Annotated in this window: 109 protein-coding genes, 2 tRNA genes, 3 rRNA genes and 1 pseudogene (1 of these 115 only partly in view); 56 read left to right on the plus strand and 59 right to left on the minus strand. The window is 56.2% G+C overall.

What is annotated here, in order from left to right; all coding sequences use genetic code 11:
• The 4 genes from D5067_RS21035 to D5067_RS21050 form a co-directional block, all read left to right on the plus strand.
• Window positions 1-490: the final stretch of an anaerobic C4-dicarboxylate transporter gene (locus D5067_RS21035; RefSeq protein ID WP_119935870.1), read on the plus strand. Its footprint begins 812 nt before the window's first position; 490 of the gene's 1,302 nt are visible here — the last part of the coding sequence; the start codon falls outside the window, past its left edge; it ends in the stop codon at window positions 488-490.
• Between the two features lie 113 nt (window positions 491-603).
• Window positions 604-927, plus strand: a complete 324-nt coding sequence (gene cutA / locus D5067_RS21040; RefSeq protein WP_023334225.1) for a divalent cation tolerance protein CutA — start codon at window positions 604-606, stop codon at window positions 925-927.
• On the plus strand, window positions 903-2,612 hold the full coding sequence (locus tag D5067_RS21045; protein ID WP_119935871.1) for a protein-disulfide reductase DsbD: 1,710 nt from the start codon (window positions 903-905) through the stop codon (window positions 2,610-2,612). Before cutA ends, D5067_RS21045 begins: the two co-directional genes overlap by 25 nt.
• A 49-nt stretch (window positions 2,613-2,661) precedes the next feature.
• Entirely contained in the window at window positions 2,662-3,237 is a 576-nt protein-coding gene (locus tag D5067_RS21050; protein WP_119935872.1) for a transcriptional regulator, read from the plus strand.
• Here the strand turns inward: D5067_RS21050 and D5067_RS21055 are convergent.
• On the minus strand, window positions 3,234-3,824 hold the full coding sequence (locus D5067_RS21055) for a LysE family translocator (protein ID WP_119935873.1): 591 nt from the start codon (window positions 3,822-3,824) through the stop codon (window positions 3,234-3,236). The genes D5067_RS21050 and D5067_RS21055 overlap by 4 nt on opposite strands.
• Before the next feature lie 36 nt (window positions 3,825-3,860).
• The gene (locus D5067_RS21060; protein WP_119935874.1) at window positions 3,861-4,706 is read right to left on the minus strand and encodes an AraC family transcriptional regulator; all 846 of its coding nucleotides are present in this window, start codon (window positions 4,704-4,706) and stop codon (window positions 3,861-3,863) included.
• Window positions 4,707-4,874: 168 nt separating this feature from the next.
• Here D5067_RS21060 and D5067_RS21065 point away from each other — a divergent pair.
• A tRNA-Phe gene (locus D5067_RS21065) sits at window positions 4,875-4,950 on the plus strand.
• Window positions 4,951-5,161: 211 nt separating this feature from the next.
• Here D5067_RS21065 and D5067_RS24105 read toward each other — a convergent pair.
• From D5067_RS24105 to D5067_RS21095, 5 genes and pseudogenes are all read right to left on the minus strand, one after another.
• Window positions 5,162-5,579: pseudogene (locus tag D5067_RS24105) on the minus strand (fimbria/pilus outer membrane usher protein); the annotation flags it as partial.
• A 179-nt stretch (window positions 5,580-5,758) separates the two neighbouring features.
• A 5S ribosomal RNA gene (rrf, locus tag D5067_RS21080) occupies window positions 5,759-5,874 on the minus strand.
• A 75-nt stretch (window positions 5,875-5,949) separates the two neighbouring features.
• A 23S ribosomal RNA gene (locus D5067_RS21085) occupies window positions 5,950-8,855 on the minus strand.
• A gap of 194 nt (window positions 8,856-9,049) precedes the next feature.
• Window positions 9,050-9,124 (minus strand) — tRNA-Glu (locus D5067_RS21090).
• An 87-nt stretch (window positions 9,125-9,211) separates the two neighbouring features.
• Window positions 9,212-10,751 (minus strand): 16S ribosomal RNA (locus D5067_RS21095).
• The 16S, 23S and 5S rRNA genes sit together here with 1 tRNA gene alongside, the layout of an rRNA operon.
• Window positions 10,752-11,244: 493 nt before the next feature.
• On the opposite strand from D5067_RS21095, the gene D5067_RS21100 reads away from it, so the two are divergent.
• The gene (locus D5067_RS21100) at window positions 11,245-12,198 is read left to right on the plus strand and encodes a nickel/cobalt transporter (protein WP_119937822.1); all 954 of its coding nucleotides are present in this window, start codon (window positions 11,245-11,247) and stop codon (window positions 12,196-12,198) included.
• A 33-nt stretch (window positions 12,199-12,231) separates the two neighbouring features.
• On the opposite strand, the gene proP is transcribed toward D5067_RS21100, so the two are convergent.
• A complete protein-coding gene (proP, locus tag D5067_RS21105; protein ID WP_119937823.1) occupies window positions 12,232-13,734 on the minus strand; it encodes a glycine betaine/L-proline transporter ProP in 1,503 nt (500 codons plus the stop codon).
• 649 nt (window positions 13,735-14,383) lie between these two features.
• On the opposite strand from proP, the gene kdgT reads away from it, so the two are divergent.
• On the plus strand, window positions 14,384-15,376 hold the full coding sequence (gene kdgT / locus D5067_RS21110; protein WP_119937824.1) for a 2-keto-3-deoxygluconate transporter: 993 nt from the start codon (window positions 14,384-14,386) through the stop codon (window positions 15,374-15,376).
• 55 nt (window positions 15,377-15,431) lie between these two features.
• Here the strand turns inward: kdgT and D5067_RS21115 are convergent, their stop codons facing one another.
• Together D5067_RS21115 and crfC are read right to left on the minus strand one after the other, a co-directional pair.
• Window positions 15,432-16,307 carry a diguanylate cyclase regulator RdcB family protein gene (locus D5067_RS21115; RefSeq protein ID WP_119937825.1) on the minus strand — a complete coding sequence of 292 codons (876 nt, stop codon included), beginning with the start codon at window positions 16,305-16,307 and terminating at the stop codon, window positions 15,432-15,434.
• Window positions 16,304-18,658 (minus strand): clamp-binding protein CrfC, encoded by a 2,355-nt coding sequence (gene crfC, locus D5067_RS21120; RefSeq protein WP_119937826.1) that lies wholly within the window; start codon window positions 18,656-18,658, stop codon window positions 16,304-16,306. Before crfC ends, D5067_RS21115 begins: the two co-directional genes overlap by 4 nt.
• A gap of 592 nt (window positions 18,659-19,250) precedes the next feature.
• On the opposite strand from crfC, the gene D5067_RS21125 reads away from it, so the two are divergent.
• The 16 genes from D5067_RS21125 to phnP all read left to right on the plus strand — a co-directional run bounded on the left by D5067_RS21125 (window position 19,251) and on the right by phnP (window position 31,128).
• Window positions 19,251-19,586 (plus strand): zinc ribbon domain-containing protein YjdM, encoded by a 336-nt coding sequence (locus D5067_RS21125; RefSeq protein ID WP_119937827.1) that lies wholly within the window; start codon window positions 19,251-19,253, stop codon window positions 19,584-19,586.
• 120 nt (window positions 19,587-19,706) lie between these two features.
• Window positions 19,707-20,150 (plus strand): VOC family metalloprotein YjdN, encoded by a 444-nt coding sequence (yjdN, locus tag D5067_RS21130; RefSeq protein ID WP_119937828.1) that lies wholly within the window; start codon window positions 19,707-19,709, stop codon window positions 20,148-20,150.
• A gap of 173 nt (window positions 20,151-20,323) precedes the next feature.
• Window positions 20,324-21,112 (plus strand): phosphonate ABC transporter ATP-binding protein, encoded by a 789-nt coding sequence (phnC, locus tag D5067_RS21135; RefSeq protein ID WP_119937829.1) that lies wholly within the window; start codon window positions 20,324-20,326, stop codon window positions 21,110-21,112.
• A gap of 24 nt (window positions 21,113-21,136) precedes the next feature.
• Window positions 21,137-22,153, plus strand: a complete 1,017-nt coding sequence (gene phnD / locus D5067_RS21140) for a phosphonate ABC transporter substrate-binding protein (RefSeq protein ID WP_119937830.1) — start codon at window positions 21,137-21,139, stop codon at window positions 22,151-22,153.
• 117 nt (window positions 22,154-22,270) lie between these two features.
• Window positions 22,271-23,050 (plus strand): phosphonate ABC transporter, permease protein PhnE, encoded by a 780-nt coding sequence (gene phnE / locus D5067_RS21145; protein ID WP_017694698.1) that lies wholly within the window; start codon window positions 22,271-22,273, stop codon window positions 23,048-23,050.
• Window positions 23,051-23,070: 20 nt separating this feature from the next.
• The gene (gene phnF / locus D5067_RS21150; RefSeq protein WP_119937831.1) at window positions 23,071-23,796 is read left to right on the plus strand and encodes a phosphonate metabolism transcriptional regulator PhnF; all 726 of its coding nucleotides are present in this window, start codon (window positions 23,071-23,073) and stop codon (window positions 23,794-23,796) included.
• Window positions 23,797-24,249 carry a phosphonate C-P lyase system protein PhnG gene (gene phnG, locus D5067_RS21155; RefSeq protein WP_119937832.1) on the plus strand — a complete coding sequence of 151 codons (453 nt, stop codon included), beginning with the start codon at window positions 23,797-23,799 and terminating at the stop codon, window positions 24,247-24,249. It begins immediately after the preceding gene.
• The gene (gene phnH, locus D5067_RS21160; protein ID WP_108418068.1) at window positions 24,246-24,830 is read left to right on the plus strand and encodes a phosphonate C-P lyase system protein PhnH; all 585 of its coding nucleotides are present in this window, start codon (window positions 24,246-24,248) and stop codon (window positions 24,828-24,830) included. Before phnG ends, phnH begins: the two co-directional genes overlap by 4 nt.
• Window positions 24,830-25,894: a carbon-phosphorus lyase complex subunit gene (locus D5067_RS21165; protein WP_119937833.1), complete on the plus strand. Its 1,065-nt coding sequence runs from the start codon at window positions 24,830-24,832 to the stop codon at window positions 25,892-25,894. Before phnH ends, D5067_RS21165 begins: the two co-directional genes overlap by 1 nt.
• Window positions 25,887-26,732 (plus strand): alpha-D-ribose 1-methylphosphonate 5-phosphate C-P-lyase PhnJ, encoded by an 846-nt coding sequence (gene phnJ / locus D5067_RS21170; protein WP_119937834.1) that lies wholly within the window; start codon window positions 25,887-25,889, stop codon window positions 26,730-26,732. The genes D5067_RS21165 and phnJ overlap by 8 nt, the downstream gene beginning before the upstream one ends.
• Window positions 26,729-27,484, plus strand: a complete 756-nt coding sequence (gene phnK / locus D5067_RS21175) for a phosphonate C-P lyase system protein PhnK (RefSeq protein WP_119937835.1) — start codon at window positions 26,729-26,731, stop codon at window positions 27,482-27,484. The genes phnJ and phnK overlap by 4 nt, the downstream gene beginning before the upstream one ends.
• Window positions 27,485-27,571: 87 nt before the next feature.
• A complete protein-coding gene (phnL, locus tag D5067_RS21180; RefSeq protein ID WP_119937836.1) occupies window positions 27,572-28,252 on the plus strand; it encodes a phosphonate C-P lyase system protein PhnL in 681 nt (226 codons plus the stop codon).
• A complete protein-coding gene (gene phnM, locus D5067_RS21185; RefSeq protein WP_119937837.1) occupies window positions 28,249-29,385 on the plus strand; it encodes an alpha-D-ribose 1-methylphosphonate 5-triphosphate diphosphatase in 1,137 nt (378 codons plus the stop codon). Before phnL ends, phnM begins: the two co-directional genes overlap by 4 nt.
• Window positions 29,385-29,933 (plus strand): ribose 1,5-bisphosphokinase, encoded by a 549-nt coding sequence (gene phnN / locus D5067_RS21190; protein WP_119937838.1) that lies wholly within the window; start codon window positions 29,385-29,387, stop codon window positions 29,931-29,933. Before phnM ends, phnN begins: the two co-directional genes overlap by 1 nt.
• Entirely contained in the window at window positions 29,926-30,360 is a 435-nt protein-coding gene (gene phnO, locus D5067_RS21195) for an aminoalkylphosphonate N-acetyltransferase (protein WP_119937839.1), read from the plus strand. The genes phnN and phnO overlap by 8 nt, the downstream gene beginning before the upstream one ends.
• A gap of 9 nt (window positions 30,361-30,369) precedes the next feature.
• The gene (gene phnP, locus D5067_RS21200; RefSeq protein WP_119937840.1) at window positions 30,370-31,128 is read left to right on the plus strand and encodes a phosphonate metabolism protein PhnP; all 759 of its coding nucleotides are present in this window, start codon (window positions 30,370-30,372) and stop codon (window positions 31,126-31,128) included.
• A gap of 101 nt (window positions 31,129-31,229) precedes the next feature.
• Here phnP and yjdP read toward each other — a convergent pair whose 3' ends face one another.
• Together yjdP and D5067_RS21210 are read right to left on the minus strand one after the other, a co-directional pair.
• Entirely contained in the window at window positions 31,230-31,553 is a 324-nt protein-coding gene (gene yjdP / locus D5067_RS21205; RefSeq protein WP_119937841.1) for a DDRRRQL repeat protein YjdP, read from the minus strand.
• A gap of 69 nt (window positions 31,554-31,622) precedes the next feature.
• Window positions 31,623-33,902 carry a hybrid sensor histidine kinase/response regulator gene (locus tag D5067_RS21210; RefSeq protein ID WP_119937842.1) on the minus strand — a complete coding sequence of 760 codons (2,280 nt, stop codon included), beginning with the start codon at window positions 33,900-33,902 and terminating at the stop codon, window positions 31,623-31,625.
• A gap of 181 nt (window positions 33,903-34,083) precedes the next feature.
• Between D5067_RS21210 and D5067_RS21215 the strand changes: the two genes are divergently transcribed.
• From D5067_RS21215 to D5067_RS21240, 6 genes are all read left to right on the plus strand, one after another.
• Window positions 34,084-35,604: a sugar ABC transporter ATP-binding protein gene (locus D5067_RS21215; RefSeq protein ID WP_119937843.1), complete on the plus strand. Its 1,521-nt coding sequence runs from the start codon at window positions 34,084-34,086 to the stop codon at window positions 35,602-35,604.
• Window positions 35,601-36,596: an ABC transporter permease subunit gene (locus tag D5067_RS21220; RefSeq protein ID WP_119937844.1), complete on the plus strand. Its 996-nt coding sequence runs from the start codon at window positions 35,601-35,603 to the stop codon at window positions 36,594-36,596. Before D5067_RS21215 ends, D5067_RS21220 begins: the two co-directional genes overlap by 4 nt.
• Before the next feature lie 32 nt (window positions 36,597-36,628).
• Entirely contained in the window at window positions 36,629-37,570 is a 942-nt protein-coding gene (locus D5067_RS21225) for an ABC transporter substrate-binding protein (protein ID WP_119937845.1), read from the plus strand.
• Between the two features lie 89 nt (window positions 37,571-37,659).
• On the plus strand, window positions 37,660-38,346 hold the full coding sequence (locus D5067_RS21230) for a D-lyxose/D-mannose isomerase (RefSeq protein ID WP_119937846.1): 687 nt from the start codon (window positions 37,660-37,662) through the stop codon (window positions 38,344-38,346).
• Window positions 38,347-38,356: 10 nt separating this feature from the next.
• On the plus strand, window positions 38,357-39,217 hold the full coding sequence (locus D5067_RS21235) for a ketose 1,6-bisphosphate aldolase (protein WP_119937847.1): 861 nt from the start codon (window positions 38,357-38,359) through the stop codon (window positions 39,215-39,217).
• Window positions 39,217-40,221: a carbohydrate kinase family protein gene (locus D5067_RS21240; RefSeq protein WP_119937951.1), complete on the plus strand. Its 1,005-nt coding sequence runs from the start codon at window positions 39,217-39,219 to the stop codon at window positions 40,219-40,221. The genes D5067_RS21235 and D5067_RS21240 overlap by 1 nt, the downstream gene beginning before the upstream one ends.
• Here D5067_RS21240 and D5067_RS21245 read toward each other — a convergent pair.
• Entirely contained in the window at window positions 40,218-40,949 is a 732-nt protein-coding gene (locus D5067_RS21245) for a response regulator (RefSeq protein WP_119937848.1), read from the minus strand. The two genes, D5067_RS21240 and D5067_RS21245, sit on opposite strands and share 4 nt — an antisense overlap.
• 256 nt (window positions 40,950-41,205) lie before the next feature.
• On the opposite strand from D5067_RS21245, the gene fdhF reads away from it, so the two are divergent.
• The 3 genes from fdhF to D5067_RS21260 all read left to right on the plus strand — a co-directional run bounded on the left by fdhF (window position 41,206) and on the right by D5067_RS21260 (window position 44,624).
• Window positions 41,206-43,353 carry a formate dehydrogenase subunit alpha gene (gene fdhF, locus D5067_RS21250; RefSeq protein WP_119937849.1) on the plus strand — a complete coding sequence of 716 codons (2,148 nt, stop codon included), beginning with the start codon at window positions 41,206-41,208 and terminating at the stop codon, window positions 43,351-43,353.
• Between the two features lie 322 nt (window positions 43,354-43,675).
• Complete coding sequence (locus D5067_RS21255) at window positions 43,676-43,828, plus strand: Hok/Gef family protein (RefSeq protein WP_042719158.1); 153 nt, start codon at window positions 43,676-43,678, stop codon at window positions 43,826-43,828.
• 121 nt (window positions 43,829-43,949) lie between these two features.
• Complete coding sequence (locus tag D5067_RS21260) at window positions 43,950-44,624, plus strand: tetratricopeptide repeat protein (RefSeq protein ID WP_119937850.1); 675 nt, start codon at window positions 43,950-43,952, stop codon at window positions 44,622-44,624.
• Window positions 44,625-44,704: 80 nt separating this feature from the next.
• Here the strand turns inward: D5067_RS21260 and gltP are convergent, their stop codons facing one another.
• Entirely contained in the window at window positions 44,705-46,018 is a 1,314-nt protein-coding gene (gene gltP, locus D5067_RS21265) for a glutamate/aspartate:proton symporter GltP (RefSeq protein WP_119937851.1), read from the minus strand.
• 423 nt (window positions 46,019-46,441) lie between these two features.
• On the opposite strand from gltP, the gene acs reads away from it, so the two are divergent.
• The 3 genes from acs to actP all read left to right on the plus strand — a co-directional run bounded on the left by acs (window position 46,442) and on the right by actP (window position 50,496).
• Window positions 46,442-48,400 carry an acetate--CoA ligase gene (acs, locus tag D5067_RS21270; RefSeq protein WP_119937852.1) on the plus strand — a complete coding sequence of 653 codons (1,959 nt, stop codon included), beginning with the start codon at window positions 46,442-46,444 and terminating at the stop codon, window positions 48,398-48,400.
• Window positions 48,401-48,535: 135 nt separating this feature from the next.
• The gene (locus D5067_RS21275; RefSeq protein ID WP_119937853.1) at window positions 48,536-48,850 is read left to right on the plus strand and encodes a DUF485 domain-containing protein; all 315 of its coding nucleotides are present in this window, start codon (window positions 48,536-48,538) and stop codon (window positions 48,848-48,850) included.
• Window positions 48,847-50,496: a cation/acetate symporter ActP gene (actP, locus tag D5067_RS21280; RefSeq protein ID WP_119937854.1), complete on the plus strand. Its 1,650-nt coding sequence runs from the start codon at window positions 48,847-48,849 to the stop codon at window positions 50,494-50,496. Before D5067_RS21275 ends, actP begins: the two co-directional genes overlap by 4 nt.
• A gap of 31 nt (window positions 50,497-50,527) precedes the next feature.
• Here the strand turns inward: actP and D5067_RS21285 are convergent, their stop codons facing one another.
• Both D5067_RS21285 and D5067_RS21290 read right to left on the minus strand, forming a co-directional pair.
• Entirely contained in the window at window positions 50,528-51,217 is a 690-nt protein-coding gene (locus tag D5067_RS21285) for an LrgB family protein (protein WP_119937855.1), read from the minus strand.
• Window positions 51,210-51,620: a CidA/LrgA family protein gene (locus tag D5067_RS21290; protein WP_119937856.1), complete on the minus strand. Its 411-nt coding sequence runs from the start codon at window positions 51,618-51,620 to the stop codon at window positions 51,210-51,212. Before D5067_RS21290 ends, D5067_RS21285 begins: the two co-directional genes overlap by 8 nt.
• 102 nt (window positions 51,621-51,722) lie before the next feature.
• Here D5067_RS21290 and D5067_RS21295 point away from each other — a divergent pair, with 102 nt between their 5' ends.
• Entirely contained in the window at window positions 51,723-52,610 is an 888-nt protein-coding gene (locus D5067_RS21295) for a LysR family transcriptional regulator (RefSeq protein WP_119937857.1), read from the plus strand.
• A gap of 75 nt (window positions 52,611-52,685) precedes the next feature.
• Here the strand turns inward: D5067_RS21295 and D5067_RS21300 are convergent, their stop codons facing one another.
• The 4 genes from D5067_RS21300 to soxR form a co-directional block, all read right to left on the minus strand.
• Complete coding sequence (locus tag D5067_RS21300) at window positions 52,686-54,332, minus strand: Na+/H+ antiporter (RefSeq protein ID WP_119937858.1); 1,647 nt, start codon at window positions 54,330-54,332, stop codon at window positions 52,686-52,688.
• Window positions 54,333-54,484: 152 nt separating this feature from the next.
• Window positions 54,485-55,834 (minus strand): guanine/hypoxanthine transporter GhxP, encoded by a 1,350-nt coding sequence (gene ghxP / locus D5067_RS21305; protein ID WP_119937859.1) that lies wholly within the window; start codon window positions 55,832-55,834, stop codon window positions 54,485-54,487.
• 296 nt (window positions 55,835-56,130) lie between these two features.
• The gene (locus D5067_RS21310) at window positions 56,131-56,802 is read right to left on the minus strand and encodes a glutathione S-transferase family protein (protein ID WP_119937860.1); all 672 of its coding nucleotides are present in this window, start codon (window positions 56,800-56,802) and stop codon (window positions 56,131-56,133) included.
• 367 nt (window positions 56,803-57,169) lie between these two features.
• Window positions 57,170-57,628, minus strand: coding sequence for a redox-sensitive transcriptional activator SoxR (gene soxR / locus D5067_RS21315; RefSeq protein ID WP_119937861.1), 459 nt, complete (start codon window positions 57,626-57,628; stop codon window positions 57,170-57,172).
• A gap of 98 nt (window positions 57,629-57,726) precedes the next feature.
• On the opposite strand from soxR, the gene soxS reads away from it, so the two are divergent.
• Complete coding sequence (soxS, locus tag D5067_RS21320; protein ID WP_119937862.1) at window positions 57,727-58,053, plus strand: superoxide response transcriptional regulator SoxS; 327 nt, start codon at window positions 57,727-57,729, stop codon at window positions 58,051-58,053.
• A gap of 5 nt (window positions 58,054-58,058) precedes the next feature.
• Here the strand turns inward: soxS and pdeC are convergent, their stop codons facing one another.
• Both pdeC and D5067_RS21330 read right to left on the minus strand, forming a co-directional pair.
• Complete coding sequence (gene pdeC, locus D5067_RS21325) at window positions 58,059-59,624, minus strand: cyclic di-3',5'-guanosine monophosphate phosphodiesterase PdeC (protein WP_119937863.1); 1,566 nt, start codon at window positions 59,622-59,624, stop codon at window positions 58,059-58,061.
• A 328-nt stretch (window positions 59,625-59,952) separates the two neighbouring features.
• A complete protein-coding gene (locus D5067_RS21330) occupies window positions 59,953-61,353 on the minus strand; it encodes a GGDEF domain-containing protein (protein ID WP_119937952.1) in 1,401 nt (466 codons plus the stop codon).
• A 441-nt stretch (window positions 61,354-61,794) separates the two neighbouring features.
• On the opposite strand from D5067_RS21330, the gene D5067_RS21335 reads away from it, so the two are divergent.
• Window positions 61,795-62,076 carry a YjcB family protein gene (locus D5067_RS21335; protein WP_119937864.1) on the plus strand — a complete coding sequence of 94 codons (282 nt, stop codon included), beginning with the start codon at window positions 61,795-61,797 and terminating at the stop codon, window positions 62,074-62,076.
• 57 nt (window positions 62,077-62,133) lie between these two features.
• Here the strand turns inward: D5067_RS21335 and D5067_RS21340 are convergent, their stop codons facing one another.
• The 12 genes from D5067_RS21340 to D5067_RS21395 all read right to left on the minus strand — a co-directional run bounded on the left by D5067_RS21340 (window position 62,134) and on the right by D5067_RS21395 (window position 71,640).
• Window positions 62,134-62,649, minus strand: coding sequence for a hypothetical protein (locus D5067_RS21340; RefSeq protein WP_119937865.1), 516 nt, complete (start codon window positions 62,647-62,649; stop codon window positions 62,134-62,136).
• Window positions 62,642-63,691 carry a plasmid segregation protein ParM domain-containing protein gene (gene parM, locus D5067_RS21345; RefSeq protein WP_119937866.1) on the minus strand — a complete coding sequence of 350 codons (1,050 nt, stop codon included), beginning with the start codon at window positions 63,689-63,691 and terminating at the stop codon, window positions 62,642-62,644. The genes D5067_RS21340 and parM overlap by 8 nt, the downstream gene beginning before the upstream one ends.
• 80 nt (window positions 63,692-63,771) lie before the next feature.
• On the minus strand, window positions 63,772-64,536 hold the full coding sequence (locus tag D5067_RS21350) for a C40 family peptidase (protein WP_119937867.1): 765 nt from the start codon (window positions 64,534-64,536) through the stop codon (window positions 63,772-63,774).
• Window positions 64,537-64,547: 11 nt separating this feature from the next.
• Window positions 64,548-65,471 carry a putative lateral flagellar export/assembly protein LafU gene (lafU, locus tag D5067_RS21355; protein WP_119937868.1) on the minus strand — a complete coding sequence of 308 codons (924 nt, stop codon included), beginning with the start codon at window positions 65,469-65,471 and terminating at the stop codon, window positions 64,548-64,550.
• Complete coding sequence (motA, locus tag D5067_RS21360; RefSeq protein WP_119937869.1) at window positions 65,471-66,334, minus strand: flagellar motor stator protein MotA; 864 nt, start codon at window positions 66,332-66,334, stop codon at window positions 65,471-65,473. Before motA ends, lafU begins: the two co-directional genes overlap by 1 nt.
• Before the next feature lie 7 nt (window positions 66,335-66,341).
• Window positions 66,342-67,043, minus strand: coding sequence for a FliA/WhiG family RNA polymerase sigma factor (locus D5067_RS21365; RefSeq protein ID WP_119937870.1), 702 nt, complete (start codon window positions 67,041-67,043; stop codon window positions 66,342-66,344).
• Between the two features lie 13 nt (window positions 67,044-67,056).
• Entirely contained in the window at window positions 67,057-67,524 is a 468-nt protein-coding gene (locus D5067_RS21370; RefSeq protein WP_119937871.1) for a flagellar basal body-associated FliL family protein, read from the minus strand.
• Window positions 67,525-67,534: 10 nt separating this feature from the next.
• The gene (locus tag D5067_RS21375; RefSeq protein ID WP_235843315.1) at window positions 67,535-68,575 is read right to left on the minus strand and encodes a flagellar hook-length control protein FliK; all 1,041 of its coding nucleotides are present in this window, start codon (window positions 68,573-68,575) and stop codon (window positions 67,535-67,537) included.
• Window positions 68,575-68,880 (minus strand): hypothetical protein, encoded by a 306-nt coding sequence (locus D5067_RS21380; RefSeq protein ID WP_119937872.1) that lies wholly within the window; start codon window positions 68,878-68,880, stop codon window positions 68,575-68,577. The genes D5067_RS21375 and D5067_RS21380 overlap by 1 nt, the downstream gene beginning before the upstream one ends.
• Complete coding sequence (gene fliS, locus D5067_RS21385) at window positions 68,873-69,268, minus strand: flagellar export chaperone FliS (RefSeq protein WP_119937873.1); 396 nt, start codon at window positions 69,266-69,268, stop codon at window positions 68,873-68,875. Before fliS ends, D5067_RS21380 begins: the two co-directional genes overlap by 8 nt.
• A 16-nt stretch (window positions 69,269-69,284) precedes the next feature.
• On the minus strand, window positions 69,285-70,589 hold the full coding sequence (gene fliD, locus D5067_RS21390) for a flagellar filament capping protein FliD (protein WP_119937874.1): 1,305 nt from the start codon (window positions 70,587-70,589) through the stop codon (window positions 69,285-69,287).
• Window positions 70,590-70,788: 199 nt separating this feature from the next.
• Window positions 70,789-71,640 carry a flagellin N-terminal helical domain-containing protein gene (locus D5067_RS21395; RefSeq protein WP_119937875.1) on the minus strand — a complete coding sequence of 284 codons (852 nt, stop codon included), beginning with the start codon at window positions 71,638-71,640 and terminating at the stop codon, window positions 70,789-70,791.
• Between the two features lie 681 nt (window positions 71,641-72,321).
• Between D5067_RS21395 and D5067_RS21400 the strand changes: the two genes are divergently transcribed.
• Together D5067_RS21400 and D5067_RS21405 are read left to right on the plus strand one after the other, a co-directional pair.
• Window positions 72,322-73,266: a winged helix-turn-helix domain-containing protein gene (locus D5067_RS21400; RefSeq protein WP_119937876.1), complete on the plus strand. Its 945-nt coding sequence runs from the start codon at window positions 72,322-72,324 to the stop codon at window positions 73,264-73,266.
• Window positions 73,267-73,279: 13 nt separating this feature from the next.
• A complete protein-coding gene (locus D5067_RS21405; RefSeq protein WP_235843316.1) occupies window positions 73,280-73,708 on the plus strand; it encodes a hypothetical protein in 429 nt (142 codons plus the stop codon).
• Between the two features lie 57 nt (window positions 73,709-73,765).
• On the opposite strand, the gene D5067_RS21410 is transcribed toward D5067_RS21405, so the two are convergent.
• Genes D5067_RS21410 through flgB form a run of 12 tightly spaced genes read right to left on the minus strand, consistent with a single transcriptional unit; the run spans window position 73,766 to window position 83,512 of the window.
• The gene (locus D5067_RS21410; protein WP_162844792.1) at window positions 73,766-74,770 is read right to left on the minus strand and encodes a hypothetical protein; all 1,005 of its coding nucleotides are present in this window, start codon (window positions 74,768-74,770) and stop codon (window positions 73,766-73,768) included.
• 5 nt (window positions 74,771-74,775) lie between these two features.
• Window positions 74,776-75,696 carry a flagellar hook-associated protein FlgL gene (gene flgL / locus D5067_RS21415; protein WP_119937879.1) on the minus strand — a complete coding sequence of 307 codons (921 nt, stop codon included), beginning with the start codon at window positions 75,694-75,696 and terminating at the stop codon, window positions 74,776-74,778.
• Window positions 75,697-75,717: 21 nt separating this feature from the next.
• Window positions 75,718-77,088: a flagellar hook-associated protein FlgK gene (gene flgK, locus D5067_RS21420; RefSeq protein WP_119937880.1), complete on the minus strand. Its 1,371-nt coding sequence runs from the start codon at window positions 77,086-77,088 to the stop codon at window positions 75,718-75,720.
• Window positions 77,089-77,091: 3 nt separating this feature from the next.
• Window positions 77,092-77,484, minus strand: a complete 393-nt coding sequence (locus D5067_RS21425; RefSeq protein WP_119937881.1) for a rod-binding protein — start codon at window positions 77,482-77,484, stop codon at window positions 77,092-77,094.
• 9 nt (window positions 77,485-77,493) lie between these two features.
• Window positions 77,494-78,585, minus strand: a complete 1,092-nt coding sequence (locus tag D5067_RS21430; protein ID WP_167456770.1) for a flagellar basal body P-ring protein FlgI — start codon at window positions 78,583-78,585, stop codon at window positions 77,494-77,496.
• Between the two features lie 11 nt (window positions 78,586-78,596).
• Window positions 78,597-79,262, minus strand: a complete 666-nt coding sequence (gene flgH / locus D5067_RS21435; RefSeq protein ID WP_119937883.1) for a flagellar basal body L-ring protein FlgH — start codon at window positions 79,260-79,262, stop codon at window positions 78,597-78,599.
• Between the two features lie 24 nt (window positions 79,263-79,286).
• Entirely contained in the window at window positions 79,287-80,072 is a 786-nt protein-coding gene (flgG, locus tag D5067_RS21440; protein WP_119937884.1) for a flagellar basal-body rod protein FlgG, read from the minus strand.
• 17 nt (window positions 80,073-80,089) lie between these two features.
• Window positions 80,090-80,821 carry a flagellar basal body rod protein FlgF gene (locus D5067_RS21445; protein WP_119937885.1) on the minus strand — a complete coding sequence of 244 codons (732 nt, stop codon included), beginning with the start codon at window positions 80,819-80,821 and terminating at the stop codon, window positions 80,090-80,092.
• On the minus strand, window positions 80,821-82,008 hold the full coding sequence (flgE, locus tag D5067_RS21450; protein ID WP_119937886.1) for a flagellar hook protein FlgE: 1,188 nt from the start codon (window positions 82,006-82,008) through the stop codon (window positions 80,821-80,823). Before flgE ends, D5067_RS21445 begins: the two co-directional genes overlap by 1 nt.
• A 12-nt stretch (window positions 82,009-82,020) precedes the next feature.
• Window positions 82,021-82,713 (minus strand): flagellar hook assembly protein FlgD, encoded by a 693-nt coding sequence (gene flgD, locus D5067_RS21455; RefSeq protein WP_119937887.1) that lies wholly within the window; start codon window positions 82,711-82,713, stop codon window positions 82,021-82,023.
• 3 nt (window positions 82,714-82,716) lie between these two features.
• Window positions 82,717-83,142 (minus strand): flagellar basal body rod protein FlgC, encoded by a 426-nt coding sequence (flgC, locus tag D5067_RS21460; RefSeq protein WP_119937888.1) that lies wholly within the window; start codon window positions 83,140-83,142, stop codon window positions 82,717-82,719.
• Between the two features lie 19 nt (window positions 83,143-83,161).
• Entirely contained in the window at window positions 83,162-83,512 is a 351-nt protein-coding gene (gene flgB / locus D5067_RS21465; protein ID WP_119937889.1) for a flagellar basal body rod protein FlgB, read from the minus strand.
• Between the two features lie 96 nt (window positions 83,513-83,608).
• On the opposite strand from flgB, the gene flgA reads away from it, so the two are divergent.
• The 5 genes from flgA to D5067_RS21490 all read left to right on the plus strand — a co-directional run bounded on the left by flgA (window position 83,609) and on the right by D5067_RS21490 (window position 88,187).
• On the plus strand, window positions 83,609-84,385 hold the full coding sequence (flgA, locus tag D5067_RS21470; RefSeq protein WP_235843317.1) for a flagellar basal body P-ring formation chaperone FlgA: 777 nt from the start codon (window positions 83,609-83,611) through the stop codon (window positions 84,383-84,385).
• Window positions 84,386-84,516: 131 nt separating this feature from the next.
• A complete protein-coding gene (flgM, locus tag D5067_RS21475) occupies window positions 84,517-84,789 on the plus strand; it encodes a flagellar biosynthesis anti-sigma factor FlgM (protein ID WP_119937891.1) in 273 nt (90 codons plus the stop codon).
• 2 nt (window positions 84,790-84,791) lie between these two features.
• Window positions 84,792-85,229, plus strand: a complete 438-nt coding sequence (locus tag D5067_RS21480) for a flagellar protein FlgN (protein ID WP_119937892.1) — start codon at window positions 84,792-84,794, stop codon at window positions 85,227-85,229.
• A 5-nt stretch (window positions 85,230-85,234) separates the two neighbouring features.
• Window positions 85,235-87,526: a glycosyltransferase gene (locus tag D5067_RS21485; RefSeq protein ID WP_119937893.1), complete on the plus strand. Its 2,292-nt coding sequence runs from the start codon at window positions 85,235-85,237 to the stop codon at window positions 87,524-87,526.
• Window positions 87,527-87,542: 16 nt separating this feature from the next.
• Window positions 87,543-88,187 carry a class I SAM-dependent methyltransferase gene (locus tag D5067_RS21490; RefSeq protein WP_119937894.1) on the plus strand — a complete coding sequence of 215 codons (645 nt, stop codon included), beginning with the start codon at window positions 87,543-87,545 and terminating at the stop codon, window positions 88,185-88,187.
• A gap of 51 nt (window positions 88,188-88,238) precedes the next feature.
• Here the strand turns inward: D5067_RS21490 and D5067_RS21495 are convergent, their stop codons facing one another.
• From D5067_RS21495 to D5067_RS21535, 9 genes are read right to left on the minus strand one after another with little or no spacing between them, the layout of a single operon-like run.
• Window positions 88,239-89,174 carry a hypothetical protein gene (locus tag D5067_RS21495; protein ID WP_210433808.1) on the minus strand — a complete coding sequence of 312 codons (936 nt, stop codon included), beginning with the start codon at window positions 89,172-89,174 and terminating at the stop codon, window positions 88,239-88,241.
• A gap of 35 nt (window positions 89,175-89,209) precedes the next feature.
• Complete coding sequence (locus tag D5067_RS21500; RefSeq protein ID WP_235843318.1) at window positions 89,210-90,583, minus strand: glycosyltransferase family 2 protein; 1,374 nt, start codon at window positions 90,581-90,583, stop codon at window positions 89,210-89,212.
• A gap of 1 nt (window position 90,584) precedes the next feature.
• Window positions 90,585-91,028 carry a flagellar export protein FliJ gene (gene fliJ, locus D5067_RS21505; RefSeq protein ID WP_119937896.1) on the minus strand — a complete coding sequence of 148 codons (444 nt, stop codon included), beginning with the start codon at window positions 91,026-91,028 and terminating at the stop codon, window positions 90,585-90,587.
• Window positions 91,029-91,034: 6 nt separating this feature from the next.
• Complete coding sequence (gene fliI, locus D5067_RS21510; protein ID WP_119937897.1) at window positions 91,035-92,354, minus strand: flagellar protein export ATPase FliI; 1,320 nt, start codon at window positions 92,352-92,354, stop codon at window positions 91,035-91,037.
• Window positions 92,347-93,093: a flagellar assembly protein FliH gene (gene fliH / locus D5067_RS21515; protein WP_119937898.1), complete on the minus strand. Its 747-nt coding sequence runs from the start codon at window positions 93,091-93,093 to the stop codon at window positions 92,347-92,349. Before fliH ends, fliI begins: the two co-directional genes overlap by 8 nt.
• 3 nt (window positions 93,094-93,096) lie before the next feature.
• Window positions 93,097-94,131, minus strand: a complete 1,035-nt coding sequence (locus D5067_RS21520; RefSeq protein ID WP_119937899.1) for a flagellar motor switch protein FliG — start codon at window positions 94,129-94,131, stop codon at window positions 93,097-93,099.
• On the minus strand, window positions 94,106-95,785 hold the full coding sequence (gene fliF, locus D5067_RS21525; RefSeq protein WP_119937900.1) for a flagellar basal-body MS-ring/collar protein FliF: 1,680 nt from the start codon (window positions 95,783-95,785) through the stop codon (window positions 94,106-94,108). The genes D5067_RS21520 and fliF overlap by 26 nt, the downstream gene beginning before the upstream one ends.
• A 10-nt stretch (window positions 95,786-95,795) precedes the next feature.
• Window positions 95,796-96,170 carry a flagellar hook-basal body complex protein FliE gene (fliE, locus tag D5067_RS21530; RefSeq protein ID WP_119937901.1) on the minus strand — a complete coding sequence of 125 codons (375 nt, stop codon included), beginning with the start codon at window positions 96,168-96,170 and terminating at the stop codon, window positions 95,796-95,798.
• Window positions 96,171-96,191: 21 nt separating this feature from the next.
• Complete coding sequence (locus D5067_RS21535) at window positions 96,192-97,223, minus strand: sigma-54 interaction domain-containing protein (protein ID WP_119937902.1); 1,032 nt, start codon at window positions 97,221-97,223, stop codon at window positions 96,192-96,194.
• Between the two features lie 535 nt (window positions 97,224-97,758).
• Here D5067_RS21535 and D5067_RS21540 point away from each other — a divergent pair.
• Genes D5067_RS21540 through D5067_RS21570 form a run of 7 tightly spaced genes read left to right on the plus strand, consistent with a single transcriptional unit; the run spans window position 97,759 to window position 104,000 of the window.
• Window positions 97,759-98,586: a FliM/FliN family flagellar motor switch protein gene (locus D5067_RS21540; protein WP_235843319.1), complete on the plus strand. Its 828-nt coding sequence runs from the start codon at window positions 97,759-97,761 to the stop codon at window positions 98,584-98,586.
• Entirely contained in the window at window positions 98,579-98,980 is a 402-nt protein-coding gene (locus tag D5067_RS21545) for a FliM/FliN family flagellar motor switch protein (RefSeq protein ID WP_119937904.1), read from the plus strand. The genes D5067_RS21540 and D5067_RS21545 overlap by 8 nt, the downstream gene beginning before the upstream one ends.
• Window positions 98,977-99,729 carry a flagellar type III secretion system pore protein FliP gene (gene fliP / locus D5067_RS21550; RefSeq protein ID WP_119937905.1) on the plus strand — a complete coding sequence of 251 codons (753 nt, stop codon included), beginning with the start codon at window positions 98,977-98,979 and terminating at the stop codon, window positions 99,727-99,729. The genes D5067_RS21545 and fliP overlap by 4 nt, the downstream gene beginning before the upstream one ends.
• Window positions 99,730-99,731: 2 nt before the next feature.
• A complete protein-coding gene (gene fliQ, locus D5067_RS21555; protein WP_031374918.1) occupies window positions 99,732-100,004 on the plus strand; it encodes a flagellar biosynthesis protein FliQ in 273 nt (90 codons plus the stop codon).
• A gap of 6 nt (window positions 100,005-100,010) precedes the next feature.
• Complete coding sequence (gene fliR, locus D5067_RS21560) at window positions 100,011-100,784, plus strand: flagellar biosynthetic protein FliR (RefSeq protein ID WP_119937906.1); 774 nt, start codon at window positions 100,011-100,013, stop codon at window positions 100,782-100,784.
• Window positions 100,781-101,917, plus strand: a complete 1,137-nt coding sequence (gene flhB, locus D5067_RS21565) for a flagellar biosynthesis protein FlhB (RefSeq protein WP_162497946.1) — start codon at window positions 100,781-100,783, stop codon at window positions 101,915-101,917. The genes fliR and flhB overlap by 4 nt, the downstream gene beginning before the upstream one ends.
• Window positions 101,904-104,000, plus strand: coding sequence for a flagellar biosynthesis protein FlhA (locus tag D5067_RS21570; RefSeq protein WP_119937908.1), 2,097 nt, complete (start codon window positions 101,904-101,906; stop codon window positions 103,998-104,000). Before flhB ends, D5067_RS21570 begins: the two co-directional genes overlap by 14 nt.
• An 11-nt stretch (window positions 104,001-104,011) precedes the next feature.
• On the opposite strand, the gene D5067_RS21575 is transcribed toward D5067_RS21570, so the two are convergent.
• A complete protein-coding gene (locus D5067_RS21575; protein WP_119937955.1) occupies window positions 104,012-105,004 on the minus strand; it encodes a lysozyme inhibitor LprI family protein in 993 nt (330 codons plus the stop codon).
• Between the two features lie 497 nt (window positions 105,005-105,501).
• On the opposite strand from D5067_RS21575, the gene D5067_RS21580 reads away from it, so the two are divergent.
• The 3 genes from D5067_RS21580 to D5067_RS21590 all read left to right on the plus strand — a co-directional run bounded on the left by D5067_RS21580 (window position 105,502) and on the right by D5067_RS21590 (window position 108,839).
• Entirely contained in the window at window positions 105,502-106,995 is a 1,494-nt protein-coding gene (locus D5067_RS21580) for a sensor domain-containing diguanylate cyclase (protein ID WP_119937909.1), read from the plus strand.
• 86 nt (window positions 106,996-107,081) lie between these two features.
• The gene (locus D5067_RS21585) at window positions 107,082-107,843 is read left to right on the plus strand and encodes an EAL domain-containing protein (RefSeq protein ID WP_119937910.1); all 762 of its coding nucleotides are present in this window, start codon (window positions 107,082-107,084) and stop codon (window positions 107,841-107,843) included.
• Window positions 107,844-107,855: 12 nt separating this feature from the next.
• Window positions 107,856-108,839, plus strand: a complete 984-nt coding sequence (locus tag D5067_RS21590) for an EAL domain-containing protein (RefSeq protein ID WP_119937911.1) — start codon at window positions 107,856-107,858, stop codon at window positions 108,837-108,839.
• A 48-nt stretch (window positions 108,840-108,887) separates the two neighbouring features.
• Here D5067_RS21590 and ssb1 read toward each other — a convergent pair whose 3' ends face one another.
• Entirely contained in the window at window positions 108,888-109,418 is a 531-nt protein-coding gene (gene ssb1, locus D5067_RS21595; protein WP_119937912.1) for a single-stranded DNA-binding protein SSB1, read from the minus strand.
• Window positions 109,419-109,669: 251 nt separating this feature from the next.
• Here ssb1 and uvrA point away from each other — a divergent pair, with 251 nt between their 5' ends.
• Complete coding sequence (gene uvrA / locus D5067_RS21600; RefSeq protein WP_119937913.1) at window positions 109,670-112,492, plus strand: excinuclease ABC subunit UvrA; 2,823 nt, start codon at window positions 109,670-109,672, stop codon at window positions 112,490-112,492.
• Window positions 112,493-112,495: 3 nt separating this feature from the next.
• Here the strand turns inward: uvrA and D5067_RS21605 are convergent, their stop codons facing one another.
• Both D5067_RS21605 and D5067_RS21610 read right to left on the minus strand, forming a co-directional pair.
• A complete protein-coding gene (locus tag D5067_RS21605; protein ID WP_119937914.1) occupies window positions 112,496-112,849 on the minus strand; it encodes an MmcQ/YjbR family DNA-binding protein in 354 nt (117 codons plus the stop codon).
• Between the two features lie 2 nt (window positions 112,850-112,851).
• A complete protein-coding gene (locus D5067_RS21610; RefSeq protein WP_119937915.1) occupies window positions 112,852-113,268 on the minus strand; it encodes a secondary thiamine-phosphate synthase enzyme YjbQ in 417 nt (138 codons plus the stop codon).
• Window positions 113,269-113,335: the final 67 nt, after the last annotated feature.

A 113,335-nucleotide genomic window follows, 5' to 3' on the forward strand; every position in this document is an offset into this window, starting at 1 on the left:
GCTGATAAGCATCACCTGTAAAATCGACACCAGCGAAGTGCTGAACGCCAGCACCTTCAAGTCCGGTATGAGCGCCTGCGTGTGCGTACTGGGCGTGGCATGGCTTGGCGATACCTTCGTGAAAGCGCACATCAGCGACATTCAGACCGTGGCCGGCGACCTGCTGCATAACTACCCGTGGCTGCTGGCCGTGGTGCTGTTCTTTGCCGCCACCCTGCTCTACTCCCAGGCGGCGACCACCAAGGCGCTGATGCCTGCGGCACTGATGCTGGGCGTTACCCCGCTGACGGCCATTGCCTCTTTCGCGGCGGTTTCTGCGCTGTTCGTCCTGCCGACCTACCCAACCCTGCTGGCTGCGGTTGAGATGGATGACACCGGCTCGACCCGCATCGGTAAGTACGTGTTTAACCACGCGTTCCTGATCCCGGGCGTGGTCGCGATCTCCCTTTGCGTTATCCTCGGCTTTATCATCGGCGGCGTGGTGCTGTAAACGGCGAGCCGTTGTAAAAATAGTTAAAATCGGGCCGCTCTGCGGCCCGTTTCATTAATGACCAACCGCCTCGCGTGATATAGTGAAGTCTTCCGTGATGAGGAGGTCGACTTGTGAACACGCCTGATGCTGTTGTCGTACTGTGCACCGCCCCTGATGAAGCCTCTGCCCAGGATCTCGCCGCCAAAGTGCTGGCCGAAAAACTGGCTGCCTGCGTAACACTTCTTCCTGGCGCGACGTCTCTCTACTACTGGGAAGGCAAGCTGGAGCAGGAGTATGAAGTCCAGATGTTGCTCAAAACCAATCCGGCGAATCAGCAGGCGCTACTCGACTGCCTCAAATCTCATCATCCTTACCAAACTCCGGAACTGCTGGTGCTGCCAGTGGTCCACGGCGATAACGATTATCTCTCATGGCTCAACGCTTCCTTACGCTGATCCTGCTGCTGTGCAGCACGTCAGCTTTTGCCGGGTTATTTGACGCGCCCGGCCGTTCGAACTTTATTCCTGCCGACCAGGCGTTCGTTTTCGACTTTCAGCAAAACCAGCACGACCTTAGCCTCACCTGGCAGGTAAAAGAGGGCTACTACCTCTACCGCAAACAGGTCAGCATCACCCCAGCTCGGGCGAAGGTGGGTGCACTGCAGATGCCCGCGGGCGAGTGGCATGAGGACGAGTTTTACGGTAAGAGTGAAATTTACCGCCAGCGCTTAAGCGTGCCCGTTACGGTGAACCAGGCCGACAAAGGCGCAACGCTGACCGTAACGTATCAGGGCTGCGCCGACGCGGGATTCTGCTATCCGCCCGAAACGAAGGTCGTGCCCCTCAGCGAAGTGAAAGCCGCCTCCGCCTTTTCCCCTCTTCCCTCCGGGGAGAGGGCCGGGGTGAGGGGGGAAGGCGAAGCCGCTTCAGATCTTCCGTTCTCAGCGCTCTGGGCCTTGCTTATTGGTATCGGCATTGCCTTTACGCCGTGCGTTCTGCCGATGTACCCGCTCATTTCCGGCATCGTGCTGGGCGGTAAGCAACGCCTTTCCACCGCGCGCGCGCTGCTGCTGGCGTTTATCTACGTGCAGGGGATGGCGTTGACCTACACGGCGCTTGGCCTCGTGGTCGCCGCGGCCGGGCTGCAGTTCCAGGCGGCGCTTCAGCACCCTTACGTGCTTATCGGCCTGTCTGCGGTGTTTATCCTGCTAGCGCTGTCGATGTTTGGCCTGTTCACGCTGCAGCTGCCCTCCACCCTGCAAACCCGCTTAACGCTGATGAGTAACCGTCAGCAGGGCGGATCGGCAGGCGGGGTGTTCGCGATGGGCGCTATCGCCGGGTTAATCTGCTCTCCCTGCACCACCGCACCGCTCAGTGCCATCCTGTTGTATATCGCCCAAAGCGGCAACATGTGGCTTGGCGGCGGCACGCTGTATCTTTACGCGCTGGGCATGGGCCTGCCGCTGATTCTGGTAACGGTGTTTGGCAACCGCCTGCTGCCGAAGAGCGGCCCGTGGATGGAGACGGTGAAAACCGCGTTTGGTTTCGTCATCCTGGCGCTGCCGGTATTCCTGCTTGAGCGCATCATCGGTGACGTCTGGGGCATGCGCCTGTGGGCAATACTCGGCGTAGCATTTTTCTCCTGGGCGTTTATCGTCAGCCTTGGGGCAAAAAAACCGTGGATGCGCGTAATGCAAATCCTTCTGCTGGCGGCCGCGCTGGTGAGCGTACGCCCACTTCAGGACTGGGCATTCGGCTCACCTGCAGGCCAGACGCAGGCGCACCTGAATTTCACGCAGATTAAAAACGTGGATGAACTTAACGCCGCGCTGGCGCGGGCGAAAGGCAAACCGGTTATGCTCGACCTCTATGCCGACTGGTGTGTAGCCTGTAAAGAGTTTGAAAAGTACACCTTCAGCGACCCGCAGGTGCAGCGCTCGCTGAAGGAGACCGTTCTGCTTCAGGCGAACGTTACCGCAAACAGCGCGCAGGATAAGGCCCTGCTAAAACAGCTTAACGTGCTCGGCCTGCCGACGATCCTGTTCTTCAATGAACGTGGGGAAGAGCAGCAGGCGCAGCGTGTAACCGGGTTTATGGATGCCGCGGCGTTCAATGCGCATTTGCGCGATCGCCAACCGTAAACAACACTTGAAACGGGACAAACCGTTGGGAATAACGGAGGAGAAAACCGTGCAACGCGAAGACGTACTGGGACAAGCCCTACAATTACTTGAAATACAAGGGATCGCCAGCACCACGCTTGAGATGGTAGCCGACCGTATCGATTACCCGCTGGACGAACTCACGCGTTTCTGGCCCGATAAAGAGGCGCTGCTGTACGATGCCCTGCGCTATCTCAGCCAGCAGGTGGATATCTGGCGCAGGCAGCTGATGCTGAATGAAGAGCTGACCGCCGAGCAAAAGCTGCTGGCGCGGTATACCGCCCTGACCGATTGCGTCAGCAACAACCGCTATCCGGGCTGTCTGTTTATCGCCGCCTGCACGTACTTCCCGGACCCCGGGCACCCTATCCACCAACTGGCGGATCAGCAAAAACGGGCGGCGCATGATTTTACCCACGAGCTGCTGACCACGCTTGAGGTGGACGACCCGGCGATGGTGGCAAAGCAGATGGAACTGGTGCTCGAAGGATGCCTGAGCCGCATGCTGGTTAACCGCAGCCAGGCCGATGTAGATACGGCTCACCGTCTTGCTGAAGATATTCTGCGCTTCGCGCAGTGCCGTATGGGCGGCGCGCTGACTTAAGCCAGCATGCCTGCCCAGGCAGAGACAAACAGACACAGCGCCATCAGGCGCTGAAATCGCACCATCGCCACGGTGGTGCGAAATAATCGGTTTACCGCCTTCCCCAGCCACGCCCAGCACATCAGACACCCCACAGAGATCGCCAGGAACCACAGCGCCATCAGCGCAATATCCCGTAGCGCGTGCTCGCTGGCAGGCGCAAACAGGCTGACCACCGCCAGCGCCATCATCCACGTTTTCGGGTTCACAATCTGTAGCAGCGCTGCCGCTTGTGCGGTGAAGCGGGTGGGGTTTCTAGAGGAGAGGTTTGCCGCGGGCGCGCTAAACAGCTGCCAGCTCATCCAGCTTAGCCACAGCACGCCCGCCCAGCTCATTATCTGGCGGATCAGGGGGTACTGACGAAGCACTTCCCCTGCCCCCGCACCTGATACCAGTACGATCGCGCTCGCCGCAGTACAGGCGCCCAGAATGGCCGGGACGGTATTTTTTACGCCAAAGTGCTGGCTGTTGGTCAGCACCAGAATATTGGTAGGCCCCGGCGTGATTGAGGCGACAAACGCAAACAGCAGAAAAGGGATCAGGCTCACGGGTGGCTCCTTTTTATAAGAGCCCTCAATGTGCCGTTATTTTCTGGAAACGTCTGGAAGGTTTGTGCACAGCCGGCGGTAGTGCGCGGGCGAGATGCGATAGGCGCGCTGGAACCAGCGTCCAAGATGGCTTTGGTCGGCAAACCCCACCGCCGCCGCAACATCTACAGGCAGCTCTCCCTGCGCCAGCAGCTGACGCGCCCTGGCCAGGCGCAGCTGAATAAGCCAGGCATGCGGCGCCAGGTGGAACTCTCGCTTAAAACTGCGGGTCAGGGTAAAGCGATCGGTGCCCGCCTCACGCGCGAGATCGGACAGCCCCACGTTTTCACCGATATGGGCGTAGAGGTAATCGCGCACGCGATGCGCCACGGCGGCGCTTTGTATCGGTGACGGACATTTTTTTCGCCAGTGACAGTGGGCGGTGATCTGTGAGAGCAGATTATCCATTGTGCTCTGCTGGACGATTTTCATCTCGTCGTTATGCAACGTTGAAAAAGTCTCGCCGATAGCGCGGACCAGCTGCGGCTCTCGCGTCAGCGTTTGAGCAAAGTGGAGTGAATAACTGCCGGGTGCGGATTCGTATAACCCATGCAGCGTGTCGGTCAGCCATTGCGCATCCAGGTAGAAGGTCAGGTAGGTAAATCCCCCTTCTGTCGGCGCTTTACCGTCGTGAATTTCGCCGGGCTCCAGTAAAAAAGCATCACCCGGTTGGCTCCAGTGGCGCTCGCGGCGACAGTGGAACTGCTGGGTCCCCGAGAGAGTGATGCCGACCAGATAGCTGTCGTGCCAGTGCGGATCGTAGGCATGGCCTTCGAAGTGCGCTTTAATTGTCTCAATACCCGTATCTGCATGCTGACGCAGTTCAAGCCAGTCATTCGCCATACTGCCCTCCTCTTGCTATCAGCATTGCCACAGTGCACGAGATCTGTCTGGAAGATTTGTGCATTTCGCCGCACAAACCGACAGACTGCCGCAAACTTAAGCAGTTGAACAGCTTTTCCCGAAATAATGTTGACCATCCGGCGCGATTGCGGTTTAATGCGCTCCGTTGCCCGGATAGCTCAGTCGGTAGAGCAGGGGATTGAAAATCCCCGTGTCCTTGGTTCGATTCCGAGTCCGGGCACCACTATTTAAAGAACCCAGCCAATGGCTGGGTTTTTGCTTTTCTGCGTTCGCCAGACTCACCCCTCATAAGCCTTTCACCGCTTCCCACTTTTTCTCCGTGACGTGTTGAACGTGATTAACGGTTAAAAAAACAGAACTTTCAGCCACAATAACCGCACGCTTTTTATTCTCAAACCTAACGCAAGAGCTAAATACAGTGCAAAGAAAAGCGGCATTGCGCCTATCGTCAGGGTGGTGGTACTGATGGCTCTTACCGGTTCGATATCGCTGTCCATGGCGTCGACATCCACGCGGGTATCGAAGCTGTTGTAGCTCACGACATCTGACACCACGGCAATAACGAAGCGGTTCGTCCGCGACTTTTCGTTGTAAAGCTGGACGCCGCCAATGCCGTTGGTATCGACCATCACCCGGGCCGTGTTGCTCGTTGCCCCGCAATTATGCATCGCTGTTGTCGGTGTAGGAAACCATCGGGCTGGTCTTACCGTTATTGGTCTGAATATCCATCCCTTCCCATGAGTTATTGCCAATAGGCACGGACAGCGATAAGGAGATGGAGTCGTCTTTACGACCTTTGTAATCGGTACGGTAAGCCGAGAGATTCGCGGTGATCACATTGATGTCGCCAATAACGGACATAGCCCGGGCGCGTGGATTTGAATGATGTTGATGGGATTGCGGAGTTTATTGTGGGGTGGAGTGCTGTCTGACTTGCCGGGTGGCGGCGTTGCCTTACCCGGCCTACAAAACTCGTCGGTTCAGAAACGCAAAAAGGCCATCCTTCCGGATGGCCTCTTCACTTGTTTGATGCCTGGCAGTTCCCTACTCTCACATGGGGAGACCCCACACTACCATCGGCGCTACGGCGTTTCACTTCTGAGTTCGGCATGGGGTCAGGTGGGACCACCGCGCTAAAGCCGCCAGGCAAATTCTGTTAAATCTGTATCAAGGCTGAAATTGATTGTCTGTCTCTCGTCCGCCGAAACAGCTTCGGCGTTGTAAGGTTAAGCCTCACGGTTCATTAGTATCGGTTAGCTCAACGCATCGCTGCGCTTACACACCCGACCTATCAACGTCGTAGTCTTCAACGTTCCTTCAGGACTCTCAAGGAGTCAGGGAGAACTCATCTCGGGGCAAGTTTCGTGCTTAGATGCTTTCAGCACTTATCTTTTCCGCATTTAGCTACCGGGCAATGCCATTGGCATGACAACCCGAACACCAGTGATGCGTCCACTCCGGTCCTCTCGTACTAGGAGCAGCCCCCCTCAATTCTCCAGCGCCCACGGCAGATAGGGACCGAACTGTCTCACGACGTTCTAAACCCAGCTCGCGTACCACTTTAAATGGCGAACAGCCATACCCTTGGGACCTACTTCAGCCCCAGGATGTGATGAGCCGACATCGAGGTGCCAAACACCGCCGTCGATATGAACTCTTGGGCGGTATCAGCCTGTTATCCCCGGAGTACCTTTTATCCGTTGAGCGATGGCCCTTCCATTCAGAACCACCGGATCACTATGACCTGCTTTCGCACCTGCTCGAGCCGTCACTCTCGCAGTCAAGCTAGCTTATGCCATTGCACTAACCTCCTGATGTCCGACCAGGATTAGCTAACCTTCGTGCTCCTCCGTTACTCTTTGGGAGGAGACCGCCCCAGTCAAACTACCCACCAGACACTGTCCGCAACCCGGATCACGGGTCTACGTTAGAACACCAGCCATTAAAGGGTGGTATTTCAAGGTTGGCTCCACGCAGACTGGCGTCCACGCTTCAAAGCCTCCCACCTATCCTACACATCAAGGACCAGTGTTCAGTGTCAAGCTATAGTAAAGGTTCACGGGGTCTTTCCGTCTTGCCGCGGGTACACTGCATCTTCACAGCGAGTTCAATTTCACTGAGTCTCGGGTGGAGACAGCCTGGCCATCATTACGCCATTCGTGCAGGTCGGAACTTACCCGACAAGGAATTTCGCTACCTTAGGACCGTTATAGTTACGGCCGCCGTTTACCGGGGCTTCGATCAAGAGCTTCGCGTTGCCGCTAACCCCATCAATTAACCTTCCGGCACCGGGCAGGCGTCACACCGTATACGTCCACTTTCGTGTTTGCACAGTGCTGTGTTTTTAATAAACAGTTGCAGCCAGCTGGTATCTTCGACTGATTTCAGCTCCATCCGCAGGGACTTCACCTACACATCAGCGTGCCTTCTCCCGAAGTTACGGCACCATTTTGCCTAGTTCCTTCACCCGAGTTCTCTCAAGCGCCTTGGTATTCTCTACCTGACCACCTGTGTCGGTTTGGGGTACGATTTGATGTTACCTGATGCTTAGAGGCTTTTCCTGGAAGCAGGGCATTTGTTACTTCAGCACCGTAGTGCCTCGTCATCACACCTCAGCGTTAAAAGAAGTCCGGATTTACCTAAACTTCCCGCCTACATGCTTAAACCGGGACAACCGTCGCCCGGCTAACATAGCCTTCTCCGTCCCCCCTTCGCAGTAACACCAAGTACAGGAATATTAACCTGTTTCCCATCGACTACGCCTTTCGGCCTCGCCTTAGGGGTCGACTCACCCTGCCCCGATTAACGTTGGACAGGAACCCTTGGTCTTCCGGCGTGCGGGCTTTTCACCCGCATTATCGTTACTTATGTCAGCATTCGCACTTCTGATACCTCCAGCACCCCTCACAGGACACCTTCAACGGCTTACAGAACGCTCCCCTACCCAACAACGCATAAGCGTCGCTGCCGCAGCTTCGGTGCATGGTTTAGCCCCGTTACATCTTCCGCGCAGGCCGACTCGACCAGTGAGCTATTACGCTTTCTTTAAATGATGGCTGCTTCTAAGCCAACATCCTGGCTGTCTGTGCCTTCCCACATCGTTTCCCACTTAACCATGACTTTGGGACCTTAGCTGGCGGTCTGGGTTGTTTCCCTCTTCACGACGGACGTTAGCACCCGCCGTGTGTCTCCCGTGATAACATTCTTCGGTATTCGTAGTTTGCATCGGGTTGGTAAGCCGGGATGGCCCCCTAGCCGAAACAGTGCTCTACCCCCGAAGATGAGTTCACGAGGCGCTACCTAAATAGCTTTCGGGGAGAACCAGCTATCTCCCGGTTTGATTGGCCTTTCACCCCCAGCCACAAGTCATCCGCTAATTTTTCAACATTAGTCGGTTCGGTCCTCCAGTTAGTGTTACCCAACCTTCAACCTGCCCATGGCTAGATCACCGGGTTTCGGGTCTATACCCTGCAACTTAACGCCCAGTTAAGACTCGGTTTCCCTTCGGCTCCCCTATACGGTTAACCTTGCTACAGAATATAAGTCGCTGACCCATTATACAAAAGGTACGCAGTCACCTAACAAGTAGGCTCCCACTGCTTGTACGTACACGGTTTCAGGTTCTTTTTCACTCCCCTCGCCGGGGTTCTTTTCGCCTTTCCCTCACGGTACTGGTTCACTATCGGTCAGTCAGGAGTATTTAGCCTTGGAGGATGGTCCCCCCATATTCAGACAGGATACCACGTGTCCCGCCCTACTCTTCGAGTTCACAGCATGTGTGCTTTCGTGTACGGGACTATCACCCTGTACCGTGCGACTTTCCAGACGCTTCCACTAACACACAAGCTGATTCAGACTCTGGGCTGCTCCCCGTTCGCTCGCCGCTACTGGGGGAATCTCGGTTGATTTCTTTTCCTCGGGGTACTTAGATGTTTCAGTTCCCCCGGTTCGCTTCGTTAAGCTATGTATTCACTTAACGATAGTGTGTCGGAACACACTGGGTTTCCCCATTCGGAAATCGCCGGGTCAAAGGTTCATATCACCTCGCCGGCGCTTATCGCAGATTAGCACGTCCTTCATCGCCTCTGACTGCCAGGGCATCCACCGTGTACGCTTAGTCGCTTAACCTCACAACCCGAAGATGTCTCTTTCGACACATCATCGACTTGCGAAAATTTGAGAGACTCGAACACACCCTTAAAGATGTGTCGTTTCAATTTTCAGCTTGATCCAGATTTTTAAAGAGCAAATATCTCAAACGTAACTCACTGAGTTAGTTTTGAGATATCGGTTGGCTGTGTCTTTCACTCACACCCAGCAAGTGGCGTCCCCTAGGGGATTCGAACCCCTGTTGCCGCCGTGAAAGGGCGGAGTCCTAACCGCTAGACGAAGGGGACACGGAGTGTCTCGACTTCGCAGCCGTCTTGCTTCTCTACATTCATCAGACAATCTGTGTGAGCACTACAAAGGCAGGTTCTTTAAGGTAAGGAGGTGATCCAACCGCAGGTTCCCCTACGGTTACCTTGTTACGACTTCACCCCAGTCATGAATCACAAAGTGGTAAGCGCCCTCCCGAAGGTTAAGCTACCTACTTCTTTTGCAACCCACTCCCATGGTGTGACGGGCGGTGTGTACAAGGCCCGGGAACGTATTCACCGTAGCATTCTGATCTACGATTACTAGCGATTCCGACTTCATGGAGTCGAGTTGCAGACTCCAATCCGGACTACGACGCACTTTATGAGGTCCGCTTGCTCTCGCGAGGTCGCTTCTCTTTGTATGCGCCATTGTAGCACGTGTGTAGCCCTACTCGTAAGGGCCATGATGACTTGACGTCATCCCCACCTTCCTCCAGTTTATCACTGGCAGTCTCCTTTGAGTTCCCGGCCGGACCGCTGGCAACAAAGGATAAGGGTTGCGCTCGTTGCGGGACTTAACCCAACATTTCACAACACGAGCTGACGACAGCCATGCAGCACCTGTCTCAGAGTTCCCGAAGGCACCAAAGCATCTCTGCTAAGTTCTCTGGATGTCAAGAGTAGGTAAGGTTCTTCGCGTTGCATCGAATTAAACCACATGCTCCACCGCTTGTGCGGGCCCCCGTCAATTCATTTGAGTTTTAACCTTGCGGCCGTACTCCCCAGGCGGTCGACTTAACGCGTTAGCTCCGGAAGCCACTCCTCAAGGGAACAACCTCCAAGTCGACATCGTTTACGGCGTGGACTACCAGGGTATCTAATCCTGTTTGCTCCCCACGCTTTCGCACCTGAGCGTCAGTCTTTGTCCAGGGGGCCGCCTTCGCCACCGGTATTCCTCCAGATCTCTACGCATTTCACCGCTACACCTGGAATTCTACCCCCCTCTACAAGACTCTAGCCTGCCAGTTTCGAATGCAGTTCCCAGGTTGAGCCCGGGGATTTCACATCCGACTTGACAGACCGCCTGCGTGCGCTTTACGCCCAGTAATTCCGATTAACGCTTGCACCCTCCGTATTACCGCGGCTGCTGGCACGGAGTTAGCCGGTGCTTCTTCTGCGGGTAACGTCAATCGACAAGGTTATTAACCTTATCGCCTTCCTCCCCGCTGAAAGTACTTTACAACCCGAAGGCCTTCTTCATACACGCGGCATGGCTGCATCAGGCTTGCGCCCATTGTGCAATATTCCCCACTGCTGCCTCCCGTAGGAGTCTGGACCGTGTCTCAGTTCCAGTGTGGCTGGTCATCCTCTCAGACCAGCTAGGGATCGTCGCCTAGGTGAGCCGTTACCCCACCTACTAGCTAATCCCATCTGGGCACATCTGATGGCAAGAGGCCCGAAGGTCCCCCTCTTTGGTCTTGCGACGTTATGCGGTATTAGCTACCGTTTCCAGTAGTTATCCCCCTCCATCAGGCAGTTTCCCAGACATTACTCACCCGTCCGCCGCTCGTCACCCAGGAGCAAGCTCCCTGTGCTACCGCTCGACTTGCATGTGTTAGGCCTGCCGCCAGCGTTCAATCTGAGCCATGATCAAACTCTTCAATTTAAGTTTGATGCTCGTGAATTAAACTTCGTAATGAATTACGTATGTTCACTCAGAGACTTGGTATTCATTTATTGTCCGAAGACATTAAGAATCCATGTCACTTTGAGTGCCCACACAGATTGTCTGATAAATTGTTAAAGAGCAGTGCAACGCGGCTTTCGCTCACCGTTGCGAGGTGGCGTATATTACGCTTTCCTCTTTCAGAGTCAACCCGTTATTTCAGGATTTTTTCTCTTCAACCGACCCGGTTGCTTGTGAAGTGATTCACATATGCCGTGTCGATGGAGGCGCATTATAGGGAGTTCTCGGCAGGCCGCAACCGCTAAATGACAGAAAAATGACTGACTGCTGCATTCCACAGCAAAACCCCGCCTTATACCTTTTTACACACAGACTTATCCACAATTGAGTTCAAGACCGTAGGGTCAGTCTGCGAATACAGGGGTAAAATCAACTATACTGGCGACAAATATTCCCCCTGCAGGCTACCCACATGATCACACAACGTCTCACCCGAGACTGGCGCATTCCTACAGCAGGGTTGTTGCTCCTGGCGCTTCTCCTGGCGGGATTCACGCTCCATGCGCACTGGAATGCCTTTATCCAGTGGTGCCTCGCCACACAGATCACCTTACATCGCTATCTGGTGATGTACTTACTCCAGCTGAACAACCATCAGTACAGCGGTGGGCTCTGGCTCTTAACGGGTGCTTTCCTTTATGGGGTACTTCACGCCGTCGGGCCGGGACATGGCAAATTCATTGTCACCACCTATCTCACGACTAATAAAGAAAGCGAGCTGGCCGCGCGGGTCGTACCTTTCCTTGGCAGCCTGATGCAGGGCGTCAGCGCGATCCTCTTTGTCTTCATCTTAGCGGTGGGCTTGAACCTCGCGTCGGGAGATATCAGTACCAGCCGCTGGTATGTGGAGAAAATCAGCGCCGTGCTGATTGGCGCCTTCGGTGCGTTTATCATTTATCAGGCTCTGAAGAGCCTTAAGCCGCACAGGATGACCATCCGTTCACTCTCCCCTCTGCATCAGCACGACGAGCAGTGCGGCTGCGGCCATCATGGCGTTGGGGCAGACCTGACAAGAGGTGACTGGAAGACTCGTCTGGGGGTTATTCTGGCAATTGGTGCGCGTCCCTGCAGTGGCGCAATCATGATCCTGATGTTCTCGAACGCACTGGGGATTGTCACATGGGGCATCGCGGCGGTGATGACCATGTCGCTGGGTACGGCGCTCTCTATAATGGGGCTATCGCTGGCGGTACGTTATGCCCGTGAGCGGACGGTCACCTATTTCGATAATGGAACGTCCCTGAGCTGGCTGGTTCCCGTATTCAAAATCGCTGGCGGGATTGTGCTCATCCTGTTCGCCACCGTCCTGTTCCTAACGGTGATCCCCATCAGCGCCAACGGTGACTACATCGCAGCAGGTTGCTAATAAAAGAAAACCCGCCAGCGGCGGGTTTTGTTGTTACTCGTTAATCCGTGGATGTTGATCAACAAGTCGGGAGCGTTTCTTCTGTAGCTCTTCAATCTCTACGTCGATATCTTCAATCTTCTGCTCTACGTTATCGTAGTGCTCACGCAGGATCTCTTTCGCTTCCTGAATATCCGATGCTGCAGGCGTTGCCCCTTTCAGAGGACGGTTTGCCGTCTCCTTCATGGTCAGGCCGGTCACCAGACCAATCACCGCAATCACCATCAGGTAATAAGCCGGCATCATCAGATTCTGGGTGCTCTCCACCAGTGAGGCAGCAAGCGTCGGCGTCAGGCCGGCAATCAGAACGGAGATGTTGAACGCTGCCGCCAGCGCACTGTAACGAATGTGCGTCGGGAACATTGCGGGCAGCGTAGAAGCCATCACCCCGATAAAGCAGTTCAGGATCACCGCCAGCATCAGCAGACCGGCAAAAATCAGGCCCAGCACATTACTGTTAATCAGAATAAAGGCCGGTATAGCCAGCGCAAACAGCGCCACGCTGCCCAGAATGATGAACGGTCGACGGCCGAAGCGATCGCTCAGCAGGCCCATAATAGGCTGCACGAACAGCATACCCACCATGATGGCGATAATAATCAGCACACCGTGATCTTCGGAGTAGTGCAGGTTATGCGACAGATAGCTCGGCATGTAGGTCAGCAGCATGTAGTAGGTCACGTTGGTGGAAATCACCAGACCAATACAGGTCAGCAGGCTGCGCCAGTGTTTGGTTGCAATCTCTTTAAACGAGACCTTCGGACCGTCCTGCAGTCCTTCACGGTCGCCCTGCTCCAGTTTTTCAACGTGCTGCTGAAACGCCGGGGTCTCTTCCAGCGCATGGCGCAGATAAAGACCAATGATGCCCAGCGGAAGCGCGATAAAGAACGGAATACGCCAGCCCCAGTCGAGGAAGTTCTCTTCACCGACAACGGTCGAGATCAGCACCACGACGCCCGCACCCATCACGAACCCGGCAATCGAACCGAAGTCCAGCCAGCTTCCCATAAAGCCGCGTTTACGGTCCGGGGAATACTCCGCGACGAAAATCGATGCTCCGGTATATTCGCCGCCCACCGAGAAGCCCTGCGCCATCTTACACAGCAACAGCAGGATCGGTGCCCAGATGCCAATGGTGGCATAGGACGGTATCAGGCCGATACAGAAGGTACTGATCGACATAATCACAATGGTGATGGCAAGAATTTTCTGGCGACCATATTTATCGCCGAGCGCGCCGAAGAACAAACCACCCAACGGGCGTATCAGGAAGGGAACAGAGAAAGTACCTAATGCCGCAATCATCTGCAGGCTCGGGTCGGCACCGGGGAAGAACACTTTACCTAACGCATAGGCTACAAAGCCGTAGACACCAAAATCGAACCACTCCATCGCATTACCGAGCGACGCGGCGGTGATCGCTTTACGCAGTTTTGCGTCATCAATAATAGTGACGTCGCGAAGCGTGATGGGTTTAACCTTTTTCCTTCTAAGCATAGCTTTCCTCGTAGACTCAGCCCTGTCCGTTTCACAGTTCAAGGTGCAATCTGTGAACCAGGGATCCGCTCCATGCGAACCCCTTATTCAAGCGTAGCAGGTTTACTTACATTGACGTTTTACGTCGATACAACCGAACCTGTTGACGCCTGTCTGGGCAGTTAGTGACCTCTTTACCCTACCAGCGTTTATATTTGTGATCAACTTCACACATATATTTGTGGTTCGTCAGCGGGCGTCAAGCTTTGTCAATTAGCCCCCTTAAGGACTTTCTTTCTCCCCCCAAAAAAAGTCCTCACGCACGTCATTATTTCCTGCATATCAAAAAAAACAGACCACATTTATTCACATCAGATTTACATACATTTTAATTATCAGACGTCGATTTCTCTGTTTACATTGAATATGTGATGAAGATAACTAAAACACTGTTTTATTTTCATTGAATCATAATTCCATTGATCGCATCATAAATCCGAACGCAACGCCTGAAGTGCTTTCATCTGAAAGTTTAAAGACTGCACTTGTTTTTAATTTTTTGCATGGATAACGAATTAACTGTTCAAGAAATAAGTCAATTAACTGAATTTATTAAATTATTTTCCGAATTACTCCGTAAACCTTGCGGAGCAGGATGTGAGGGTGAAACATGAAGATTAAAGCCACGATTGAACGCATCCCTGGCGGGATGATGCTGGTCCCGCTGGTACTTGGCGCGATCTTAAATACGCTGGCACCCGATACAGGGGCTTATTTCGGCGGGTTCACAAAAGGTATGATTACCGGAACGGTACCCATTCTGGCGGTATGGTTCTTTTGTATTGGCGCATCCATTAATTTACGCGCAACCGGTACGGTATTACGAAAGTCAGGAACATTAGTCCTGACCAAAATTGCCGTCGCCTGGGTCGTGGCAATGGTCTGTGCGATGTTCATTCCGGAGAACGGAATTCAGACCGGATTCTTTGCTGGTTTATCGGTTCTGGCTATTGTTTCAGCAATGGATATGACCAATGGTGGTCTGTATGCCAGCCTGATGAATCAGTACGGCACTAAAGAAGAGTCAGGCGCGTTCGTACTCATGTCGCTGGAATCCGGCCCGCTGATGACGATGCTGATCCTGGGATCTGCGGGTCTGGCCTCTTTCGAACCGCATCACTTTGTCGGGGCGATCCTGCCGTTCCTGATCGGTTTTGCGCTGGGGAATCTGGATCACAATTTGCGTGATTTCTTCAGCAAAGCCACGCCGGTGCTGATCCCGTTCTTTGGCTTCGCGCTGGGTAACACCATCAACCTCAACGTGATCCTCGATACCGGTCTGCTCGGCATCGTGCTGGGCATTGCGGTGATTGTTATCACGGGTATCCCGCTGATTATTGCTGACCGCGTAATTGGAGGAGGAAACGGGACTGCAGGCGTCGCCGCCTCATCAGCCGCAGGTGCTGCAGTGGCAAACCCGGTGATTATCGCCCAGATTAACCCCGCCTTCGAACCGGTTGCCGCGTCCGCCACGGCGCTGGTTGCCGCCAGCGTGATTGTGACGGCGATACTGGTGCCAATCATTACGGCGCTTTACGCGAAACGCTACGGAAATGCACCCGAGCAGGACGTAGAACGAAAAGCAGTAGAACTTCATCATTAACACTCCGCACCAAACCATCCTCTCTCCCCGCGGGGAGAGGGTTAAGGTGAGGGATTCATCCAAAAATCTCTTCCACCATCCCATCTACCAGCCGTTTAGCCGAACAAAGCCTCGGCATTCCCAGCGCAACCGTCTGCCAGTTCTGCGTTACTGACCAGCTCACCGGATGTTTATCCGCCTGACACCAGTCTCCGAGCCAGCCCAGCATCTCTTTGTAATCCATCAGGCCCGCAGAGGCAGGTGTTGCCAGCCATTGATGGTAAAAATGTCGTGTTGTGGGAGAGGCATTAATACCCTGAGCCAGATAGTTTGCCGCCATGCTGCGCAGGTTATCCTTAAGCATTGCCGCCACATCTTCATTTGCCAGGCGGCAGGCATCGCCAAAGGCTCCCCAGCGCAACTCTTCCAGCACAACGTAGCAGCGCCCGGCCAACGACCAGCTGTCGTAGTGCCCGGCGAGCCAGCGGGTAAAAATCTGTTCGCTATGCTCGCCCGCCTGGACCGTAAGCCCGCGCTGGGTGAGTGCTTTCTCTTTATACGCGGCACGCTGGTTAAAGTGAGAGGAGAGTTCTTCATACTGCTGCATCAGTCCAGGGGACTGGGCGGTCCGCGGGTTTGTCTGTTGGCGAAGCACCAACAGTTTATCCGTCATGCGGGTTAACGCCAGATGACCCGGGTCGAGCATGCCCGCCAGCTTTTCCGCCAACCCCAGACGCAGCGCCGCATTTTCGTTGAGCATTCCCGCCATCGCCCACGGCCGCAGCCGGGTATGCGTCATGATCTCCTGAGTCAAACGCTCACGAAACTGCAGCTGCTGTGGCCCCAGGTGGGTATGACGCGCAGCGTCCACCCCCTGAACCAGATCGACCATAAATTTTGGATGAATACACTCCAGCGTCCGCCCGGGACCGTCCAGTAGCTGTGTTGTCATGGTTGCTCTGCTGCGAATAGGGTTTGAATATCATCGCGTAACAGTCGGGTATCTTCCTGAATCCACGTCGCAGTCGTAATACTTTGCTTCAACAGCTGGCTGAGCGCTCGGGTCGAATGCTCATTCTGCTGACGCACTGCGAGGCTATCACGCAAGCTTTCCTGTAACCCGGTCAGGCATAGCGAGAATTCTGCAAAAAACGTTGCCATGCCTGCCGTAACAGAGACATCGACCTGCGCGGCCAAAGCTTTACGGATTTGTTCACAGAACTGATCAATATGTTGCTTAAATTTGTCATGAAGCTGGACAACATCAATAACATACCGCGTGCGCGCCACCACATATTCTTCCCAACCCCAGCCCGGATTATTCAGCCAGCGCGATACGGTATCACGCATACTGCCCGCCCCTGAGGGCTGGCCTGCAGGACGGTTGTCCAGCACAATGGCGTCGTTAAACAAGGCTCGCGTGTTGAAGTTAAGCTGGTTCGCCTGAAACGCCGGGAAGCTAATCCGCGCCCTAAACCCCGCATGGCTCAGCTGTTCTTTGATCCGCATTTCAATCGGGCGCATCGCCTCATTTAAAGAACGCGCCAGCGTAGACTCCAGCTGATCGAAGCGTAAGGCCAGCTCGCGGCCGATCTTATTCTGCGCATCCAGCATGATCAGCTCGCAGGAGGAGCTGATCTTACTCAACACAACCTGTGCCTGCCCTTCGTCTTCCAGCACCAGTTGGCCGAGCGCTGCGGGCTCATCCTCACGCAGGCTCAGCGGGTCTATTCCGGCCAGATCTAAAAGGTTATGGTGGCTAAAAACATGGCCGATAGCCTGCTGAAGCGCGCCTTTCTGCCGGTTCATAAACTCATCGGTGGCGTTGAGCGCCTCTTCTACTTCGTGTTTAACCTCATCGCTGACCACATTCTGACGCGTCTGCAGCATCGCCATGTCCTCTTCAAGCCGGGCGATATTCAGCTCCAGCTCGTCAAACGCCACGGTCAGCCCCTGATGACGAAAATCAAGATACTCTCTCGCATTTTGGGCGTAGTTCAGCAGCTTGTGCGATGCCGAGCGAAGCGCGAACAGCGAGGCGTTAGCGTAGGCGGCATAAATCAGCTTACGGATCGGCTGCTCAAACAGCGAATCTTCCCACAGGAGGTCTGCGGCATGACGGATATGATCGATATCGTCCAAATCTGCCGTGCGCCAGCGTCGCCCAAGCGCGGCCTCGGCGAAATCCTGCACCCAGCGCTGGTCCTGATGGTCAGGGAGCCGTCCGTGGGCGTTCATTTCATAACGGGCGCGATTTGCAAGATAGGCCCACATCGACGAAACCGGGTAAATCTGGCCAGGGGAAATATTCCCCTTCATCAGGGTGCCGGAGATCATCGCCCGGACCTGCTCTTCGTCGTCGCTGTTCCGGTCTTTTTGATCGAATTTATTCACCAGCGCATATAAAGGCACCGATTTCCCCGCCGCCGAAATCGCCTGGCGGACCTCTTCATCGGAGATAGATTTAAGCTGCGTGTAATCCATCACCGCCAGCACTGCCGACGCGCGCGCGAGCTGTTCGCTGAGCATTTTTTGCAGGTGTGGCTGCCCGGCCTCATTCGGCCCCGGCGTGTCCAGCAGCGTTAGCTGGCCAAGATGCGCATCCAGACCGGCGAGATGCACAAACTCCACCTCAATAACCGGGATATGTTCAATAGCGGCGTATTCGGAAAACGGAAAATCAACGCCCAACGCCTGGGATAGCCGCACCAGGTCATTAAGGCTCTTCAGGCAATGGAATATCGGCTCTGCGCCCAGATGGTGCTTCTCGAACGCTTCCCCTTTTTCGATACGCTCCAGCAGCGTATTCATGTCTTTATCTATTTCAAGACGCTGCGCCAGCTTGCCGCGATCGTAATCGCACAGTTTTTTCTGCAGCTGCAGGATCAGCGTATCAATAGGAGAAACGTGTGAGAAATGCAGTACAGGCTCTTTCTGGCCCGGCGTGTGGCGGATCAATGTCGGAAGCGCCGTCATCGGTCGGTTGCGGTTTGGCAACACTTCGGTGCCCACAATCGCATTAATGGTGGTCGATTTACCCGCCTTCATGGTGCCCACAATCGCCAATACCATTTCGAGGCGGGTAATTTTGCGTAATTCATTATTCAGCATTGCCTGTTGCGCCTTAACGCCACGCGCGCTGAAATGTAAAGGCAATACATTGTTATTAATACCCGTAATAGCGGCAGTGGCGTTATCCAGCATCGCAACTGGCATTGATTTCAACGTATCAAGATTCTGCAAGGCGAGCTGCAGCAAGCGCTCGGCTTCCTGGCTTAATTCAAAAATGGTCTGTGTGTGCATGATAAAAGCCTTTCCTTAACGCAAATTTATTACTTTTATTAAGCCACCGGATTTTTATTATGCTTTATCGGCTTATATGATCACGTATGGAAAACATGTTCGCTGAATATAACTATTTGATGGCAATAGAGAATAAACTGCCACCCTTGCAAGGCGTGTAAACGTCCCCTTTGGCCAGAAAACCAAAGGATAAAAAGCGTAGCTCACTTTCAGGAAACTTCAGGATATATCATCGCTATTTACCCACCTAAAAAGGGAGGTATTTCTCGATCGCCGCCTGATGCTGGCGTAAGAGAACGTGGATAAATAACAGATTGTTGCTTAACCTTATCCGAAATGGGAGAGCGTAGCAATTTGATGCAATAAAATATTCGATATATTTAGCGACATTTGTTTCCACCGTCTTAATGATTCAAGCATCGCTTAACTCACTGACAGGAAGTGTCATTACCATACCCTTTTTTGCACTTTTTTTATTACGCAATATCACCGACAAAAGTGTGGATTTGCGCTATACTTGCCGCCTTTTTCGGCACCCTGCCGTCATTTAGCTGGCGCTTTCCAGCGTGTTAACATTTTTGAGGATACTGACATGCAACTCCCACACTGCCCGAAATGCAATTCTGAATACACCTATGAAGATAATGGCATGTTCATTTGCCCGGAATGCGCTCACGAATGGAATGATGCAGAACCTTCGCAGGACAGTGAAACGCTGGTCGTGAAAGATGCGAACGGTAATCTGCTGGCAGACGGCGACAGCGTCACCGTTGTTAAAGATCTGAAAGTCAAAGGCAGTTCTTCCATGCTGAAGATTGGCACCAAAGTGAAGAATATCCGTCTGGTGGAAGGCGATCATAATATCGATTGCAAAATTGACGGTTTCGGCCAAATGAAGCTGAAATCTGAGTTCGTGAAAAAGAACTGATTTCCTTTTTTTGTAGGCCGGATAAGCGCAGCGCATCCGGCAAAAGCGCCCGGTGGCGCTTCGCTTACCGGGCCTACAACAACTAAACTTAACGGGCTTCTCTTACCTGAGGTAATGATTATGCCGTTAAGTCCCTACATCTCTTTCGCCGGCAACTGCGCGGAGGCCACCGCCTTCTACCAGAACGCCGTCGGCGCAGAACTCCTCTATAAAATCACCTTCGGCGACATGCCCAAAGACGACCACAGCGAAGAAGGCTGCCCGTCCGGCATGCAGTTTCCGGATTCCGCTATAGCCCACTCCAACGTCCGCATTGCGGGCAGCGACATCATGATGAGCGACGGGTTGCCGCCCGGCAGCAGCGCGCAGTACGCCGGGTTCACGCTGGTTCTTGATACCCAGGACGTGGCAGAAGGCAAAGGCTGGTTCGACAGCCTTGCAGCAGGCGGCAACGTCGAAATGGCCTGGCAGGAAACCTTCTGGGCGCACGGGTTCGGTAAAGTCACCGACAAATACGGCGTGCCGTGGATGATCAACGTCGTTAAGCAGCAACAAACGTCGTAGGCCGAATAAGCGCAGCGCATCCGGCAACAGCGCCCGGTGACGCTGCGCTGACCGGGCCTACGGTGATTGTCATCGAATTCCCCTCAACTCTTCAAACTCCCGCAACCTGCACTTAACCCAAATGTCACATTGATACGCCAGCATGAGGCCACATTTATCGTGAGGCCCAGCACATGCAAACCGTCATCCGCGTCGAGAAACTGAGCAAGACCTTCCATCACAATAAGGCTCTGCAAGCCGTTGATCTGACCGTCCAGCAGGGCGACATGGTGGCACTGCTCGGGCCATCCGGTTCAGGGAAATCTACCCTTTTACGCCATCTGAGTGGCCTTATTACCTGCGATAAAACGCCGGAAAGCCACGTCGAACTGCTCGGTAATACCGTGCAGCGCGCGGGCCGTCTGGCGAGCGATATCCGCAAAAGCCGCGCCCAGACGGGCTACATCTTCCAGCAGTTCAACCTGGTAAACCGCCTGACGGTACTCGAGAACGTGCTGATTGGCGCGCTCGGCAGCACTCCTTTCTGGCGCACCTGCCTGCGCTGGTTCTCCCCTTCTCAGAAACAAGAAGCGCTGCAGGCGCTAACGCGCGTCGGTATGGCGCATTTCGCCCACCAGCGCGTCTCCACCCTGTCCGGTGGACAACAGCAGCGCGTGGCCATCGCCCGCGCCCTGATGCAGAAAGCGAAAATCATTCTTGCCGATGAACCCATCGCCTCGCTGGACCCGGAATCGGCCCGCATCGTGATGGAAACCCTGCGCGACATTAACCAGAACGACGGCATCACCGTGGTGGTCACGCTTCATCAGGTGGATTACGCCCTGCGCTACTGCGAGCGCATCGTCGCCCTGCGTCAGGGGCACGTGTTCTTTGATGGCGCAAGCCACCAGTTTGACAGCGACCGTTTTGACCATCTCTACCGCAGCATTAACCGCGTCGAAGAGAGCGCGCAGGCTGCTTAACTCAACCCGATCCGAGGAAAGTACATGAGCTACAAAGCCGTTGCCGCGCTGGCCTTTACCAGCATGTTCAGCCTCAGCACCCTGTTAAGCCCGGCGCATGCGGAAGAACAGGAAAAAGCGCTGAACTTTGGCATCATTTCGACGGAATCACAGCAGAACCTGAAGCCCCAGTGGGAACCGTTCCTGAAAGATATGGAAACCAGGCTGGGGATTAAAGTGAACGCCTTCTTCGCCCCGGACTACGCGGGCATTATCCAGGGGATGCGCTTTAACAAAGTGGACATCGCCTGGTACGGCAACCTCTCCGCGATGGAAGCGGTAGACCGCGCGAACGGCCAGGTCTTTGCCCAGACCGTTGCGGCAGACGGTTCCCCGGGCTACTGGAGCGTGCTGATCGTCAACAAAGACAGCCCGATCAACAACCTCAACGACATGCTCGCCAAACGCAAAGATCTGACGTTTGGCAACGGTGACCCGAACTCCACCTCTGGCTTCCTCGTCCCTGGCTATTACGTCTTCGCCAAAAACAACGCCTCCGCCAGCGACTTCAAGCGCACGGTAAACGCCAGCCACGAGACCAACGCCCTGGCCGTGGCCAACAAGCAGGTAGACGTTGCCACCAACAACACCGAAAACCTCGACAAGCTCAAGACCTCCGCGCCGGAAAAGCTGAAAGAGATCAAGGTTATCTGGAAATCGCCGCTGATCCCGGGCGACCCGATCGTGTGGCGTAAAAACCTCTCCGAGAGCACCAAGGACAAGGTTTACGACTTCTTCATGAGCTACGGCAAAACGCCGGAAGAGAAAGCGGTTCTGGAACGTCTGGGCTGGGCACCGTTCCGCGCGTCCAGCGATCTGCAGCTGGTTCCGATTCGCCAGCTGGCGCTGTTTAAGCAGATGCAGGGCGTGAAGGACAACAAGGGCCTGAAGGAAGAGGAGAAGACCAGCAAAGTGTCGGAAATTCAGACGCAGCTGGACGACCTCGACCGCCTGACCGCCGCCCTGAGCGCAATGACCAGCGTGAATAAAGCGGTGCAGTAATGCTTTTCTCCCTCTCCCTGTGGGAGAGGGCCGGGGTGAGGGCATCAGCGCGCACATTTCCCCCTCACCCTAACCCTCTCCCTCAAGGGAGAGGGGACTAAACCTAAAGGAGTCAACATGCAAACCATCACCCTCCCGCCGCCGAAGCGCAGCTGGTTCTCGCTCATCAGCTGGGCCGTCCTGTTGGCGGTGCTGGTTATCTCCTGGAAGGGCGCGGAGATGGATCCGCTGCTGCTCTTCAAAGATTCCGGCAACATGGCAACCTTCGCCGCCGACTTCTTCCCGCCGGACTTCAGCCAGTGGCAGGACTACCTCGGCGAAATGGCGATCACCCTGCAAATCGCCGTCTGGGGCACCGCCCTTGCCGTCGTTCTCTCCATTCCGTTTGGCCTGATGAGCGCCGAGAACATCGTGCCGTGGTGGGTTTACCAGCCGATGCGTCGCCTGATGGACGCCTGCCGCGCCATCAACGAAATGGTGTTCGCCATGCTGTTCGTGGTCGCCGTTGGCCTGGGCCCGTTTGCGGGCGTGATGGCGCTGTTTATCCACACCACCGGCGTGCTTTCCAAGCTGCTCTCTGAAGCGGTCGAAGCCATCGAGCCCGGCCCGGTGGAAGGCATCCGCGCGACGGGCGCCAACAAAATCGAAGAGATCCTTTACGGCGTCCTGCCGCAGGTGATGCCGCTGCTGATCTCCTACTCCCTGTACCGCTTTGAGTCCAACGTCCGCTCCGCGACCGTGGTCGGCATGGTGGGCGCAGGCGGGATTGGCGTCACCCTGTGGGAAGCCATTCGCGGCTTCCAGTTCCAGCAAACCTGCGCACTGATGGTGCTCATCATCGTCACCGTCAGCCTGCTGGACTTCCTCTCTCAACGTTTGCGTAAGCACTTCATCTGAGAAGCGAGGCTTTGATTTCCATGCACTTATCCAGACATCCGACCAGTTATCCCACCCGCTGGCAGGAGATTGCGGCAAAGCTCGAAGTGGAGCTGCGCACGCGCTACCGCTGCGGAGACTATCTTCCCGCCGAGCAGCAGCTTGCCGACCGCTACGAGGTGAACCGACACACCCTGCGCCGCGCCATTGACCAGCTGGTCGAGCGCGGCTGGGTCCAGCGCCGTCAGGGCATCGGCGTGCTGGTGCTGATGCGCCCCTTCGACTACCCGCTAAACGCCCAGGCGCGCTTTAGCCAGAACCTGCTGGATCAGGGCAGCCACCCGACCAGCGAAAAGCTGCTCTCGGTATTGCGCCCGGCCTCCGGCCACGTGGCGGACGCGCTGGGGATTCAGGAGGGCGACAGCGTGGTTCATCTGCGCACCCTGCGCCGGGTGAACGGCGTGGCGGTGTGCCAGATCGACCACTACTTCGCGGACCTCGCCCTCTGGCCGGTGCTGCAGCATTTCGCCAGCGGTTCTCTGCACGATTTTCTTCAGGATGCCACGGGCGTCGTCCTCAGGCGCACCCAGACGCGCATCAGCGCCCGCCGCGCGCAGGCGAAAGAGAGCAAGGTGCTGGAAATCCCCAATATGGCCCCGCTGCTCTGCGTGCGCACCCTCAACCACCGTGACGGTGAGATCAACGCGACGGAATACTCCGTCAGCCTGACCCGCGCCGACATGATCGAATTCACCATGGAGCACTGAATGCACTTCGACACCTCCACCCGACAGCGCTGGATGCGCGTGCTGGCCCACAGCCAGCCCGCCGCGCTGCACAGCCGCATGAACGCGCTCGGCCTGACGCCGGACTACGACGCCATCCGCGCGCCGGAGATTGGCCTGGTGCAGATCCAGGCGCGGATGGGCGGCACCGGCGAGCGCTTCTTCGCCGGAGACGCCACCCTTACCCGCGCCGCGATCCGCCTGAACAGCGGCACGCTGGGCTACAGCTACGTGCTGGGCCGCGACAAAGCCCACGCCGAGCGCTGCGCGGTGATCGACGCGCTTTTGCAGGAACAGCCGCATTTTCAGACGTTAATGGAAACCCTTATTGCCCCGCTGGAAGCCGACCGCGCCGCGCGCATTGCCGCGCGTCAGGCCGAAGTGAACACCAGCCGGGTCGACTTCTTTACGCTCGTTCGCGGAGACAACGCATGACGCTTCAACCTGCTTTCACCCTGGCCGTACAGGATGCCCAACACAGTTTTCGTCGCCTGCTGAAGGCCATGAGCGAGCCGGGCGTGATTGTCTCGCTGCACCAGCTCTCCCAGGGCTGGCTGCCGCTGAACCTGGCGACCACCAGCGTGCTGCTGACCCTTGCCGATAACGACACCCCGGTGTGGCTTTCGGGCGCGCTGTCGAACGATATCGCCAGCCAGAACCTGCGTTTTCACACCGGCGCCCCGCTGGTCGATCAGCCCCAGCAGGCAATCTTTGCCGTGGCCGATGAGCAAATCAGCCACGAGCAGCTTAACGCCCTGAGCGAAGGCAGCGCCGTCGCCCCGGAGACCAGCGCCACGCTGATCCTGCAGGTCTCCAGCCTGAGCGGTGGCCGCATGCTGCGCCTGACGGGCGCGGGCATCGCCGAAGAACGCATGGTCGCGCCGCAGCTGCCGGAGTGCATCATTCACGAGCTGACCGAACGCCCGCACCCTTTCCCGCTGGGCATTGACCTGATCCTGACCTGCGGCGAGCGCCTGCTGGCGATCCCGCGGACCACCCACGTGGAGGTGTGCTGATGTACGTTGCCGTCAAAGGGGGCGAAAAGGCGATCGCCGCCGCCCATGCGCTGCAGGCGCACAGACGACGGGGCGATGAACGGCTTCCCGAGCTGAGCGTCGCCCAGATTGAGCAGCAGCTAAACCTCGCCGTTGACCGCGTGATGACCGAAGGCGGCATCGCCGACCGCGAGCTGGCGGCGCTGGCGCTGAAGCAGGCCAGCGGCGATAGCGTGGAAGCCATCTTCCTGCTGCGCGCCTACCGCACCACGCTTGCCAAACTGGCGGTCAGCGAGCCGGTGAATACGGCACAGATGCGCCTTGAGCGCCGCATTTCTGCCGTTTATAAAGACATTCCCGGCGGCCAGCTGCTAGGCCCTACCTACGACTACACCCATCGCCTGCTGGACTTCACCCTGCTGGCGAACGGCGAAGCGCCGCAGCTGAGCACCTCCGACGCCGAACAAGAACCGTCTCCGCACGTCTTCAGCCTGCTGGAAAAGCAGGGTCTGGCGAAGGCGGAGGAAGATTCAGACGCGCAGCCGGATGACATCACCCGCACGCCGCCGGTTTACCCGTGCTCGCGCTCGTCCCGCCTGCAGCAGCTGATGCGCGGCGACGAAGGCTATCTGCTGGCGCTGGCCTACTCCACCCAGCGCGGCTACGGGCGCAACCACCCGTTTGCAGCCGAAATTCGCAGCGGCTGCATCGACGTCGAAATCGTGCCGGAAGAGCTGGGTTTTGCCGTAAACGTCGGCGAACTGCTAATGACCGAATGCGAAATGGTCAACGGTTTTGTCGCGCCCGAAAATGAAGATCCGCATTTCACCCGCGGCTACGGGCTGGTGTTTGGCCTCGGCGAGCGCAAGGCCATGGCGATGGCGCTGGTCGACCGTGCGCTCCAGGCGCCGGACTACGGCGAGCACGTTGCAGGCCCGGCGCAGGACGAAGAGTTCGTGCTGGCCCACGCGGATAACGTTGAGGCCGCAGGCTTCGTCTCGCACCTCAAGCTGCCGCACTACGTCGATTTCCAGGCCGAACTGGAACTGCTGAAACGCCTGCAACGGGAGCGCGCCAATGGCTAACTTAAGCGGCTACAACTTTGCCTATCTGGACGAGCAAACCAAACGCATGATCCGCCGCGCGATACTGAAAGCGGTAGCCATACCGGGCTATCAGGTGCCGTTCGGCGGGCGCGAAATGCCGATGCCCTACGGCTGGGGTACCGGCGGTATTCAGCTTACCGCCAGCGTTATCGGCGAAGCGGACGTGCTGAAGGTCATCGACCAGGGCGCCGACGACACCACCAACGCCGTGTCGATCCGCAGCTTCTTTAAGCGCGTGACGGGCGTCAACACCACCGAAAAAACCGAAGATGCGACGCTGATCCAGACCCGTCACCGCATCCCGGAAACCCCGCTGGCTGAAGATCAGATTTTGATTTTCCAGGTGCCCATCCCGGAGCCGCTGCGCTTTATCGAACCGCGCGAAACGGAAACCCGCACCATGCACGCGCTGGAGGAGTACGGCGTCATGCAGGTGAAGCTGTATGAGGATATCGCCCGCTTCGGGCATATCGCTACCACCTACGCCTACCCGGTGAAGGTCAACGGGCGCTACGTGATGGACCCGTCGCCGATCCCGAAGTTCGACAACCCGAAAATGGACATGATGCCCGCCCTGCAGCTGTTCGGCGCCGGGCGCGAAAAACGCATCTACGCCGTCCCGCCTTACACGCGTGTCGAAAGTCTCGATTTCGACGATCACCCGTTTACGGTGCAGGAGTGGGACGAGCCGTGCGCCATATGCGGCTCGAAGCACAGCTATCTGGATGAAGTGGTGCTGGACGACACGGGCAAACGGATGTTTGTCTGCTCCGACACCGATTACTGCCGCCAACAGAGCGAGGCGAACAGCCAATGAAACCGCTGCTTTCGGTTAACAACCTGACCCACCTGTATGCGCCGGGCAAAGGCTTCAGCGACGTGTCGTTCGAGCTGTGGCCAGGGGAAGTGCTGGGGATCGTCGGCGAGTCCGGCTCCGGCAAAACGACGCTGCTGAAGTCCATCTCCGCGCGCCTGACGCCGCAGAACGGCAACATTCTGTATGAGGGCCAATCCCTTTACGGCATGAGTGAAGCCGAGCGCCGCCGCCTGCTGCGCACCGAGTGGGGCGTGGTGCATCAGCACCCGATGGACGGCCTGCGCCGTCAGGTCTCTGCGGGAGGCAACATCGGCGAACGCCTGATGGCCACCGGCGCGCGCCATTACGGCAACATCCGCGCCACCGCCCAGCACTGGCTTGAAGAGGTCGAAATCCCCGCCTCGCGCATCGACGACCTGCCAACGACCTTCTCCGGTGGGATGCAGCAGCGTCTGCAGATTGCGCGCAACCTGGTCACCCACCCGAAGCTGGTGTTTATGGATGAACCCACCGGCGGGCTGGACGTCTCCGTGCAGGCGCGCCTGCTCGACCTGCTGCGCGGCCTGGTGGTGGAGCTGAACCTTGCTGTGGTGATTGTCACCCACGATCTGGGCGTTGCGCGCCTGCTGGCGGACCGTCTGCTGGTGATGAAGCAGGGTCAGGTGGTGGAAAGTGGGCTAACCGACCGGGTACTCGACGATCCGCACCATCCGTATACCCAGCTGCTGGTGTCGTCCGTATTGCAGAATTGAGGGTGCCACCCCGGCAAAACGGACGCAGTACCTTGTAGGCCGGGTAGGCGAAGCCGCCACCCGGCAAGAAAACGCCACGAGGCCAACATGATCCACGTACAAAACGTAAGTAAGACCTTTGTGCTCCACCAGCAAAACGGCGTGCGCCTGCCGGTGCTGCAAAACGCCTCGTTAGAGGTCAGCAGCGGCGAATGCGTGGTGCTGCACGGCCATTCCGGCAGCGGAAAATCCACCCTGCTGCGCTCCCTGTACGCCAACTACCTCCCGGACGAAGGCCGCATCCGCATTCGCCACAACGATGAGTGGGTCGATTTGGTACAGGCCCCCGCGCGTAAGGTGCTGGAAGTGCGCCGCACGACGATCGGCTGGGTCAGCCAGTTTCTGCGGGTGATCCCGCGGATCTCCGCCCTGGACGTGGTGATGCAGCCCCTGATGGATCTCGGCGTGCCGCGTGAAACCTGCGCTGCCAAAGCCGCCAGCCTGCTGACGCGCCTCAACGTGCCGGAGCGCCTGTGGCACCTTGCCCCGTCGACTTTTTCCGGCGGCGAGCAGCAGCGCGTCAATATCGCCCGCGGCTTTATCGTCGACTACCCGATTTTACTTCTGGATGAACCCACCGCCTCGCTCGACGATAAAAACAGCGCGGCCGTGGTAGAGCTGATCGAACAGGCCAAAGCGCGCGGGGCGGCGATCGTCGGGATCTTCCACGACGAAACCGTACGCAGCCGCGTCGCAGACAGACTGCATCCGATGGGGACAAACGCATGATTATCAATAACGTCAGGCTGGTGCTGGAAAACGAAGTCGTTGATGGATCGGTTGAAGTCCATGAAGGCGTTATTCGCGCCTTTGCCGAAACTCAGAGCCGCGCACCGGAGGCGATGGACGGTGAAGGCGGCTGGCTGCTGCCGGGGCTGATTGAGCTGCATACCGATAATCTGGACAAGTTCTTCACCCCGCGACCGAAGGTGGACTGGCCCGCCCATTCGGCCATGAGCAGCCACGACGCGCTGATGGTCGCCAGCGGCATCACCACCGTGCTAGACGCGGTGGCCATTGGCGACGTGCGCGACGGCGGCGATCGCCTGGAGAATCTTGAGAAAATGATCAACGCCGTGGAGGAGACGCAAAAACGCGGCCTCAACCGCGCCGAGCACCGTCTGCACCTGCGCTGCGAGCTGCCGCACCACACGACCCTGCCGCTGTTTGAAAAGCTGGTCGGGCGCGAGCCGGTCTCGCTGGTCTCCCTGATGGACCACTCACCCGGGCAGCGCCAGTTCGCCAACATTGAAAAGTATCGCGAATACTATCAGGGCAAATACTCGCTCAACGACGCCGAGATGGCGCGCTACGAAGAGGAGCAGCTTCAGCTTGCGGCACGGTGGTCGCAGCCGAACCGCCTCTCGATTGCCGCCATGTGCCGTGACCGTAACATCGCGCTGGCCAGTCATGACGACGCTACGCACGACCACGTGCTCGAATCGTACCAGCTTGGCATCGCGATCGCCGAATTTCCCACCACGTTCGAAGCCGCGGAAGCCTCACGCAGGCACGGCATGAACGTGCTGATGGGCGCGCCAAACATCGTGCGCGGCGGCTCGCACTCCGGCAACGTCGCGGCAAGCAGGCTCGCCTCCCTTGGCCTGCTGGATATCCTCTCTTCCGACTACTACCCCGCCAGCCTGCTGGACGCGGCGTTCCGGGTAGCGGACGACGAGGGCAACAGCTTCACGCTGCCGCAGGCAATTCGCCTGGTGACGAAAAACCCCGCCACGGCGCTTAATCTTGGCGATCGCGGAGAGATTGCCGAAGGTAAGCGGGCGGATCTGGTGCTGGCCCACCGCAAGGGCGAGCACGTTCACATCGACCACGTCTGGCGTCAGGGTAAACGGGTGTTTTAATGGGAAAATTAATCTGGTTAATGGGGCCGTCGGGTTCAGGAAAGGACAGCCTGCTCTCGGCGCTGCGGCAGCGGGAACACGCGCGACTGTTGGTCGCGCACAGGTACATCACGCGCGCGGCCAACGCCGGAAGTGAAAATCATATCGCCCTGAGCGAGCAGGAGTTTTTTACCCGCGCAGGGCAAAACCTGCTGGCGCTGAGCTGGCACGCCAACGGCCTTTACTATGGCGTGGGCATCGAAATAGACCTCTGGCTGCACGCGGGTTTTGACGTGCTGGTTAACGGCTCGCGCGCGCATCTGCCGCAGGCGAAAGCCCGCTATGAGGCGGCGCTGCTGCCGGTCTGTTTAGAGGTTTCGCCGGAGATCTTGCGTAACCGCCTGCAAAATCGTGGCCGCGAAAGCGCAAAAGAGATAGACCAGCGCCTGGAACGTGCGGCGCGCTACACTCCGTCGGGCTGCCACGTCCTCAATAACGACGGAAGTTTGCTACAGTCAGTCGAAACCTTTTTATCGCTGATCCGTCAGAAGGAGAAACAGCATGCCTGACTGCCCGCTTCGCCCCGCCACTGCCGACGACGCGCAGAGCGTTTATGCCCTGATCTGCGAGTTGAAGCAGGCCGAGTTTGACCATCAGGCCTTTCACGCCGGCTACCTTGCCAATCTGCAGGACCATAACATGCGCTATCAGCTGGCCGAGCTGGACGGGAAGGTCATCGGCATGATCGGCCTGCACATGCAGTTTCACCTTCATCACGCGCGCTGGATCGGCGAGATTCAGGAGCTGGTGGTGATGCCGGAGGCGCGCGGGTTAAAAGTAGGCAGCCAGCTGCTGGCCTGGGCTGAGGACGTTGCGCGACAGGCAGGCGCAGAACTGACCGAACTTTCCACCAGCGTGAAGCGCACCGATGCGCACCGTTTTTATATTCGCGAAGGATATACGCAGAGCCATTTCCGATTCACCAAACCGCTGTAGAGGTGCGTTATGAGTCTGACAATCACGTTGACGGGGACGGGTGGTGCACAGCTTGTGCCGGTATTTGGCTGCGACTGCGCGGCGTGCCGCCGGGCGCGCCTGCAGGATAACTATCGCCGCCGTCCCTGCAGCGCGGTAGTCAAATTCAACGATGCGGTGACGCTGCTGGACGCGGGCATTCCGCACCTGATGGACGACTGGCCCGCGGGCAGCTTTCAGCAGTTTTTGCTCACGCACTACCATATGGATCACGTTCAGGGGCTCTTCCCCCTGCGCTGGGGCGTGGGCGCGACGATCCCGGTCTACGGTCCCCCGGATGAAGCAGGATGCGACGACCTGTTTAAACATCCGGGGCTCCTGGATTTCAGCCACACGGTCGAGCCGTTTGTGATGTTTGAGCTTCAGGGCCTGCGGGTCACGCCCCTGCCGCTCAACCACTCAAGGCTGACGTTTGGCTATCTGCTGGAGTCCGCCCATAGCCGCGTGGCGTGGCTCTCCGATACCGCCGGGCTGCCGGAAAAAACGGTGAAGTTCCTGCTCAACAACCAGCCGCAGGCGATAATCATCGACTGCAGCCATGAACCGCGCGACGAGACGCCGCGAAACCATTGCGACCTAAATACCGTGATTGCGCTGAACGATGTCATTGGCTGCCCGCAGGTTATCCTGACGCACGTCAGCCATCAGTTTGACGTGTGGATGATGAATAACCCGCTGCCGGAGGGGATTGAGGCGGGGTATGACGGGATGGTTTTGGTACTCGACTGAGTTTTGCCGGGTGGCGGCTGCGCCTTACCCGGCCTACATTCGGGATTAGGTTTTCTCCCTCTCCCGTGGGAGAGGGTTGGGGTGAGGGCAACAGGCCGCACTTAGCCTCGATCGTAATCGTCTTCTAATCTGCGTTCATCTTCTTCTAACCGACGCCTGTCGTCATCCAACTGGCGCTGGCGTTCATCTAAACGCTGGCGTCTGTCCTCAAGCTGCCGACGGCGGTCGTCGTACTGCCGGCTGTCGGTTTGACGACTGCGGTCATAGCGATCGTCGTCATCACTGTTTCGGCTGCTGCTGGGGTTGTAGGCATCGTTTATCGCCTGCTGAATGTTGCCAATAGCATCATCAACAATATCGGCATGAGCCAGCTGGCTGGTGAGTGACAGCAGACCAAATAACAGAGCAGTTGAGTAACGTTTCATAAGGCCAGACTCGCAGGTTAACTGGCCTTACGATAATGAACGGCGGAGAGCCGGGGTAGCGGAGGAATCTCAAATTACCATGACCTTCCGCAGCGCCTGCGCCAGCTGCACACGTGTAAACGGCTTACGCAATAGCTGAACGTCGGGCAGTTGGGGGTTATGCGCGGGGCGCAGATCCTGGCCGCTGATCAGCAGCACCGGAAGCTGCGGATAGTGGCTGCGCACCTGGTTTATCACCTCAGCGCCGCTCAGGCTGCCCGGCAACATCAGGTCGCTGATAAACATGCCGATATCCGGCGACGCCGCCAGCATTCTCAGCGCCTGTTCGCCGCTGTCCGCCTCAAGCGTCAGGTAGCCAAGCTGGTGCAGCTGCTCGCACAGGGTCTGGCGAACGTCGGCCTCATCTTCCAGCACCAGAACCAGCCGCTCGCCGTCGGCGGATGCCGTAGCTGCCAGCGCTTCATCATCAGCCACGGCGGGCAGCGTCGAGCGCGGAAGATGAAGCCGGACGGTCGTTCCCTGCCCCGGCGCGCTTTCAATCTCCACGCGCCCGCCGGACTGGCGCACAAAGCCGTAGACCATGGACAGGCCCAGCCCGCTGCCGCTCCCGGTCTGCTTGGTGGTGAAGAAGGGTTCAAAGACCCGGGATTTCACCTCCTGCGACATGCCGCTGCCGCGGTCAATGACCTCCAGCGCCACCATATCCTGCCTGCGCCCGTCGCTGCGGGTCACGCGCTGGTTCCAGGTGCGAATTTTTATCACCCCGCTTTGCCCTTCCATCGCATCACGCGCGTTCATCACCAGGTTGATGATGGCGTTTTCCAGCTGGCTGACGTCTATCCACGCGGGCCACGCCGGCGATTGCGCTTCAATCTCCAGGGTCAGGGTGGCTGGCAGGGAGTGGCGCATCAGTTCCCGGAGGTTCTCCAGCAGCGGCAGCATCTCTACCGCATGCGGCGTCAGGGATTGCTTGCGGGAAAACGCCAGCAGGCGCTGCGTCAGTAAGGCTCCACGCTCGGCCGCCTTCAGCGCCCGGCTAATGCGCGGCGCGTCTTGTGATTCGGGGTCGGTGAGCTCCAGGCTGCCGATGATCACCGCCAGCAGGTTGTTAAAATCATGCGCCAGCCCGCCGGTCAGCTGTCCGACCGCCTTCATCTTCTGGCTGTGCAGCAGCGCTTCCTCCAGCCCCTGACGCTCGACGCGGTCGATCTCCATCTGCGAGGTTTTTTCTTTCAGCAGGCGCGTGGTGTGCTCAAGCGAGGCGGTGTTGCGGGCAAACACGTTAAACGCGCGCGCCAGCTCGCCCAGCTCGTCCCGCCGCTGCAGCGCGGGCACCGAGACGTCCTGTTCGCCGTGAGCAAGGCGCGACATCGCCCTGGAGATAGCCGTCAGGTTGGAGCCCAGGTTGCGGTAGATATACCAGCAGGCGCACCCGGTGATGATCAGCGCCAGCACGGCGAAAATGCTGATGAACACGCTGATCGAGCGCAGCTCCTGGTGGCTCTGAACGGTACGAAGCGTGGAGGCGTTCGCCACCTGTTCTACGTACTGATTGATGTCGCTGTTGAGGATCGCCACCAGCGCCTTGATGTGGAACATATACCAGCTGATCGCCAGATCGCTCTCTTCCAGCTGCTTCGACAGGGGGGCGAGCTTATGCAGCTCATCGTTGAAATCGGGCAGGACCGCGTTCACGACGGGCTGCGCTGCGCTGCGGGGCAACGTCGTCGTGACGGCGTCCAACTGATGTACCGTCGCGCGCGGCGAAGGGGTTTCTATGGCAGCGATAATCAGCCGGTCCATTTCCGTAAGCTGTTGGGCATCCGGCACGTTGCTGCCGTAGCGGCGGTTAATGTCCTGCAGATGCCGCAGGTAGCTCTGGCTTTGATATAGCGAGCTGAGCAGGGCATTACGCTCCAGATGGCGTCGCTGCCCGCGCTCAAGCATACCCGTCACGCTCTGCTGTAATTCATTGCTCCTGCGAATAATACGCGCCACCAGCGCCGGCTCCTGCTGGGCCAGCGGCGCATCCGCAAGCTGTTCCAGCGAGTGGCGCAGCGTCGTTTGCATCTGCTTCAACCGCTCGGCTTCGCCTTTATATTCTAGCGCGCCCACCACCTGAGAAAGCCGTACCGCCGCCGTCGCCACGTTGGCGGTATCGCGCGCGAGGTTCATGCTGCCGGTCATGTCATCCAGCGTTTGCTGCTGCACCTGCTCCTGGATTTGACTGGCGTGACGAAAGCCGAGCACCGCCACGCCGCTCACCATCAGCGTAACGGCGACTACCAGCAGATTGAAAATCAGCAGGCGGCCTCGGGCGCTGGCGAAGAACGGGGGGCGTGATGGCATGGGGTTAGGCTCCTCTGCGGTTTGGTGCCCTCACCCTGGCCCTCTCCCACAGGGAGAGGGAAAAGAGAAATGTGACGGCGATTAGCTATTCATAACTATGACAAATATGAACAGCTTCTGACATTTTGCATTTACGCACCTGTGATGAAGTGCAGATATCGACGTTCACAGGAGATCCGCCATGAGCAGAACCCCGGTTTTAGAGATGCGCAACATTGCCAAGACGTTTGGCAATTTCCACGCGCTCAAGGGTGTGGATTTGACGGTCTTCCCCGGTGAGATCCACGCCCTGATGGGTGAGAACGGCGCGGGAAAAAGCACCCTGATGAAGATCCTCGCGGGGGCCTATACCGCTACCAGCGGCGAGATCCTGATCGACGGTAAGCCCTTTCACATTAAAGGACCAAAAGATGCGCTGGCCGCAGGCATTACCCTGATTTATCAGGAGATGCAGCTCGCGCCCAACCTGACCGTTGCCGAAAATATCTTTCTCGGCAGCGAGCTGTCGCGGGGCGGGCTGGTCCAGCGTAAAGAGATGGCCGCCCAGGCGCAGGCCGTTATCGACCGTCTGGGCGCCCACTTCAAATCCACCGACCTGGTGATGAAGCTGACCATCGCCGAGCAGCAGCAGGTAGAAATTGCCCGCGCGCTGCACCGCAACAGCCGCATCCTGGTGATGGATGAACCCACCGCCGCCCTCTCCTCACGTGAAACCCACCGCCTGTTTGAGCTGATTCTGCGCCTGCGCGATGAAGGTATGGCGATCATCTATATCAGCCACCGCATGGCGGAAGTGTATGAGCTCTCTGACCGCGTCAGCGTCCTGCGCGACGGGCAGTACGTGGGCAGCCTGACGCGCGACAAGCTGAATGCATCAGAGCTGGTGCGCATGATGGTCGGCCGTCCGTTAAGCGATCTATTTAACAAAGAGCGCGACATTCCGCTCGGCAGCCCGCGCCTCAACGTCCACCACCTCACCGACGGCAAAAAAGTGCTGCCCTGCAGCCTGCAGGTGCGTTCCGGTGAAATTGTGGGTCTGGCAGGTCTGGTCGGTGCCGGACGCTCCGAGCTGGCGCAGCTGATCTTCGGCGTGCGTAAAGCCACCGGCGGCATGATTGAGGTGGACGGCGAGCCGGTGGTGGTCCACTCCCCGCGCGCGGCCATCGAAAACGGCATCGGTTTTCTCACCGAAAACCGCAAGGAGCAGGGCCTGTTTCTGGAGCTGGCGGCGCAGGAGAACATCACCATGGCGACGCTGGAGCGCGACGCCACCTTCGGCATGCTAAACCGCAAAAAAGCCCAGTCGATTTCCGATGACGCAATCGCCCTGCTCAACATTCGCGTGCCGCATTCTCAGGTACGCGCGGGCGGGCTTTCCGGCGGCAACCAGCAAAAGCTGCTGATCTCCCGCTGGGTGGCCATCGGCCCGCGCATTCTGATTCTGGACGAACCCACGCGCGGCGTGGACGTCGGCGCGAAAAGCGAGATCTACCGCATCATGAACCAGATGGCGCGCAAGGGGGTGGCGATTCTGATGATCTCCAGCGAGCTGCCGGAAGTGGTGGGCATGAGCGACCGGGTGTACGTGATGCGCGAGGGCAGCATCGCGGGTGAACTGCACGGGGGCGACATCTCCCAGGAAAACATTATGACGCTGGCAACCGGCGTGAACGACACTCATCATCAGGCGGTGCAATCATGACAACTCCAACCCATCCGCAGCAGGTGGCGAAATCCGCCTCAGCCAAACGAATGCTGATGAGCGATCTGATGCAAACGGTCGGCATTTTGCCGATATTAATCCTGATTGTGGCGGTTTTTGGCTTTATCGCGCCTAACTTCTTTACCGAAAGTAACCTGCTCAATATTACCCGTCAGGCGTCGATCAACATCGTGCTGGCGGCGGGGATGACCTTCATCATCTTAACCGGCGGGATTGACCTCTCCGTCGGCTCAATACTGGGCACCACGGCGGTGGCGGCGATGGTGGTGTCGCTTATCCCGGAGTTCGCCATGCTCTCCATTCCGGCGGCGCTGATGCTCGGCATGGTGCTGGGGCTGTTCAACGGCGCGCTGGTGGCCTTTGCCGGGCTGCCGCCGTTTATCGTCACGCTTGGCACCTATACGGCCCTGCGCGGCGCGGCCTACCTGCTGGCGGACGGTACGACGGTGATCAACTCGAACATCAGCTTTGAGTGGATCGGCAATAACTACCTTGGCCCCATTCCGTGGCTGGTGGTGATTGCCCTGGCGGTCATTGCTATCTGCTGGTTCATCCTGCGCCGCACTACGCTTGGCGTACACATTTACGCGGTCGGCGGCAATATGCAGGCGGCGCGCTTAACGGGCATCAAGGTCTGGCTGGTGCTGCTGTTCGTGTACGGTATGAGCGGCCTGCTCTCGGGCTTAGGCGGCGTCATGAGCGCCTCGCGCCTCTACAGCGCCAACGGCAACCTGGGCATGGGTTACGAGCTGGATGCGATTGCGGCGGTGATCCTCGGCGGTACCAGCTTTGTCGGCGGGATCGGCACGATCACCGGCACGCTGGTCGGCGCGCTGATCATCGCCACCCTCAACAACGGCATGACGCTGATGGGCGTCTCCTACTTCTGGCAGCTGGTGATCAAAGGGGCGGTGATCATCATAGCGGTGCTGATCGACAAATACCGTACCCGACACCATCAAAGTGCATAACAACAACACCCTACAGATTCGAGGAAAATCCTATGCGTTTGAAACCCTTAGTGACCGCGCTCTGTGCTGGCGCGCTGCTGGCCGCAACCCCGTTTGCGCAGGCAAAAGATCTGAAGTCCATCGGCGTGACGGTGGGCGACCTGGCTAACCCGTTCTTCGTGCAGATCACCAAAGGCGCCGAGCTGGAAGCGCGCAAGCTGGCGGGGGACAACGTCAAGGTGACGCTGGTCTCAAGCGGGTACGATCTGGGCCAGCAGGTGGCGCAGATCGATAACTTCATCGCCGCGAAGGTGGACATGATCATCCTTAACGCCGCGGATTCCAAAGGGATCGGCCCGGCGGTGAAGCGTGCGAAAGAGGCGGGGATCGTGGTCGTGGCGGTTGACGTGGCGGCGGAAGGGGCCGATGCGACAATCACCTCCGATAACACCCAGGCGGGTGAAATGGCCTGTAAATACATTACCGACCGCCTGAAGGGTAAAGGCAACGTGGTGATCATCAACGGGCCGCCGGTTTCCGCGGTGCAAAACCGCGTGGAAGGCTGCCAGACCGAGTTTAAGCGCCACCCGGATATCAAGGTGCTCTCGGATAACCAGAACGCCAAAGGCAGCCGTGAAGGCGGGCTGGAGGTCATGACCTCCCTGCTGGCCGCTAATCCGAAGATCGACGGCGTATTTGCGATTAACGATCCAACGGCGATCGGGGCCGATCTGGCGGCGAAACAGGCGCAGCGCAACGAGTTCTTCATCGTCGGCGTGGACGGCTCGCCGGACGGTGAAGAGGCGTTGAAGCGCGAAAACTCCCTGTTTGTCGCGACCCCGGCGCAGGATCCGCAGGTGATGGCGGCAAAAGCGGTGGAAATTGGCTATGACATTCTGCAGGGCAAACCTGCGCCAAAAGCGCCCGTGCTGATCCCGGTGACGATGATCGATAAAAAGAACGTCGGGACCTATAAGGGGTGGACGGTTAAGTAACGATTGTGCTGCCCGATGCCCTCACCCTAACCCTCTCCCTGTGGGAGAGGGCCGGGGTGAGGGGGTGGCATAAAATTCAAGGAGTCACCATGAAACGCTCCGACATCAACGAAATCCTCGGCCACACGCGGCAGTTCTTCTCTATGCACGACGTGCATCTCCCCCCGTTTGCCAGCTTTCCGCCCACAAAATGGCAGCAGCTTGACCAGGCCGCCTGGCAGGAGGTGTTCGACCTCAGGCTCGGCTGGGACGTGACGGCGTTTGGCGGCAACAGCTTTGCCGCTGAGGGCCTGACGCTGTTTACCCTGCGCAACGGCTCGCCCAACGGCGTGCCGTATGAAAAAGGCTATGCCGAAAAAATCATGCACGTGCGCGACGGCCAGGTGACGCCGATGCATTTTCACTGGCGCAAGCGGGAAGACATCATCAACCGGGGCGGCGGGAACCTGATTATTGAGTTATGGAATGCGGGCGCGCATGAAGAGACGGAGAACACCGACGTGACGGTCACCGTCGACGGCTGCCGTCAGACCCACGCGCCCGGCAGCCAGCTGCGCCTGCTGCCCGGGGAAAGCATCTGCCTGACTCCGGGCCTGTACCACAGCTTTTGGGGCGAGCGCGGCTTTGGCGACGTGCTGGTGGGGGAAGTGTCATCGGTAAACGACGACGAGCACGATAACCACTTTTTGCAGCCCGTTGCCCGCTATAACAACATCGAAGAAGACGAACCGGCAGTGCTGGTGCTGTGCAACGAGTACACCCTGTTTCGGATATAAGGAGTGAATGATGCCATTGATTTCTCTTGCCGACGGTCTTGAACACGCCAGGCAACATCGCTACGCGCTGGGCGCGTTTAACGTGCTCGACTCCCACTTTTTGCGCGCCCTGTTTGCCGCCGCGAAGCAGGAACGCTCGCCGTTTATCATCAACATCGCGGAAGTGCATTTTAAGTACGTGTCGCTGGATTCGCTTGTCGAAGCGGTAAAGTTCGAAGCCGCCCGCCACGACATTCCCGTGGTGCTTAACCTCGACCACGGTCTGCATTTCGAGGCGGTGGTGCGGGCCCTGCGCTTAGGCTTCAGCTCGGTGATGTTCGACGGCTCGACGCTGAGCTATGAAGAAAATATCCGCCAGACGCGAGAGGTGGTGAAAATGTGCCACGCAGTCGGCGTGTCGGTGGAGGCGGAGCTGGGCGCGGTCGGCGGGGATGAAGGCGGCGCGCTGTACGGCCATGCCGACGAAGCCTTCTTTACCGACCCGCAGCTGGCGCGCGAATTTGTCGACTCAACCGGCATCGACGCGCTGGCGGTCGCTATTGGCAACGCGCACGGCAAATACAAGGGCGAGCCGAAGCTTGATTTTCCGCGCCTGGACGCCATCCGCCAGCAGACGGGGCTGCCGCTGGTTTTACACGGCGGCTCGGGAATTAGCGATGCCGACTTTCGCCGCGCTATCGGGCTGGGCATTCATAAAATCAATTTTTATACCGGCATGTCGCAGGCCGCGCTCGCCGCCGTCGAGCAGCGCATGGCGAACCGCCAGCCGCTGTACGATGAATTTGCCGAGCTGCTGCTGGGGATAGAAGAGGCGATAACCGATACGGTCGCCGAACAGATGCGCATCTTCGGCAGCGCGGGGCGGGCATGATGGAACGCAAAGGCATCATCGCCGCAGGCAACATGCTGGTGGATCACGTCCACCAGATCGTGCAGTGGCCGGAGCGCGGCTGGCTGGCGGAAATCACCCACAGCGAACGCTCAACCGGCGGGGCGCCGCTCAACGTCCTGCTGACGCTGGCGAAAATGCACGTTGGCCTGCCGCTGCAGGCGGTGGGGCTGATTGGCGAAGATGGCGACGGGGATTACATTCTGGCGATGCTCGACCAGTACCACGTCAACCGCCAGCGCGTACAGCGCACCACCTTTGCACCGACCTCCATGTCGCAGGTGATGACCGATCCGAGCGGCCAGCGCACCTTCTTTCACTCGCCGGGCGCCAACCGCCTGCTGGATCTTCCCGCCTTCGATCGCTTAGACGGATCGATGAAGATCTTCCATCTCGGCTACCTGCTGCTGCTCGACAGCCTGGATATGCCCGATGACGAGTTCGGCACCCGCAGCGCGCGGCTGCTGGCACAGATGCGCGACCAGGGGTATGAAACCTCTCTCGACCTGGTGTCCCGCAAGGGCGACCCGCGCTATCAGCCGCTGGTGCTCCCTGCCCTGCGCCATCTCGATTACCTGGTGATAAACGAGCTGGAAGCGGGTGAATTTAGCGGGCTGGCGATACGCGATGGCAATGATACGCTGAACGTTGCCCATCTTGCTGAAGCCGCCTCGCAGCTGCTGGCAGCAGGCGTTCGCCAGCGGGTGGTGATCCACTGTCCTGAAGGGGCATGGGGGGAAGCGCCGGGTGAGCAAGGACGCTGGATCCCGTCATGGATGCTGGCGCAGGAGGAGATTATCGGCAGCGTTGGCGCGGGTGATGCGTTTTGCGCGGGTTTTTTGTACGGCTGCCATGAGTCGCTGTCGCTTACGGAAAGCGTCTCTCTGGCACACGCCTGCGCGCGGGCAAGCCTGCTGGCCGCCAATGCCATCGACGGCGCAAAGACGCTGGCCGAACTGCAGCTGTTTATCAAAGAGAATACTTAGGCCGCCTTCTCGCTATGAGACACATCGGTGGCAAAGACGTAGCCCAGACCGCGAATGGTTTTAATCAGCACGGGCTGATGCGGGTTGGCCTCGATTTTCCGCCGCAGCCGCATGATCAGCACGTCGATGGTGCGGTCAAAAACTTCAGCACTTTCGCTGTGGGTCAGCTCAAGCAGCTGCTCGCGGCTCAGCACCCGGCGGGCATTTTGCGTCAGCGCCAGCAGCAATCCATACTCGCCCTGCGTTAAAGGCACGATATTTCGCTGCGGATCGCTCAGCTCGCAGCGGGTGGTGTCGAGCGTCCAGCCGTTGAAGGCAATGCCCGCCACCCGCGGCGGCATCGTTTCTGCCGCCAGCACTCCAGTACGCCGCAGCACCGCTTTCACGCGGGCCACCACCACGCGCGGGTTGAACGGCTTACCGATGTAATCGTCGGCCCCCATCTCTAGCCCAACCACGACGTCCGATTCACTTCCCAGGCCTGTAAGCATCACCACAGGCAGCTCGGGGCGCTGCTTTTGCAGCTGGAGCAAGACCTGCAGACCGTTGATATCGGGCAGCATCATGTCCAGCAGAACCAGCGCGATGGTCGGCTCCTGGTGCACCAGGCTCAGCGCGTCCTGGCCGTTATGGCAGACGAGCACGGTAAAGACGTGCTCGTTGAGCACGTCCTGCAGCAGCTCGCACACTGCCGTATCGTCATCAACCACCAGAATCGCCGGTTTCATCGTATGCTTCCGTCAGGGGATTATGTTAAGTCTGAACCATTCTGCCGCCCGCTCCAGACTAATTGTTTTTTACGTGACGGAATTTCAACCCATGTCACATCCGCTGCCCTTTCGACACGTCAATTCTGACGATTGCCTGCTTTTCGTCAGGGTTTTGACGACAAATCGGCCGTAAAGTCTGGATATACCCACATTAAAAACATGGCATAGAAGCTGCATTATGGGTGCGTAAGCGTTTATTAACTGGAGCAGACTGATGAAAAAAGTCGTCACGGTTTGCCCTTATTGTGCCTCAGGTTGCAAGATCCACCTGGTGGTCGATAACGGCAAAATCGTCCGTGCGGAGGCCGCGCAGGGGAAAACCAACCAGGGCACGCTGTGCCTGAAGGGTTACTACGGCTGGGATTTTATTAACGATACCCAGATCCTCACCCCGCGCCTGAAAAGCCCTATGATCCGCCGCGAGCGCGGTGGCAAGCTGGAAGCCGTCTCCTGGAGCGAGGCGCTCGATTACGTCGCGACGCGCCTGGGCGCCATCAAGGCCAAGTACGGCCCAGATGCGATTCAGACCACCGGCTCCTCACGCGGGACGGGTAACGAAACTAACTATGTAATGCAAAAATTCGCGCGCGCCGTTATTGGTACCAATAACGTCGACTGCTGCGCTCGCGTCTGACACGGCCCATCGGTTGCAGGTCTGCACCAGTCGGTCGGTAACGGCGCAATGAGTAATGCGATTAACGAGATAGATAACACCGATCTGGTGTTCATCTTTGGCTATAACCCGGCGGATTCACACCCGATCGTTGCCAATCACGTGATTAACGCGAAACGCAACGGTGCGAAAATTATCGTCTGCGATCCGCGCAAAATTGAAACCGCGCGCATTGCGGATATGCACATTGCATTGAAAAACGGCTCGAACATCGCGCTGTTGAATGCAATGGGGCACGTCATCATTGAGGAGAACCTGTACGACCAGGCGTTTGTCGCCACCCGTACGGAAGGGTTTGAAGAGTATAAGAAAATTGTCGAGGGCTATACGCCTGAGTCGGTTGAAGCGATCACTGGCGTGAGCGCGCAGGAGATCCGCCAGGCGGCGCGCATGTACGCCGCGGCGAAAACCGCGGCCATTCTGTGGGGCATGGGCGTCACCCAGTTCTACCAGGGCGTGGAAACCGTACGTTCCCTGACCAGCCTCGCGATGCTGACGGGCAATCTGGGCAAGGCGCACGTCGGCGTGAACCCGGTACGCGGTCAGAATAACGTGCAGGGCGCGTGCGACATGGGCGCGCTGCCGGATACCTATCCGGGCTATCAGTACGTGAAGTTCCCGGAAAATCGCGAGAAATTCGCGAAGGCCTGGGGCGTGGAGAGCCTGCCGGAACATACCGGGTATCGCATCAGCGAGCTGCCGCACCGCGCGGCGCACGGTGAAGTGCGTGCGGCCTACATCATGGGTGAAGATCCGCTCCAGACCGACGCCGAGCTGTCCGCGGTGCGTAAAGGCTTTGAGGATCTGGAGCTGGTGATTGTCCAGGATATCTTTATGACCAAAACCGCGGCGGCGGCGGATGTGATTTTACCGTCAACGTCCTGGGGCGAGCATGAAGGCGTCTACACGGCGGCAGACCGCGGCTTCCAGCGCTTCTTTAAAGCGGTCGAGCCGAAGTGGGATCTGAAAACCGACTGGCAGATTATCAGTGAAATCGCGACCCGCATGGGCTATCCGATGCACTACAACAACACCCAGGAGATCTGGGACGAGTTGCGCAATCTGTGTCCGGACTTTTATGGGGCAACCTATGAAAAAATGGGTGAGCTGGGGTACATCCAGTGGCCGTGTCGCGATGAGTCCGAAGCCGACCAGGGGACGTCGTACCTCTTCAAAGAGAAGTTCGACACCCCGAACGGGCTGGCGCAGTTCTTCACCTGCGACTGGGTCGCGCCGATCGATAAGCTCACCGACGAGTATCCGATGGTGCTTTCCACCGTGCGTGAAGTAGGCCACTACTCCTGTCGCTCGATGACCGGCAACTGCGCCGCGCTGGCGGCGCTGGCGGACGAGCCGGGCTATGCGCAGATCAACACCGCCGACGCCGAGCGACTCGGCATTGAGGATGAAGCGCTGGTGTGGGTCAACTCGCGTAAGGGCCGCATCATCACCCGCGCGCAGGTCAGCGATCGTCCGAACAAAGGGGCGGTCTATATGACCTACCAGTGGTGGATTGGCGCCTGCAACGAGCTGGTGACGGAGAACCTCAGCCCGATAACCAAAACGCCGGAGTATAAATACTGCGCCGTACGCGTGGAGCCGATTGCGGATCAACACGCAGCGGAACAGTATGTGATCGATGAATATAGCAAGCTGAAAGCCCGGCTGCGCGAAAGCGCAATGGGTTAAAGCCATTAATTGATCGCTGAATAAAGGGAGTGAAATATTCACTCCCTTTTTATTTCTGCTCAACCTATCAATAATATCAATTATTATTTTGGAAAGCGGCTCGCAGAAATAATGTAATTATGGCAAAAAAGAATTACATCTTTGCATTTTAATTCAGAGGGATAAGATGTGCGGCGGGTGCTTAAGACTTTCTGTCTTGAGCATTGTTGAGGGACAGAAAGTGGAAAGCCCCGGGAAATTTGCATTTACCCGAGGCTACTCCCTCAACTCCCAACAGGTTGAGAGTAGCCTCTTATTCTTTTTTATACAAGGAGTAAAAGGCATGACGCCATTAAAAACTGCGTTAGGCATCGTCTTTATTATTTGCCTGACGATAGTGATCTTTACCTTTATTACTCGCGGCAGGCTCTGCGAGTTTTCAATAAAGAGTGAACATCAGGAGGTGGCGGCGAAATTAGCCTGTAACGCAGGCTAACCTCTACGGGCGGAACGACGGTTCCGCCCGGCTTGTAGGATGCTGAGGTCTTAATGCACCCATTTTTTTCTTCGGTCACCGCGATTATACTGCGCGACATGTACCCAGATGATAAGAATCCATGAAACACATTTTTCTGCTGTTGTTACTTTTTACCGCTCTTGCCCGTGCCGATGAGATTGGCAGCCAGTATAAGGAACAGGCGGAAAGCGGCGATGCGCGCGCGCAGTATTACCTTGCCGATACGTACTTTAGCTCCGGCGACAGCAAGCAGGCTGCGCTTTGGGCAGAGAAAGCGGCAAAGGGTGGCGATGTCGACGCCATGGGGTTGCTCTCGCAAATCTTCTTTACGCAGGGAGATTATGTACAGGCTAAGGCACTGGCGCAGCAGGCAACGATAGCCGGCAGCAAACGTGGTGCGATCATGCTGGCACGCGTGCTGGTGAATGCGCAGGCCGGCAAGACCGACTATCCGCAGGCCATTAAACTGCTGCAAACGGCCACGGAGGATATCGATAACGACTCCGCAGTTGACGCGCAGATGCTGCTGGGGCTGATTTATGCCAACGGCGTTGAGGTCGTTCAGGACGATGCGCAGGCAGCGGCGTGGTTCAAACGCAGCTCGTCACTGTCGCGTACGGGCTACGCGGAATACTGGGCGGGTATGCTGTTCCAGCAGGGTGAGAAAGGCTTTATCACACCGAATAAACAGAAAGCGCTGTACTGGTTGAACCTGAGCTGCACCGAAGGGTTTGATACGGGGTGTGAAGAGTTTGATGCGTTGAGCGGGGAATAAAGTGCCGGGTGGCGGCTTCGCCTTACCCGGCCTACAAAACCCGTAGGCCCGGTAAGCGCAGCGCCACCGGGCTTAGGATGTTACTGGTCGGCCGTCTTATCAAAGCGCCCCAGCACCTCGCGTTCATACGCCAGCGCTTTTTTGCGGTCGAATTTGTGTTCCCACTTGGCGATAACCAGCACCGCCAGGGCATTCCCCACCACGTTCAGCGCCGTACGCGCCATGTCGAGGATACGGTCGACACCGGCGATAAACGCCAGGCCTTCCAGCGGGATACCGACGCTGCCCAGCGTCGCCAGCAGCACCACGAAGGAGACGCCCGGCACGCCCGCGATGCCTTTCGAGGTCACCATCAGGGTCAGCACCAGCACGATTTCCTGCCACAGCGACAGGTCAATCCCGTACAGCTGCGCAATAAAGATCGCCGCAATACTCTGATACAGGGTCGAGCCGTCGAGGTTAAAGGAGTATCCGGTTGGCACCACAAAACTGGTTATCGACGCCGGCGCGCCGTAGGCTTCCATCTTTTCAATGATGCGCGGCAGCACGCTTTCAGAGCTTGCCGTGGAGTACGCCAGAATCAGCTCATCCTTCAGGATGCGGATCAGGATCCAGATGCTCAGCCCGCACAGGCGCGCCACAATGCCCAGCACCACCAGCGCGAAGAACAGGATCGCAAAGTGCACCAGAATCACCAGCTTCGCCAGCGGCCACAGGGAGGCAAAGCCGAAGTTGGCGACGGTCACCGCGATCAGCGCGAATACACCGACCGGCGCATAGCGCATTACCATGTGGGTCACTTTGAACATGGTTTCAGAGATAGAGCGGAACACGGTCACCAGCGGTTCACGGTGCGTCGCCGGCAGGGAAGAGAGCCCCAGACCAAACAGCACCGAGAAGAAGATGATTGGCAGCATCTCGCCTTTTGCCATGGACGCCACAATGTTGGTTGGCACCAGCGACAGGATAGTTCCCATCAGGCCATGCGCATGGCTCTGCACGTCGGCGGTTGTGCTTTGGTATTTCGAAATATCCACCGTCGCCAGCTGCGACATATCAATCCCGGAGCCTGGCTGGAAGACGTTCGCCAGGGTGATACCGAGAATGATGGCAATTGTAGTGATCACTTCGAAATAGATGATGGTCTTCGCCCCGATACGACCTAACTGCTTCGCATCACCGACGCCCGCAATGCCAACCACCAGCGTTGAGATAACAATCGGCACCACAATCATCTTGATCAGATGAATAAAAATATCGCCTGCCGGAGAGAGCATGTTCGCAATCAGCCATTCGCGGCTGTCGCTATGATAGTGGAGGTAACTGCCCAGCAAGATACCCAGTACAAGGGCAATTAAGATTTGCCAGGCGAGGCTGACTTTAACGTTTTTCATAGAAACTGACTTCCTCAATGAAGCACCTTATTCACGCAAACTGCATGAATATGGGGACATACTGAAAGGGTATGAATTGTGTTGCGTTGGTTTATGGAGTTTTTTAACGCGGCGTATGAGTATCATTTGCACGGCATGCTGTGCAAGCCTTAAAGAACGAGGCATTTCACTGAAAAAAGGGTCTATGACGTTAATTTGTAATAATTCTTATAAATAACCTTTTGTTATAAAAACGCTTTTTTCCAATCATTTGTGAATAATCCTGCCTCTAAATTATTTCCCTTCAAAGTTTCATTCGCTCATTTTTCAATCTATTCAAACAATGCGTGATCTGCCGCCCAAATACTAAACAAAGCTTGTAAAGCCCCTACTATTAACGTTTTTGCGACATATTATTAACATCTTACAAGGAGAAAAAAAGCCATGAGCCAAATCCACAAACACGACATTCCCGCAAATATTGCGGACCGTTGCCTGATAAACCCGGAGCAGTACCACGAGAAGTATCAGCAATCCGTCTCCAGCCCAGATATCTTCTGGGGCGAGCAGGGCCATATCCTTGACTGGATCACACCGTATCAAAAGGTGAAAAACACCTCCTTTGCGCCGGGCAATGTCTCCATTAAATGGTATGAAGACGGCACCCTGAACCTGGCGGCGAACTGCCTGGACCGCCACCTTGCCGAGCGCGGCAACGAAACGGCCATTATCTGGGAAGGCGACGATGCCTCTCAGAGCAAACATATCACCTATCAAGAGCTGCACCGCGACGTCTGCCGTTTCTCGAATGTGCTGCTGGAACAAGGCATTAAAAAAGGCGACGTGGTCGCTATCTATATGCCAATGGTGCCTGAAGCCGCAGTCGCCATGCTGGCCTGCGCGCGCATCGGCGCGATCCACTCCGTTATCTTTGGCGGCTTCTCGCCGGAAGCCGTTGCCGGGCGTATTGTCGACTCCAACTCGAAGCTGGTGATCACCGCTGATGAAGGCGTGCGCGCCGGGCGCGGTATTCCGCTAAAGAAAAACGTTGATGAAGCGCTGAAAAACCCGAACGTGAAAACCATCAGCAACGTCATCGTGCTCAAGCGTACCGGCGGCAAGATCGACTGGAACGAGGGCCGCGATCTGTGGTGGAGCGACCTGATTGAGCAAGCGAGCGACCAGCACGAACCGGAAGAGATGAATGCCGAAGACCCGCTGTTTATCCTCTATACCTCCGGCTCCACCGGCAAGCCGAAAGGCGTGCTGCACACCACCGGCGGCTATCTGGTTTATGCGGCCACCACCTTTAAATACGTCTTCGACTACCATCCCGGCGACATCTACTGGTGTACCGCCGACGTAGGCTGGGTCACCGGCCACAGCTACCTGCTGTACGGCCCGCTGGCGTGCGGCGCAACGACGCTGATGTTTGAAGGCATACCCAACTGGCCAACCCCGGCGCGCATGTGTCAGGTGGTCGATAAACATAAGGTCAATATTCTCTACACCGCGCCAACGGCCATCCGCGCCCTGATGGCGGAAGGTGACAAAGCGATTGAAGGGACTGACCGCTCTTCCCTGCGCATCCTCGGCTCCGTGGGCGAACCCATCAACCCTGAAGCCTGGGAGTGGTACTGGAAGAAAATCGGCAATGAGAAATGCCCGGTGATGGACACCTGGTGGCAGACCGAAACCGGCGGCTTCATGATCACCCCAATGCCGGGAGCCACAAAGCTGAAAGCGGGCTCCGCAACGCGACCATTCTTCGGCGTGCAGCCTGCGCTGGTGGATAACGAAGGCAATCCTCAGGAAGGGGCCACCGAGGGCAACCTGGTGATCACAGACTCCTGGCCGGGCCAGGCGCGTACCCTGTTCGGCGACCACGAGCGCTTCGAGCAGACCTACTTCTCCACCTTCAAAAACATGTATTTCAGCGGCGACGGCGCGCGCCGTGACGAAGACGGTTATTACTGGATAACCGGACGCGTGGACGACGTGCTCAACGTCTCCGGCCACCGTCTGGGTACGGCTGAGATTGAATCCGCGCTGGTATCACATCCGAAGATTGCCGAAGCCGCCGTTGTGGGCATTCCACACAATATTAAAGGCCAGGCGATTTACGCTTACGTCACCCTGAACCACGGCGAAGAGCCGTCGCCAGAGCTGTATGCGGAGGTACGTAACTGGGTGCGTAAAGAGATTGGCCCGCTTGCTACGCCGGACGTGCTGCACTGGACCGACTCGCTGCCGAAAACCCGTTCCGGCAAAATTATGCGCCGCATCCTGCGCAAAATCGCCGCGGGTGATACCAGCAACCTCGGCGATACCTCAACGCTCGCCGATCCTGGCGTGGTGGACAAACTGCTCGAAGAGAAGCAGGCCATCGCAATGCCATCGTAATTTTTCCTCCCTCTCCCCGTGGGAGAGGGCCGGGGTGAGGGCATCAGACCGCACCTTCCTCCCCTCACCCTAACCCTCTCCCCAAACGGGAGAGGGGACTAAAAACAAACCAACCTTACCTTTGGAGACTCTGTGATGAATAACGATATTTGTCAGCAGATAGAGAATAGTGCGCACTACAGGGAGCTCGTCGAAAAACGGCAACGGTTTGCCTTCATCCTTTCCATCATCATGCTGATCATCTACGTCGGCTTTATTATGCTCATCGCCTTTGCCCCGCACTGGCTCGGTACACCGCTGCACGCGGGTACCAGCGTCACGCGCGGTATTCCCATTGGCATTGGCGTGATTGTCATTTCGTTTGTCCTGACCGGCGTGTACGTCTGGCGCGCGAACGGCGAATTCGATCGTCTTAATAAAGAAGTCCTGCGTGAGGTAAAAGCATCATGAAGCGAGTCCTGACGGCGCTTGCCGCCGCCCTTCCGTTTGCCGCCAACGCGGCTGATGCCATTACCGGCGAGGTACAGCGCCAGCCAACCAACTGGCAGGCAATCATCATGTTCCTCATTTTCGTCCTGCTGACGCTGTATATCACCTACTGGGCGTCGAAGCGCGTGCGCTCGCGTAATGATTACTACACCGCTGGCGGCAACATCACCGGGTTCCAGAACGGGCTGGCGATTGCGGGCGACTTTATGTCTGCCGCCTCCTTCCTCGGGATTTCCGCGCTGGTGTACACCTCCGGCTACGACGGCCTGATCTACTCTCTCGGCTTCCTGGTCGGCTGGCCGATCATTCTGTTCCTGATCGCCGAACGCCTGCGTAACCTGGGGCGCTTTACCTTTGCCGACGTCGCCTCCTATCGCCTTAAGCAAGGCCCCATCCGCATGCTCTCCGCCTGCGGTTCTCTGGTGGTCGTGGCGTTGTATTTGATCGCCCAGATGGTAGGCGCGGGCAAGCTTATCGAACTGCTGTTCGGCCTGAACTACCACGTTGCGGTGGTGCTGGTCGGCGTATTGATGGTGATGTATGTCCTGTTCGGCGGCATGCTGGCAACGACCTGGGTGCAGATCATCAAAGCGGTACTGCTGCTGTTCGGCGCAAGCTTTATGGCCTTTATGGTGATGAAACACGTCGGCTTCAGCTTCAATAACCTGTTCACCGAAGCGATGGCGGTGCATCCGAAAGGGGAAGCCATCATGAGCCCTGGCGGGCTGGTGAAAGACCCGATATCCGCACTCTCGCTCGGTCTGGGGCTGATGTTTGGTACCGCAGGTTTACCGCACATCCTGATGCGTTTCTTCACCGTCAGCGATGCGCGTGAAGCGCGTAAAAGCGTCTTCTACGCCACCGGCTTCATGGGGTATTTCTACATCCTGACCTTTATCATCGGCTTTGGCGCCATCATGCTGGTGGGTGCAAATCCGGCGTTTAAAGACGCGGCGGGCGCGCTGATTGGCGGTAACAACATGGCGGCGGTGCATCTGGCTGACGCGGTGGGCGGCAATCTGTTCCTCGGCTTCATCTCGGCCGTGGCCTTCGCCACCATCCTCGCGGTGGTTGCGGGCCTGACGCTGGCCGGTGCTTCAGCGGTATCGCACGACCTCTACGCCAACGTGTTCCGCAAAGGCGCCAGCGAGCGCGACGAGCTGAAAGTTTCTAAAATCACGGTGCTGGTGCTGGGCGTGGTGGCAATCCTGCTGGGGATCCTGTTCGAGAAGCAGAACATCGCCTTTATGGTGGGGCTGGCCTTCTCGATTGCGGCAAGCTGCAACTTCCCCATCATCCTGCTCTCCATGTACTGGTCAAAACTGACTACTCGTGGGGCGATGATTGGCGGCTGGCTGGGGCTGCTGACGGCGGTGGTTCTGATGATCCTTGGCCCGACAATTTGGGTGCAGATCCTCGGCCATGAAAAGGCCATCTTCCCGTACGAATACCCGGCGCTGTTCTCCATTGCCGTGGCGTTTATCGGCATCTGGTTCTTCTCGGCCACGGACAACTCGCCGGAGGGTAACCTGGAGCGCGAGAAATTCCGCGCCCAGTTTATCCGTTCACAAACCGGCCTGGGCGTTGAACAGGGCCGCGCGCACTAAGTCCTTCTCCCCGGCCATCCGGTCGGGGAGCTTAAAACATCACCCGCGCCACGAGCGGCGCAATCAGCACCATCACTACGCCTGAGAGCATCATCACCAGGCTCGCGACAACGCCCTCCTGCTGGCCGAGTTCATACGAACGTGCCGTGCCCGCCCCGTGCGACGCCGCGCCAAAGCCTGCCCCTTTCGCCATACCTTCACGGATGGAGAGGCGTAAAAACAGCATATCGCCGACCGCCATGCCGAACACGCCCGTGACGACGACAAACAGCGCCACCAGATCCGGCTGTCCGCCGAGCGGCCTGGCTGCCGCCAGCGCAAACGGCGTGGTTACCGAGCGCACGGCCAGGCTACGCTGAATCTCATCCGACAGGGTAAACAGCCGCGCCAGCCAGACGGAGCTGCACACCGCCACCACCGTCGCGGTGACAACACCCGCGCTGAGCGACATCCAGTGGCGTTTGATAACGGCGAGGTTGTCATAAACAGGCACGGCAAAAGCGATGGTCGCCGGGCCGAGCAGCCACAGCAGCCAGTGGGATTCACCAATATAGTTCTGCCAGGAGATATGCCCGAAAATCAGCATCAGCACCAGCAGGATCGGTGTGAACACCAGCGGCATCAGCGGCAGAGCGTGAAAGCGGCGGTACAGACGCTTGTTGGCAAAGTAGATAACCAGCGTCGCCGCCAGGCACATCACGCTAATCTGAAAGTTAGTCATGCTTGTGCCTGCTGATTTCATACCGATACACTTTATCCACCACCCAGGCGGTCGTTCCCAGCACCATCAGCGTACTGAGGGCAATAACGGCAAAGATGCGCCAGCCGTCGACCATCAGCAGCTGCGCATAGTTCACCACCGCCACCACGGCGGGCACAAAGAACAGCAGCATCTCCGCCAGCAGCCAGCGCGCACCGGCGCGCACCCAGCGAAGCGGAATAACGCGACAGAGAATGAGCGTCAGCATCAGCACCATTCCCACCAGGTTGGCAGGCAGGGGCAGACTCAGCCAGTTGACAAGATATTCCGCGAAAACAAAGAGTCCCGCATAGAGCAGTACCTGAACCGGTACCTGGAGTCGTTGCACAACGGCAGGCGTAAAGCGGCTTAACGCCACGGCCATGGGTGATTTCCTCAAAAATGAGACGAGGCGCCAGTATAGAGACCGCACGTAATCGACTGAAATGAATTAAAATCATCGAAGGTATAGTTCCGAGGAATAATCATGGACATAAGAACGCTGCGCTATTTTGTCGAAGTGGTTCGTCAGCAAAGTTTTACCCGCGCAGCGGAGAAGTTGTTTGTTACCCAACCTACCATCAGCAAAATGCTGAAAAACCTCGAAGATGAACTGAACTGCACTCTGCTTATCCGCGACGGGCGCAAGCTGTTGATGACCGATACCGGCCGCGTGGTGTTTGAACGCGGGCTGGCGATCCTGGCGGAGTTCCGCCAGCTGGAAGCAGAGCTTGATGATATCAACCATCTGACGAAAGGCGTGCTGCGCCTTGGCATCCCGCCGATGGTGGGCATGATGATGGCCGGGCCGATTAGCCTGTTTCGCCAGCGCTACCCCGGCGTCGAGCTGAAAATATCCGAATTCGGCGGCCTGACCGTTCAGCAGGCGGTCACCAACGGCGAGCTGGACGTCGCGATGACGGCGCTTCCGGTAGAGGAAGAGAGCGGGCTGGCAACGCTGCCGCTCTTTAGCCATCCGCTGTGCGTGCTGGTTCCCCGCTCCGGCGAGTGGCTACAAGTCGACGCCGTGAAGCCCGAGCGGCTCGGCGAGCATCCTCTGCTGATCTACAACGAAGATTTTGCCCTCAGCCGCCAGCTGATGGCGCTGTTTAACCAGCACAACGTGAAGCCGCGGATAGCAGTACGTAGCGGGCAGTGGGATTTTCTGGCGGCAATGGTGCAGGCCGGCGTGGGGATTGCCATCCTGCCGCAGCCGATTTGCGAGCGGCTGGATAAAAACACGCTGCGCTGGATCCCGCTGGAAAGCGATTTGTACTGGCAGCTGGGGATGATCTGGCGTGAAGGGGTATATTTGTCGCAGAGCGCGCAGGCGTGGCTGCAATGTTGTGAGGGGTTTTGGGTGCCCTCACCCTAACCCTCTCCCACAGGGAGAGGGAACGGATCGAGCACGTAGGCCCGGTAAGCGCAGCGCCACCGGGCAAAACCAGCGCTACTGATTCTCTATCAACAGCGCTTCCAGCAGGTCCAGATCGTGCAGCAGCTTTTGCAGCGTCTCGTTGCTGATCTGGCGCGTGGCGCGCAGGTGGTACAGCTCGGCACGCTCTGAGCGCAGCGCCGCCAGACGGAACCGCCGTTCAAGGTTCTCCTCCTGCAGCGAGCTTTCCACATCGTTACGCCCGTCGGCCCGACGACGCAGGTTACCAATCACGCGGGAACTCACTTCCGTCAGCAGCTGATTATCGATGTTCTCTTCCGCATCCGCGGCCAGGCGCTCCTCCATTTTCTGGATGGCGACAATTGCTACTTCAGCGGTAGCCGCCCGCGCAATACGTTCTTCTTTATGCTGCTGGGTCGAATCACCGGCATCAATATGCTGGAGTAAAATCGGCAGCATAATCACGCCGACAAACAGCGAGAACAGAATGACGCCAGCCGCCAGGAAGACCAGCTCGTAACGCGCCGGGAAGACATCCCCGGTAGGCAGCAGCAGCGGAATAGAGAGCACACCGGCAAGGGTGATCGCCCCGCGTACGCCCGCAAATGAGGCAATCAGCAGTTCGCGCGTGGTCCACGAACCGAACTCCATCGGCTTTTTCGTCAGGAAGCGCACGCTGAACCTTTTCATCGTCCACAGCCAGCCGAAACGCACCAGCATCAGCGCCACGTAAATCAGCACGATGTCGGTGAACAGCATCCAGGTTTCAACGTTCGGGTCAGCTTCTGCCGCCACCAGCGAGGACTCGAGAATGCCCGGCAGCTGCAGGCCCAACAGCAGGAATACCATGCCGTTAAACACGAACTCGAGCATTGCCCAGGTGCTGTTGGCACGCAGGCGCATCGCCAGCGGCGCACGGCGCATCACGCCAGCGCGGGTGATGGTCATCCCCGCAGCAACCGCCGCCAGAATGCCCGATACGCCAATATGTTCAGCAATCAGGTAAGAGGCAAACGGCAGCAGGAACAGCAGAACGATCTGCGTTGCCGGCTCGTCCCCGCCCCAGCGGCTGAGGAATCCCAGCGAGCGGCCGTACAGCCAGCTCACCACAAAGCCCGCCAGAATACCGCCAATCGCCACCTTGAAGAATTCAACGGTCGCACCGCCCACGGTGAACACCATCGTCCCCATGGCAACCGCCACGGCAAACTTCAGGGCGACCAGGCCAGAGGCGTCATTCATTAGCGCCTCGCCCTGCAAAATGCCCATGATTTTCTTCGGAATACGGCCTTCACCCACAATGCCGGAAAGCGCCACGGCATCGGTTGGCGACAGCACGGCCGCCAGCGCAAAGGCAGGAATTAACGGAATACCCGGCACCGCCCAGTAGATCAGGAAACCAATCCCGACCACCGTTACCACCACGAGCGCCAGCGCCAGGCCGAAGATCTCTCGCCCGTGCTCAAGGAACTCGCGCGTGGGCGTTTTCCAGCCGTCGGCAAACAGCAGCGGTGGGATAAAGAGCACGAGGAACAGTTCCGGGTCGAACTCCACGTGCAGGCCAAACGTTGGCCACGCCAGCAGCGCGCCAATGGCAATTTGCATGAGCGGCAAAGGCAGTTGGAAGGGCAGTACGCGTGTAACTACCCCGGATAGCGAGACCACAAGGGTCATGATGAGTATTGTGAAGAAGATTTCCATGCGTTCCCTGTTTGCTGTGTTGCTTAAAAGCCAAACCTAAGGCGTCGTGCCTCTTATTCTATCTTCTCCAGAGTAACGCAAATGGCAACGACGTGTGTTCCGAAAATAAAAACGGGCGGCCTGAGCCACCCGTTTTCGCATAAAAGGACAACTTAGATTGCCCAACCGCCGGCGTAGAACGCCACCAGCGCGATAGCGATAACGACGGTGCCGATGTTCAGCTTGCGCCATTCACCGGAAACCAGGCGACCAATCACCAGCGATGCGAAACCAATCATGATGCCGGTAACGATGTTACAGGTCAGCACGATAAATACCGCCGTGATCAGGCCAGACATGGCGTCCACGAAGTCAGCAAAGTCGATTTTCGCCACGTTGCTCAGCATCAGCAGGCCGACGTACATCAGCGCTGGCGCGGTCGCGTAAGCCGGTACCAGGTAAGAAAGCGGAGAGAGGAACAGGATCAGCAGGAACAGCACGCCGACGGTGATCGCCGTCAGGCCGGTTTTTCCGCCTGCCGCCGTGCCCGCTGCGGACTCAATGTACACAGCTGCCGGAGCCGCCCCCACCAGGCCAGAGAAGACGCTGCTCAGGGAGTCGGTGGTCAGCGCTTTGCCGCCGTCGATAATCTGGCCGTCTTTATCCAGCAGGTTCGCCTGGCCGGCTACCGCGCGGATAGTACCGGTAGCGTCAAACACGGCGGTCATCACCAGCGCCAGCACGCTCGGCAGGATCACCGGATTCAGCGCGCCCACAATGTCCAGGCTGCCAATCAGCGAATTGCCCTGGTCATCGCTCAAGGACGGCATGGCAAAGATACCGGAGAAGTGCACGGTCGGATCGAAGATCAGGCCAACAATGGAGACACCGATAATGGTCAGCAAAATGCCGCCCGGCACCTTCAGTTTTTCCAGGCCGATAATCACCGCCAGGCCAATCAGGGACATGATCACCGGGAAGCTGGCGAAATGACCCAGCGCCACCGGCAGGCCGTCGAGTGGGTTTTTAACCACCAGGCCAACGCCGTTCGCGGCAATCAGCAGCAGGAACAGACCGATACCGATGCCCGTACCGTGCGCCACGCCCTGCGGCAGGTTGCGCAAAATCCAGCTACGGATGCCGGTAGCAGAAATAATAGTGAACAGTACGCCCATCAGGAACACGGCGCCCAGCGCAACCGGCACGCTGATGTGCTGGCCCAGTACCAGGCTGAATGCGGTAAACGCAGTCAGAGAGATGGCGCAGCCAATGGCCAGCGGCAGATTGGCCCACAGGCCCATTACGATGGAGCCCACACCGGCAACCAGGCAGGTCGCGACAAAGACGGCAGCAGGCGGGAAGCCCGCTTTGCCCAGCATCCCCGGCACCACGATGACGGAGTAAACCATCGCCAGAAACGTTGTCAGACCGGCAACGACTTCCTGACGCACGGTGCTGCCGCGTGCAGAAATTTTAAACATGGCGTCAAGTGAACCGCCGGTACGCGCAGATGGCGTAGACATAGAAAACATCCCCTGAGAGTTTTTATAGAAGTCCGTAAGCGTGGTGGAGACTCCACTGCCAGCAAAACGTCAAATCCCTGTGCTGCGTTTGCGACGAAAGGGGCGTCACAAAAAAAGCAAACGTTTAGCTCCGCGCTTACAAAACGGGTGGTCAATTTTAGGCAAACGATTATCTAGCCTAATACCCGCCCTTTTCAACTGAACTTTCTCGTTTTTCGCTAAAATTCCCTTACAGCGATGAAGAAATAAGCAGAGGATGCGCAAACGTTATCGTCAGTGCGCAATTTAGTAACATTTCATCCTTCGCCTGGGATACTGAGCGGACCGCCCTGCTCCAGGGTTCTCTGCCACCCGGGACGATCCTCGACCTTTTTCTTCCACGCCTGAGTATGCGGCAGGTTTTCAATCCCGCCGCGCGCCAGCAGAGCAAAGACAGGGAAACTCATCTGGATATCGGCCATGCTGAGCGCATCGCCCGCAAACCAGCTGTTTTCAGCAAGATGCGATTCAATAAAGCGCGCATGCGTTTCCAGCTGGCGGTTGAGATACGCTTTTTGCACCCCCTGCCCCAGCGCTTTCCCCAGCGTCCTCATGCCAAACGGCACGGGCGGCTTACCCAGGCTGTTGAAGACCAGCTTCATGAGCAGCAGCGGCATCAGCGAACCTTCGGCGTAATGCAGCCAGAAGCGGTACTGAACTTTATGCGCGGGATCTAACGGCTTAAGACGGGATTCGGCGTCATAGGTTTCCTGAAGGTACTCGAGAATGGCGCCGGACTCTGCGAGGATCAGCCCGTTGTCTTCAATGACCGGTGATTTACCCAAAGGATGGACCCGTTTAAGGGACTCAGGAGCCAGCATGGTTTTTTCGCGCTGGTAGCGAACGATCTCGTAGGGAAGGGAAAGCTCTTCCAGTGCCCAAATCACACGATGTGAACGCGACTGGTTTAGATGGTGGACCGTTAGCATGATTTTCTCCTGTGATTCATACCTGTTAACTATAGAAAATCGAACAACATCGCGAAAATTTTTTGGCGAAAAAATCACCGCTCGCGCTGGCGAAAAGTAAGGCTTTGCATAAAATTAAAGTGTCAGCACAAACCGGAACCTCCTCAACTTGCTCGACATGAGGCGTGCTGATGTCGGGGGAAACCCTCCCGTGAGCCAGCGGGATAGAGAGAAAGACAAAGACCGGGAATAAACTAAAGCGCCCTCGTGGCGCTTTAGTTTTTTACTGTGCTTTTTGCCGGGTGACGCTTCGCTTACCCGGCCTACGTTCTCGGTTTTGTAGGCCGGGTAAGGCGCAGCCGCCACCCGGCAAACCGTCCGCACAGACTCAATCCTCCTCCAGCAGTCGCGCCCCCGTCCCCTGCGCACCCAGCGTGTCGCCGGGGTTTCGCAACGGACAATCGCTGCGCGACAAACACCCGCACCCAATGCAGCCGTCCAGCTCATCGCGCAGTGCAACAAGGGTATGGATACGCCGGTCCAGCTCCTCCCGCCACTGGGACGAAAGGTGCTTCCACTCCTTCGCGCTCAGCGTATGACCCTCAGGTAATACGCCGAAGGCATCGCCGATGGTGGCCAGGGGGATCCCAATGCGTTGCGCAATTTTAATGATCGCGACGTAACGAAGCACGTCGCGGGTATAGCGCCGCTGGTTTCCGCCGTTACGGATACTTTTAATTAACCCTTTGCTTTCATAGAAGTGGAGCGCCGACACCGCAACGCCGCTGCGCTTTGCCACTTCACCGGGGGTTAAAAGCGCTTTTATTCGCGGCAATCTCTTTTCCATAAAACCTCTTTACCTCAAGTTAACTTGAGGAATTATACTCCCCCGCAGAGAAAACGACGAATCAACAGAGATAGATGTATCTCCAGAGAGGCAACCTTATGTCGCATCAGCAAATTATTCAGACACTTATTGAATGGATTGATGAACATATCGACCAACCGTTGAACATTGATGTGGTCGCTAAAAAGTCGGGCTATTCGAAATGGTATTTACAGAGGATGTTCCGCACCGTCATGCATCAGACGCTGGGTGAGTACATCCGCCAGCGCAGGTTACTGCTGGCGGCGCAGGCGCTACGCGCTACGCAGCGGCCAATTTTCGATATCGCGATGGATCTAGGCTATGTGTCGCAACAAACTTTCTCCCGCGTATTTCGCCGCGAGTTCGATCGCACGCCAAGCGATTACCGCCACCAGCTGAATTAATGCGTTTAGTGCAAGGGCTGCTGCTGCCAGGTCATAAACTCCTGCGGCGGCATTGCTTTCGCGAAGTGCCATCCCTGACAATACTGCACGCCACGCTTTAACAGCCAGCTCACCTGCTCTGCCGTCTCCACGCCCTCGGCGATGGTTTTCAGGCGCAGGCTTTGCGCCATCTCGATAATGTGTTCGGCAATCAGATGGCTGGTGCTGTTGGTGGTTAAGGTATCAACAAACGATTTATCGATTTTGAGGATATCGACGTTCAGGGAATAGAGGTTATGCAGGTTCGAGTAACCGGTTCCGAAATCATCGATCGCCACCTCATAACCCGCCTGGCGGAATGCCTGAATCACCGGCGTGGTTTTAGGAACGTCGATAAACCCGCGTTCGGTCACTTCGATTTTGATCTGCTGCGCGCGCACGGCGTAAAAGCGGGCCTTGTCGGAAATCATGGCGATCAGGCGCGACGAGTGGAAATCTGACGCCGACAGGTTTATCGAAATATAGAGCTGCGGATGGGCAGCCAGGAAATGGCCCAGATCGCTGAATACCTCTTCGACAACATAATCCGTAATGCGCTCGATCATCCCCTCTTTTTCAGCCAGCGGTATAAATTCCGCAGGGCTCATTACCTGCCCGTTAAAACCGGGCCAGCGTAATAGAGCTTCCGCCCCCACGCACTGGTTATTTTTGATATCAATAATAGGCTGATAATGAACCCGAAGCTGGCGCGTGTTCAGCGCCCGATGCAGCAGACGCCCGGGCGAGTTGAGCTCACGATGCGTACGTGACCACACCAGCAAAATAATGACGCTGCAAATCATCCCCAGCGGTAACGTTAGCGTGGCCTGGTGATAGAGCGATTCATAAAAACGCTGAGTCGATGTAGAAACAATGGCGGCAATAGGACGTTTATCCGATTTTACTATCGTGTAAAAACGGTCATCCTTTTGAAAGGCCGATTCCTTATGTTGAATCTGCGAATTTAATAATGAAATATTGGCTTTCTGGCTGACGGAAAAGAAAGCATTGGTTACCGTGTCATACACCCCCCATGACAGGGAATGATCGGCAGACATCACTTCGCTGTAAGAAAGCGGATTGACCACCACGACATAATTACCGCGCTGCATATATGTCATTTTATAACCAGCAAAAAATGGCGTATCGCGATAATAATAGATTGCAACGTCGGGTTTACGGTTGTAATTGGCGGCAGGAATAACGTAAGGATGCTCGGGGGTAAAAACGGTCGAGCAGAGAAAATTCTGACCCTCTGCATAAATTAAATCAGCAACGAACAGGCGGCCACGAACCACGTTCAACATATATTGACGATGTTCTGGTGTACACAGCTGACCCTGATATTTTTCAGCCTCATCCCGTGCTAAATCAACCTGTTGAATAACCAGTTCAGTTTTGTCTAAAGCCAGTTCGGCAAATGTACTTAGCTGGGCGCTTGTTTCCGTCTCGGCTCTTAGCTGGGCAAACCATAGCGCAAGCATCACAGGCAGCATAACTACCATGATGATCCCTATCACTCTGAGCATTTTGCGCCGCGCGCTACGATTCATTTCCCGCCCTATAACCCTGCATTTTATACGCCTGTAGTAATGAAGGCCGGATGCTTTGGTAAACAGGTGATTACGTTGCATGAATCATGCGAAGTTAGCAACTGACTTTTAGTATTAAAAATCTTAATTTTCGTTATGACGATAATATTTTCCCGTAAGCCAAATTGAAAGTATTCGTTCCGTTTCTATTAGGGGAAATTATTATCCAGAATGTGCGGATGATTTTAAGATAACACAACAGCGGATCGTTGATTAAAGCAAACTTTTGTCAGCATGAAAAAAGGACAACATCAACATGAAATTGTCTGCGCGGGGTTCCCGCATTGATTTATAAATAATCAGATGCGATGACCGTTTTCCCTCTTCCTGTCCGTTTGGCGTCATATAAAGCTTTATCAGCACGCGTCAGTAATGCAGAAGTATCGCGGTGCCCCTGACAGACCTCGACCACCCCGGCACTGAAGGAGAGCACGACCGTTTTATCACCCACCCGCAACGGTTTGGTGATAAGCGCGGTGCGCAGGCGGGCAGACAAACCCATGGCCGCCTCACCGTCGGCCTGGGCGAGCAGGAGTAAAAACTCCTCCCCGCCCACGCGCCCCAGCGCAGATCCTGCCGGACTTAACGCTCTGATTTGATCGCAGAAGTGGAGCAGCGCCGCATCGCCCACCTGATGGCCCCACGCATCGTTAATCTGCTTAAAGTAATCCAGGTCGAACATCAGCACGCTGAAATGGCTTTTGGCATCCTGCCGCGAGCTTGTCGCCAGCGCCAGCTTGAGCCGCTGCAAAATCGCAGAGCGATTAAAACAGCCGGTTAAATCGTCAGTCGTGGCCTTCACCGCCAGCTGCTGTTCGGCTTTTTTACGCTCCGTAATATCCAGGCCAATATTGAGAATCGAGTTGTCCGGCAACAGAATGTTTGACCAGAGGATGGTCAGCGGCGTCCCGTCTTTATGCACAGGGTGCCATTCATACATATCCTTCAGGGGTGAGATATGAACGGACTCCCGCACCCGTCGTCGCTCTTCAGGATCGGGGTAAAACAGCGTCAGCGGATCGGCGTGGGTAGCAATCTCCGCCATGCTCCAGCCAAACACTTTTTCACATTCGGCGTTCCACAACACGCAGCGATTGTGCCTGTCGAACGCATTCATGAGCACTGGAGCACGTTCAAATAAGGTTTTGTACTGGGTAACGACCCGCTGCATTTCTTGCGCGGTTTTTTCCCGGGCCAGGATCTCTGCGAAATAGTCTTTTAATTTTTCGACCAGTATTACAACGATATTTTTAAGAACCGGCAAAGAGGCTAGCTTCTCATTAAATGCCAGGAAGAAATAACCGCTGGATTGCCAGTCATGGGTAGAAAGTTTACACAGCACCCCGCTTTGCAGCAGCGAATATCCGGGATGTTGAGGGGGAAAAATCGCCTGACCAATGTTCTCTTTCCAGTAGACCACGCGCCAGGCGCGATGATGTCGCTGCAGCAGGGTACTTGCCAGAAAATCAGCGACGTTGAACGAATGGCAGGTGACGTCGCCTGCGCAGACCACGCGCTGTTGCCCGTTGTTATCAACGCTCACCCAGGCAAGCGTTGAGCCCAATGCCTTGTTGATGGTCTCCAGCATTTCCGTCAGCGAACACTGCGCGTTGAGTCCAGGCATTAGCTTCGCCAGCGCGTGCAACGCCTGCATACTGTCATTAACAATCTCGCGTCTTTTTTCTTTCATCGTTTTTTCGCAGGTCATTAATTAATATCGCAACCGCAAAACATAAATCAGATTAATAAAACACAAGGTGTTCGATTAACATGCTGAGTGTAAAAAAAAGAATACAAAATAATAAAAAAACCAGACTATTCATATATCTGAATTATTTCAGCGGGTACACTTATTTGTCCAATCAAGCATAATCCATAGGTTTAATGCTGTAAACGTTATACAACTTAAGTCGTATTGCAGAGGTTTTGCTATCCCGATGAATTCATTATGAAGTGTGAGACAAAAGGCAAACCATGACTGTGACGATATATTTTCCGGAGCAATAAATCCCCATTTTTCATCACACCGGCACTGGCGAATAAAACAGCAAACGTGATATAGTTCACACATCTCATGTAACAAGAAACATCGTTTCATTCCAGTACGTCTGTTTTGTCGAGGATGGGTTTTATGGCAACCATTACTACCAGCATGGTTCTCCTGCGCTGGCCCCTGTTCAGCGCGGTTTTGATGTTTTTAGCCAGCACGCTGAACATTCAGTTTCGTAAATCTGACTACGCCGGTCTTGCAGTCATCAGCACCCTGCTGGGCGTTGGCGCGGCCTGCTGGTTCGCGACTGGCCTGCTGGGCATTACCCTGCTGGATATCGCAACTATTTGGGAAAACGTCAAAGTGGTGATGGTGGAAGCGATGAGCCATACCCCGCCTGACTGGCCGATGGTCATTACCTGATAGCGTCTGATGTGTTACGTGCCCGGTTAGCAAACCGCAACCGGGCAAAATACCGCCTCAGAAAATCCCTTTCTGTCGAATTTTCTGCATTTTTTCTACCGGTGCGTCGACCTTACTCACTTCAACATTATCGCGTTCGGGCGCTGGCGTAGTGACGTTTTTCGCCGCCATCCGCAGCTGCTGCAGCGCGAGCTGATGCTGTTCCATCAGCGGCCTGAGCGCAGCCACTTCGTCGCGTATTTTCTGTAGCTCCGCCAGCGGTGCTGAAGGCTCATCAGGCTTCAACCCTGGCTGAAGTTCACTCAGCAAGGTTTCAACCGTCAGGTTTTCACGCCCCAGCGACTCCGCGACATGGTGGCAAAGCGCAGGGTCCATCAAAAATAGCTGCAGTCCCGCCAGATAAACGTCGCGATGAAAAGCACGGATTTCCATATTCGAATCATCAATGCTGCCTGACTGATTGACCGACTGGTGCCACTGCTGAAGCTGCTGCACCGCACGCCTGTCCGCGCGCGACTGCTCCGGGGCCAGATGAAGTGACAGATTGACGCGGCGGATCTGCCCCTTACGCATCCTCGCCCACCTCTGCCATCAGAGGTTCTTCTACGCTCTGCGCGCCGGCCTCGGAGTGGTAAAGGCAAATTTCGCGGGAGAGTGCGCTTTGTGGGTTATCAATACTGACAACGCGGTCACCCAGCGTCGCGTAGACCTCGCGGATCGCGCCTTCAATCAGGTGCGCACCGCCGCCGACCAGATAGACGCGGTTCGGGTTCTTGGCGAATTTCTTCGCTTCGTAGGCCACCTGGTCACCCAGCTCCTGGATCTTGATGGCAATCTTCTCAAGGATCTCGTCAATGCGGGATTCATCGTTAATGACGCTCCGTACAAAACCCAGATCGTGACGACGCTTGATCAGCTCGTTTGCCACCAGATAGCTGGAATCACTGTCCGCAGCGGCCAGCAGCTTACGGGTCGCATCCGTCACCATCGCCACGCCGATTTCGTTATTGCCATAAATAGCGGACACATCGTCAAACTCGCCAACAATCACGCCCATATCCAGCGTGGTGCCGCCGCAGTCAATAACCAGCGACTTGGTAAATTCATTCACGTTGGAATTAAGCAGGTGTGAAAGCGCGGCCGGAAGGCTTTCCGGCATCACCTGCACATCGACAATGCGGAACAGTTCGCCTTTGTTCAGCGTGATGTCGCGCATCAGGTTTTTGCGCTTCGCCTCAATTCGCTCCTCGTTACGCTGGCAGTCGTCCGGGTTGTAATACTGGGTGATCGGCAGCGTGACAATGACCTCCACGTCACAGGGTGCAACACCCGTTTGCAGCAGCGCGTGGTGCACCGCCAGCAGGTTTAAATCATCGTACTGGTAGTCGATGTGGGTCGTAGAGAGCGCCTTATCTGAGGTGGCATCATAGGTGTATTTGGTGGTGCCGATGGTGTAGTTATGCACCGCCTGGCCGCGCAGCAGCGCCGCGCTCTTCCAGTCTTTGCGAAAAGAGTTCGGGGAGACGACGGTTTTCAGCGTACCGTTCTCAATCCAGCTAATTTTTACGTTGGTGGAGCCATCATCAATGGCGAATTTCTTGCGCGTCTGGTTCATAAAAAGGTTCTCAGTCAATCTTTAATAAGGGGGCCATCCCTGGCGGCGCATACCTTGAGGGGGTATTCAGCGTCAGGCCGTTACAGCACGGCCTCTTCGGTTAATATCCGGCGGGCACCCAGGTAGTGGTCCTGCCAGAAAGCATCAGATAGTTGGCTAATACGGATGTTCAGACCGGTTCGTGGGGCTTCGATAAACTTCCCTTCCCCGATATAAACGCCGACGTGGTCGGCTCCCGGCCGCTGGTTGATGTTGAAAAACACCAGGTCGCCACGGCGCAATTTTTCCTGTCGAATGTGGCGCAAGGTTCTGTCCTGGAACATGCCGTTGGCGGTGCGCGGCAGGGTGCGGCTTAACACGGGATTAAAGGCGTAAAAAACCAGCCCGCTGCAGTCAAACCCCTGCTCAGGCGTTTGCCCGCCCCAGACGTAGGGTTTTCCAATCTGCTTTTGCAGCTCGACAATCACCTGCTTTAACGAGGCCTGTAATCGAGGGCTGATTCTTTCACCCGGCAGCGGTTCCCAAATCATATCGGTGGACAACCTGCCCGGCTGCCAGCGTTTGTGCATCGCCAGCCATTCACGGTTTTCCACCCGTTCGAGGCGACGTTTTTCGCTTTCGAGCCGCTTCTGCTCTGGTGTCGGGGGGACGACGGCCACGCGCTGCTGCGTCTTTTTAAGCAACAGCGCCTTATTACGCATCCTGGCTTTAGAGGCTTTCTCTTTTTCCGCCTCGGTTTTTGCCTGGCCGCGAGGTGCCGCCTCTACCGGCGTACTCAACGCCATCATCAGCCCGACAGTCAGGGCCAGGCACGCCAGTTTCTGGATTTGAATAAAGGTGAACATCGTAAAACCGTTTAATTCTGCTGCGAGAGTCTGTCGACTATCGGTTTAATCACTTTTTCGCCGTGCTGACCGAAGAACTGATACAGCGATTCGCTGGCTGACTGGGTGAGCACCATAATCTCAATGCGGCGATTCGAGGAGCTAAGGGGATTATCGGGGTCGATCAGCATCTGATCCGCCATCCCGCTGACCTGCAATACTTTGCTCTGATCCAGCCCGGCGTTAGTCAGTACCTTCCGCGCCTGCATGGCGCGCTCGCCCGAGAGGTTCCAGTTGTTGTAGAGATCCTGATCGCGAAAACGCGTCGCATCCGTGTGCCCGGTGATAATGATCTTGTTGTCGATCTTATTCAGCTCAGGGGCGAACTCCGTTAACAGCCGTTTGAAAAATGGCGTCAGGATCGCGCTGCTGCGCTGGAACATTTCCCGCTTCCGATCGTCGGTGATCAGGATGCGCAACCCTTGCGGCACAATCTCAATTTTCAGGTTTGACTGTGCATCATAGGCTGAGGTGATTTTCATAATGATCCGGGCGAGATCTTCAATCTCGTTCTGAGAACGCGATTTCACATCGTCCAGACTTTCACTTTTCGCCATGGCGGCTGGCGTAGCGGCCTCTTTCTGCGTTTTCTTTTTCTGCGCATCGGTATCGCGCTTTTCGGTCACGGCAATCTTACCGCCCGCCCCGTGCGGCTGTGTGATAGGTGATAACGTGTGTCCCTCAAAGATCGACTGCCCGTTAAGCTGGGAGACGATCTCTTTACGTTCCTCTTCGGTCACCGATCCCATGATCCACAGCACCATAAACAGCGCCATCATGGCCAGGGTAAAATCGGCAAACGCCACCTTCCACGCGCCGCCATGAAAGGCATCATGGCTTTTGCGCGAGGAGCGTTTGATGATCGTGGTGTGTTCTTTTCCGCGATTGCCCCGCATCAGGATTCACCCGTCATTTGATTCACCCAGCCGTCCAGCGTGGCGAAGGTCGGCTTCGAATCCAGCGGCAGCATTTTGCGTCCGGCATCCACCGCCAGCAGCGTCGGTTTCCCGGCCACATGGTTAACCAGCACGGTGCGCACGCATTCGATGACCGCCATCTGCTTTTTGGTGCGCTGCTCCATGGCATTCGCCACGGGATCCATCAGGCAGTAGCAGAAGAAAACGCCGAGGAAGGTCCCCACCAGCGCGGCGGCCACTTTTACCCCGATCACGGCGATAGAGCCGTCGATGGACTGCATGGTAATAATGATCCCGAGCACCGCCGCACAGATGCCAAAGCCCGGCATCGCCTCTGCGGTACGCTGCAGCGAGCGGGACGGCTGCAGAAGGTTTTCCTCCATCGCCACCAGCTCTTGCTCAAGGATCCCCTCCAGCTCGTGCTCGTTGATTTTCCCCATCGCCATCAGGCGGAAGTTATCCGCAATAAAGGTGATAATCGCTTTGTTCTGCAGGATCAGCGGGTATTTCTGAAACAGCGGGCTGCTTTCTGGCACTTCGATATGCTCATCCAGCACCTTCAGACCGCCGTCCTGAACCAGCTCCAGCAGTTCATACAACAGCATCAGCAGCTGGCGCTGGTACTCATCGGTATATTCGTTTTTACGCATGATGCCGCGAAACTGGCGGTACATTTCCGCCAGAACCGGTTTAGGGTTGGCAAGCACCATCGCACCCATACCGGCGCCAAGAATAATGATGATCTCACCGGGCTGCCAGAACGAGGCCAGGCGCCCGCCGGACATAAGAAAACCGCCTACGACGCAGGCGAAAATGATGAAAATACCGAGCAACTTTTGCATATACCTTTCACTTCTGGAAAAAACACTGGATCTTCTGAGCGATCTTTTTATTGAGCTGACAGACGCGCGCCTCGGTAATATCGAGGACTAACGCAATCTCTTTTAAGCTCATCTCCTGCTGGTAATAGAGGGTGAGAATTAACTGCTCACGCTCATCAAGGCTTGCCAGCGCAGCCCTTAACGTCCCGCTGGTGACCATTTCGTCCTCCAGCGAACGGCTATTCAGGGTGCCATTCAGGGCATCTTCACCCAATAAATCATCAAGACTCTCCAGCGTCTTCGCGCAGTCCAGCAGCAAATACTCGTGGTACTCCTCTGCAGTGATAGAAAGATGTTCACTGAGATCCTCAAAGCTCGGCGTTCTGCCGAGTTTGCGGGTCACCTCCCGGATGGCGTCATTGATCTTGTGGCTTTTCTGACGCAGCCGACGCGGGCGCCAGTCCAGCTCCCGCAGCTCATCAAGGACCGCTCCGCGAATGCGCTGCGCCGCATAGGCGCCAAACTGCTCGTCGGGATGGCCGTAGCGTCGCAGCGACGTCAAAAGCCCCATCAGCGCAATTTGCTCCATGTCCTCTTTATCCATCACGCTGCTGGTCTGCCACGAAAGTTGTTTCACGATCCGATGCACCAGCGGCAGGTAAGCGTTGACGTAGCGCGCCTCATCCGCCGGGGTTAGCGAGTCATCAGCAATAAAATCCATCATTTCCATCAGCTGCCGCGACTTACTGGAAAACCATTTTGCTGATGATCACGTCTTTAAACGGCATCCGCGTGTTGAGGCTCTGGAAACGCTCCTCGTAGGCCTGCATCAGCTTGTCGTGCAGCAGCTCCACGCTCATGGCGCGCACCGTGTCGTATTCCATGGACGAGAGCAGATTCACCGTCGCACCGCGAATGGCCGGCGAAAGCTCTTCCGCACGGACGGTGTCGCTTGCCGAATGGGTAGCCAGCGCCAGCTCAAGCAGCAGATAGCGCTCTGAATCACCGTGGCTTTTCAGGGTCACAACCACGTTCTTGATCTCTACAAATTCCACCGGGCTCTCTTCGGAAGAGGAGAAAAAATTGCTGATGGCTGAAAGCTTGCTGTCATCCTGACTCAGGAGATGTGTTCCCAGGACGGTGAGGATGGCGGCAAAAATGGCGGCGATTAAGGCAATCACCAGCCCCAATGAAAATGTCTTTATGGTCATGTGGATTTGTTTACACCGTAAGTAATACTGAATCGTCTTGGTTGAATGCCGACCGCATTGGGTCTGCGGCAATCTCTGCGCCCGCCGCCGGGTTATCCTGCGGCGCTTCCCTGTACTGCTGGCCGCGCCCCTGCTGCGATTGCCCCGACTGCGAAGAAACCTGCACGTTCACCTGCACAAAGTTCTGCTCTGTCAGGCTCTGGCGCAGCTCGCTGCTTATCTGCTGCAGCGCGCGATAGGTTTCGCCGTTACTGGCGCTGATATGCACCTGCATGCGTCCATTCTCGATCTGCAGGGAGATATCCACTTTGCCCATCTCCGGCGGATCGAGGCGGATAGTGGCATGCTGCACCTGGTTTTTGACCTGCAGCTGCAGGCGGTCACTGAGGGCGCCGTGCAGCTGCTGCGCCCATTTCGCCTCGTCGGCATCCATCTTGATGGCCGGAAGATTGACCACCTGTTTGTCCACAGTGCTGGTAAACGTCTGCGCCACGGGGGGCTGTCCAATCGCGAGGACAACCGATATCAGCGGTTTAGCAACATCTGCGATCGCAGGTTTTACCGGCTCTGCCAGCGGTTCAGGTACGATGCGGGTCAGCGCGGGCTGCGGCTGCGCTGTCATTGACGGCAGCCCCACGGTGATGCTCTGCATTTTCAGCGCGTCACCCGTCTGCGGTACGCTGTTCGCCGTGGCATTAAGCGTTTTCACCGGCATCTGGCTTGCCATTAATAGCGCGTCCAGCAGCTGCTGCGGAGACGCAATCAGATCCTCAACGCGCGGAGCCGTCTCGGTCGGGCTCTCTTTTTGGTCGTCATCGTCTGCAGATTTCACATCCGCCAGCACCATAGCGGTATCACGCCGCTGCTCGCCGCCCATCAGGGAGTTGATGATGTTAAGCAGCGCATCATTGAACGCCGGCTGCGTCTGGCCGTTGGTCTCGGCAAGCGCTGGCATCTCCCCAACAGTGCTTGCTGAAGGCAGCGCCAATGCCGTCTCGTCAGGCGCAGCGGCTATCGGGAGTTGTGTCAGCTGAGAAAGCATCAGGTTCATTACCCAAAATCCTCTTCACCGGCAAACAGCGCATACGCCGTTGCCCCTTCCTTATTACGGCGCGTACGGGCGATCTGTTTTTCCAGCGCCTCGCTTTGCACCTGGCAAAACTGGCTGACCCGGGTATGCGTCTGCTGAAGCGCAGCAAGGGCGTCGCGTTTTTCTGCACTCAGCGCGTGCCCTGCCAGCGACGTCAGCAGCCCGGCAATCTGGGCATCCACCTCCTGCATTTTCGGCCAGTCGTGCTGACTGGCCGCCTGCTCCAGGGAACGCGCCAGAAAACGCATAACCTGAATATCATCCATTCTGCTGCCCCATTTTTTCCCAGCCGTCCTGAAGATTGCGGAGGATCACCTCCACTTCTTCCACGCTGGCGACCGAGAGCTTGTGGCTGGCATCGTAGAGGCGATAAACGCAGTAGTCGTAAAGATTGGCCAGACTCAACGCCAGCTCGCCGCCCTTTTCAAAGTCCAGCGAGCTGGTCAACGCATTCAGTATGTCGATGCATTTATTTACGCTCTGCACTTTGCGGTCGTAGCGACGCGCGGCGATGTGGCTTTTTGCGCGCACCAGTTCGTCCATCAGGCCGTTAAACAGCATGAGCACCAGCTGATGCGGATTTGCTGCGGCGGCCTGAATCGCCAGATCGGATTGCTGATAGTGGCCGTAGCCCTGCTGTTCGTTCCCGTACATAAACGCGGTTATTTCCTTAAGCTAAACCAAACATGCCCATGGTGTTGTTCATCTGCGCCATCGCTTTTTGCAGCTGGGTAAACTGCTTCAGATAGCGGTTATAAGAGCTTTCGTAGCGCGTGTTCATCGCTTCTGTTTTGGTATCGATATCGCTCTGCTGGCGGTCCAGAACATCCTGACGACCTTTGAGCAAGCCGTTGGTTGAGTTGAGATAGCGGTCGAGAGACTTATCCATCGCCGACAGCATGCCTTCCTTGCCGTTGAACAGATCGTTCAACTTTTGCGGGTCCGCTTTGATGGCGGCATCCAGCTTTTTGCTGTCAATCTGCAGCTTGCCTTCGCGGTCGGCGGTAATACCGAAATCGGACATTCGCTTGTCGCCGAACACCTGACGCATAACGTCGTTCAACTCGCGATCGAGTGAGGACATGGTGGCATCACCGGCAAACGCGCCGCGGGTTTCGTCGTCTCCGTTACCGCTTTTCGTCAGCTTGCTTAACGTGTCCTGAAGGGTGTTATAGGAGTCGATAAAGGTCTGGAGCTGCTCTTTTGTTCCTGTGCTATCGGTGCTTACAGAAATGGTCAGCGGCTTGTCTTTTTCGGTAACGGAGGTCAGCTCAATGGTCACGCCGTCAATCAGCTTATCCAGCGTGTTAGAGCTGTTGGTGAAGGTCATCTCCCCCATTTTGATAACGGAATCGGCGGCTTCAGAAATCACTTTTTCCGTGGGTAAAACCAGATCTGAAGAGTTGGTGACGGAAATCGTATTTTTTGACCCGCTCTCATCGCTGCTCAGCATCAGCGTGACTTCACCGTCGGTACGAATCAGCGACGCCGTGACGCCGGGGTTATCTTTGTCGCCGTTAATGGCTTTTGTTAAGTCGCTGAGGCTCTCCATGTCCGTCAGATCGACGGTAATGGTTTTGGCCGCCGAGCCCTCTCCAAGCGTAATATCCATCGTGCCGGAGGCATTTTTGACCGCATCGTCGGTCATTTTTTCGAAGCCAATCTGGTGGGCTGAGGCCAGCGCATCCACCTGAATGTTGTAGGTACCTTTTAGCGCACTGGAACCCGCCGTTACGTTCGCAATACCTTCGCGGTTCATGCTGACGAGGTTTTTCAGCATTCCTTCGCCGGTTTTGTTCAGCCCGCTCATCGCCGTGCGGAAATCGGTCAACGCCGTTTTCAGCGCGTCGAGGGCTTTTTTCTGCGAATCCATCGTGGCGGTTTTTGTCTTTAGCTGGTTTTGCAAAGACGCAATGTCATACGTCGCCAGCTGCTGAGCCAGAGTCTGGGGATCGATACTGCTAAAATCGGCCATATTGTTTTTCTCCGTTCGCACCTGTTGCTAAACCATAACTGTTGTTAAGCAAACATCGTGCCAGTTTTTATTTACTGTTAATTCAGACACTTAAATTTAAGAAGGAAAGCGGATTTCCCCACAGGGGAAGAAACAGGAAGGGAAACGCCGCATACAAAAACACCGCCTTACAGCGGTGTTTTTTAAACAGCTCGGTGGATTAGCCCAGCAGGGACATCACCATGCCGGACATGCTGTTGGACTGTTTCAGCATGGACATACTGGTTTGAGCCAGCATCTGGTTACGGGTCATGCTTGACGCTTCAGACGCAAAGTCAGCGTCGCGGATGTTGCCCAGCGCCAGGTCGGTGTTGTCCTTCATGTTCGCCAGGTTAGCCGCGGTGTGGCCCAGACGGTTGATGTTCGCACCCAGTTTAGAACGCAGGGTACCCACCTGAGAAACTGCACCTTCAATTTTGGTAATCATCGCCTGCGCGCCGGATACGGTAGTGATGGTCGCGCCAGAACCAGTCAGGCCAGCCATGCCGCTTGCGCCTTTCACTGCGGTCAGATCGGAGCTCACGTCAACTTTCAGACTTTCACCTTCGGAAGCACCGATCTGGAAGTTCATCGCACCAGCGAATTTGCCGCCGCTTGCGAACAGGCTCTCACCCGCATACTTGGTGTTACCCATGATGTTGTTCAGTTCGCTGTTCAGCTCGTCCATTTCAGACTGCAGCGCTTTACGATCTTCCGGGCCGTTGGTGTCGTTCGCTGCCTGAGTAGCGAGGTCTTTCATGCGGTACATGATGTTGCTTACTTCGTCGAAAGCACCTTCAGCCGTCTGCAGCAGCGCAGTTGCGTCAGAGATGTTGCGCTGAGCAACAGCCATACCGTTGGTCTGGCCCTGGAGGCGGGTTGCAATCTGCAGGCCTGCAGCATCATCCGCCGCAGAGTTAATGCGTTTACCGGTACCTAGACGTTCCATTGCGGTGGACAGCATGCTGTTAGATTTATTCAGCGCGTTAACGGAAGCCATGGAAGAGGCGTTAGTGAAAATAGAAAGTGCCATTTTAGAATTCTCCTTTTGAACCTGTCTGTCAGGTTCTTCTCTCTGGTACTCAAGTAAAACGACACACCCCAACCGCGAATTAAATCGAAAATGAAAAAAAATATTTCTTCCCTGCTAGCGCCTATTTATTCAGGTAGATAGCAGGGGGAGAAAATAACATTAAAAAAAGAAGGGAAATTAAAGCGACACAGCAATATTGATTCTTAAATGACATTACATTTTCTTACGTTTTATTCGCAACAATGAAAAGAATCTCATTCTCAGACGATCGTCACAAAACATTTTATTCACATGCTTACGTGGATTGTTAAATAAAGGATCAATGCATCACCTCGTTTAACTTTTAACGAGCCGCATTAATAAACACTCAAAATATAAACTTAATAATTTGTTGCACATCACACTTTTATAGCGTAAAAATGTGCCTCGGAAGCGAAACTTCCTAAACTAACCTAAGAAAAGACTCAATTTGTCGGGTGAAACTTCCGCCTTAACGCTGGACGATTTTCATTATCATCCCCTGACTTGCCTTTTCTTTACATCATTTCCGCAGGCAAGCGGCAATTCTCTACGAATTTTAAACGGATTTAATCATTAATTTACATTAAGCATTTCGTGCATTTAGCGCGCAGTGCCGGGCAAATTAAATGCTTCAGGAGTGGGTCGTCACCAACACTTGCCATGACTAAAACATATTACTCGGTAAATAACTGGTTAATTGACTTACCTTCAGGCTCAATCATTAGCCTTGTATCCGGCGAGCGCAAAAGACTCGGTGAGTATCAATTAAAACTGCTTTACGTGCTGGCAGAAAACGCAGGAAAAATACTCACTCGCGAAGAATTGACCACACTCGTCTGGGAACGTCGGGTGATAGGAAATAACAGTCTTCCCAATGCGATACATGCACTGCGCGCTGCGCTGGAAGACGATGGCAAAGCACAGAAAATAATAAAAACGGTCCCTAAAAAGGGGTATTTGCTGGAGCAAGCCTGGTTTCGTTCCGTAGAGCGTGAAAGTGACGAGGTGGAGCAACCCGTCAACCCAACCTCACCGGATTTTGAAGAAGAGAGTTCAGAAGAAGCGGCGCTTCTCCCTGCCGACATGATGCTCGCTGAACTGCCCGAGCCGGAAAACACGGCGTATACGCACGAGGCTCCCGCGCCGCAGGTAAAAGCACACTCGCGCTTTCATCTGCGCCTCATGATGTTTTTGCTGATGGTTGCCGTCATCGTCGCCAGTGCAGTCTCCGGCTGGCAGTACGCCAACTCGCATGGCTCAAGGCTGGTTGCTACCGAGCAGGAGCCGGGGGTTTACAGCAATATCCGCATCTATGAAATGTCTGAAGCCAATCGACTGGCGATGAACAAAGAGGACTTTTACAGCAAGATCAAAGATACGCTGTATGCCATCAACCAGCAGAACAAGTCGCAGTCCATCACCATGACGATCTATTACCAGAGCATCGACCAGACGCTGAACTACACCTTCGCTCTCAGGAGTCAGTGTGACAAAAAACAGCTGGTCATGGCGATCTACCACTGGCGAATTGACCCTACACAATTAAACAACCTGATATTGCGTGAAACGAGGAGGAAAATCAGTGAGATGGAAGTCTGCTCTTAACTGGAAATGGCTCTTGTCATACCTTCTGATTGCCGTAGCAGTCCTCTCAGGGATGCGGTTTTTAACCCCGCCTGCCGCCCCACAGGCGGATGTTGAAGGATTTTTACAGCTGGGTTTTTACGATCTCATGTCGCAACGTAAAGAGATTTACGATTCACATATGCAGACCGTCAACCACGCGATTTTAACGACCATCACCAATCCGAACGATAACCGGTTTGTGCTGAAAGGAAAATTTACCGAAATCAACGAGCAGCACGGCAGACGGTTCTTTTCCTATACGCCCATCTACTACAGCGCGGCGCAAAAGGGGCTGATGATTGATGGTCTGGTGGATATGCTGATGCACATCGATTTCTGGATGCAGCCCGTGTATGTCGGCAATCAGCCGCTGGTTGTCGGGCAGAGCGGCGCCATTTTTCTCTACCCGCTGCGCAAATAAGAGGTTTCTCGCCCGCACCCTGACCCTCTCCCCGGAGGGGCGAGGGGATGCGAGGCGTTACCCCAGCAGGTTCTTCACCGTCGACAGCGAAATATTCCCCTGGGCCGCCAGGGCTTTCGATAGCAGACCATACTGGTTCCCGCTTTTTGCCAGCGCGCTGCTGAGCGCGCGCGATGTCTCCAGCGCCTCACGAGGGCTATAAGCGGTGGCCATATCCTGAATGCGTGATGACACGCGTTCCTGATGCTGATGTAATTTTCCCCGCTCGCGGGTAATTTGCTCCAGCGTCTGCTGAAGTTTACCGCCTGCTCCGCGCTCCCACCGGCTGCCGATCTGGCTTATCTCATCTTCGCGGCTCGCTTCCGCCCGCGGCGCCAGCAGCGTAAACGCATCTGCCGGGAACTGCTGCCCTTCACCTCGCACGCTTAAATGCTGGCTAACCCGCGCCCAGCGGGCTTCATCCACCTGAAAAACGGCGCTGCCGTCACCGCCTAACGCTGCGTGAATACCCAGACGTCCCAGCCCCACGTTCAGGTGAACCAACGCCTGCCGCGGCGTAGCTTCCGCCGGAATGGCAACGGCGGCAAGCTCCCGCTTGCTGCCGCCAAGCGCGAACACCAGGGTTTCTCCCGGGGTCTGTTCCAGCACTTTTTCCATTCCGGGCAGCGTAAAGTTCACTTTGCTCTTTTGCTGCAGGGTCACGTTAAAGTTACGATCGACCGTACCGCCCGAGAGCCTGCTGCGCTGCTGTAACAGGCTATTCACCGTCGCGGCCTGTTCATCACCGTTGCCGCGCATGGCCTGATGGCGTAGCACCAGCAGCTGATTTTCCGCTTCGGAAAGATAATCTTCGGCCTTCTGCACCGCCGTCAGCTGCTGGTTCAGCTGGACGTTGTAGCGCAGCGGCCGTCGTGAAAGGAGTGCAGCTTCGGGAAAAACCGGGGCGGTGCGGCGGGTTTTATCGAGCGGCTCCGCTCGCGCAACGGGCGAAGCCGCCCCCGGCGTGGTTCTGACCGGGGTTGGCGTCGTGGCTAAGGAGTTTGTTTTTAAAGCAACTTGCATAGCGATTACAACATGCTGAAGAGCGAGAGCTGGCTGATCATGCTGTACGCTTTATTCGTGATTTGCACGGAGTTGGTGTACAGCTGCAGATTAATGCTGGTGGTTGCCCAGTCGGTATCGGACAGGTCGCGCACCACCTGATCGTTCGCCATGCTGACGTCCGTGTGGGCATCGCCCAGCATGGTCAGGCGGTTCTGGCGGCCGCCCAGATCGGTCAGCAGCCCGGCGACCTTATCCCTCGACTGGCCCGACAGCGTCAGCATCTCGTTAATATCGTCCTGATAATCATTTGCCGACAGCGCAGGGTCCTGCATTTTATCGCTCAGGGCCTTGAGCTTGTTAAGCATCTCCAGATCGTCGCCGTTGCCGGAAAATGCGCCAACCGCGCTGGTGTTTTCCGTCACGTTTACGCCGTTCGCGACCGTGGTTTCACGCGTGCCGCTGTTGCCCTGATAGACATATTTGCCCTGCGCCTCGTCCCAGACAACCGGCTTGGTATCGGTTTTGGTGCCGGAGAAGAGATATCCTCCGCTCTCATTTTGGGCATTCAGCGAGGCCACCAGCGAGTCGAGCATTGAAGATATTTCATTGCCGTAGCTGGCCATATCTTCATCGCTCAGCGCGCCGCCGTTCGCCGCAGAGACCAGCTTATCGTTCAGCGCAAGCAGCTGATCTTTCATGGCGGTGACGTTCGCTTCCTGGCTGGAAAGCGAACCGCTCAGGCCTTTGATATTGTTTTGATACTGCTGGATCGCCGACTGCTCGCGGTTCAACTGCACCAGACGCGTGGCCGCAACCGGATCGTCCGACGGGACGTTGATCCGTTTTTGAGTGGCCATCTGCTCCATCAGCTTGCTGATGCGCGTTCCGTTGGTGCCAAGCTGCGCCATCATGGCGTCGGAGTTATAAAGACTGCTGATTCGCATAGTTATGTTCCTTAACGCCGGTTAAAACAGGCCTAACAGGTCGTTGAATATCTGGTTTCCGGTGGCAATCACCTTGACGTTTGACTGGTATGCCTGCATGTAGATCTGCAGGTTAATGGCCTCTTCGTCCTGATTTACCGCGCTGAGGTTATTGCGCTGAAGCTGAGCCTGGTCATAAACCCCCTGCGCGGCTTCCAGCTCGCTCTGGGATTTTTTACTGGCGATACCCACGTTCGAGATAATCGCCGCGGCGCCTTCATTGAGGCTCATGTTGCCCATTCCGCCGATATCGACCTTTTTGTTTTTCAGGTCGATTAACAGCTGCAGGTTATCGCCATTACCCTGCTCATCAGGCTTGCCGGATAACGCCAGTTCGTCGGGCTTAAGATCGTTAACCTGCAAAATTCCGGCCGGGTTGGTGAGGTCGAAGGTAAACAGCGGTTGGCCCTTATTACCATTCTTATCAAAGCCCTGCGCCAGCTGATCGTTAAACAGCGTGGCGACGGCTTCCGCCATGCCCTGCACGGAGGCCTGCATTTCGGCCAGATCGCCGGTCTCATAGTCGTACAGTGCGCCGAGCTGCCCCCCCGTCGACGGATTCAGTGAGAACGTGGTGTTGGAGAAGTTCAGGCTCAGCACCGGGTTGCCGCTGCCGTCAAGGCTGCTGCTCAGCTCGCCGGCCACTTTACCGCTCACCAGCGGCTGGCCGTTTTTCATGGCAACGGAGTAGCTGCCGGTGCTGTCTTCCGTCACCTTCACGTCGGCGTAGGTGCTCAACTGCTTCACCAGCTCGTCACGCTGGTCGCGCAGCACGTTGCTGTTGCCGCCCGTTGAGTCCATCTCCATGATTTTCTTGTTGTAATCGGCAATCCCGGCGGTCAGGCTATTGATCTGCCCCACCATGGTGTCGCGCTGGCTGGAGATCGACGTCTTCTGGCTATTGATAAAGTCGTTCATGTTATTGAAGCGCGTCGCCAGCGAATCAGCCTGATTCAGCAGCTGCTGGCGGTTAGCTTCGCTTTCCGGCTCTTTGGTTAATGCACTTAGCGCCGAAAAGAAATCGTCCAGCCCGGTCCCGAGGCTGGTTGAATCCGTACCGATCACCTTCTCCAGCGAACCGAGATACTGATTGTTGATGCCGTAGTAGTTGGCTTTGCTATTGCTCTGCCACACCTGGTTGGTCAGGTATTGGTCGGAAACACGGCGGATGCTGTCGACCTGAACGCCGGCCCCGGCGGACATCCCGCCCTGGCCCATCGTCACCACCGAGCTTTGAATAATGCCCTGACGACTATAGCCCGGCGTCAGTACGTTTGAGATGTTCATGGAGGTCACGCTCATCCCAAACTGCGCCGCCTGCAGGCCACTCCAGGCAATGTTGAACATGTTCATCGATTACTCCTGCCCACGGCGCATTACCGGTACGACGGGGGGCGTTAATTGCTGAGGATGTCCTTGTAAAGCGACCAAACTCTGCGTGTTCTTAAGCGACGCGCTCTCCTGCGGGCCAAGCTGGGTGATAATCATCTGCGCGATGCCCGTACTGCGCTGCGACGCAAGCTGGGAGGTAAGTTTGTCGTCGTAAAATTCCTGCATCATGCGCTGCTGCTTGCTGTCGAACGGGTTATCGTCCACCAGCGCCTGCGACGCTTTGCGCATCTCTTTCATCAGCGAGCGCAGGAACATGGCTTCAAACTGCTCGGCGGCCTGCTCCAGATTTTGCGGTTTTACCTGCCCGGTCATATCACCGGGCAGCATGGCGGCGTTAGGGGTAATGGCGTTTAACATAGCGACTCCTTAAATGACCACCAGTTCGGCATCCAGCGCGCCCGCTTCATGCAGCGCCTGGAGGATGGCCATGGTGTCATCCGGCGATGCGCCAAGGCTGTTCAGCGTATTGACGATGCTGCGCAGGCTGGTTCCGGCGGCCACCGTCACCATCTGCCCGCGTCCCCTGTCGACGCTGACGTCGCTCTGCGGCGTGACCACGGTTTGCCCCTGGCTGAATGCACCCGGCTGGCTGACGTTGGACGATTCACGAATGGTTACGGTCAGGTTCCCGTGGGAGACCGCGGCTGCACGCACGACCACGCCGTCGCCAATCACCACCGTGCCGGTTCTGGCGTTAAACACCACGCGAGGCGGCTGCTTGCCGGCGTTGATTTGCACATCTTCCAGCATCGACATAAAAGCCACGCGCTCGCCTGCAGACTGCGGGGCGTTAACCACCACGTTCGTGGCGCTTTGCGCCGTTGCGGTGCCTGAGCCAAAGGCGCTGTTAAGGGCGACGGCAACGCTGTTGGCGGTTTTAAAGCTCGGGCGCTTGAGGTTCAAAATCACCTGATTGTTCTGCTGAAAATCGGACGGTATTTCACGTTCAACGGAGCCGCCGTTTGGCACGCGCCCAACGGTGGGGGTGTTAATCGTCACGCTGGAGCCGCTGTTGCCTTCGGCCTTCACGCCGCCCACCACCACGTTCCCCTGCGCCAGGGCATAGACTTCGCCATCGGCCCCGCGCAGCTGCGTCAGCAGTAACGTTCCGCCGCGCAGGCTTTTGGCATCGCCAATCGACGAGACGGTGACGTCAATCGCCTGCCCTCGCGCGTAGCCCGGCGGCAGCGTCGCGCTGATGGCAACGGCAGCGACGTTCTTCACTTTGGGATCGATTTTGGTCGGCAGCTGGACGCCAAACTGACGCAGCATGTTGGTCACCGACTGGCTGGTGAACTTCACCTGGTTCTTGTCGCCCGTGCCGTCGAGGCCCACTACCAGGCTGTAGCCCACCAGCTGGTTACCGCGCACGCCCTGAATATCCACGACGTTGCCCAGACGCTCCGCCGTCGCGCTGCTGGTCCACAGCAGCACCAGAAATAGCATGACTTTTTGCATGGCAGACTCCATTAGATTGGGAACAGCGGATGGTTAAAGAAGCGCGTCAGCCAGCCTGCGGAGTTGGCATCGCTCAGCGCGCCGCGTCCCGCATAGGAGATACGCGCGTTAGCGATACGCTGGGAAGAGACGGAGTTATCACGCTCAATATCTTCCGCACGCACCAGACCCGTCACGCGCATATATTCATCGCCCTGGTTGAGGGTCAGCCACTTCTCACCGCGCACCGCCAGCACGCCGTTAGGCAGCACCTTATAGACCGCAACGGTGATGGCACCGCGCAGGCTGTTTTGCTGCTGCGAGGTGGCATTACCGTTGAAGTTGCGATTGCCGTCGATCGAGCCGGAGAGCTTGTCAACAGAATGGCCGAAGGCCTCCGGGATACCGATGGAGACATCGTTTTTCTTGCCGAAGTTGGTGCGCGCCTGCTTGCTGGCCTGGGTTGACTCATCCAGCTTCACGGTCAGGATGTCGCCCACGCGATAGGCGCGGCGATCCTGCGTCAGCGACCAGTTGTAATTGGCGTTGTACAGTCCGCCGCCCTTCGTTTCGGCAGGCGGCATGGCAAAATCTTCCGGTGGCGCATAGGCCGCATCGTCTTTATGTACCAGCAGGGCCGGGCTTTCACACCCGGCCAGCAGAAGTACAAAAAAGCCGGTAACTAACTGCTTTTTCATTTTTCGTTCACTTCACTTCACGCATTACATCTGCTGCGTGACAAACTTCATCATGTCATCTGCGGCAGAGACCATTTTGGCGTTCATCTCATAGGCGCGCTGGACGGTAATCATATCCACCATCTCTTCCACCACCTGCACGTTGGAGCCTTCAAGCGACCCCTGTTCAAGCTGGCCTAGCGCCTCTTCGCCCGCAACGCCCTCAACCGCTTCTCCGCTGGCTGCGGTTTCGCGGTACAGATTGCCGCCGATGGCTTCAAGCCCGGCCGGGTTCACAAAATTGACCAGGGTGATCTGCCCAAGCTCAACCGGCTCCGTTTCGCCAGCCACCGTCGCGGTAACGGTGCCGTCTTTGCCGATCTGGATATCCTTCACGTTATCCGGCAGCTCGATTTGCGGTACCAGCGGCAGCCCCTGAGCGTTAGTCAGCAGGCCGTCAGGGTTCTTCTGGAAATTACCCGCGCGGGTATAGGCAATGTCGCCATCGCTGGTCTCGACCTGGAAAAAACCCTGGCCGGTGATGGCGACATCCATCGTCTGCCCGGTGTTCTGAATATTGCCGGTTGAGAACTCTTTCTGCGTGCCGACGATTTTTACCCCGGTACCAAACTGAATGCCGGTCGGCGAGGTGTTGTTCTGATCCAGCTGACCGCCCGGCGTGCGCTGATTCTGATAAAACAGATCCGCGAACATCACGCGATCGCGCTTGAACCCGGTGGTGTTGACGTTCGCCAGATTGTTCGAGATGGCGCTCATCTTGGCGTCTTGCGCGGCAAGACCGGTTTTGCTGATCCATAAAGCGGGATTCATCGTTATTCCTTACTCAATCAGGTATTACGCAACAGGCGGTTGCCCGCCGTGGCCAGATCTTCCGCCGCCTTCATCATCTTGATCTGCGCTTCAAACTGTCTGTTAAGCGCAATGCTCGACACCATCTCGCTTATCGCCGAGACGTTGGAGCTTTCAAGATGGCCCGCCACCAGCTCCACCTCTTCGGTTCGCGGGTTGATGTTGGCGTTGGTGACCATAAATCCGGCGCTGTTTTTGCTCAGCTGAGCGGCGGGAATATCGACCAGCTTGATGCGATCGACCTCCATCGGCGCGGCCACGTTGCCGTCGTCCGGGACAATCGAGATCACCCCGTCGTCGGCAATGCTGATGGATGAAAACGGCGGGAGCACGATCGGGCCGTTATCGCCGGAGACCGGCAAACCGTCGATGGTCAGGTCCCCGTCAGGCCCCACGTCAATCTGGCCGTTGCGGGTGTAAACTTCACGGTTGCCGCTCACCAGCGCAATCAGGCCGCTGCCTTTGATCGCAACGTCCAGATCGCGTCCGGTATCACGCGTCGCGCCCGGCGTCAGGTCCACGCCGCCCTGCTGCTGCTGCACCAGAAAACGGGAGGAGTAACCCTCGCCCTGAATCTGCTGCGACAGGGCGTTATCCAGATCGTGACGGAATCCCTGCGTGTTCACGTTCGCCAGGTTATTAGCGTGGATCTGCTGCTGCGACAGGCTGCGGTTGGCGCCGCTGACCGCGGTATAAATTAAGTGGTCCATTACACCGCCTGGAACAGCGCCGTCATCATGCTGTCGTTGGTGCTGATCACTTTGGTGTTGGCCTGGTAGTTACGCTGGGCGGTCATCAGCCCGACCAGCTCCGCCGTCAGGTCAACGTTAGAGCCTTCCAGCGTATTCGAGGTCAGCGCGCCCAGCAGACCCGTGCCCGGCGTACCGGTCAGCGGTGCGCCAGAGCTGGCGGTTTGCGTCCAGGTCGTGCCGTTTTGCGACGAGAGGCCATTTGGGTTAGCAAAGGTCGCCAGAATCACCTGACCCTGCAGCAGACGTTCGCCGTTAGAGAAGGTGGCGTACACGCTGCCGTCTTTGTCGATGGTCTGCCCGGTGCGCTCGCCGGAGGCGTAGCCGTTACCGTTGTTTTTGCTGACGGAGAAATCAGAACCGAACTGCGTGGTCCCGTTGTAGCTCAGCGCCAGTTCGATCCCTTCCGCGCCGGGGATATCTGCCGTAATGTTGACGGCACCGTTAGGCGTCTCCAGCACGCCCTGCTCGGTGAAGGTCATCTTCTGCGTGGTGCCCATATCCTGGTCATCCATGTAGTAGTGCACTTCCCACTCGTTATCGCTGGTTTTAACAAAATACTGCTTCAGCGTGTGCTCACGGCCCAGGGAGTCATACACCTGCGTGGCGTAGGTGTGGTTGTAAGAGGTTTCGTCAGTCGGATCGAAGGTGGGGTTTTTTGGCAGCTTTTCGTTGGCGTTAAGGTTGGCCGTAAAGTCGAGGGTGCTGGTGGCCTTCGCCGGAAGCGAACCGCTGCTGATGGTCAGGTTGCCGACCGTACCGGTCTGAATCACGCCGTTGGCATCAACGGGATAGCCCTGCAGATACATACCCTGATTGTTAATCAGGTTGCCAAGGCTGTCGGTCTGCATGTAGCCCGCGCGGGTGTAGGCCGTGCTGCCCGCGCTGTCGCGCATCACAAAGAAGCCGTCGCCATTGATCGCAAGGTCAAGGCTGCTGGCAGAGGAAAAGATGCTTCCGCTTTTGGAAATACTCTGGGCGATGCCGGTCACGCCCACGCCCAACGGTTGTCCTTCCGCATAGAGCGAAGCAAACTCCGCGCGGCCAGACTTAAAGCCCACGGTGCCGGAGTTGGCGATGTTGTTGGAGATCGCACCCAGCTGCTGGTTAATGGCATTCAAGCCCGAAATTGCAATGTCAAAGCTCATAGTTGTTCCTGATTAACTCATTAATCCCTTTGGGTTTTTGTCCTTCGACTGCCCAAACTGCGTAATATTGTTGTAAGCCACTTCGCCAATGCCGGTGATGTTCAGCAGCGTTGGGCTGCCGTCGAGCGGAATGCGCACGTTGTTCACCACGCCGCCAACTTCAATCGGAACCTTGGTCTCTTCGGTATCCGTCACCACGGAGAGGGTGTATTTCCCCTCTTTCAAGCCCAGCGCGTCAGGATCGATGTTGAAATCCACTGTCCCTTTCTCCTGCTTGCCCAGCTCAATTTTGGTCTCGTTGCCGCTTTCATCTTTCACAATCACGGTGACGGTATTGGCGGCATGATCCAGCGTCAGGCGACCATCAATATTGGTGCTGCCGTCGGTTTCAACCGTGTCGGTCTGCACCATCACTTTTTGCCCGACCAGGTTGCCCGTGGTGAGCGTCTGAAGGTTGTCCATCAGCACGGCGTTGTTCGCCATCAGCTTTGACATGGTTTCCATCGACTGCACCTGGGTGAGCTGCGCCAGCTGGCTGACATACTCGGTACCGTCGGTAGGATTAAGCGGGTCCTGATTTTGGATCTGCGCGACCAGCAGCTGCATAAACAGGTTGTTCATGCCCGCCGCCGTGTTGTCATTCGCCGTGACGCCGCTGTCGTAGGTTGAGGTGCCGGATTGGTTCGATACGCCATTCACGCTCATGTGTTACGCCTCTCCAAGACGCAGCAGGCTCTGCTGCATGCTTTTTACATTGTTAAGAACATCGACGTTGGTTTCGAAGTTACGCGACGCGGACATCATGTCGGCCATCTCCTCCACCACGTTGACGTCCGGGTACCAGACGTAACCGTCCGCATTTGCCATCGGGTGATGCGGTTCGTAGCGCTGCACGGCATTGCCCGTCGAGACAACGTCCAGAACCTGAACGCGTGCGCCGGTCAGCGCCTTGTCGCTCATCAGCTGGTCGTTCTGATACACCGCGGCAAAGACCGGGCGGCGCGCTTTGTACACATTACCTTCATCCACCGCCGGGGTTTCGGCGTTGGCGAGGTTACTGGCGATGGTGTTCAGGCGGACGGTTTGCGCCGTCATCGCCGAACCCGAAACGCGGTAAATATCGCTAAAAGCCATTTTTCGTCACCTGATTCAATTACTTACCTTCAATTGCTTTTTTCAGGCCGGTGAATTTCATGTTTAAAAACGCCAGGCTCATCTGATAGTCCTGCACGTTTTTTGAAAACTCCGCCTGCTCCACGTCCAGCGCAACGGTGTTGCCGTCCGAGGAGGGTTGATACGGCACGCGATACATCTCCTGCGGCGCAGTCCCGGGAAAGAAATCCCGCTGTGAACGTTGCATCTCCGCGGCAAAATCAATATCTTTAGCCTGGAAATTGGGGGTATCGACGTTAGCCAGATTTGCTGAAAGCAGTTCCGCCCTGGAAAGTCGAAGTGCTACAGCCTGCGGATGAACGCCCAATGCCTTATCAAAAGTAATACTCACAGCTCACTCCTTTCTGATGATGGACACCTGCGATAGTCCGTGTTGCTACAGCATTTAAAGCAACTATCGTGCCAGGTTTTTAACATCATGAATTCAATGCATTTTTCAAGAAACAGCAGTCCAAAAGGGAAGGTTTTATTCCGCTGGCCTGTTTTCGCGGCGCTGCTCTGCGTTTTTGCACTTCCGGCCGCTGCCCAGCCTGAGGCGTCCACCGCGCGCAAGCAGGTCTATGCGCGCGTTCAGCAACAGGCAGCAGAGGCCATTCGTCAGGAAGCGGAACGCAATCGCTGGGAGGATTATCAGGCGAAGCTGAACCTGTTTATTCCCTCCGAGATTTCGCAATACGCGCCCTGCCCTGCGCCGCTCAGCGTGAGCATGCCGGGAGGTGAACACCTTGATTTACGTCGCTTGCGCTTTGACGTTCGCTGCGAGGCCGGAAGCGGCTGGGATGTGGCGGTGACGGTCAAACCCGATATCTACCTGCAGGTGCTGATGGCGAAAGAGACGCTTGAGCGCGGTCACGTGCTTGCCGCCTCCGACCTCACGCTCCGGAAATTCAACATCAGCAACCTGCGCAGCGGCTATATCACCCGTCCGGACGAGGTGGTGGGGTTAACCCTTAAGCGCCGCGTCCGCGAGCTTCAGCCAATTAGCCAAAGCCAGCTTGATTCACCGGTGATGGTGGAGCGCGGCCAGCGCGTGCTGATGATTGCCGTTCAGGATGGCGTAGAGGCCCGCACGATGGGCATTGCCAGCAAAAAGGGGCGAAAAGGCGAGATGATCAAGGTGAAAAACGAAAGCAGCGAGCGGGAAGTCACCGGGACGGTAGTGGATATGGGCGTGGTCAGAACCGGCTTTTCCTCTGCCCGATAAAATATGCTGTTCCGTTTAAGTTTTCATGGAAATGCGCCGCTTTACCCTGGTAAGGCGCCGGGAAAGCCTTTTTCCGCATGACACCCCCCGGCGAAAACGACCAATAAAAATACCGAAGATGGAGTACCGCGATGAAAGTGACATCCACCCAGTACGCAATGACGAGCGCAGTCAACCAGGCCAGCTCCACGACCCCGACGCGCGCCGCTGGCACTGAAGAGATGAAAACCACACGAACCGCTGCCATCGACCCTGTTCTTGGTGATGCGCAGACCCAGCTGGCAGCCTTGCCAGAAGTCGATATGGCGCGCGTTGCCAGCATGAAAGACGCGATAGCGAACGGGAAAATCAGCGTCGATATCGACTCGCTGACCAGCGCTATCGAGAAATATTATCAGAGGTAACAATGAGTAACGCCGCTCAGTGCGTAAAAACGCTGGTGCAGGGCATGGTGGAAGACCGTGAAACCTACGCAAGCCTGAAATCCCTTCTTGCCGATCAGCGCCAGTGGCTTATCGCACGTGATGCCGCACGGCTGGATGTGCTAAACCCGCAGCTCGTTGCGCATTACGAGAAGCTCTCTCAGAACAGCAAACAGCGCTATCAGCTGCTTACCCAGCTCGGGATCCCCGTCGGCTCGCCCGGCCTGCGTACCCTGTTCTCGCGCCTTCCCGCCCAGCATCAAACTCAGCTCAATACGCTCTGGGATTCTCTTGAGCAGGTGGCGGCAGAGTGCAAGGCGCTTAACGACAGCAATATCGCCGTACTGTCGATGCAGCAGGAGATCCTGCAAAACCTGCTCAATATCAGCGAGCCGGAAAACTGGCTTTATGAGCAGGTGTAGTCGCCATGTCTTTTCCTGATACACAACATCCCACTACGCTCTCTGCCCTCCAGCCTCGCGAACAGCGTCTGATTTCCCTGCAGGAGGTCGTACAAAGCGGAGCTCCCGTCACCCTGGAGGACGCGACGCCAGATACGTTCGCTGAAATGAGCCTGGCATTCAGCCGCCGCGGCTACCGCTGCGTCGCCGAAACCGGCGTACCTGTCACCCACCGTTTTGTCCCGTTGGGTGCTGAAAAACAGCGAATTCTTGTGACCGCCACCAGCGATAATTTTCACTTTATGCAGCCGGTGATGAGGCTGATGCGCAGCCAGGGGCATTGGGTCAGCGAGCTGTCGGGAAATGCGTTGACGCAGGAGGCATTGCTCAATGCGCTTCGCCATTGCGATGTGGCATGGTTTGAATGGGGTGATGGCGCGATTATAGCGGCCAGCAAGATGCCGAAATATTGCCGGATCGTCTGCCGAATTCACCGTTACGAGCTTTACGGAGAGGCGTTCTTACAGGCTGACTGGAACAATGTTGACGAAGTCATCTTCGTCAGCCAGTCGATGAAGAAACGGTTTATCACGGTGATGGGGAAAACCTTACCGCCTCAGCTCAAAATGACCGTACTCGCTAATTTAACGGCTCACCTTCCCGCGATAAAACCCTCTGCACGCCGAAACCCGTGGCACATCGCCTGCGTGGCGCGTTTCGCCGCACAGAAAAACCTCGTCATGCTGCTTCCCATCATGCAGGCGCTGGTTAAGCAAGACTCACGCTATACCCTCTTTATCGCGGGCCGCATAGAGGATCAGTGCCTGTATGAAAGCTTCTGTGAACTGATCGCCGTTTATGGCTTACGCCGCAATATTGTTATCTGCGGGGCGCTGGCAGCGGAAAAAATGCCCGCATGGTATGCAGATAAATCATTCCTTCTGTCAACCAGCTATCACGAATCTCAGGGAATGGGCGTATTTGAAGCGATGCTGGCAGGGTTGAAGCCTGTCGTTTTCCATGCCCCCGGCGGCCTGGCTGAGTATCTCCCCTCTGATTATCTTTTCCTCTCCCTTGATGATGCCGTGGCGCGGATCGCAGAAGGGAATGCGCAGCCAGAACAGTACCTGCGCGAAGCGCAAGCGTTACTCAAGCAGCACGAGCTGCCGGAACGCTACACCTCTGTCTGGCAGCCCGCGGTAAACGATAGCTCACTGTTCTCCATCGTTATTCCTTGCTATAACCGTGAACGCTATTTGCTGCCTGCGGTGTGTTCCGCTCTGAATCAAAGGGATCGACATTACGAAGTCGTGGTTGTGGACGATGGCTCAACGGATGGCAGCCTCGAGACGATTGCACATATCGACGATCCCCGCCTTCGTATCGTTCGCAAGGCCCACTCTAACGCACCTGACACGCGTAACCGCTGCATCGCAGAAGCCCGCGGGGAGTATCTTGTCTGGCTGGACAGCGATGATTTACTCCATCCAAACGCCGTTACCTACTATCGCACCCTTCTACAACGCTGGCCGCAAACCGACGTCATCTCCTGTGGGCTTGAAACGTTGCAGGGGGAAAAACAGTATTTCGCACTGTTCAATCACGCGCCGGCCAACTGGCTGCATCAGCTTCCCCATGGCAACTTCATTTCTAATCCGGGATGCTGCGTACGCCGTGCGCTCTATGCAAAAACAGGAGGTTATGACAAGCATTATCTGCGTGCTCATGATTACGAATTCTGGTCTCGCGCGGTGGGTATCGCACGTATAGCGTTTACGCCGCAGTGCAACATCGCCTATCGCCTGCACGACGATAACCTCACTGGGTTAGGCAAGCCCGTTGATGCGACGTATGAGTATCGTATCTTCCAGTCTTTGCTGAAACGCTACCGGTCTGAAACGCTATTCCCGGGAAAAAGCCGGAAAGAGATCGAGTCATTTATTCAGGCCCGCAGAGAAACGCTGGCTGCCGCCTGCGATCTTGAGCATGTCGTGCTCGTGCTAAACGCAATAACTACCCCGCTTGAACAACTTCTCGGACAGATTCAACGGCTGGGAGCCCAGCAGGATAAGCACTTTCATCTGCTTATCGTTTCAGATAAAGCCCTGCCGTTTTCCAGCCTGCCAGTCCTGATTGCAGATTCGCTGGAAGCGGCCCCTCTTCGCGAATATCTGAACGCCACCTTCCCGCAGAAGTTTTGCCGGGCCTTTAGCCTGCATCCCGATTCACCGGATCATCCGCAGATGATGTCCGATTTAAAGCATGCGCTACTGAACGGCACGCCCGTCGCGCCCTATCTCCACCGTCTATGCGCCTGACGCACCAGGATACACCATGTCTGATACTGAAAATTCACTGGCCTTTCGCCACTCCGCACAATACTGGGATGACCGTTACCGCCTGGCGGGGAACTCCGGCGCGGGGTCTTATGGGCGTCTCGCCGACTTCAAAGCGAACGTGCTTAATGAGTTTGTCGCGCGGGAAAAAATTGCCTCGGTGGTAGAATTTGGCTGCGGGGACGGCAACCAGCTATCCCTGTCCCGCTATCCACGTTACACCGGATTCGACGTTTCCGAACATGCCTTACAGCGCTGTCAGAACCGTTTTGCCAGCGATCCGACCAAAGACTTTTACCCGGTAAGCGAGTGGAAGGGCAAGACAGCGGAGCTGGCACTTTCGCTGGACGTGATTTATCACCTGATTGAAGACGGCGTATTCACGCAGTATATGGAGACACTGTTTGACGCCGCGGAACGCTTCGTTGCTATCTATGCGTCAAATGACGAGAAGCTTAACGCGCTATTGGGTGGGCATGTTAAGCACGTTCGCCACCGCAAATTCACGGACTGGATTGTAAAAAACAGGGCCGCCGACTGGGAATTGCTCGACTGGGTGCCTAACGCCTATCCTTTTGATATTCGAGATCAAAACAACACCTCATTTGCCGATTTCTACCTGTTTCGTCGGCTGAAAAAATAAGGCCGTCAATAAACGCATACCCCTGGAGGGTATGCGTTACGCCCTATCCGACTAGATTAACGACAGGCCGCACAGCAGCGTATAGTCCGCGGAATTCAGCGCCTCTGGCGTCCCTGACTGTTGCTGCCAGGCACTCCATGCGCTTACCAGGCTGATAAAATCGTCTTCCGTCAGCTCTGCATTATCCTCCAGCCACATCGCGCACAGCATCTTCACGTGGAAGAACTGACGCGTCAGGGACATGAGCGCTTCGCCGTAGTGATCAAACGCCGTTCCCGGATAGAACTCCCCGTACAGGCGGTAAATCAGCATGTTACGTAAAATATGCGGCTGCGCCTCCAGCAGCGGGATCGGCTTTGCGTCCAGTTCGCGCAGGCGATCCTGCAGCCTTGCAGGCTCCATCACCGCCAGCTCGCTGAGCTTCAGCATAAACATCATCTTCTGCATAGGCGGAAGATTCAGGTTCAGACGCATCGCCCCCATGTCCCCCAAAGCTTCGACGCGGTTCACCTCAATTGTCGGCAGCATGGCGAACTGTTCATTCAGAATGCCGCTCTCCGCCAGCTGCGAAAGCTGCTCGCCCATCGTGACCATCTGCTGCGGGTCGCACTGGTTTTCGTCCACGTAGCGCTGCGCCTTGCTGAGCAATACGCCAATAGCATACAGGCTGCTTTGCAGCGTCAGCGCCGGGTGAACGGCCATATTGATGCACTGCTGATTGAGGACTTCATTCCACGGGTTATCTTCACGTTCGCCGTCGGATGCGGCTTCACCCGTGTGCAATACAAACGCGTCCGGATTCAGAAGAATGTCACGCGCCGCGCTTTCACAGGCCGCGTTAAGACTGTCACGCTGCTGGTTACCCAACGACATGCTCACATGCGGCCAGTTGCCCGCGGCGGCCTGGCAGGCCAGACAGGCGCAGGCGGCTTCGCGCGCGCGGAAACGGAGAACGAATTCAGGCTGGTAGTGTTCAATTAATTCCATACGGACTGCTCCAGCCGCTGCTATGGCGGCGTTTATCATTGAAAATTTTTACGGAAGAACCAGTGGGTACAGTCGATCGGTGCACCACTCGTCGGGTCTTGTATCTCAGGTAAAAAGGCGAAACTCGGCTGCAGCCCCAGCCAGCAGTGCGACTGCATTTGTGCAGGCCAGCAGGCATCAAGATTTTCCGCCTGTCGGTAGTGCGCAAGCAGCGTTGGGATGTAGGATCCGTTGACCACATAGGCACAGCCGCAGCCGGCATCAAGCACCCGCGCCACGCCGGGCAGCGCCTTGAGGGGCGAAATGCTGTTATAGCGCGCGCCCAGCAACACCACCTGCCAGTCGATATGCGGCAGGCGTATCAACAGCTGATTGACCGTTTTCAGGGACATCTCTTTACGCACAAACTTCACGGAGGCATCCAGCAGCAGCACGCTGCGCCACCCCTCACCCTGCGCAAGCTCAAGCGCCTGACGGTGTTGCTCAAGCTCGCTATCGGCCGGATTAACGGCCACCGGCACCAGCTGTTCGCGCTTCAGGCCCAGAGCAATAAGCGACTGCACCTGCGGGGCAAGCTCATCAGATTGCGGATCGTAAAGCACGGCCACCTTGTCGAAAGCCTGCCACTCCACGGACGTACTCAGCGGGGCCTGGCTTAAGCGCCGGTAGTGGCTCAGCAGGCTTCGGTCGGTGACGAAATCTTCCAGCGTTAAGTCCACCGGTTTTGAGGAGCCAAGTACAAAATCTTTATCGTAGGTATTGGCACTGTGGGAAATACAGAGGATCGCCTGGCGCGGATCGATCTGCTGAATCGGCGTCGTAAAGTTGTTCAGAAACGCCTGCTCTTCCGCGAGCGTCGCCGCGTCTTCATAGCGATGATTTTTCAGGAAGTTGCGGTGATAGCCAAACGTACCGTTGAGCGCGTGATATTTCCCGAATGAATGGGTCTGGTAGATTTTATCCAGATGGCTATACCAGATATAAATCGTGTCGCTGCCGGAAAACAGGGCGTTATTGCTCTGCATTGCCGCCACCTGCGCGCTGATCTTGTTTGGCGGATAGTAGTCATCATCGTCGAAGCAGATGATGTATTCGCCGCTGGCCATCTCGTTGAGCATGTTGCGCTTTTTACCCAGATCGAGGCGCTCAGAGCTGTGGACGTAGCGCACCGTGCACACCGCCGGATCGACCATCATCGCGATCAGGTCTTGGTTACTCTGCTCAGAGTCATCCAGGATAATCAGCTCGCGCCTGTCGGCAGGATAGTCCTGATACTGGAAGATATAGAGCAGATAGGGCAAAAACGCCCGGCGGTTCCAGGTGGGGCACACGACGCTGACGAACGGCGTGGCGTGCACTTTCTTCTGCTGCTGGCGCTTCAGCAGGTTTTGCATCAGATTCGTGGTCATTTTATCGCTGCCGCTGCGCCTGCTGCTGTCGGAGCCAGCACTGGGCTGAAACCGCATCCGTCGCTTTTTGCTCCCGCCGCTCGTTCGCCAGGCGCTGCGCGCTGCGGCGTTCAGCCAGCACCAGCTCCAGGCTTTTCTCCCTGCGGGATTCCGCCAGCAGGTTCCCCTGCAGCTTCTGGGCTTCTACGCTCGCCAGCGCCTGCTCCTGCTTTTGCCAGTCGATCACGCGCTGAATATGACGCTTATAGACCGACTGATTGCAGAGCATGGTCGCACCGCCCGCCATCTCCTGTACCGGGCTGGTCGCCAGGTTCGACAGGGCGTGGATATTCTTCTCCAGCCGCTGGCACAGCTGCTGCTGTGAGGCCAGCCGGGCGCTGAGATCCTGCACCGCGCGGTTACGCATCAGGTGAAGCTGCTCAAGAGTCGTAATGATTTTTTTCATCGTTCATCATCCTGCCTGGGCCAGTATGTTCAGGTCGGCAATGGTTTTGTCGAGCGGAGCCGCGTCCTGCACTTCCTGCTGCAGATAGCGGGTAATCGCCGGTGAGAGGTTGACGGCTTTATCGGCCAGCGGATCGGCACCCGCCACGTAGCCGCCGAGCGGGATCAGCGGTTTAATGCTTTGATATTCGGCATAAAGCTGCTTGAGGGTGCGGGCAGAGCGCTGATGATCGCGCCCGGTTATCTGGCTCATGCAGCGGCTTATGGACTGCCCAATGTCGATCGCCGGATAGTGCCCGGCCTCCGCCAGGTGGCGCGACAGGACGATATGCCCGTCCAGCACCGCGCGCGCGCAGTCGACAATCGGATCCTGCTGGTCATCGCCTTCGGCCAGCACGGTGTAAATGGCGGTCATCGAGCCGGCGCTTTCGCTGTTGCCCGCGCTTTCAACCAGTTTGGGGATCAGCCCAAACGCCGAGGGCGGATACCCTTTCGTGGCCGGCGGCTCGCCGAGCGAGAGCGCGATTTCGCGCTGCGCCATGGCATAGCGGGTCAGGGAATCCACCAGCAGGAGCACATCTTTGCCTTTGTCGCGATAGTAGCTGGCAATGGTGTGGCACAGTTCCGTCGCCTTAATACGCATCAGCGGTGATTCATCCGCAGGCGCGGCAACGATGACCGACTTGCGTCGTCCGGCTTCGCCCAGGGAGTGGTCAATAAACTCTTTCACTTCGCGCCCGCGCTCGCCGATCAGCCCCACTACCACCACTTCTGCCTGGGTGTAGCGGGTGATCATCCCGAGCAGGACGCTTTTACCGACGCCGCTGCCCGCCATCAGCCCCACGCGCTGTCCTTTGCCGATGGTCAGCAGACCGTTAATCGCCCTGACGCCAACATCAAGGGGCGCCTCAACCGGCTGGCGCTTCAGGGGATGCACCTGCGGCAGCTGCTGCGGCAGCACGGTGTCGCCGGTCAGCTTGCCTTTATCATCAATTGGCTCGCCGAGGCCGTTAACCACGCGCCCCAGCCACTGGTCGCCAATAAGCACGCCGCTTTGCTTGTCCATCGGGTAAACGCGCGCGCCCGCCATCAGTCCGGCAGGCTGCTTAAAGGGCATCAAAAAGGTCACGTCGCGATCGAAACCGACAACCTGCGCCTCAATCAATGCCCCTTCGCCATCTTCAACCTGGCAAAGCTGCCCGACGGCCAGGCGGCAGCCGACGCACTCAAGCAGGATACCCGTTACGCGCACCAGCCTGCCCGCCACGCGCGCCAGGTTGATATTTTCCAGCGAGCGTAAGACCTGCTCGAAGTCGTGGTCACTCATCGTGCGCTTCCGGCAGCAGGTTGGCCTTCAGGGCATCCATGCACTGGTCGAGGCGATGCTGACAGCCGACGTCCATTTCAGTGGTATTGGTGATCACCCGGCATTCGCCTGGCGGGAGATCGGGATCGGCGGTCAGCCCCCAGTGCGCCACTTTTTCAGGCTCCGCTTCGCTGATGCGGCGATGCTCGTCGCTGTTTAACAGCACTTTGACCTGCTCCGGCTGCTGCGGCAGCGCGCTGAGCGCCTCTTCCACCAGCGTGAGAATTTGCGTGGGATGCAGGGACAGCTCGCAGCGGATCACCTGACGCGTGACCTTTTCCACCAGCTGCAGCAGCTCCTCGCGGCGGCGCTGTTCGTAGCTCGCCATAAACGATTCCATCGACGCAATAATGCTGTCGAGAGGATGGGCGGCCTCCAGAAACTGCTGGCGCGCCTGCACGGTGCCCTCGGAACGACCTTTGCGGACGCCTTCGTCAAAGCCGAGACGCAACCCTTCCTGGTAGCCCTCACTTTTGCCCTCTTCCAGGCCCTGAGCGAAACCGCTGTTCAGCCCATCCTGGAAGCCCTGCTGCAGCTGTGACTGAAGCGCCACGTCATCCATCACCGGGTGGTTGTCATGCGGATGGCTCTGCGCCGTGCGTTGCTTGCGCAGCGGCGGAAACTTATGCAGACGGGGTTTAATCACCGCCTGGCGGCTGTTGGTCAGCGCGCTTAAGGGTAAGCTCTGTTTTTTGTACATGGGTTACTCCATGGTCTGCTCGGCGAAGAGCTGCACCTGAATTTCACCCTCTTCCGCCAGCTGGCGCACCGTGGCCATGATCTCTTTACGCACGTGGTCCACGCGGCTGACCGGCACGGGGCCAAGGCGCGCGGTGGTGGACTGCAGTAACGTGACCTGACGCTTGGGCATGACGTTGAAGATCGCCTGGCGCAGCACCGGCTCGGTACCTTTAAGGGCGATCGCCCACTCTTCCATGGAAACTTCTTCCATCAGGCGCTGCAGGGTCGCTGGCGTCTGGCGGCTGAGGATGAAGAATTCGTACATCTCTTGCTCCAGCTCGTCCACCACGTCGGCATCGCGTTCGCGAAGCTGTTCCAGCAGCTGCTGCTGGTTGCCGGGGATGCGGTTAACGATGTTCGCCGCGTGCTTGATGCCAATTACCTTCGAACCATGCTCGGACAACACCGCCACGCCGCGTTCAATCAGCTTGTCCAGCTCGTCGATGACGTCCCGGTTAACGTCGTCCAGGCGCGCAATACGCCAGACGATTTCATCCTGACGCTCCTGCGAGAGCGCGCTCAGCACGCCCGCCGCCACGTCCGGCGGCAGGAAGGCAAGGAAGACGGCCTGCAGCTGAAGGTGCTCCTGCTCGATCAGGGCTGCCAGCTGAGGGACATCGACCCACTGCAGGCGGGCCATGCGGTGGCGAATCTCGTCCCCATAAATCCCGTTAATCACGCTGCTGGCGATTTCGCCCCCCAGCGCCTTTTCAAGGATGCCGCGCAGGTAGCTGCGCGACGCGCCGTTGATGCCGCTCTGCTCGCGGTAGTCATCAAAAAAATTATTCATCGCATGGCGTGCGTGATCGACCTTAACGCCGTGGAGGCGCGCCATGGTGTCGCTCAGCAAAATGACCTCGTCGCGGTTCATTTTCTGCATCACTTTGGCGGCCGCCTCTTCACCCACGCTGAGCAACAGAATGGCGGCCTGCTCCAGCCGGCTGCGCCCTGTTTTCACGCTACCTTTACTGCTATGACTTGCTGTCAGTTCGCTCATTGCTGTTGATCCATTGTTTCAGTACTTCAGCCATACGTTCAGTTTCGTTTTCGGCCAGCATTTGCAGGTATTCGACCTTCGTTTCCAGCCCGGAACTTTGCGGCGGCAGCTCCGTATCCTGGTTAAATGCCGGGCCAGGAAGTCCGGCCAGACCGGCCTCCGTCGTTACCAGTTCGTTCTCAACTGCGTCCTTCTGGGCGCTGCCTTCAATCGCAACGCGTTCAGACGGTTCACGTCGACCGTAGCGCTGCGCCAGCGGACGCAGGCCAAACAGCAGCGTGAGCAGGATCAGCATGCCAATCCCACCGTTTTGTCCCCAGTACTGGATGTTCGGGTCTTGCCACCATTTCAGCACCGGCAGGCCATCGACGGTTCTTTCGACGAAGGCCAATCTGTCCAGCGTCAGCGAATCGCCGCGCGCTTTCTCGATCCCTGCGGCATCTTCCACCAGCCGGGTCAGGGCGGTGAGCTGCTCTGGCGTCATGCTGGCAAGCGATGGCGCAGCCTGGTTTAACGCCACCGCCACGCGCAGTTTTTCGAGCTTGTAGCCCGGATGGCGGATATGGCGAATATCGCGATCGAAGGCATATTTACGCTGCTCCTGGCTGCGGCTGGAAAGTGAAGACGGATTGCTGGTTTGCGCCTGCGTCTGCGCGGCCTGCGGGTTTGCCGCCGCCTGCGGGGCTACGGGCTGTGCAGGCTGATTGACCGGGCGGTTGCTCAGCGAGCCCGGAATGCCGATGGCCAGCTCGTTGGTGGTATTTTCACGTGAGATATTCTCATCGCTGATCTGCGGCTCTTTGCCCAGACGCTCCTGCGTCTCTTCCACGCTGCTCATGTCGACGCTTGGCGTCACGCTGATGCGAAAATTATCGCTACCAAACAGCGGGGTCAGCAGGCCGGAGATGTTGTTGATGGTCTCATTTTTGATCCGCTCAACGACGTCGCGCCCCTGGCGGATGTTCGCCATGTTGCTGCCGTTCTGCTGGCCGTTTTCCGACAGCAAATTCCCGGACTGATCCACCACGCGCACGCTGGCGGCCTGCATGCCGGGCACGCTTCCCGCGACCAGCTGTACTATTGCCGCAACCTGCTGCTCATCAAGATGTTTGCCGTAGTGCAGCTGCAGCATGACCGAGGCGCTGCTTTGCGGCTTGTTGGTCATCACGAAGGAGCTGGACTCGCTCAGCCCTAAGTGGACGCGCGCGTTCTCAACCGGATCGAGCGCCATGATGCTGCGTGCCAGCTCGCCTTCCAGGCTGCGCTTGTAGCGCACGTTCTGGACAAACTGGCTGCTGCCGAGCATCTCTTCTTTATCCATCAGCTCGTAGCCGTCCGGCATCACGGCGGTAATGCCTTTTGCCGCCAGCGCCATACGCGCCCGCGGCAGTTTGTCTTCAGGAATGAGGATCTGACCGTTGTCAGGGTTGATACGGTAAGCAATAGATTCCGCCCCCAGTACCTCAACAACCTGAGCGACGGGCAATTTCTCCTGGCTGCCGTAGAGCGCAACATAGCCCTGATTGCTGCGCCAGAGCGAAAATACAATCGCTCCCGTCAGCAGTACAGCGCCTGCCGCCATCAGCCACTGCGGCTTCAGGCGACTTTCCGGGAGGGATAATGCGGAAAATTTATCTTTTAACTTTGTCAGCACGAGGGAAACCTTACAGCGGTGTATTCATCACTTCGTCGAGCGCGGTGGTGAGTTTGTTTCGCACCTGCATCATGGCGGAAAACGCCACGCTGGCTTTTTGCGATTCGATCATGGCCCCGGCCAGGTCGTCACTTTGACCCAGCTCTATGGCTTTCTGTTTTGCTCCAGCGGCGTGCTGCGCAGCGTCAACGTTGTCGATAGCGTTGTTCAGGACCTGTGAAAAGGAGGGTTGTGACGCTCCCGTGATGCCGGATAAAGAGGCGCCCGGCGCAATGAGCGGAGGAGTGCTCAACGTCCCGGAGGAGGCAACGGCAGCCGTGTTGTGCATCCTGTCCAGCATCGCCTGCTGGCGGGCCTGCATACCGATGGCGGTAATTTTGTCCATGTCGTTATTCTCTTGCGTGCGTCAGGAGTAGCATTCGATATCGATACCTTCCTCGCGCATTGAGGCGAGTCGGTAGCGTAAAGCACGCGGGGTAATGCCGAGGAAGGCGGCCGTTTTGGACTTATTGCCCTTATGGCGTTTGAGTAACTCAATGATGTACTGATACTCCGCCATGCGGCCATGAAGCTTGACGTTGCCAATGGCGGCCGGTGTCGCCTGCTGTTCGCGATAGGCTGGCATCAGGTCGACCGCGGAAACGGGCGATAACGACGCAGGCACGGGTAAGCCAAAGTCCTGCGCGGCAATCTCTTCCCCGTTGCTCAAAATCATTCCCCGCTGGATAACGTTCTCCAGCTCGCGAACGTTGCCAGGCCAGTCATAGGCCAGCAGCGCGTGGCGGGCCTCATCGCTCAGGCGGATATTGCCTTTGTGAAAGGCTTTGTATTTGGCGATAAAACGCAGCGCCATTGGAATAATATCCAGGCGACGTTCGCGCAGCGGTGTAATATGAATCGGCACAACGGAAATACGATAAAACAGATCCTGGCGGAAGCGCCCTTCAGCAATTTCCTGCTGTAAATCTTTATTTGTGGAAGCGACCAGGCGAATATCCAGAGGGATTTTTTTATGGCTTCCCAGTCGTTCAACTTCCTGCTCCTGCAATACGCGCAGTAATTTAGCCTGAAGCGCCAGCGGCATATCCCCGATTTCATCCAGAAGCAGCGTTCCGCCGTTGGCCTGTTCAAATTTCCCGGCAACACCCGTTACCGCACCGGTAAATGCGCCTTTTTCATAACCGAATAAAATCGCTTCCAGCATGCTTTCAGGAATCGCTGCACAGTTAACGCCAACATAGGGCGCATCGGCCCCCAATGCATTTTCATGGATGTAACGTGAAACGCATTCCTTACCTGTACCCGTCTCACCTGTAATAAGTACCGATACATTATATTTAGCAACACGGCGTGCTAATGAAAATACATTTACGCTTTCAGGCGCACTGGCAACAAATCCATTTTCATTACGTACATCATGTTCAATAACAATACTCATAACAACTCACCAACATTTAAGCTGACTGTTAGCCTGAAGCGTATACGAGCCTGATGCTCCATCGCTGGAACATGTATAAAGGCAAGTATTCGGTAGGGGCAATATGAATTTACCGGACGTCATCAAAACGCAGAAATTCATGAACTTCGCGTATTATAACGGTGCGTTAAGAATTGTCTTGTTTTTAATGGGTATTAAAATTTTAACCCTTATATTTCATATAGTTAGACTAAATATTAATGGCGATTAATCGTCCTGAAATAACGAATTAATAATCTTTAGCGTCTTGATTACGGTCGCCAAACAGCGTCTAATTCTTGTCCCTAATAAAGCTCTTCGCGCAAGACCTTTATGGCGCGGTTGACCAACTCACTTATCTAAGCGACAAGGTTAAAAAGAACTTAAATATTTTTTCTGCCAATAAGCAAACGCCTTAATGTGAAGGGCTGTTGCTTAAGGCGATCGTTACGCGGAAGACTCTATGCCAGCAGCTCCTCAGAGAATAAAAATCTACCAGCGTCAGGAACTCCCCGATATGGTAAAGCTCGATGTGAGTAAGCTCGGGCGCCCCTGGCATAAGCTTCCCAAATTAATGAACGACAGCTTTGATATATTCGATGCACGGTTAAGCATCTATTTTTTGAAAAAGCTGCGGGTGAACGTTGCGTTAAAGTCGATGCATTTTGCTATCGACCAGAACTATAAAAACACGCAGCTATTTACTACCCCTTTTGGCTCTATTGCGTTCAGCATTGAGCGCACCTTGCTACTCCAGATCCTTCACGATTATTACGGGCTGGGAAAAGAGAGTCGAAATAAATCCCTGGATGTCGATCAGCCTGTCACCAAAACGGAAGACCGGCTGAAAAATAAAATCGGACTGGATCTGACGCGCCTTCTTATCGATGAAGAGATATTTGGCAAGGACGTAGAGATTAAGAGCGATAACACCACGGTGATTAATCAGTGGTCATGGTGCGTTACGTTCGTGCTGGAAGGTTATGAGGAGGGCAGTTTTACGCTGCTGTTTGATAACGCGCATGTCGATCAAATGCTGGCGGCACTGCGGTCACCCGAGCGGGGACACTCCGGCAACAAACAGACGTCGCCTACGCCGTCCCAAATAGAACGCCTGTTCTACAGCATGCCGCTGAAGTTTAGCGGGCATGTCAGCAGCCTTAATTTGACCGTCGCCCAGCTGGCGAAGATCAGGCCGGGAGACATTATCCCGGTAAACATTAACGAAACCGTCCCGGTTTATATCGGTAAAGAACAGATTTTTGACGCCAAAATCGCTGAAGATCGCGGCAAGTTACTACTCTGTGAATTTAATGACAGAACCATTGAGAAGCAATATGAGTGATCAGCAACAAGACTTGAGCCAGTCCCTGGATTTTGGCGACCTGAATCTTACGGAGATGCCGCGAGAAGAGACCGTTGAAGGTAATATCCGCCTGGATCTTCAGTCTGAACCCGAAACCTCTTCAGGCATCGACGATCTGCGCAAAATGGCGCTGTTTAGCCGCATTCCGGTGACGCTGACGCTGGAAGTGGCTTCGGTTGAGGTCTCTCTGGCCGATCTTCTCACCGTGGGCCATGATTCGGTCATTGAGCTTGATAAAATGGCGGGCGAACCTCTGGACATCAAGGTTAATGGGATCCTCTTCGGCAAAGCTGAAGCCGTGGTGCTGAACGACAAATACGGCCTGCGTATCCTGGAGTTCAACAGCAAAGAGCTGGGCGAACTGACGCCATGATTTCTCGCCTTCGCACCGCGCTGCCCTGGCTGCTGCTGGGCGGTTTGCTCTTTTCTCCGCAGCTGCTGGCCGCCAATGGCGACATTACGCTGTTCAGCTCGGCAACCACCGATGGCGGCCAGGATTACAACGTTAAGATTGAAATCCTGATCCTGATGACCCTGCTGGGTCTGCTGCCCGTGATGCTGATGATGATGACCTGCTTCACGCGCTTTATTATCGTGCTGGCGATTTTGCGTCAGGCATTAGGTCTTCAACAAAGCCCGCCCAATAAAATCCTGACCGGGATTGCGCTCGCGCTCACGCTGCTGGTGATGCGCCCGGTGTGGACCACCATCTATCAGGATGCGGTCGTGCCGTTTCAGAATGACGAAATCACCATGAAGCAGGCGTTCAGCAAGGCAGAGGTGCCGCTTAAGCATTTTATGCTGGCGCAAACCAGCAATAAGGCAATGTCGCAGATGATGACGATTGCGGGGGTCACGGGTGAGCCAAAGGAACAGGATTTAACGGTCGTAACGCCCGCCTACCTGCTGAGCGAGCTGAAAACCGCGTTTCAGATCGGCTTTATGATTTACATCCCCTTCCTGGTCATCGATCTGATTGTCGCCAGTATTTTAATGGCGATGGGGATGATGATGCTGTCGCCGCTGATTGTCTCGCTGCCCTTCAAGCTCATGCTGTTTGTGCTGTGTGACGGCTGGACGCTCATCGTCGGTACGCTCACCTCCAGCGTGCAGGGGCTTTAGCAATGGTCACCATGGACATCGCCGGGGATATCATGGCCACCGGCATCAAGCTGGTGCTGGTGATCTCTGCCGTCGCGATTATACCCAGCCTGATCGTTGGCCTGTGCGTCAGTATTTTCCAGGCCACCACGCAGATTAACGAACAGACGCTGAGCTTCCTGCCCCGCCTTCTGGTGACGCTGGCGGTGCTTATTATTGGCGGTAAATGGATGCTTACCCAACTGGTGGATTTCACCGTCAATATTTTCCAGCAGGCGGCGGCGCTGGTGGGCTAGCAGGCTATGGGTATCGATATTCACGCGCTGATTAACCCGCTGCTGGCGTTAGTCTTCCCGTTCTTTCGCATTCTGGCGTTTCTGCACTTCTGCCCCGTGCTGGATAACCGCGCCTTTAGCCGACGGATTAAAACGGTGCTGGCCCTGGCGCTGGCGGTCATCATCACGCCGATGCTGCCGGAAAAAGTTCTGCTCAGCGAGCTGATGTCCATGAGAACGATCCTGCTGACGGGCGAACAGCTGCTGTGGGGCATGCTGTTTGGCATGGCCATGCAGCTGGTGTTTGTCGCGCTGCAAACCGCGGGGCACATCCTGTCGATGAATATGGGCCTGGGCATGGCAATGATGAATGACCCGGTAAACGGCAGCTCGACCACCGTGATTTCGCAGATGATTTACACCTTCTGCGGCCTGCTCTTTTTCGTGATGGACGGTCACCTGCTGGTGGTCACCATCCTTTACAAAGGCTTTGTCTGGTGGCCCATTGGCCAGGCGATTAACAAACCCACCCTGCTGCTGATCGTGCAAAGCCTGGGCTGGATTATGTCCTCGGCGACGCTTATCGCCATCCCGACCACCTTTGTCATGCTGATTGTGCAGGGCGGCTTTGGGCTGCTAAACCGCGTCTCCCCGACGCTGAACCTCTTTTCACTCGGCTTCCCCATCAGCATGCTGTTTGGCCTGCTCTGTATTTCGATGATGATGACCAACATCCCCGACCACTATCTCAACCTGACCAACGACATTCTGGCCAGGCTCGAAGCCATAAGGAGCCACTGATGGCAGCGGGTGGAGATAAAAGCGAAAAACCCACGGCGCAAAAGCTGCGTAAAGCGCGCGAAAAGGGCGACCTGCCGCGTTCCAAAGACCTCACGATGGCCGTTGGGCTGCTGGCCTCGTTCATCACGATGGGGACATTTTTCCCCTACTACCAGCAGCTGGTGGGCGAATCGTTTACCGCGGTTGGGATGATGGCCGGACGGCTGGACGATGAAGGGGTGTTGAGCCAGTTTTTGATGCTCAACGTCTGGATCATTGTGCGCTTTATCGCCACGCTTGCGCCAATCCCCATCGCCTGCATCGTGGCAAGCCTGGTGCCCGGCGGCTGGATTTTTACCGTTTCAAAGCTTAAACCGGATTTCAAAAAGTTAAGCCCGATTAGCGGCGTGAAACGCCTGTTTGCCAGCAGTCACTTTGTCGATGTCGGCAAGATGATGCTCAAGTGCAGCATTATTCTCGCCGTACTGTACAGCATGGTGCACAGCTCGCTGGATCCGCTGCTGCATCTGCAGCGGCTGAGCTTGAATCAGGCGGTCCACCAGGGCTTCGGTATTCTTCATCATGTGCTCGTCTATTTTATTGCCGTGATTGTCATTTTTGCCCTGCTCGACGTGCCGTTGACCAAATTCATGTTCACCAAAAAAATGCGTATGACCAAGCAGGAGGTGAAGGAAGAGTACAAGAACAACGACGGTAATCCGCAGATTAAGGGACGCATTCGGCAGCTCCAGCGCCAGATGGCAATGGGCCAGATTAGCCGCACCGTGCCCGATGCCGATGTGATTATCACTAACCCGACGCACTTCGCGGTGGCGCTGAAATACGATCCGAATAAAGCCGAAGCGCCCTATATCGTGGCGAAAGGGATGGACGATATCGCCCTGCATATTCGTGACGTCGCGCGCCAGCATCAGATTGAAATCGTGGAGTTTCCTCCGCTGGCGCGCGCGGTTTATCACACCACGCGGGTTAACCAGCAAATACCGGCCCAGCTTTTTCGCGCCATTGCCCACGTGCTGACCTATGTCATGCAGATTAAATCCTGGCGTACCGGCCAGCTTGAACAAAAACCCCGCCTGAACAGGCAAATAACCATTCCAGAAGAGGTCTTAAAAGCCGATGGCGAACAGTAAGCTGCATCAAACGCTTGCCATACTCCGTAAAGGACATATAGGCGTCCCGATATTACTTCTTAGCGTGCTGGCCATGGTCATGCTGCCGTTGTCACCGCTGATGCTTGATATCCTGTTTACCTTCAACATCGTGCTGGCGGTGGTGGTGCTACTGGTTGCGGTGAATATGCAGCGCCCGCTGGATTTTGCCGTCTTCCCGACGCTGCTGTTGATTACCACGCTAATGCGCCTGACCCTGAACGTGGCCTCCACCCGCGTGGTATTGCTGCACGGTCATGAAGGCGAAGGGGCGGCAGGTAAAGTCATTGAGGCGTTTGGCCAGGTGGTGATCGGCGGCGATTTCGTCGTCGGCTTCGTGGTCTTTATCATCCTGATGATCATCAACTTTGTGGTGGTGACCAAGGGTGCGGAACGTATTTCTGAAGTGTCCGCGCGCTTTACGCTGGACGCCCTGCCGGGTAAACAGATGGCGATTGACGCGGATCTGAACGCCGGGCTGATCAACCAGAATCAGGCGCGGGACCGCCGTAAAGAGGTGTCTAAAGAGGCTGATTTTTACGGCGCAATGGACGGCGCGTCCAAGTTTGTTCGCGGGGATGCCATCGCCGGGATCATGGTGCTGATCATCAACGTTATCGGCGGGATCTGTATTGGTATCTTCAAATACGATCTCGATGCCAGCCACGCCTTCCAGCAGTACGTGCTGCTGACCATCGGTGATGGCCTGGCCGCCCAGATCCCCTCCCTCCTGCTGGCAACCGCAGCGGCGATTATCGTCACCCGCGTCAGCGACGGCGATGACGTTAGCGACGAGATTAAAACGCAGCTGCTGGCCAAGCCGCAGGTGCTTTACACCGCCGCATTCGTCATGTTTATCCTGGCGATTGTCCCCGGCATGCCGCACATTGCCTTCCTGTGCTTCACCGGGCTATTGCTGTTTGCGGCCTGGCGCCAGAGTAAGGTTGTTAAACCTGCCGAAGAGGAGACGGATTACGACGCCATCAATGAGGCGCTCTCCACCGATACCACGCCGGCGATTAACTGGGAAAGCATTCCACTCGTCGAGCCGATTGGGCTTAACCTGGGGTACAAGCTGGTGACGCTGATTGACTCGGCCAAAGGCAGCCCGCTTTCACAGCGTATCCGCGGGGTGCGTCAGGTGGTCTCAGAACAGTGCGGCGTGCTGCTGCCTGAAATCAGGATACGCGAAAACTTCCGCCTCAAACCCGCCCAGTACGCCATATACATCAACGGCATACGCACCTCGCTCGGCGAAGTGTACGCCGAGAAGCTGATGGCGATCCCCGGGGCTGAACTCTACGGTGAAATTGACGGCGTGCTGGATACCGATCCCGCCTACGGCATGGCGATCGTCTGGATCGATCCGGAACAGAAAGCCAAGGCGCTGAATCTGGGTTATCAGGTGGTGGACTGCGCCAGCGTGGTCGCCACGCACGTGAACAAGGTTGCCCGCGAAAACCTGCCGGAGCTGTTTAACTATGACGACATCACGCATCTGCATGCTCGGCTGGCATCCCAGGCGCCGAAGCTCGCGGAAGATTTGACCAACGCGCTTAGCTTCAGCCTGCTGCTGCGCATCTATCGCCAGCTGCTGCTGGAACAGGTTTCGCTTAAGGATATTGTGACCATTGCCTCAACGCTTCTTGAAAGCTCTGCGGCCACCAAAGATCCCATTCTGCTGACATCCGACGTGCGTTACGCGCTGCGTCGGGCCATCATCCATGCCATTAACGGCGATCGGCAAAAACTGGCAGCCTATACCATCGATAATGCGCTGGAAAATATGCTGCTCGGCGCGCTGAATCAGTCCCAGCAGGCGGGGAAAGTGGCGCTGGACAGTTTTGCTGTTGACCCGAATATTCTCACGCAGCTGCAAAATACGATGCCCGTGATTCAGGAGCAGATGAAAGCGAAAGGAATGCCGCCGCTTCTGCTGGTCACGCCGCAGCTTCGGCCGCTGATTTCTCGCTATGGCAGGCTGTTTGCCAGCAATCTGCACGTGTTGTCGTATAACGAAGTGCCTGATGACAGCGATTTAACTATCGTGGGAACGCTGGCGTAACGCCAGCGAGACTAGTTATCTAAAAAACGCAATTTCCATGCGGCCAGCGTACGCGGCATTTTGCGCTGGTCGCTGCCGTCAGTGCTGTAGTAATGCAGCTCCAGGCCGCCGCCCTTCGCAGGGGAAATCCGTCCGGCCCAGATTTCGCCCTTCGGCGTATACATGATAATCGCCGTCCTGCTGTTAGCCGCCCCTTGCACCCACATTGAGAGCACGCGGGCACCGATATTATCGATATCATTCTGGTAGATGTAGACGTTCGCGCTGTCGACAAAATTCTGGTAATCATCCTTCACCAGATCGCGGAATTTCTGATCCATTGCGCCATCGGCGAAAATACCGAGCGACAGCAGCGTGGGTTTGGGGCGCGGGTCAACGTCGGACAGTTTATACGCACCGTCGAGGAATGCGCCTGCTGGCATGGATAAGCGGCATCCCCAGTCAGAATTACTGTAGACCTGTAATGAACCGTCTTTTTTCGGGATCAGCAGCAGCTTACAGTTACTGGTTTCAGCCACCTTTTCCACCACCAGCATACCGTACAGCCTGCGCGCTTCAGCAGTAAACTCGTCCTTATTCAGTCCCGCCCAGGCGCGGATGTCCAGCGTCGCGCTCCACTGCGCATTACGACTGAACTGAATCACGCCGCCGCTCATGTTCGGCGCCAGCATGTTCCACCATTTTCCTTCCCACTTAAAATCGCGGTTGGCATCGGACAATGCGCTAATGCCCGCGTAGTAAGCGCGTTCAATACAGGTATCAGAGGTGCATTTCTCCAGCAGCTTTTCCCAGTCGTCGTATTTTTTATTACTGCCTTCCACACCTTCATGCTGAAGCGCCTGATGATAGACAACGGAAAGGGTGCTATCCAGCCAGTGCAGGTTATCGTTGTTACAGATGGTATTTTCCAGAGGCGTAACCGCTCGCTGGCAATTCACCGCGAGAGCGCTGCCGCTGAAAAATAACAGAAGGAAAAACAGGCAACTATAAATACGACGCGTCATTTTGTTCAACTTTCATCCAGGGGGCGGCTATTGTGGCCAATGGTATTCATTATTGCAATATAAACCCTGATCGCCCGCTCTAAAATGGTTCAATATAAATTAAATGTTAAGCAATGTTCTTATTTTGTCGCGATCAATAATGGAATGTATTGAAAGGGATGCATAAAATTAATTATTAACCACATGCTATATGTGGGAAATGCATCTTCCCCTTTTTAAGGAAATAACATTTCCCATATTATTATGAAGTTAATGTCTTAGCCATGAACGACAGATTGATTTCATCGATCGATATCCATTATTCGATCGACTTTGACAATCAAAATGGCTAACGCTAGACTATTATTTAACAGGCATTACTCTTTATTAAATAACGTAATTTTCATATTAATGACTGCTAATAATCTTCATTTTTAACAGTTCATTAATATGCAGCGCATTTAAATCAACATTTAAACCCTCGCAGTTGGTTTCATCAGAGAGTTTCGGAGTCGTCAGTGATTGAAAGTTTAAACTTCAGAAGACCGCTTAACATATGCTTCGCGGTACTGGCTGCGACGTTTGTTTTTGTCGGACTGCTGATTGCCCATTCACAGTGGACTGCCACTCAGGAGGTCTATAAAAAACAAAATCGCCTCTATATCAACAACGTGGCCTCCACTCTGGATAAATACCTGAACGGATATGAAAACAGCGTCAGGGAAATGGCGCGCATTGCTGCCGACCAGCATAAATTTGATGTTAACCATGAGGGCAGCCTTGCACTGAGAAACTGGTTGATTGAGCGTTTACGCATCATGCCGGATGGGATCTCAATCATTCATGCCGATAACAAAGGGAATCTCCTTCGCATTCCGTATGTCGAGGGCAACTCCAGCTGGGATCCGCGTAAAGAGCCCTGGTTTACGATCTCAATAGAAGATTCCGATGAAGCGCATTTCAGCATCAGCAGAGACCCGTTTGCGAATAAAGAGCGGGTGATCACCATCTCCCTGCCGGTCATTAACGGGACGGACGGGTCAAACAACGGCGTGCTGGCGTTGAATCTGGATATCGATAAAAGCATAGATATTCTGAATAACGCGCTCCCGCCCATGAAAAGCAGGACCTTTGTCATGACGCGCGATGGCGAACTGGTCATGAACCCGGGTTACCCGATAGAGCCGGCAAAACTAAAGGCGCTGGCTCGCTCTGCTCGTGAGTATCGTGGCGATTTTTCTATGGATTCACGCTATTACGCCTACCGCGCCATTGCGTCGCAATCCTGGCTGGTGGTGCATGAGGTGGATGAAAGCGAGCTTAACAGCCTCGTTTGGTCACAGTGCATCAATATTTTCTGGGGAGTGCTCTTTACCCTGGTCGTACTGTTTTTCTGCTGGTGGGCAACACGTGCATCCATGAACACCATCTTTATGCGCATCGCTACCAGCATCAGAAGAGGCGCTATCAAACCTGCCGCCGTCGAGGAATTGATTTTTGACGAAATATACAGCTCGCAGCAACGACACGAAAAAATCACGCATGAGGCCCTGACAGACGGCTTGACCGGGCTGAAAAATCGACGTGCGTTTGATGTCGATGCCTTACGTTACAACAGTGAACCTCAGACGCACCTCGCCATGATTGATATCGATAATTTCAAAACGATTAACGATACGTGGGGGCATACCGTCGGCGATGTGGTGCTTAAGACCATCGCCGAATTAGGTCTGCGCCTGCGGGGCCTGCAAAATATTACGCTCTACCGTTATGGCGGCGAAGAGATTGCCGTGCTGTTTAACGGCATCTCGCAGGAAAAAGCGCAAAGCTATCTCGAAAAATGGCGTATTACGGTGAATACCCGTAACTTCAGGGAAAATAACTTAAAAGTGTCTTTTAGTGCAGGGCTTTCCGCAATGGGCGGTGCCTCTCTTCCCGAGGTGATTGCGCGAGCGGATAAGCTACTGTATCAGGCAAAAAAAACCGGAAAGAACAAAGTCATCGCCGGCTAATTTCGATGCATTCAATTCCACCGCCCGCTTAAGGTGGGCGGTGATTGTGTCGTTTTACCTATTATTGTTGTGGCTCCGAGGCTGGCATGGAAAAAAGTACACATTTTGTGATGCAGTGTGTCGAAAAAAATAAACTCGATGCGGGCATCGATTTTGTCATTCAACCTATTTTCGACCTCTCCCGATTCGTCTGTATCGGTGGCGAAGTGCTGGTACGGGGTACCCATCGCCGCCATGTCGTTCCACCTCATTTATTTATCGGCGAGCTGGAGAAAAACGGCGGAATTGTATCCATGGGCGATTACATCATGGCCCGGGCTTTTCGCTATATTTCCAGCCAGACGCCAGAAGTGCGCGATAAGCAGCTCTTCACGCTCAATATTTCCTGGATTCAGTTACAGGATATTCATTTCGCCACCCGAGCATTAACGTTGCTGTCTGAGTATAAACTCACGCCACGCCATATTGTGTTTGAGATAACGGATAGCGGCGAACCCAACGATACGGTGAGCAAAAATCTTGGCTTATTGCGTGAAGCGGGAATTAATCTGGCCTGGGACGGTATCGACTGTCTGGAGAAACTTCAATCGAGGCTGGCGCTCTCGATGCCCGATTACGTGAAACTGGATCGAAGCTGCCTCAACGCCGATAAACTTGAACACACCTTCACAATGCTTGAACACCTGAAACAGTGGGATATCGACGTCATTATCGAAGGCATTGAAAACTACGTTCACGTGTCGACGATGCTTCGCCATGGCGTTCAGTATGGTCAGGGGTTTTTGTTTTCACGCCCTGTCAGTAAGGAAGCGTTTCATCAGCAATATATGCAGCCAGAGCGCGCCTAAGGCCTACCGGATATGTATCGTAAGCACCTTCTGCGCAAAAAGAAAAACCGGGTACTTGCGGCAGCCTTTGTGTTTACGCTGAGCCTGATTATCACCTCTTTACTCGCAGTGAAAATCCGGACCATGAGCGCCAGCACGCTCTCCACGTTATCTTATCTGGCGAGCGTCAGTCTGATTTTGCTGATCCCGATAGTCGCGGCAACGATCACGTGGTTCATGGCTGCCCGGCGGCATTCACTTTATTCACAGCTGGCACGGGCCATCCGCCAGCATCAGATCCATCCTCATTATCAGCCGCTGATCTGCGCGCAAAGCAACACCGTCTCGGGTGCTGAAGTCCTGGCGCGCTGGCATCACGACGAGCTGGGCTTTATCCCTCCCGATGTATTTATTCCTGTCGCAGAATCTACCGGGCTTATTATTAATCTGACGGAAAGCCTCCTGGAGCAGGTGGTTGGCGATCTCCGGCAGGGCACCGCGACATTCCCTCCGGGATTTAAGCTCAATCTGAATATCAGCTACGCCCACGTAGTGGATAGCAGTTTTCATCTGTTCGTCGATGACTGGGCGCCCGTATTCGAAGCCTTAGGCATCACACTGGTCTTTGAGATCACCGAGCGCGAGAACATCGACATTAACGATGATATCGTGGCGAAAATTGCACATATCAAACGCAGCGGTATCAAGATTGCGCTGGATGATTTTGGCACCGGTTTCTCTAATCTTGCCTTTATTGCCAATCTGAATCCCGACAGCATCAAGATTGACCGCATGTTTATTCGTCAGATCTCAAAGGATGTGGCTACACCCTTAATTGACTGCGTGATAGACATGGCCAGACGGATGAACATACTCACGACGGCTGAAGGCGTTGAGCATGACTACCAGGTCGAGTATCTCAGAGCGAACAACATAGACTGTTTGCAGGGCTATTTTTTCTCTAAGCCGCTCTGCTTCAACGAATTCACCAGCTTCCTTCAGCGCTACAGAGGCTGAAAAACAAAAAGCCCCGAAAGGGGCTTTTTTTACTTCACGCAACAGGTCTTAGAACGGGATATCGTCGTCGAAGTCCATTGGCGGTTCGTTAGACGGGGCCGGAGCAGACTGCTGCTGCGGACGAGACTGCGCGCCGCCGCTGAACTGGTTGCCGCCCTGCGGCTGCTGAGGCTGACCCCAACCGCCCTGCTGCTGGTTCTGACCGCCACCTGCCGGTGCGCCACCGCCCTGACGGCCGCCCAGCATCTGCATGGTGCCGCCAACGTTAACCACCACTTCCGTGGTGTATTTCTCAGCGCCGGCCTGATCGGTCCATTTGCGGGTACGCAGCTGGCCTTCGATATAAACCTGAGAACCTTTACGCAGATACTCACCGGCCACTTCAGCCAGTTTGCCAAACAGCACAACGCGGTGCCATTCGGTCTGCTCTTTCATCTCACCGGTCGCTTTATCACGCCAGGATTCGGAAGTAGCCAGCGTAATGTTGGCAACTGCGCCACCACTCGGCATGTAGCGTACTTCCGGGTCCTGGCCCAGATTACCGACGAGAATCACCTTGTTTACGCCTCTGCTGGCCATGTTCGTGTCTCCTGAATACGTTTCTTAATAGTGTAAACGCGCGAGTGTACCATTTCCACACGCCACTTTGATAGTTGCGTAGCATGTTCCAGAGTTCTCTCGCGAACTCGACATTGTTACACAGCTAATCAGAAAATGCATTCCAATACTGTATATTCAAACAGGTTAAATTGTGTCATAATTAGCCGTTTCAGACAGCCGGTTGTCCTTCAAACAAACTAGGCAATCCGTGTTCCAACCGGGAAAGGTGAATGGATAAGATCGAAGTTCGGGGCGCCCGCACCCACAATCTCAAGAATATCAACCTCATAATCCCTCGCGACAAGCTCATCGTCGTGACCGGGCTTTCGGGGTCTGGCAAATCCTCACTGGCTTTCGACACTTTGTATGCCGAAGGACAGCGTCGTTACGTTGAATCACTTTCCGCGTACGCGCGTCAGTTCCTGTCGCTGATGGAAAAACCGGATGTCGACCACATTGAAGGGTTATCGCCTGCTATCTCTATTGAGCAGAAGTCTACGTCACATAACCCGCGCTCTACGGTCGGTACCATTACCGAAATCCATGACTACCTGCGCCTGCTGTATGCGCGTGTCGGTGAGCCGCGCTGCCCGGACCACGACGTCCCGCTGGCGGCGCAGACCGTCAGCCAGATGGTGGATAACGTGCTGTCACAGCCGGAAGGCAAACGCCTGATGCTGCTTGCACCGATTATCAAAGAGCGTAAAGGCGAGCACACCAAAACGCTGGAAAACCTGGCAAGCCAGGGCTATATCCGCGCCCGTATTGACGGTGAAGTGTGTGACCTGTCGGACCCACCTAAGCTGGAGCTGCAGAAGAAGCACACCATCGAGGTGGTGATTGACCGTTTCAAAGTGCGTGAAGACCTCGCGACGCGCCTGGCGGAATCCTTTGAAACCGCGCTGGAGCTCTCCGGCGGCACGGCCGTGGTCTCCGACATGGACGACCCGAAAGCGGAAGAGCTGCTCTTCTCCGCCAACTTCGCCTGCCCGATTTGCGGGTACAGCATGCGCGAGCTGGAACCGCGTCTGTTCTCGTTCAACAACCCGGCGGGCGCGTGCCCGACCTGTGATGGCCTGGGCGTTCAACAGTATTTCGATCCGGACCGCGTGATTCAGAACCCGGAGCTGTCGCTGGCGGGCGGTGCCATTCGCGGCTGGGATAAGCGCAATTTCTACTACTTCCAGATGCTGAAGTCGCTGGCAGAGCACTATAAGTTCGACGTTGAAGCCCCGTGGGCCAGCCTGAGCGCGAACGTGCACAAAGTGATCCTGTTCGGTTCCGGTAAAGACAACATCGAGTTCAAGTACATGAACGATCGCGGCGATACCTCCGTGCGTCGCCACCCGTTCGAAGGGGTGCTGCACAATATGGAGCGCCGCTACAAAGAAACCGAGTCCAGCGCGGTGCGCGAGGAGCTGGCGAAGTTCATCAGCAACCGCTCCTGCGCCACCTGCGAAGGCACGCGCCTGCGTCGCGAAGCGCGCCACGTGTTTGTGGAAAATACGGCGCTGCCGACCATCTCAGACATGAGCATCGGCCACGCGATGGACTTCTTCAACAACCTGAAGCTCTCCGGCCAGCGCGCGAAAATCGCGGAGAAAGTGCTGAAAGAGATCGGCGATCGCCTCAAGTTCCTGGTGAACGTCGGCCTGAACTATCTGACGCTTTCCCGCTCGGCAGAAACGCTGTCCGGCGGTGAAGCCCAGCGTATTCGTCTGGCAAGCCAGATTGGCGCCGGCCTGGTGGGGGTGATGTACGTGCTTGATGAGCCGTCTATCGGCCTGCACCAGCGCGACAACGAACGTCTGCTCGGTACGCTTGTCCACCTGCGTAACCTCGGCAACACGGTCATCGTGGTCGAGCATGACGAGGATGCGATCCGCGCCGCTGACCACGTGATCGACATCGGTCCGGGTGCTGGCGTGCACGGCGGCCAGGTGGTGGCTGAAGGCACGCTGAAAGACATCATGGCGGTGCCCGAGTCGCTGACCGGCCAGTTCATGAGCGGTAAGCGCAAAATTGAAGTGCCGAAACAGCGCGTGGCGGCAGATCCGGAAAAAGTGCTGAAGCTGACCGGCGCGCGCGGTAACAACCTGAAAGACGTCACCCTGACGCTGCCGGTTGGCCTGTTCACCTGCATCACCGGGGTGTCCGGTTCCGGTAAATCGACGCTGATCAACGACACGCTGTTCCCGATTGCGCAGACGGCGCTCAACGGAGCAACGCTTGCCGAGCCTGCGCCGTACCGCGAGATTCAGGGTCTGGAGCACTTCGACAAGGTTATCGACATCGATCAAAGCCCGATAGGCCGTACTCCGCGTTCCAACCCGGCGACCTATACCGGCGTCTTTACGCCCGTACGTGAACTGTTTGCCGGCGTACCGGAATCACGTTCGCGCGGGTATACGCCAGGACGTTTCAGCTTTAACGTGCGCGGCGGCCGCTGCGAAGCCTGTCAGGGCGATGGCGTGATCAAGGTTGAGATGCACTTCCTGCCGGATATCTACGTGCCGTGCGACCAGTGCAAAGGCAAACGCTATAACCGCGAAACGCTGGAAATTAAGTACAAAGGCAAGACCATCCACGAAGTGCTGGATATGACCATCGAAGAGGCGCGTGAGTTCTTTGATGCCGTTCCCGCGCTGGCGCGTAAGCTGCAGACGCTGATGGACGTAGGGTTGACCTACATTCGTCTGGGGCAATCCGCAACGACGCTGTCCGGCGGTGAAGCCCAGCGCGTGAAGCTGGCGCGCGAGCTGTCAAAACGCGGCACCGGCCAGACGCTGTACATTCTGGATGAGCCGACCACCGGCCTGCACTTTGCCGATATCCAGCAGCTGCTGGAAGTACTGCACCAGCTGCGCGATCAGGGCAACACCATTGTGGTGATTGAGCACAACCTGGACGTGATTAAAACCGCGGACTGGATTGTCGATCTCGGCCCGGAAGGCGGCAGCGGAGGCGGTGAAATCCTCGTCTCCGGCACGCCAGAGACCGTTGCAGAGTGCGAAGCCTCGCACACCGCGCGCTTCCTTAAGCCGTTGCTGTAATCGTCACACGGAGAGCTGCTGTCGGGTCGTTTCCGGCAGCAGCTCAACCGCCTGCTGATAAGACGCGTCCACCAGATAGTAAATTTGTGACCCCGGTATAGAGCCGTCGAGATAAAGGGTACTCCAGTGCGCTTTGTTAAGGTGCTTGCTCGGCCTCACGTCATCATGCTGCTGGCGTAACAGATCCGCCAGCTCCGGGCTGGTTTTCAGTGACGCAGCCGGGCGTCCTTCAACCTCTTTCACCATCGCGAACAGCACATCACCGACCTTAATCTGCGTGGCTTTCCAGTCTGTGTGGACGCTTTGCTCCGCGCCGGGCTTGCTCATGCAGTACTGAAGTATCTCCGAAATTGTCATCATTATTCCCCTTGTAGCGTTGCGATAATTTTACGCGAACCACCGTGAATGCGATGTTCTCCCAGCCAGATCCCTTGCCACGTTCCCAACAGCAGCTGTCCATGCTGTACCGGCAGCGTCAACGATACCCCAAGCAGTGAGGACTTAATATGCGATGGCATATCATCCGGCCCCTCGTAGTCATGTTCGTAAGGGGCACTATCTGGAACCGTTTTTAGAAAATGCTGCTCCATGTCAGACCGGACGGTGGGATCGCAATTTTCATTCAACGTAAGAGAGGCGGAAGTGTGCTGAAGCAGCAGATGCAGTAAACCCGTTCTGACGCGCGACAGGTCGCGGATTTGCCCGATGACTTCATCCGTCACGAGGTGAAATCCGCGAGGTTTAGCGCTTAAGGTCAGGATCTGTTGATACCACATGTGCTGCTCCGTGTAGAAAGATGAATCTTTCTAAGTGTGCAGCAAGAAGGCGAAAGGTAAAACCCGC

The organism is Enterobacter huaxiensis, assembly GCF_003594935.2.
GTDB classification, from domain to species: domain Bacteria; phylum Pseudomonadota; class Gammaproteobacteria; order Enterobacterales; family Enterobacteriaceae; genus Enterobacter; species Enterobacter huaxiensis.

Excerpts from the sequence above, each read along its gene's own strand:
- D5067_RS21045 (WP_119935871.1), top strand. The coding sequence starts at position 903 with ATGGCTCAACGCTTCCTTACGCTGATCCTGCTGCTGTGCAGCACGTCA.
- D5067_RS21060 (WP_119935874.1), bottom strand. The coding sequence starts at position 4,706 with ATGGCGAATGACTGGCTTGAACTGCGTCAGCATGCAGATACGGGTATT.
- D5067_RS21100 (WP_119937822.1), top strand. The coding sequence starts at position 11,245 with ATGATCACACAACGTCTCACCCGAGACTGGCGCATTCCTACAGCAGGG.
- proP (WP_119937823.1), bottom strand. The coding sequence starts at position 13,734 with ATGCTTAGAAGGAAAAAGGTTAAACCCATCACGCTTCGCGACGTCACT.
- kdgT (WP_119937824.1), top strand. The coding sequence starts at position 14,384 with ATGAAGATTAAAGCCACGATTGAACGCATCCCTGGCGGGATGATGCTG.
- D5067_RS21115 (WP_119937825.1), bottom strand. The coding sequence starts at position 16,307 with ATGACAACACAGCTACTGGACGGTCCCGGGCGGACGCTGGAGTGTATT.
- crfC (WP_119937826.1), bottom strand. The coding sequence starts at position 18,658 with ATGCACACACAGACCATTTTTGAATTAAGCCAGGAAGCCGAGCGCTTG.
- D5067_RS21125 (WP_119937827.1), top strand. The coding sequence starts at position 19,251 with ATGCAACTCCCACACTGCCCGAAATGCAATTCTGAATACACCTATGAA.
- yjdN (WP_119937828.1), top strand. The coding sequence starts at position 19,707 with ATGCCGTTAAGTCCCTACATCTCTTTCGCCGGCAACTGCGCGGAGGCC.
- phnC (WP_119937829.1), top strand. The coding sequence starts at position 20,324 with ATGCAAACCGTCATCCGCGTCGAGAAACTGAGCAAGACCTTCCATCAC.
- phnD (WP_119937830.1), top strand. The coding sequence starts at position 21,137 with ATGAGCTACAAAGCCGTTGCCGCGCTGGCCTTTACCAGCATGTTCAGC.
- phnE (WP_017694698.1), top strand. The coding sequence starts at position 22,271 with ATGCAAACCATCACCCTCCCGCCGCCGAAGCGCAGCTGGTTCTCGCTC.
- phnF (WP_119937831.1), top strand. The coding sequence starts at position 23,071 with ATGCACTTATCCAGACATCCGACCAGTTATCCCACCCGCTGGCAGGAG.
- phnG (WP_119937832.1), top strand. The coding sequence starts at position 23,797 with ATGCACTTCGACACCTCCACCCGACAGCGCTGGATGCGCGTGCTGGCC.
- phnH (WP_108418068.1), top strand. The coding sequence starts at position 24,246 with ATGACGCTTCAACCTGCTTTCACCCTGGCCGTACAGGATGCCCAACAC.
- D5067_RS21165 (WP_119937833.1), top strand. The coding sequence starts at position 24,830 with ATGTACGTTGCCGTCAAAGGGGGCGAAAAGGCGATCGCCGCCGCCCAT.
- phnJ (WP_119937834.1), top strand. The coding sequence starts at position 25,887 with ATGGCTAACTTAAGCGGCTACAACTTTGCCTATCTGGACGAGCAAACC.
- phnK (WP_119937835.1), top strand. The coding sequence starts at position 26,729 with ATGAAACCGCTGCTTTCGGTTAACAACCTGACCCACCTGTATGCGCCG.
- phnL (WP_119937836.1), top strand. The coding sequence starts at position 27,572 with ATGATCCACGTACAAAACGTAAGTAAGACCTTTGTGCTCCACCAGCAA.
- phnM (WP_119937837.1), top strand. The coding sequence starts at position 28,249 with ATGATTATCAATAACGTCAGGCTGGTGCTGGAAAACGAAGTCGTTGAT.
- phnN (WP_119937838.1), top strand. The coding sequence starts at position 29,385 with ATGGGAAAATTAATCTGGTTAATGGGGCCGTCGGGTTCAGGAAAGGAC.
- phnO (WP_119937839.1), top strand. The coding sequence starts at position 29,926 with ATGCCTGACTGCCCGCTTCGCCCCGCCACTGCCGACGACGCGCAGAGC.
- phnP (WP_119937840.1), top strand. The coding sequence starts at position 30,370 with ATGAGTCTGACAATCACGTTGACGGGGACGGGTGGTGCACAGCTTGTG.
- yjdP (WP_119937841.1), bottom strand. The coding sequence starts at position 31,553 with ATGAAACGTTACTCAACTGCTCTGTTATTTGGTCTGCTGTCACTCACC.
- D5067_RS21210 (WP_119937842.1), bottom strand. The coding sequence starts at position 33,902 with ATGCCATCACGCCCCCCGTTCTTCGCCAGCGCCCGAGGCCGCCTGCTG.
- D5067_RS21215 (WP_119937843.1), top strand. The coding sequence starts at position 34,084 with ATGAGCAGAACCCCGGTTTTAGAGATGCGCAACATTGCCAAGACGTTT.
- D5067_RS21220 (WP_119937844.1), top strand. The coding sequence starts at position 35,601 with ATGACAACTCCAACCCATCCGCAGCAGGTGGCGAAATCCGCCTCAGCC.
- D5067_RS21225 (WP_119937845.1), top strand. The coding sequence starts at position 36,629 with ATGCGTTTGAAACCCTTAGTGACCGCGCTCTGTGCTGGCGCGCTGCTG.
- D5067_RS21230 (WP_119937846.1), top strand. The coding sequence starts at position 37,660 with ATGAAACGCTCCGACATCAACGAAATCCTCGGCCACACGCGGCAGTTC.
- D5067_RS21235 (WP_119937847.1), top strand. The coding sequence starts at position 38,357 with ATGCCATTGATTTCTCTTGCCGACGGTCTTGAACACGCCAGGCAACAT.
- D5067_RS21240 (WP_119937951.1), top strand. The coding sequence starts at position 39,217 with ATGGAACGCAAAGGCATCATCGCCGCAGGCAACATGCTGGTGGATCAC.
- D5067_RS21245 (WP_119937848.1), bottom strand. The coding sequence starts at position 40,949 with ATGAAACCGGCGATTCTGGTGGTTGATGACGATACGGCAGTGTGCGAG.
- D5067_RS21255 (WP_042719158.1), top strand. The coding sequence starts at position 43,676 with ATGACGCCATTAAAAACTGCGTTAGGCATCGTCTTTATTATTTGCCTG.
- D5067_RS21260 (WP_119937850.1), top strand. The coding sequence starts at position 43,950 with ATGAAACACATTTTTCTGCTGTTGTTACTTTTTACCGCTCTTGCCCGT.
- gltP (WP_119937851.1), bottom strand. The coding sequence starts at position 46,018 with ATGAAAAACGTTAAAGTCAGCCTCGCCTGGCAAATCTTAATTGCCCTT.
- acs (WP_119937852.1), top strand. The coding sequence starts at position 46,442 with ATGAGCCAAATCCACAAACACGACATTCCCGCAAATATTGCGGACCGT.
- D5067_RS21275 (WP_119937853.1), top strand. The coding sequence starts at position 48,536 with ATGAATAACGATATTTGTCAGCAGATAGAGAATAGTGCGCACTACAGG.
- actP (WP_119937854.1), top strand. The coding sequence starts at position 48,847 with ATGAAGCGAGTCCTGACGGCGCTTGCCGCCGCCCTTCCGTTTGCCGCC.
- D5067_RS21285 (WP_119937855.1), bottom strand. The coding sequence starts at position 51,217 with ATGACTAACTTTCAGATTAGCGTGATGTGCCTGGCGGCGACGCTGGTT.
- D5067_RS21290 (WP_119937856.1), bottom strand. The coding sequence starts at position 51,620 with ATGGCCGTGGCGTTAAGCCGCTTTACGCCTGCCGTTGTGCAACGACTC.
- D5067_RS21295 (WP_119937857.1), top strand. The coding sequence starts at position 51,723 with ATGGACATAAGAACGCTGCGCTATTTTGTCGAAGTGGTTCGTCAGCAA.
- D5067_RS21300 (WP_119937858.1), bottom strand. The coding sequence starts at position 54,332 with ATGGAAATCTTCTTCACAATACTCATCATGACCCTTGTGGTCTCGCTA.
- ghxP (WP_119937859.1), bottom strand. The coding sequence starts at position 55,834 with ATGTCTACGCCATCTGCGCGTACCGGCGGTTCACTTGACGCCATGTTT.
- D5067_RS21310 (WP_119937860.1), bottom strand. The coding sequence starts at position 56,802 with ATGCTAACGGTCCACCATCTAAACCAGTCGCGTTCACATCGTGTGATT.
- soxR (WP_119937861.1), bottom strand. The coding sequence starts at position 57,628 with ATGGAAAAGAGATTGCCGCGAATAAAAGCGCTTTTAACCCCCGGTGAA.
- soxS (WP_119937862.1), top strand. The coding sequence starts at position 57,727 with ATGTCGCATCAGCAAATTATTCAGACACTTATTGAATGGATTGATGAA.
- pdeC (WP_119937863.1), bottom strand. The coding sequence starts at position 59,624 with ATGAATCGTAGCGCGCGGCGCAAAATGCTCAGAGTGATAGGGATCATC.
- D5067_RS21330 (WP_119937952.1), bottom strand. The coding sequence starts at position 61,353 with ATGAAAGAAAAAAGACGCGAGATTGTTAATGACAGTATGCAGGCGTTG.
- D5067_RS21335 (WP_119937864.1), top strand. The coding sequence starts at position 61,795 with ATGGCAACCATTACTACCAGCATGGTTCTCCTGCGCTGGCCCCTGTTC.
- D5067_RS21340 (WP_119937865.1), bottom strand. The coding sequence starts at position 62,649 with ATGCGTAAGGGGCAGATCCGCCGCGTCAATCTGTCACTTCATCTGGCC.
- parM (WP_119937866.1), bottom strand. The coding sequence starts at position 63,691 with ATGAACCAGACGCGCAAGAAATTCGCCATTGATGATGGCTCCACCAAC.
- D5067_RS21350 (WP_119937867.1), bottom strand. The coding sequence starts at position 64,536 with ATGTTCACCTTTATTCAAATCCAGAAACTGGCGTGCCTGGCCCTGACT.
- lafU (WP_119937868.1), bottom strand. The coding sequence starts at position 65,471 with ATGCGGGGCAATCGCGGAAAAGAACACACCACGATCATCAAACGCTCC.
- motA (WP_119937869.1), bottom strand. The coding sequence starts at position 66,334 with ATGCAAAAGTTGCTCGGTATTTTCATCATTTTCGCCTGCGTCGTAGGC.
- D5067_RS21365 (WP_119937870.1), bottom strand. The coding sequence starts at position 67,043 with ATGGAAATGATGGATTTTATTGCTGATGACTCGCTAACCCCGGCGGAT.
- D5067_RS21370 (WP_119937871.1), bottom strand. The coding sequence starts at position 67,524 with ATGACCATAAAGACATTTTCATTGGGGCTGGTGATTGCCTTAATCGCC.
- D5067_RS21375 (WP_235843315.1), bottom strand. The coding sequence starts at position 68,575 with ATGAACCTGATGCTTTCTCAGCTGACACAACTCCCGATAGCCGCTGCG.
- D5067_RS21380 (WP_119937872.1), bottom strand. The coding sequence starts at position 68,880 with ATGGATGATATTCAGGTTATGCGTTTTCTGGCGCGTTCCCTGGAGCAG.
- fliS (WP_119937873.1), bottom strand. The coding sequence starts at position 69,268 with ATGTACGGGAACGAACAGCAGGGCTACGGCCACTATCAGCAATCCGAT.
- fliD (WP_119937874.1), bottom strand. The coding sequence starts at position 70,589 with ATGGCCGATTTTAGCAGTATCGATCCCCAGACTCTGGCTCAGCAGCTG.
- D5067_RS21395 (WP_119937875.1), bottom strand. The coding sequence starts at position 71,640 with ATGGCACTTTCTATTTTCACTAACGCCTCTTCCATGGCTTCCGTTAAC.
- D5067_RS21400 (WP_119937876.1), top strand. The coding sequence starts at position 72,322 with ATGACTAAAACATATTACTCGGTAAATAACTGGTTAATTGACTTACCT.
- D5067_RS21410 (WP_162844792.1), bottom strand. The coding sequence starts at position 74,770 with ATGCAAGTTGCTTTAAAAACAAACTCCTTAGCCACGACGCCAACCCCG.
- flgL (WP_119937879.1), bottom strand. The coding sequence starts at position 75,696 with ATGCGAATCAGCAGTCTTTATAACTCCGACGCCATGATGGCGCAGCTT.
- flgK (WP_119937880.1), bottom strand. The coding sequence starts at position 77,088 with ATGAACATGTTCAACATTGCCTGGAGTGGCCTGCAGGCGGCGCAGTTT.
- D5067_RS21425 (WP_119937881.1), bottom strand. The coding sequence starts at position 77,484 with ATGTTAAACGCCATTACCCCTAACGCCGCCATGCTGCCCGGTGATATG.
- D5067_RS21430 (WP_167456770.1), bottom strand. The coding sequence starts at position 78,585 with ATGCAAAAAGTCATGCTATTTCTGGTGCTGCTGTGGACCAGCAGCGCG.
- flgH (WP_119937883.1), bottom strand. The coding sequence starts at position 79,262 with ATGAAAAAGCAGTTAGTTACCGGCTTTTTTGTACTTCTGCTGGCCGGG.
- flgG (WP_119937884.1), bottom strand. The coding sequence starts at position 80,072 with ATGAATCCCGCTTTATGGATCAGCAAAACCGGTCTTGCCGCGCAAGAC.
- D5067_RS21445 (WP_119937885.1), bottom strand. The coding sequence starts at position 80,821 with ATGGACCACTTAATTTATACCGCGGTCAGCGGCGCCAACCGCAGCCTG.
- flgE (WP_119937886.1), bottom strand. The coding sequence starts at position 82,008 with ATGAGCTTTGACATTGCAATTTCGGGCTTGAATGCCATTAACCAGCAG.
- flgD (WP_119937887.1), bottom strand. The coding sequence starts at position 82,713 with ATGAGCGTGAATGGCGTATCGAACCAATCCGGCACCTCAACCTACGAC.
- flgC (WP_119937888.1), bottom strand. The coding sequence starts at position 83,142 with ATGGCTTTTAGCGATATTTACCGCGTTTCGGGTTCGGCGATGACGGCG.
- flgA (WP_235843317.1), top strand. The coding sequence starts at position 83,609 with ATGCATTTTTCAAGAAACAGCAGTCCAAAAGGGAAGGTTTTATTCCGC.
- flgM (WP_119937891.1), top strand. The coding sequence starts at position 84,517 with ATGAAAGTGACATCCACCCAGTACGCAATGACGAGCGCAGTCAACCAG.
- D5067_RS21480 (WP_119937892.1), top strand. The coding sequence starts at position 84,792 with ATGAGTAACGCCGCTCAGTGCGTAAAAACGCTGGTGCAGGGCATGGTG.
- D5067_RS21485 (WP_119937893.1), top strand. The coding sequence starts at position 85,235 with ATGTCTTTTCCTGATACACAACATCCCACTACGCTCTCTGCCCTCCAG.
- D5067_RS21490 (WP_119937894.1), top strand. The coding sequence starts at position 87,543 with ATGTCTGATACTGAAAATTCACTGGCCTTTCGCCACTCCGCACAATAC.
- D5067_RS21495 (WP_210433808.1), bottom strand. The coding sequence starts at position 89,174 with ATGGAATTAATTGAACACTACCAGCCTGAATTCGTTCTCCGTTTCCGC.
- D5067_RS21500 (WP_235843318.1), bottom strand. The coding sequence starts at position 90,583 with ATGACCACGAATCTGATGCAAAACCTGCTGAAGCGCCAGCAGCAGAAG.
- fliJ (WP_119937896.1), bottom strand. The coding sequence starts at position 91,028 with ATGAAAAAAATCATTACGACTCTTGAGCAGCTTCACCTGATGCGTAAC.
- fliI (WP_119937897.1), bottom strand. The coding sequence starts at position 92,354 with ATGAGTGACCACGACTTCGAGCAGGTCTTACGCTCGCTGGAAAATATC.
- fliH (WP_119937898.1), bottom strand. The coding sequence starts at position 93,093 with ATGTACAAAAAACAGAGCTTACCCTTAAGCGCGCTGACCAACAGCCGC.
- D5067_RS21520 (WP_119937899.1), bottom strand. The coding sequence starts at position 94,131 with ATGAGCGAACTGACAGCAAGTCATAGCAGTAAAGGTAGCGTGAAAACA.
- fliE (WP_119937901.1), bottom strand. The coding sequence starts at position 96,170 with ATGGACAAAATTACCGCCATCGGTATGCAGGCCCGCCAGCAGGCGATG.
- D5067_RS21535 (WP_119937902.1), bottom strand. The coding sequence starts at position 97,223 with ATGAGTATTGTTATTGAACATGATGTACGTAATGAAAATGGATTTGTT.
- D5067_RS21540 (WP_235843319.1), top strand. The coding sequence starts at position 97,759 with ATGGTAAAGCTCGATGTGAGTAAGCTCGGGCGCCCCTGGCATAAGCTT.
- D5067_RS21545 (WP_119937904.1), top strand. The coding sequence starts at position 98,579 with ATGAGTGATCAGCAACAAGACTTGAGCCAGTCCCTGGATTTTGGCGAC.
- fliP (WP_119937905.1), top strand. The coding sequence starts at position 98,977 with ATGATTTCTCGCCTTCGCACCGCGCTGCCCTGGCTGCTGCTGGGCGGT.
- fliQ (WP_031374918.1), top strand. The coding sequence starts at position 99,732 with ATGGTCACCATGGACATCGCCGGGGATATCATGGCCACCGGCATCAAG.
- fliR (WP_119937906.1), top strand. The coding sequence starts at position 100,011 with ATGGGTATCGATATTCACGCGCTGATTAACCCGCTGCTGGCGTTAGTC.
- D5067_RS21570 (WP_119937908.1), top strand. The coding sequence starts at position 101,904 with ATGGCGAACAGTAAGCTGCATCAAACGCTTGCCATACTCCGTAAAGGA.
- D5067_RS21575 (WP_119937955.1), bottom strand. The coding sequence starts at position 105,004 with ATGACGCGTCGTATTTATAGTTGCCTGTTTTTCCTTCTGTTATTTTTC.
- D5067_RS21585 (WP_119937910.1), top strand. The coding sequence starts at position 107,082 with ATGGAAAAAAGTACACATTTTGTGATGCAGTGTGTCGAAAAAAATAAA.
- D5067_RS21590 (WP_119937911.1), top strand. The coding sequence starts at position 107,856 with ATGTATCGTAAGCACCTTCTGCGCAAAAAGAAAAACCGGGTACTTGCG.
- ssb1 (WP_119937912.1), bottom strand. The coding sequence starts at position 109,418 with ATGGCCAGCAGAGGCGTAAACAAGGTGATTCTCGTCGGTAATCTGGGC.
- uvrA (WP_119937913.1), top strand. The coding sequence starts at position 109,670 with ATGGATAAGATCGAAGTTCGGGGCGCCCGCACCCACAATCTCAAGAAT.
- D5067_RS21605 (WP_119937914.1), bottom strand. The coding sequence starts at position 112,849 with ATGACAATTTCGGAGATACTTCAGTACTGCATGAGCAAGCCCGGCGCG.
- D5067_RS21610 (WP_119937915.1), bottom strand. The coding sequence starts at position 113,268 with ATGTGGTATCAACAGATCCTGACCTTAAGCGCTAAACCTCGCGGATTT.